Consider the following 109,269-nt stretch of genomic DNA (forward strand, 5'->3'; position numbering starts at 1 on the left):
TGGGGACCCCTGCCCCCCGCAGAAGGGTCACTGGCGGGACCGCCGGGGCTGCCGGTCAGGCGCCCCGCACGGTCCCCTGACCAGCGCTACTTCGCGCCGGCCTCGCCGTCGGTCTTGCCGTCCTTCGGCTCTTCGCCCTCGGACTCCTCGGCCTTGGGCTCGTCCTTCTTGCCAAGGTCGAGCTTGGGGGCCTCGTCCTGGGTCAGGGAGGACGCGTCGTCCGGGACGACCGGCGTGTCGATCGTCAGATCATCGGTGATGCCGTGGACGATGCGGTTGTACTCCTCGTCCTCCAGCACGGCGCCGATGGAGTTCTTCGCGTACAGCGCGTGAACGCCGGGAGCCACCTCGAGGGTGACGGTGTCTTCGCCGATCTCCTTCACCGTGGCGTACATGCCGCCGATGGTGCGGACGCCGGTGCCGGGAGTCAGCTGGTCGCGCATCTGCACGGCCTGCTGCTGCTTCTTCTTCTGGCTGCGGGTCAGCAGGAACATCGCCCCGATGATCAGCACGAACGGAAGGAGGGAGAAGATATTCAAGGGACGCAGGTCCTTCGCATCGACCGCACGAGCGCACGGCCTTTGTACGGGGGGTGGGTACGCCGACCGTAAGGGTCGGCATCGGCGGAGTCTAGGCGAGTCCGCACCGATGGAACAACGCCCAGCATGTCATCGCAGTTCCTGACCGGGCGAACGTCCGCGCCGTCAGGTCCCGAACAGGCCCTGTTGTCCGCTTGATCCGTTCCCGCCCTGCTGTGGCGGCACAAGTCCCAGGTGAGCCCATGCGGCCGGGGTCGCGACCCGCCCCCGCGGGGTCCTGGCCAGAAGCCCTTCCCTTACGAGGAACGGCTCGGCCACCTCTTCCACGGTCTCCCGCTCCTCGCCGACGGCGACGGCGAGCGTCGACAGTCCGACGGGCCCCCCGCCGAAGAGTTTCAGGAGCGCCTCCAGGACGGCCCGGTCCAGCCGGTCGAGGCCGCGCTCGTCGACCTCGTAGACCCGCAGGGCCGTGCGGGCGACCTCACGGTTGATCACCCCGTCGGCCCTGACCTGGGCGTAGTCGCGGACGCGGCGCAGCAGCCGGTTGGCGATACGGGGGGTTCCGCGCGAGCGCCCGGCGATCTCGGCGGCGCCGGCGGTGTCGATCTCCAGGTCGAGGAGGCGGGCGGAGCGGTGGATGACGCGCTCCAGTTCCTCGGGGGCGTAGAACTCCATGTGGCCGGTGAAGCCGAAGCGGTCGCGCAGCGGCGGCGGGAGCAGGCCGGCCCGGGTCGTGGCCCCCACGAGGGTGAAGGGGGGCAGCTCCAGCGGGATGGCGGTGGCCCCCGGACCCTTGCCCACGATCACGTCGACGCGGAAGTCCTCCATCGCCATGTAGAGCATCTCTTCGGCGGGCCGGGACATCCGGTGGATCTCGTCGAGGAAGAGGACCTCGCCCTCCTGGAGGGAGGAGAGGATGGCGGCGAGGTCGCCGGCGTGCTGGATGGCGGGGCCGGAGGTGATCCGGATGGGCGCGCCCATCTCGGCAGCGATGATCATGGACAGGGTGGTCTTCCCCAGGCCCGGGGCGCCCGACAGCAGCACGTGATCGGCGGTGGCGCCGCGCTGGCGGGCCGCCTTGAGGACCAGGTCCAGCTGCTGGCGTACCTTCTCCTGGCCGACGAACTCGTCGAGGTCCTTGGGCCGCAGGGCCGCCTCGACGGCCGTGTCCTCGCCGTCCGCCGCGGCCGCCACGATCCGGTCGTCGCTCTCGTCATCCCAGTTCACGGTGTCAGTCTGCCTTCTCGGTGGTGCGGTGGTGTGCGCGCGGGCCGTCTACTGGGGCGCCGCCCCCGGCTCCGCTCCTCAAAGGCCGCAGCGGCTGGATTCTCGCCGGTGTCGGCCCGCCGAACGCACAGTGCGCTACGCGCACGTGCGGGCCGGTCTCAGCCGAATCCAGCCTCGCCGGCGTCTGAGGAGCGGGGGTCCGGGGGCCGGCCCCCGGCAACGGCGCCGCACTGGCGTCACCGGGCTCGGTTCAAGGACTGGAGGGCGGCGCGCAGCAGCTGTGGAACCGGGGCGGAACCGCCGGCGGCAATGGCTGCTTCCGCCTGGGGGGTCACGGCGGAAACGGCTTCCTCGGCATCGCGGGAGGCGTAGCCCAGGCCGATCAGCGCCGCGGACAGCTGCTCCGACCACGGCGCGGGACCGGACGCCGCCGCGCGCTGCGCGCCGACCATCCCGCTCGACCCCAGCGGCGCGCCGAGCTTGTCCTTGAGGTCCAGCAGGAGTTTCTGCGCGCCCTTCTTCCCGATGCCGGAGACGGCCATCAGCGCCTTCTCGTCCCCGACGGAGACGGCCACCCGCAGTGCGTCCGGCCTGTGCACCCCGAGCATCGCCTGCGCGAGCTTCGGCCCGACTCCGCTCGCGGTCTGCAGGATTTCGAAGACCTGGCGCTCGTCGTCGTCGGCGAAGCCGTACAGCGTCAGCGAGTCCTCCCGTACGACCAGGGAGGTCGCCAGCCGGGCCGGCTCACCGGTCCGCAGGCCGGCGATGGTGTTCGGCGTGCAGTGCACGGCCATGCCCACTCCCCCGACCTCGATGACGACCAGGGTGGGGGCGAGAGCGGCGACCTGGCCGCTGACGAAGGCGATCATGTGGTGCGGCCTTTCAAGGCGCCGGCATGCCGGTTGACGGCCTGCTGGAGGCGGTTCTGCGCGGGGGCGCGCCAGATGTGGCAGATGGCGAGGGCGAGGGCGTCCGCGGCGTCGGCGGGCTTGGGCGGGGCGGACAGCCGCAGCAGCCGGGTGACCATGGCTCCGACCTGCGCCTTGTCGGCGCGGCCGCTGCCGGTGACGGCGGCCTTGACCTCGCTCGGGGTGTGCAGGGCAACCGGAAGCCCGCGGCGTGCGGCGCACAGCATGGCGACGGCACTGGCCTGAGCGGTACCCATCACCGTGCTGACGTTGTGCTGGCTGAACACCCGTTCCACCGCGACCACTTCAGGCCGGTACTCGTCGAGCCATTCCTCGATGCCCTGCTCGATCGCGACGAGCCGGAGGCCCAACTGGGCGTCCGCGGGCGTCCGTACGACCCCCACGCCGAGCATCGCCAGGGGACGGCCCGCCAGCCCCTCGACCACACCGACACCGCACCGGGTCAGTCCCGGGTCAACGCCGAGTACCCGCACCCCGCCCCCTCTTCGATCTCCTGTACGTACAGCTAGGCAGGCTATCGGGTGCCACTGACAAAGCAGCGGGCCGACGGGGTGTGTCCCCGTCGGCCCGCTGCCCGACGCTGTGAGCGATCGGCGCCTGGATCAGGCGTCGACCTTCTCCATGACCTCGTCCGAGACGTCGAAGTTGGCGAAGACGTTCTGCACGTCGTCGCTGTCCTCCAGCGCGTCGATCAGCTTGAAGATCTTGCGCGCGCCCTCTTCGTCCAGCTCGACCTGCATGGTCGGCAGGAAGTTGGAGTCGGCCGAGTCGTAGTCGATGCCGGCCTGCTGGAGCGCGGTACGGACCGCGACCATGTCGGTGGCCTCGCTGATGATCTCGAACTGGTCGCCGAGGTCGTTGACCTCTTCGGCGCCCGCTTCCAGCACCGTCTCCAGGACGTCGTCCTCGGAGAGCTCGCCCTTGGGCAGCAGAACGACGCCCTTGCGGTTGAACAGGTAGGAGACCGAGCCCGGGTCGGCCATCGAACCGCCGTTGCGGGTCATGGCGACCCGCACGTCGGACGCGGCACGGTTGCGGTTGTCGGTGAGGCACTCGATGAGCACCGCGACACCGTTCGGTCCGTAGCCCTCGTACATGATCGTCTCGTAGTCGGCGCCGCCGGCCTCGAGACCGCCGCCGCGCTTGACCGCGGAGTCGATGTTCTTGTTCGGGACCGAGCTCTTCTTGGCCTTCTGGATGGCGTCGAAGAGCGTCGGGTTGCCATCGATGTCGGCGCCGCCCATACGGGCCGCGACCTCGATGTTCTTGATCAGCTTCGCGAAGAGCTTGCCGCGCTTGGCGTCAACCACGGCCTTCTTGTGCTTCGTCGTAGCCCATTTAGAGTGGCCGGACATCTGCCTGTCTCCTTCGCGTCACCAACAGTGTTCGCCTCAGATCCTACCGGGACGCCGTTACAGCCCCGCGCGCACCATGTCGACGAAGTACGCGTGGACCCGGTCGTCGCCCGTGAGCTCCGGGTGGAAAGAGGTCGCGAGGACGTTGCCCTGACGTACGGCGACGGTGTGGCCGTCGTACGTGGCGAGCACCTCGACGGCGCCGCCGACGGACTCGACCCAGGGGGCGCGGATGAAGACGCCCTCGACGGGGCCGCCCCCGATGCCCGAGAAATCGACCTGGGCCTCGAAGGACTCGTTCTGCCGGCCGAAGGCGTTGCGGCGCACGATCATGTCGATGCCGCCCAGGGTCTCCTGGTCCTCACGGCCGTCGAGCAGCTTGTCGGCGAGCATGATCATGCCGGCGCAGGTGCCGTAGACCGGCATCCCGGCCCGTACGCGCTCGCGCAGCGGCTCCAGCATGCCGAACAGCACGGCGAGCTTCGACATGGTCGTGGACTCGCCGCCGGGGATCACCAGGGCATCGACCTCGGCGAGCTCCTCGGGACGCCGGACCGGCCTGGCCACGGCGTCAGCCGAGGCCAGGGCGATCAGGTGCTCCCGTACGTCGCCCTGGAGTGCCAGGACACCAATCACGGGGGTGGTCATATGAGGACTACCAGCCGCGGTTGGCGTAGCGCTCGGACTCGGGGAGGGTGTCGCAGTTGATGCCGACCATGGCCTCGCCCAGGTTGCGGGAGGCGTCCGCGATGATCTTCGGGTCGTCGTAGAAGGTGGTGGCCTTCACGATGGCGGCGGCGCGCTTGGCCGGGTCGCCCGACTTGAAGATGCCGGAGCCGACGAAGACGCCCTCGGCACCGAGCTGGCGCATCAGGGCGGCGTCGGCCGGGGTGGCGACGCCACCGGCGGAGAACAGCACGACCGGGAGCTTGCCGAGCTCGGCGACTTCCTTGACCAGCTCGTACGGGGCGCGCAGCTCCTTGGCGGCGGCGAACAGCTCGTTGTTGTCGTAGCCGCGCAGACGGGCGATCTCGTTCTTGATCTGGCGCAGGTGACGGACGGCCTCGACGACGTTGCCGGTACCGGCCTCGCCCTTCGAACGGATCATGGCCGCGCCCTCGGCGATGCGGCGCAGGGCCTCGCCCAGGTTGGTGGCACCACAGACGAAGGGGGTGGTGTACGCCCACTTGTCGGAGTGGTTGACCTCGTCGGCCGGGGTCAGGACCTCGGACTCGTCGATGTAGTCGACGCCGAGGGACTGGAGCACCTGGGCCTCGACGAAGTGGCCGATGCGGGACTTGGCCATGACGGGGATGGAAACGGCCTCGATGATCTCTTCGATCATGTTCGGGTCGGACATCCGGGCGACGCCGCCATCCTTGCGGATGTCGGCGGGGACCCGCTCCAGGGCCATGACGGCCACGGCGCCGGCGTCCTCGGCGATCTTCGCCTGCTCGGCGTTGACCACGTCCATGATCACGCCGCCCTTGAGCTGCTCGGCCATGCCGCGCTTGACGCGGGAGGTGCCGATCGCCGACTCAGCGGACTGGGGGGTGGAGGGAAGCGTGCTCACGGAATGACCTCACTCGAAAGGAAGATTCAGGCGGTACTGGAGACCTGGTGGTACTCGACCGAGGAAACCCTGTCGACCAGTCCACTGCAAGGGCCAATGTGCAGCCGGTGGCTCCTCGCGATTTGGCCATTGGGTACAAGTTACGGCCGTTCCGCCAGATCCACCGGAGGCTCGTCGTCCATCTCGAAGGCCAACGGGAAGGGCGCGTGGCCTGCCAGCCGGAACCAGCGGACCTTGCGGTGCCGGCGCAGGGCCCGGGCCGCGCGTACGGCGTCGTTGAGGAACCGCCGTGCCATGGGGACCCTGCGGACCGCGGCCGCGAGCTCCTCGGTGGCCTCCGCCCCGCCCGGGGCGGCCTTCAGCGCGTCGACCTGCCCTGAGTCGGCGAACACCGCCCGCAGCGCCTGGCTGAGCTCGCTCTCGGCGACCTCCCGGTGCTCCTCCTCCGCCTGGCGGGCGGCGTGCGCGGCCTCGTACAGGACGAGGGCGGAGGCCGGGTCGAGCACCCCGGAGGTCGCGACCTCCAGCACCACGGAGGCCCGGCGCACGAGCTGCGCGTCGAGGGCGGCGCGGGCGGCGTCCATCCGGGAGTGCAGCCGGTCGAGGCGGCCTGCGGTCCAGCTGAGGTAGACCCCGACGAGGCCGAGCGCGAGGGCAATCCAGACAAGGGTTTCGATCACGCTGGGCGACCCTACCGCTCCGGGACACCCCAACCCCCATCCGCCCTGGTACAGGCGGCTCCCGTGTGCCTAGTGCTGTGACCGGAAAGGTTCACCGTGTCGCGGCGCCCGGCACGGCACCTCTCCCCCAGCTACCGCGGGGAGGTGCCCCCTGCGTTGTCGGACCACGCCGGTACGTCCAGTACGGGTCGTGGTCCTCCGCCTCGCGATGCACCGCACCGGACACCGCGACCCGGCAAACCTTTCCGGCCACAGCACTAGGCTGCCCGATCACGCCGTTCGGGGGGAACCATGGACCACACGCGTTACCGCAGACCTTCCGCCGGGCTCCTGCTGGGCGTGGCCGGCGCCCTCGTGGCCACGGGCACCGCGGCCTTCCTGCAGGACCACCCCGGCGGCCTGGTGCTGCTGGGCCGGATCCGTGAGCACCTGGTCCTGCTGGGCTGGCTCGCTCTGGCCGCGCTCACCGGAGCCGTCCTGCTGGGGCTGGAGAAATCCGCCGCGCGGATCGCGCTGTGCGTCCCGCTGCTCGTCCTCGGCATCCCGTTCGTGCTGATGGCGGGCGTCCTCTCGGGGCCGGCCGGTCCGTCCGAGGAGACGAGGAGCGAGTCGGCCCCCGGCCGCACCGACCGGCGGCTCGTCGTGGAGGAGGGCTCGGCCATGATCGACCCGCTGTGGTCCGTCTACGTCCACGAGGGAGGCTGGCCCCTGGAGCGCCGCTGGCCTGTCGGCCATTTCAACGGCGACGATCCGGACAATGAGCTCCGCGAGGTCGTGTGGACGGCCCCGGACCGGATCCGCATGACCACCGCGGGGGGTCAGGTCTTCGAAGTGACCCTTGCTCCCGGCGGCCGGCCCGACCGGGTCGTCTCCGCCGGCTGAGCCGGCGGATGCGATCCGGGGCGAACGACCCGGGTTGCACGACCCGGTCAGCAGGTCGCGGGCTACGCGTCGCGGGAGAGGCCCAGGCGGGTGCGGAGCGGTACCCGCTCGTCCTCCGCCACCGCCGTCGCGCCGTCGGTCACCGTTTCGTAGACCGCCAGGATGTCCGCCGCCACCGTCGACCAGTCGAAGCGGCGTACGTGGGCTGCGCCGCGGATGCTCAGTTCCTCGCGGCGGGCGGGGTCGCGCAGGAGGGCGATCGCCGCCGCGGCCAGGGAGCCGGAGTCCTCGTTCGAGAAGAGTTCGCCCGCCGCTCCCTGGTCCAGGACCTGGGCAAAGGCGTCCAGGTCGGCGGCGAGGACCGCCGCGCCGGCCGAGAGGGCCTCGACCAGGATGATGCCGAAGCTCTCGCCGCCCGTGTTCGGGGCCACGTACACGTCGACGCTGCGCAGCAGCCGTGCCTTGTCCTCGTCGGAGACCATGCCGAGGAACTCGACCCGGGAGCGGAGTTCGGGCGACAGGGAGGCGACCGCCTCCTCCTCGTCGCCGCGGCCCGCCACGAGGAGGCGTACGTCCGGGCAGGCCTCCACGATCTTCGGGAAGGCCGCCATGAGGACGGGCAGGCCCTTGCGCGGTTCGTCGATCCGGCCGATGAAGCCGAGGGTCTGGCCCGACCAGGCGGGATTGGGGTCGGCCTTGGCGAAGAAGTCCACGTCCACGCCGTTGGGGATGACCACCGCATCGCCGCCCAGGTGCTCGACCAGGGTCCGCCGCGCGTACTCGCTCACCGCGATCCGGGCGCTGATCTTCTCCAGCGCCGGCTGCAGGATCGGGTAGGCGGCGAGCATCGCCCGGGAGCGCGGGTTGGAGGTGTGGAAGGTGGCCACGATCGGCCCCTGCGCCGCCCAGCAGGTCAGCAGGCCCAGCGAGGGGGCGGTCGGCTCGTGGATGTGCACGACGTCGAAGACCCCGTCGTGCAGCCAGCGCCGCACGCGGGCAGCCGACAGGAAGCCGAAGTTGAGCCGGGCTACCGACCCGTTGTACGGCACCGGCACCGCCCGGCCCGCCGAGACCACATACGGGGGCAGCGGGGTCTCGTCGTCCGCCGGGGCCAGGACCGACACCTCGTGTCCGAGGCCGATCAGGTGCTCCGCCAGGTCCCTGATGTGGAACTGGACCCCGCCGGGAACGTCCCAGGAGTACGGGCAGACGATGCCGATCTTCACGCGGGGTGCTCCTCGGGCCGGCCGGCGGTGTCCAGATCGTCCAGCCACAGCCTCTGGAGCATGTGCCAGTCCTGCGGGTGTTCGGCGATGCCCTGCGCGAAGGCGTCGGCGACCGCCTGGGTCATGACGGCCGTCTTCTCCTGCCGGGTGCCCGTGCCGGGCACCTTCACCGGAGCATGGATCCGGCCGTACATCTGCGGCGCCTCCCCGTAGTACAGGGTGGCCGGGAGCAGGACCGCGCCGGTCTGCAGGGCGAGCAGGGCGGGTCCGGCCGGCATCCGTGTGGCGGAGTCGAAGAAGTCCACTTCCACCCCGGAGGCCGACAGGTCGCGGTCCGCGACCAGGCAGACGAGCCCGCCGGAGCGCAGCCGCCGTGCGAGCGTGCCGAAGGCGGCTCCGCCGTTGTGCGGGAGCACCTCCATGCCCAGGCTCTCGCGGTAGGCGACGAAGCGGTCGTAGAGGGTCTCCGGCTTGAGCCGCTCGGCGACGGTGGTGAAGGGAACGCCGATGTGGGTGACGGCCCAGGCGCCGGCGAGGTCCCAGTTGGCCAGGTGCGGCAGGGTGACCACGACTCCGCGTCCGGAGGCCAGGGCCTCGCGCAGGATGTGGTCGTCCTTCATCTGCACGTCGGTGCTGAAGCGTTCCTTGGCCATGGTCGGCAGGCGGAAGGACTCCATCCAGTACCGCATGTAGGAGCGCATGCCCGCGTGCGACAGCTCGTGCAGCCGTTCCGGCGTCGCGTCCGGCACCACCCGGGCCAGGTTCGACTCCAGGCGCAGCACGCTCTTTCCGCGCCGCTTCCAGACGAAGTCCGCGATCCGCCGGCCGAGGGCCTGCGCGGCCGGCTCGGGCAGCTTCTTGACCCCGGCCCAGCCGAGCCCGTAGAGCCTGTCGACCAGCTTGTCCTGTGCCTTGCCCATCAGGCCGTACCGCCTTCGGAGGGAGCGGCGGCCGCAGCGGCCGCGTCGGCTTCCGCCGACTCGCGCCGTACGGTCACCACGCGCTGGATCAGGGTCACGAGCGAGCCCGCCGCGACCACCCACAGCGCGATCGGCAGCAGCAGGCCGATCCACGAGGGGGCCCCGAAGGTCTCCAGCCCGGACAGACCGGCCGCGACCAGCGTGATCACCAGGCGTTCGGCGCGCTCGATGAGCCCGTTGACGGCCACCGGCAGCCCGATCGACTCGCCGCGGGCCTTGGTGTAGGAGACCACCTGCCCGCTGGCCAGACAGAAGATGGCGACCGCGCACAGCGCGTTGTCGTCGCCGGAGCCCGCGTACCAGAGCGCGAGTCCGCCGAAGATTGCCGCGTCCGCCACCCGGTCGAGCGTGGAGTCGAGGAACGCGCCCCACCGGCTGGAGACGCCGGCCTGGCGGGCCATGTTCCCGTCCACCAGGTCGGAGAAGACGAAGAGCGTGATGGTGATCGTGCCCCAGAAGAACTCGCCCATGGGGAAGAAGACCAGGGCTCCGGCCACCACTCCGGCCGTGCCGATGAGCGTGACCGCGTCGGGACTCACTCCCATTCGGAGCAGAAATGCGGCGAATGGCGTGAGAACACGCGTGAAGAATGCACGCGCGTACTTGTTCAGCATGGCCTTCCCGGAGGGTCGCTGGGCCGCACGGCCACCACGGCCACCGGCTGGCCCATCGTAGCCAGGGCCCCGGGCCGTCGGCGCCGCGCACCCACCGGTTCACTCGGCGCAAGCCGATCTCAGGCCGTTCGCCACGTTCGGGGAGCCGTCCCGGGCGCTCCTGCGGACGCTCCCCCGGACGCCTTCTCCGGGTCCCTCCCCCGATGCCTCGCGGGGCGGCTCCCGGGCGGCTCCCGGGCGGCTCCGGTACGACGTATGGACGCGGTGTGACGGCAGTGCAAAGCTCGAAGGAGCCCATTTCCCCTCCAATCGGGAGGCACGAGCATCGTGGGAGCCGCATCACACCAATCCGGAGCCGCCGGCAGAGCACCGGCGGCCGACCGTCCGGCGTCCGTACGCAACGTCGTGCTGGTCGGCCACAGCGGAGCCGGCAAGACCACACTGGTGGAAGCCCTGGCCCTGGCCGCCGGCGCCGTGAACCGGGCCGGGCGCGTCGAGGACGGCGCCACCGTCTCCGACTACGACGAGATCGAGCACCGCCGCCAGCGATCCATCCAGCTCTCCCTGGTCCCCGTCGAGTGGGCCGGAATCAAGATCAACATTTTGGACACCCCCGGTTACGCCGACTTCGTCGGAGAGCTCCGGGCGGGCCTGCGCGCCGCCGACGCGGCCCTCTTCGTGGTCTCGGCCGCCGAGGACGGCGACGGGCTCTCCGGAGCCACCCGGATGGTCTGGGACGAATGCGCCGCCGTCGGCGTGCCGCGCGCCATCGTCGTGACCCACCTGGAAGCCGCCCGGGCCGACTACACCCAGATGACCGCCGTGTGCGGCGACGCCTTCGGAGCGGACGACCCGGACGCCGTACGCCCGCTCTACCTGCCCCTGCACGGCCCCGCCGCCCCCGACGGCCACGCCCCGGTCACCGGCCTGCTCGGGCTGCTCTCCCGGCGCGTCTACGACTACGCCTCCGGCGACCGCGTGGAGCGCGACCCGGACCCCGGCGAGCTCGCCCTCATCACCGACGCCCGTGCCCGGCTGATCGAGGGGATCATCGCCGAGAGCGAGGACGAGACGCTCATGGACCGCTACCTCGGCGGTGAGGACGTCGACCTCAAGACCCTGGTCGACGACCTGGAGCGCGCCGTCGCCCGCGGCACCTTCCACCCCGTCCTGATGGCCGCCCCCGCCGCCGACGGAGCCCGCAAGGGCCTGGGCACCGTAGAGCTGCTCGAACTGATCACCGGCGGCTTCCCCACCCCTCAGGAGCGGGCGCCCGTCACCGTCACCACCCCCGACGGCGCGGCCCGACCCGACGTCACCTGCGATCCCGACGGGCCGCTCGTCGCCGAGGTGGTGAAGACCTCTTCCGATCCCTACGTCGGCCGCGTGTCGCTCGTCCGCGTCTTCTCCGGCACCCTGCGCCCCGACGAGACGGTCCACGTGAGCGGCCACGGGCTCACGGACCGCGGTCACGAGGACGGCGCTCTCCACGAGGCGAACGAACGCGTGGGCGCCCTGACCTCGCCCTTCGGCAAACAGCAGCGCACCCTCGCCCACTGCATCGCCGGCGACCTGGCCTGCGTGGCCAAACTCACCCGCGCCGAGACCGGCGACACCCTCTCCGCCAAGGACCGCCCTCTCCTCATGGCGGCCTGGTCCATGCCCGACCCGCTGCTCCCCCTCGCCATCGAGGCCCACAGCAAGGCCGACGAGGACAAGCTCTCCCAGGGGCTGGCCCGGCTGGTCGCCGAAGACCCCACCATGCGGCTCGAACAGAACCCGCACACCCACCAGCTCGTCCTGTGGTGCCTCGGCGAGGCCCATCAGGACCTCGCCCTCGAACGGCTGCGCACCCGGTACGGGGTCCAGGTCGACCCGGTCCCGCACAAGGTCAGCCTTCGCGAGACCTTCGGCGCCAAATCCGCCGGCCGCGGACGGCACGTCAAACAGTCCGGCGGGCACGGCCAGTTCGCCATCTGCGAGATCCAGGTCGAGCCGCTGCCGCCGGGCAGCGGCATCGAGTTCGTCGACAAGGTCGTCGGCGGGGCCGTTCCGCGCCAGTTCGTCCCGTCCGTGGAGAAGGGGGTGCGCGCGCAGGCCGCCCGGGGGCTCGCGGCCGGCTACCCGCTGGTCGACGTACGCGTCACCCTGCTCGACGGCAAGGCCCACTCGGTGGACTCCTCCGACGCCGCCTTCCAGACCGCCGGCGCCCTCGCCCTGCGCGAAGCCGCCGCCGGGGCCGCCGTACAGCTCCTCGAACCGGTCGCCGAGCTCTCCGTACTCGTCCCCGACGAGTACGTCGGCCCCATCATGAGCGACCTCGCCGGCCGCCGGGGCCGTGTGGTCGGCACCGACGCGGCCGGCCCCGGACGCACCCGCGTCCTCGCGGAGATCCCCGAGATCGAGATCGGCCGGTACGCCGTCGAGCTGCGCTCCGTATCGCACGGCACCGGGCTGTTCAGCCGGACGTACGCGCGCCACGAGCCGATGCCACCACAGATAGCGGACAAGCTACGCGAACAGACAGAGAAGGGAACTTAATTGACATAGCGTCATTCCGGCCGCTCATCCAACCCGCTTGCGGTGGGCGGCATTTACCTGTCCCATGACCATGGGGAGGAATCGGCCGATAGGCTCGTCCGCGCGTGGGGCGGGCGGTCCGAACGGGTAGACCGAGCGGACAGGGCACACACACCGCGCCGGGAACACCGCCCGGAGCGGGCGGCATCGCGGGCAGGCCCGCACACGAGTACGACGCACAGCGATGGGGGCAGCCGTGGCGGACGACGGATTCGACTTCAGGCCCGGGGCGCAGATCCCGCTCCAGGGCGGCAGCGGCCAGACCGCCGCGACCAACGCCCTCGCCTCCGCCGCCTACCGGGACGGCGCGGCGGACACCGCACTGGCCTCCATACTCGACGCCAACAACGAGTACCACGAGTCGGTCGTCAAACCCGGCAAGATCTCCCTCCTCGAACCCAATCTCGGCGAGGCCTTCTGCCGCGCGGTCGAGGCCCGCACCATCCCGGCCGCCCGCAAGCCCCTCATCCAGTCCTTCGGCGCCGACCCGCAGACCGTCGTCGAGCACTGTCTGGCCGCCTCCCGCATCCGCAAGGAGCGCGACCGCAAGCTCCGCATGATCATGCTGGTCTGCGGAGTGCTGTTCCTTCCCGGCCTGTTGCTGTGGCTCGGCCTGTTCTGGGTCCGCAAGGCCCTGGCCTCCTCCGAGGCCAAGCGCGCCTCCTGGCTGGGCACGGCGCTCCTCGTCGGCGTGGGCCTGGTGGCCGCCGTACTCATGTTCCGGCTGCCGGTGACCGGCCTCCTCGGCATCTACCTCCGCGCCATGATCATCGCCCCCGCCCTGGGCTGGTTCTTCGCCCGCCGGCTCTGCGAGGCCACCGCCCTGGACCTGCGCTCCCGCTGGGACGGCCTCCTCGCGGGCGGCGGCGGGGTGGCCGCCAAGATCCCCGAAGCCGTCCCCGGCAACCCCGACGAGAAGGCCCGCGAGGACCTGCGCCAATCCCTGGCCAAGCTCACCGCCGAGGACCGCAGCAACTCGGTCTTCTACGCCGGCCCCAAGGGCATACTCGGCATGGGCACCCGCTGGGGCAGCTGGCAGATGGCCGAGGAGCTCGCGCCCAAGACCGAGGGCCACGAGATCCACCCCTTCCGCAGCTGGGACGTCATACGCGCGATCGACACCCAGCTGCGCAAACTGGAGCGAGGCCCCCTGCACACCGGCGGCCTCCCGCCCGCTTCGATCATGCACTGGATCGTCACCCCGGTCGGCGAGGGCGCCAAGGAAGTGACCCGCCCCACCGGAGCGGACGTGGACACCTTCCTGATCAAGCCGCACGAGATCACCCGGATCTGCAACGAGCAGCAGTTCAGCGCCGGCAACCGGCACTACCTCGGCATCCAGTACCCGCTCTGGGACGGCCAGCTCGTGATCACCATGCTGGTCACGGTCACCGTGCTCTACAAGACGCTGCGCGTGGAGGTCACCGGGCACGCGCTCGGCCCGGTGCACGGCCTGTTCACCACCAAGTCGAAGGCCCCGGTGGTCGAGGTCCCCAAGTCCGTACGGTTCTGGGAGACCGTGGAGCGGCCGCTGCCGCTGGTCGACGCCACGGAGGTCGTGCGCCTCGCCGTGCGCGCGCCGTTCACCTGGTACCCGCCGGTCCTGGACTTCCTGGGCGGCAAGCTCGTCCTCCCCGAGCCCTTCGGCGTCCGCCACGTCTGGGCCGGCCAGCCGTGGCGCCACCGCTTCATGGCGGACGACGCGATGCGCGCCGCGACCCCGGTCCTGCGGGCGGTGCACACCGCCGCGATGCGGGTCCTGGAGGAGAACGGCGTCGACACCGAACGCTTCACCAACCGCTCGATGATCGTCAGTGGCGCGGTCCAGGACGCCGCACCGCGCAAGGCCGACGTCTACGATGCCTGAACCCCCGCGGGCGGCCCGGCCACGACCCTAGGCCGGCCAGGCGTCGGCGAGCATCTGGCGGGTGTCCGCGAGGAGTTGGGGCAGCACCTTGGTGTGGCCCACGACCGGCATGAAGTTCGTGTCCCCGCCCCAGCGGGGCACGATGTGCTGGTGCAGGTGCGCGGCGATCCCGGCGCCGGCGGCCTGGCCCTGGTTCATGCCGATGTTGAACCCGTGCGCACCGGAGGCCTTGCGCAGCGCGACCATCGCCCGCTTCGTGAGATCGGCGAGTTCGAGGGTCTCGGCGGCGTCCAGGTCCGTGTAATCGGCCACGTGCCGGTACGGCACGACCATCAGGTGGCCGCCGTTGTACGGGTAGAGGTTCAGCACGGCGTAGACGTGCTTGCCCCGGGCCACGACCAGCCCGTCCTGGTCCGACATGTCCGGAATACCACAGAAGGGACAGCCGTCCCCGGCCTCCGGCCCGGTCGGCTTGTTCTCCCCCTGGATGTAGGCCATCCGGTGGGGCGTCCACAGACGCTGGAACGCGTCCTGCGTGCCCACACCGATCTGCTGCTCCGGCTCAATCGTCATGGGATGCAGCATATGACCTTGGCCCGGAGCGGCGTGTCGCCGGGGCGAAGAGCTACGGCGCACCCACGATGCTGAGCCCATGCACGATGCACCCGAGACCCGCGACAAGGCCTGGGAACGCCGGACCGAACTGCCGCTGTTCTTCGCCTCCCTGATCTTCCTCACCGGTTTCACCCTCGCCGTCCTGGCCTACGAGGTCCACCCCCTCGTACGCGCCATCGGCGTCGGCGTCGTGCTGCTGACCTGGCTGTGCTTCGTCGTGGACTACGCGGCCCGGCTGATCCTGAGCGGCCTGCGGCCCCTGCACTTCGTGCGCCTGCACATGCTGGACACCCTGGTCGTGCTGCTGCCGATGCTGCGGCCGCTGCGCCTGGTCAAGGTCCACGACGCGGTCCAGGCCCGCTACAACCGCCCGCGCCGGAACCTGTACGCGCGCGTGATGTCGTACGCGGGCCTGTCGGCCGGGCTGCTCGGCTTCGCGGGCGCCCTCGGGGTCCACCACTTCGAGCGCCGGGCCCCGGGGGCCTCGATCCTGACCCTCGGGGACGCGGTGTGGTGGGTCTGCGAGACGCTGACGACGGTGGGCTACGGGGACATGGCCCCGGTGACCCCGGGGGGACGGATCATCGCGGCGTTCATGATGGCCGGCGGGCTGGCGCTGCTGGGCGCGGTGACGGGTTCGTTCTCGTCCTGGATGCTCCAGGCCTTCCGGCGGGAGGACGAAGAGGAGCCCCCGAGGAACTGAGTTCCCCGGGGGCTCGATCCCTGCGGCAGCAGGGGACGCGTCACACCTGGACGCGGCGCTCCACGACGTCGACGAGCTTCGCCAGCGCCTGGTCGCGCGGGACGCCGTTCTCCTGCGAACCGTCGCGGTAGCGGAAGGAGACGGTGCCCGCGGCCATGTCCTCGTCACCGACGATGATCATGAAGGGGACCTTCAGCTTCTGCTGGTTCCTGATCTTCTTCTGCATGCGGTCGGACGAGGCGTCCACATCGACGCGCAGGCCCTTCTTCTTCGCCTCGGCGGCGAACGCCTGCAGGTACTCGATGTGCGAGTCGCCGATCGGGATGCCGACCGCCTGGACCGGGGCGAGCCACGGCGGCATGACGCCCGCGTAGTGCTCCAGCAGGACGGCGAAGAACCGCTCGATGGAACCGAAGAGCGCGCGGTGGATCATGACCGGGCGCTGCTTGGTGCCGTCGGGGCCGGTGTACTCCAGGTTGAAGCGCTCCGGCAGGTTGAAGTCGAGCTGCACGGTCGACATCTGCCAGGTGCGGCCGATCGCGTCGCGGCACTGGACCGAGATCTTCGGGCCGTAGAACGCGGCGCCGCCCGGGTCCGGAACCAGGGGCAGGCCCTGCTTCTCGGCGACCTGCTGGAGCGTCGCGGTGGCCTCTTCCCAGATCTCGTCGCTGCCGACGAACTTCTCCGGGTCCTTGGTCGACAGCTCCAGGTAGAAGTCGGTCAGACCGTAGTCGCGGAGCAGGTTCAGCACGAAGGTCAGCGTGCGGTCGAGCTCCTCCGCCATCTGCTCCTTGGTGCAGTAGATGTGCGCGTCGTCCTGGGTGAAACCGCGCGAGCGGGTCAGGCCGTGCACGACGCCGGACTTCTCGTAGCGGTACACGGTGCCGAACTCGAAGAGGCGCAGCGGCAGTTCGCGGTACGAGCGGCCGCGCGCGTCGAAGATCAGGTTGTGCATCGGGCAGTTCATGGGCTTGAGGTAGTAGTCGGTACCACCGTCGAGCTGCATGGGGGGGTACATACCCTCCGCGTACCAGTCCAGGTGGCCGCTCTTCTCGAAGAGGGTGCCCTTGGTGGCGTGCGGGGTGTAGACGAACTCGTAGCCCTCTTCCTCGTGCCGCTTGCGCGAGTAGTCCTCCATGGTGCGGCGGATGACGCCGCCGCGCGGGTGGAAGACGGCCAGGCCGGAGCCGATCTCGTCCTGTACGGAGAACAGGTCGAGCTCGGTGCCGAGCTTGCGGTGGTCGCGCTTCTCGGCCTCCACGAGGAAGTCGAGGTGGGCCTTCAGCTCCTCCTTCGACGGCCACGCGGTGCCGTAGATGCGCTGGAGCATCGGGTTCTTCTCGCTGCCGCGCCAGTAGGCGGCGGCGTTGCGCATCAGCTTGAACGCCGGGATGTTACGGGTGGTGGGCAGGTGGGGGCCTCGGCAGAGGTCCTTCCAGCACAGGTCGCCGGTCTTGGCGTCGAAGTTGTCGTAGATGGTCAGCTCGCCGCCGCCCACCTCGACGTTCGCGCCGTCGTCGGTCGACGCCGAACCCTTGATGCCGATGAGTTCCAGCTTGTACGGCTCGTCCGCGAGCTCCTCGCGGGCCGCCTCGTCGGTGACGACGCGGCGGGCGAAGCGCTGGCCGCGCTTCTGGATCTCCTGCATCTTCTTCTCGATGGCCTTGAGGTCCTCGGGAGTGAAGGGCCTCGCCACGTCGAAGTCGTAGTAGAAGCCGTCCCGGACCGGCGGGCCGATGCCCAGCTTGGCCTCGGGGAACAGCTCCTGCACGGCCTGCGCCATGACGTGCGCGGTCGAGTGGCGCAGGATGTCCAGCCCGTCCGGGGAGGAGATCTCCACGGGCTCGACGGTCTCGCCGTCCTGCACCTCGCGGCTGAGGTCCTTGAGCTCGCCCGCGATGCGGACGGCGACGATGGTGCGCTCGCCGGCGAAGAGCTCCGCCGCCGTAGTGCCCGTGGCCACCACGCGCTCGTCCCGCTCGGAATCGCGTTGGATGATCACACGGACGTCTGACACCGGTCTCTCCTGACTCAGGGGGTGCGCGAGCGAACACTGCGCGCCTGAATCGTACCGAGCGGAGTGGCTCCGCCCCTAAACGGTTACTCGTCGCCCCGCCCGGGGCGCCCGGTCCTCAACCGCCGGGCGGGCTTGATCTTTCAGCCCGTCCGGCGTTTGAGGACCGGGTCCGGGCGGAGCCCGGGGAACGGTGGAAGGGCGGGTAGGGGACGGGGTCCCGCGCAGCGGCAGCGGTCCGCCCCCGGCAACGGGTCAGTCGTCCGACGGGAGGACGTCCCCCGGGTCGAGGGCCTCGTCCCCGTCCAGGGACTTCATCAGACGGTCCCGCTCGACCTCGTCCAAGGGCACCGGCGTGACGTCGGCGGCGTCCGTCAGCCGCCGGAAACCGCCCCGCCGCTGCAGCCGCCCGCTGACCCGGATCGGCAGTCCGACCAGGTGCGCGTGGCCCGCCACCCGGTAGGACTCCTCGTCGAGCACGACCCGGACGTACGGGATCTCCGCCCCGGCGAGGACCCGCAGCCGGACCGTGCCCCCACCGCCCGGGGCCGATCTGCGCAGCCGGACCACCGCGCCCGCCACCCGGACGGCTACCGCCGGTTCGTCCCTCGTGTACCGCGCCGCCGCCTCGCGGAGCACCGGGAGGTCGCCGGGCGAGAACTCCACCGGCTCCGGCCGGGCCGCGCACCCCGCCGGGACGCCCGCCGCCGGGGCCCACGCGAGGGCCACCCGGGCCCCCTCCGAGCCTCGGACCAGCGAGATGAGCGCTTCGGCGAGCTCCCTGCTGACCCCGGCCTCGACAGCCGCGTCGAAGGCCTCCATGCCCCCGGTGGCGCGCCGGTAGTCCACGGCCTCACGGGCGGCGTGCAGCGCGTGGTGCAGCCGGGTCACGGTGCCCCGGCCGCCGTCGACGGGGACGTACGCCGTCAGCCGCCGCCCGCCCGGAGCCGGCCCGACCAGGATCCCGTCCAGCGCCCGCTCCGCCCGGCCCCGGTGCCGGGCTCCGTAGTAGCCGGCCCGCGCCCGGTCGGCCAGGGCCCCGGCGAGGAGCAGCTGGCGCGCGGCCGAGCGGAGCTGTTCCTGGAGCGTCCAGTCGGCCTCGCCCTGCAGTCCGTGGGCCCCTCGCGGGATCTCGCGCTCCCAGCGGATCTCGTCGCTCGGCACGCTCAGCCCGTACAGGACCTCGCGCGCCGACGGCAGCGCGCTGCGGGAGAGCGCGGCGAGCGCCTCTTCGAGCAGGTCGGCGCAGTCGGGGAAGGCCCGGTTCTCGGGGACGAGGAGGCTGGCGCCGCCGCTGCCCGTGGCGTACGGGGCGGGCGGCGTCCAGCGCCCGTACCGTCCGGCCGCCCCGCCGCGGCGCAGCCAGCCGTGCCGGTGGAGCAGCGCACCGAGCACGAGCGGGTCGACCTGCGCGGGATCGGGGGCGTCCGCGGCGAACTCCGGTGCGGACAGCGGCTCCAGGTGCGGTGACTGCCAGTTCATCAAGGTGTCCCTCCCGACCCGACCCGGGTCATGATCTCGCAGAGCGCCCGGTCGTCGAAGATCCGCGTGGTGGGGATCCGTACGGTGGTCCGGCGCCGGCCGGTCACGGGGTGCCCGGCGAGATTGGTCCAGTAGCAGCAGTGCCGCAGGTCGAGCCGGTCGTGTCCGGCGCCCAGCCATTGGTCGCGTTCCCGCGGGACGAGCATCACGACGAGGATCTTGTGCACGGCGACCGGGGAGCGGGCCAGCTTCACCAGGTGCTCGTTGTCGAGGGTGAAGCCGAAGGTGGGCCCGGCCGGTCTGGGCGGTATCTGGTAGGTCGCCTTGAGCTGGACCTTGATGGTCACCTCGTCGTCGACGACGTGCTCGGGGGCGCCGTGGCTGACGTGCCAGTCGATGCCGTTGTCGGGAAAGGGCTGGGACAGCGAGCAGCCGGCCGCGGCGACGACGGCGTGCAGGTATCCCACCTGGAGGGTCTCCATGCAGGCGGTGGTGGCGAGCGTGCCGCGCAGCGGTCCGTTCCGCGGGTCGGTCCGCGGATCGATCTGCCCTGCGAGCACCCCGCCCGGTTCGGGCTGCGCGAGCGCCATGGCCGGCTCCCCATGCCTTCCGGGCTCGGCCGTGTCAGGCCGCTTCACGTACGTGTCAGGGTGTCGGGGTTGACGACCGGTCATGTGTGCGGTCCCCCAGTTGAGTTGTCTCCGCAGTCGGCGTGCCGCAAACGGCGTACGGGGCAAAGAGCCCGGGTATCACCGATTCGGGCAAGGGTGGCGGGGCCTGGGGCGCGATGCCCGGGTGGGGCCATCTGCCGACGGGTGACGAGGAGTTCGCCATGACACGCTGGTATGAGGGCCCGCTGGCCGCATTCGACACTGAGACGACCGGGGTGGACGTCGAGCGGGACCGGATCGTCTCCGCCGCGCTCATCGTCCAGGAGTGCGCGGGCGGCCGGATCCGCTCGACGCGCTGGCTGGTCAATCCCGGCATCCCGGTACCTCCGGGGGCCACGGAAGTGCACGGTCTGACCGATGAACACCTCCAGCACAACGGGCGCTGGCCCGCGCCGGTGGTGGAGGAGATAGCCCGCGCGCTCGGTGAGCAGCAGGTGGCGGGCCGTCCGGTGGTGGTGATGAACGCGCCGTTCGATCTGACGCTGCTGGACCGGGAGTTGCGCAGGCACCGGGCTTCTTCGCTGGCCCGGTACCTGGACAACAGGCCGCTGACGGTGCTGGATCCGCGGGTGCTGGACAAGCATCTGGACCGCTACCGCAAGGGACGCCGGACGCTGACGGATCTGTGCGCGCACTACGGAATAGAACTGGAGGGGGCCCATGACGCCGGTGCGGACGCACTGGCGTCCCTGGAACTCGTACGGGCCGTGGGGCGCAGGTTCGCCGGCCGGCTGGAGCGGTTGACTCCGGGAGAGCTGCACACGCTGCAACAGGTGTGGCACGCGGCTCAGGCGCGCGGGCTGCAGGCGTGGTTCGCGCGGCAGGGCACACCGGAATCGGTGAATCCGCACTGGCCGCTGCGGCCGGAGATGCCTGCGGCGGCGTGAGGGGGCGGGGGTCCTCGCGAGGTCCTCACCGGGGGCTTCGCGGTTCCTCGCGAGCCTCCGTACATGCGGAAGGCCGGTCCGTCATCAGACGGACCGGCCTGTCCCGGTGGGCGATACTGGGATCGAACCAGTGACCCCTTCGGTGTGAACGAAGTGCTCTCCCGCTGAGCTAATCGCCCGGGAACGGACTGAACAATACAGAAGGCCCGGGGCTGGTTCAAACCGCTTCCGGCCGGGCCGCCAGATGCGAGTCGAGCCCGCGCCGGCCGGCCCGCATCATCAGGGTGTGGTTGAGCCGGAACACCGGCCGCCCGGGGAGCGCGAGCAACCGCATGAGGGGCCGGTGCACCTCGACCTCCTGCTCGTACAGGGCGCGTGTCCCACCAGGCCGCGCCCGTACGGTCCAGCGCGCCCAGCCCTCCAGGTCCCCGCGCAGGGCGACCTCGAGGATTCCGCGCGCGGGGTCGCGCAGACGCTCGGCCGCGCTCACGCGCAGGGTGTACGGGAGGGCGGAGCGGATGAGGGCGGTGCCGCTGTTCCCGTCGGCGCCGGGGGCGACGGCGCGGATCTGGGGCCACCACAGGGGGTAGGACTCGGGACGTTCCAGGGCTGCGTAGACGCGGGCGGGCGGGGCGTCGAGGTCCCACACGTTGCGGAAGCGGTAACGGGTCCAGCGGTCAACGGGGTTGGCGGGGGGCGCGGGGTGGCCGGCGCGGGTCCTGTCGGCGCCGTCCGCGCCGCCGCTGCGGCTGCTCGGGTCCATGACTCCAGTCTTGCGCGCGGCGGGGGCGCGCACCCGGTACTCAGCCGGAACTCATCCCGGGATGAGTACGCGCACCCATGTCCTGACGGGGTGACGGGCACCACAATCCGAACCATGAACAACCCCTTGCCGCCGGCCGAGGAGCTGGCGCTCATCGACCGTGAACTGATCCAACTAGACTCCCGGCGCCACTTCCTGCTGAGCCGCCGGGCGTGGCTGCTGGGCGCTCAGACCCCCCTCGCGTGGGGTGCGCCGGCCCGCCCGCCCGTGCCCGCGCGGGCGACGGAGGCCTCGGGTCCCAGTGCGCAGAACGTGCTGCTGGTCCTCGGCGCGGTGCTGCTGGCCGTCGCGGCGCTGGCGTTCACGCTGGTCAGCTGGGGCTCCCTGGGCATCGCCGGGCGCAGCGCGGTGCTCGCCGCGGTGACGGCGGCGGCGCTGGGCGCCCCGGTGGGTCTGCTGCGCCGGGGATTGCGCTCGACGGCCGAGGCGGTGGCCTCCGTCGGTCTGCTGCTGACGGTGCTGGACGCGTACGCGCTGTACGCCGTCGGCATGCCGGAGGTGGACGGCACGGCGTACACGGCGGGCGCGGCCGCGGTACTGGCCGCGGCGTGGGCCTCGTACGGGCGGGCGCTGCCGGCGCTCCGGGCCCCCGTGCCCGCGGCGCTGCTGACGGCCCAGCTCCCGCTGCCGCTGGCGGCGCTGGCCGCCGGGGCGACGGGTCTGGAGCTGGGCTGGGCTCTGCTGGCGATGGCGGCCCTGGACGCCGGGCTCGCGCTGCTCCGGCCTGGGCGCTGGTCCTCCTTCGCGGGGGCGGCGGGTGCGGTGCTGGGCGCGGCGGCGCTGCTGACGGGTCTGGCGGAGTCGGTGGCGGCGGGTTCGGCGGGCGCGGCGCTGGGTCCGTCGGCGCTGCTGGCTGCGGTCGCCGTGATGGCGGTCGCGGTGGCGTGGCGTACCGCCGGGACGGCGGTGGCGTTCGCCGCGGCCGGCGGCCTCGCGACGGTGGCCGCACTGGGCGGCCCGGCGGCGACGGAGCTGAGCCCGCCCTGGGCGGCGGTGGGATACCTGGTGGTGGCCTTGGCCCTGCTGGGGGCGGTACGGGTCACCGTGCTGCCGGGTGGGGTTCGGCGCGGTCTGGCCCTGGCCGGTGCGGGGGTGGCCGCGCTGCAGGCGGTGGCCGCCTCGGCATGGGTGGCGACGGTGCTGCTGGGCCGGCTGCGGGTGCTGGCGGAGGTGTGGTCGGTGACGACGCCCGCTCCGGTGGCCGGGAACGGCCCGGGGGCGGCGGCACTGGTGGTGCTGCTGCTGACGGCCGTGGCTTCGTGGTGGCTGGTCCGGGCGGTGCCGGGCCGTGCGGAGCCGGGGGTGGCGGCGGTGGTCCTCGGCTGGGCGGCGCTGTTCACGGCCCCGGTGGTGCTCGACCCGGCCCCGGGCCTGGTCTTCGCGGCCCAGCTCGCGGTGACGCTGGCGGCGGGGGCACTGGCTCTGCGGTCCACGGCGGCGGTCGGCGGCGCGGTTCCCGCGGGTGTCGGGATCGCGGCGGCGGCCTGCGCGCTGGCGGGGGCCGGGAGCGTGTCCGTGGCGGCCCTGGACGGCCGGCTGGCCACCTTCGGGGTGTTCTCCCTGCTGGGGGCCGCCTGCGCGGCGGGCGCGGCGTACCGGCCCGCCCCGCTGTGGACCCGCTCGGGGGCGGCGGCGCTCGCCGTCGGGTACGCGGCGCTGCTCGCGGTGGCGCTGGGCGCCCTGCTGGAGCGGCCGGTGGCCTGGTGGGCTCCGACGGTGCTGGTGGTCCCGGCGGTGGTGGCGGCGCTCGGGCCGCGGCTCGGTGTCGTACGGGTGCCGGCGGAGGCCGCGGCGGCCGCGGCGGGTCTTCTCGCCGTGGCCCTGGCCACCGGGGACGCGCCGGTGCTCGCGCTGGTCCTGGCATTGGCCGGGGTGGTGTGCGCGGGGGCTGCGGTGCGGCCGGAGCGCCGGTCGGCGGCGGGCTGGCCGGCCGGGGCGCTGTTCCTCGCGGCGACCTGGGTGCGGCTCGCGGCTTCGGAGGTCACGGTGCCGGAGGCGTACACCCTGCCGGTGACGGCGGCGGCGCTGGCCGTGGGCTTCGCACGGCGGCGCCGGGACCCGCAGGCCGGGTCCTGGACGGCGTACGGTCCCGGCCTGGCGGCGACCCTGCTGCCCAGCACCCTCGCGGTGTGGGGCGACCCGCACTGGCTGCGGCCGCTGCTGCTGGGGGCGGCCGCGCTCGCGGTGACCCTGGCCGGCGCCCGCGGCCGGCTCCGGGCGCCGCTGCTGCTGGGCGGCGCGACGCTGGTGGCGGTGGCGCTGCACGAGCTGACCCCGTACGTGGTCCAGGTGGTGGACGCGCTGCCCCGCTGGCTGCCGCCGGCCCTGGCGGGGGTGCTGCTGCTGGCGGTGGGTGCCACCTACGAGAAGCGGCTGCGCGACGCCCGTCGGCTGCGGGAGGCGATCGGCCGGCTGAGGTAGCCCGACAGGGGCCGGGGAGGGGGCCGGACGGGTGAAACGCCAGAGGCCCGGAGACTGTGAAAGTCTCCGGGCCTCTGGTCCGGGTGGGCGATACTGGGTTCGAACCAGTGACCCCTTCGGTGTGAACGAAGTGCTCTCCCACTGAGCTAATCGCCCGGACGCACCGCAAACATTACCGCATGTCAGCGGTGCTCTCCGCCATGGGCGGGCAGGTCACTCCACGTCGCGGTGCCAGGGCAGCACGAGCCCGTACTTCCACAGGTAGAAGCCGATCAGGACGCCCGCGATCACGAGCCCGATGCCGGTCAGGATGATGTTGCGGCGGCGGACCTTCGGGTCCAGGGCCTTCTGGGCGGCTTCACTGACCTTGCGCTTGGTCCAGCGCAGGGCGAGGTGGGCCCAGGCGAACTCGGTGGCCCAGATCGCGAGGCCGGCGAAGATCGCCACCCAGCCCGGGCCGGGCAGGACCAGCATGGCGATGCCCGCGCCGATGACGGCGAGGCCGACGACGAAGACGCCGACCTGCCAGCTCAGGTGCAGGCCCCTGCGGGCCTTGACGAAGGCCGGCGCCTTGGAGACGTGCGGCGCCTCGGCGGTGGTGGATTCCTTGGCGGATTCGTCCGTGGTCCCGGCGTCGGTCCCGGCGCCGGATCCGCCGGTGGCCCCTGCCGCGGATTCTGCTGCGGACTCGGCTGCGGGCTCGTTGGCCTCGCGGTCACTCCCCGTGTTCATGGGGTCGAATCTACCGGAGACCCGAGCACACGCGAACGGCGGTTTGGATCCGCCGTTCGAGGGACCCAGAGGTCCGCAAAACGGTCAGAGGGGTTTACAACGGCACCGTAGGTGGCATGTCGATTTCGCCGACGTGCGAATCCCCGAGCGCACACTGAGCGAAAGGCCCTGGCGCTTATGAACACCACGGTCAGCTGCGAGCTGCACCTGCGCCTCGTTGTGTCGAGCGAGTCCTCACTGCCTGTTCCCGCGGGCCTGCGGTATGACACGGCCGACCCCTACGCCGTGCACGCCACCTTCCACACCGGCGCCGAGGAGACGGTCGAATGGGTATTCGCCCGCGACCTCCTCGCCGAGGGCCTTCACCGGCCCACCGGTACCGGCGACGTCCGTGTCTGGCCGTCCCGCAGTCACGGTCAGGGGGTCGTCTGTATCGCCCTGAGCTCACCGGAGGGAGAAGCCCTGCTCGAAGCACCCGCCCGAGCACTGGAGTCGTTCCTCAAGCGGACGGACGCCGCGGTTCCACCAGGAACCGAACACCGGCACTTCGACCTCGACAAGGAGCTCTCCCACATCCTGGCCGAATCCTGAGCCAGGCACACAGAGGGAACCCTCCCCCGGCTGAGCCCGGGGGCCGCACGACACCGTCCGACTCGGGGCGACGGTGCACGGCGGACAACCACATACGGAAGTGCCGGCGCTGTTCACGCGGAAGCCACCCGCGTGGACGGCGCCGGTGCGCTTTGGGGTGACCCGCTAGAGTCGGCCACCAGCGGCGGCAGCAGCCCGTCACCGCAGGCCCGGCCCTTCAGGGAGACCCCGTGCAGATCCCCCACGACACCCGTCGCGCGCTCGACGTCGTCGTCGCGCTGGTGAACACCTCGGTCGAGACGGAGCAGCCCGACGGATTGTCGGACGTGACCGCGCTGCGCGGGTTCGTCCACGACTACGCGATCAGCGACGTCGGCGAGCTCAGCGCCCGCGACCTCGCGGGCGTGCGGACGGTGCGCGGCAAATTCGCCCAGGTCTTCGCGACGCCGAGTTCGCGTGTGGCCTCCGTGCTGATCAACGAGCTGGTCGCGACGGCCGGCACCACCCCGCAGCTGACCAACCACGACGGCTACGACTGGCACGTGCACTACTTCGCCCCGGGCGCCTCGGTGGGCGACCACCTGGCGGCCGACGGCGGAATGGCGCTGGCCTTCATCGTGGTCTCGGGCGAACAGGAGCGGCTGCGCCGCTGCGAGGCCCCGGACTGCCGGCGGGCCTTCGTCGACCTGTCCCGCAACCGCTCACGGCGCTACTGCGACAGCCGGACCTGCGGGAACCGGCTGCACGTGGCCGCCTACCGGGCCCGGCGCAAATCGGAGCTGGAGGCGGAGCCGGGCTCAGAGCAGTCAGGGCGGTCAGAGCAGGAAGAGATCGTGCAGGGCGGCGAGCAGCAACAAGCCGCCGATAACGCCTAGGAAGATCATCAGGGGCGGCTGGGAGAGCGCGAAGAGGCAGCCTCTGGGCTCCTCGGCGACGGGAACGGGGGCCGGCGCGGGAACAGCCGGCTCACCCGGCGTTGTGTCGAGCATGTCGGGGCGATGATGGCGCAGCGGACCGCCGCGCACCGCTCAACACGCCAGACGGAGCGCGTGAGTTCATCGGATCCCGTCAGTTCAGGTGGTTCCCGGCCCGGATCCCCGCGGATCCCGGGCGACCGGGGCCACGCCTGCCGCGGTCATATGCCGTGCTTCTTGAGGATCGCCTCGATGTCGGAGAAGTCCTCGGCGGGAGCGGCGGCCTGGGTCGACCGCGGACGGGCTCCGTCACCCAGCGAGGGGGCCGAGGCGGCCGGGGCCACTGCCTCCTGGGCGGGCCGGCCCTTGGCGGCCTTCGACCGCTTCCGAGCCCCCTCCCCCTCCCCCGCACCGAGATCCCCCGCACCGAGTCCGCGCCGCTCTATCGCGCGGGTGGTCATGAAGAGCAGCCAGGCCAGTCCCAGCACGGCGAACCCGGCCCAGACGGTCGGATTGAAGACGATCCCGGCCGCCCACTGCACGACGCCCGTCATCACCAGGCCGACGGGCACCAGCGAGTACGCCGCGATCCGCGTGGCCGCGAGGAATCGCTTGCGGTAGGCGGTCAGCGCGGCGATGCCCAGGCCCGCCGCGGATACCGCGGAGCAAATGGTCTCGGCGAGCATGCGGGGCCTCCAGGAGCGGTTCGATCAGTCGGACCCGGCCGGCGGGCCGGGCGTTGTGTCCCCATCCATCCTGCACCGGCGACCCTCGCTCCGGCCACGGCCGGAGCCCGCCGCGGGCGGATCTCCGGGACATCTCCGGGTCCCGTCTCCTCCCGAGGTCCCGGTCCGGGCTCGGCCCCGCGGGCTGGGAGACTGTCCGTATGACCGATTCCGTGATCCTCGACGTCTGGTGCGAACTCCAGTGCCCGGACTGCCACAGCGCCCTGGACGACGTGCGCGCCCTGCGGGCCCGCTACGGCGACCGGCTGGACATCCGGCTGCGCCACTTCCCGCTGGAGAAGCACAAGCACGCCTTCGCCGCCGCGCAGGCCGCGGAGGAGGCCATCGAGCAGGGGCAGGGCTGGCCCTACGTGGAGGCCGTACTGGCCCGTGCCGCGGACCTCGCCAAGGGCGGCGAGCCCGTACTGGTCGACGTGGCGCGTGAGCTCGGCCTGGACGCCGAGGAGTTCGACACCGCTCTGATCGACGGCCGGCACATGCTGATCGTGGACGCCGACCAGGCCGAGGGCAAGGCGATCGGCGTGACCGGCACCCCGACGTACGTGATCGACGGGGAGCGGCTCGACGGCGGCAAGAGCCAGCAGGGCCTGCGCGAGCGCATCGTGGAGATCGCCGACCGGCTGCTCGCCGCGGGCCCGGCCTGATCCGAAGGACGGCGCCCGCGCGTCGCAACCCGGTGGGCTTCCCCGGTCACGGCGCTAGATCAGGTCCTTGGCGTAGTTGAAGTTCGTCGTCCGGTAGCCGAGGGACTCGTAGAGCCGCAGGGCCGGGACGTTGTCGGTGAAGACGTGCAGGGCTAGCACCCGGTGGCCGGTGGCGAGGGCGGTGCGTTCCGCGAGGAGCATCAGGTCCCGGCCGTAGCCGCGGCCGCGGTGTTCCTCGTCGACCGCGACATCGAAGACGTACGAGTCCTGGCCGTTCGGCGCCACCCACACGGTGCCTACGGGGACGCCGGCCGCCTCCAGCACGCTGAAGCTGACGTCCGGGGTGGCCAGGCCCAGGGGCAGCATGGACGCGTGGTCGTTCGCCGACTTCGTGTGCGCGGCCCCGGCCGGCATGCCGCGGTTGATCCAGCTCTGCGCGTAGCCCTCCAGCGCCGCCGAGTGCCAGGTCTCGAACTCGGCCTCCCCCATCGGGCGGCCGGCCACCCCTTCGGACAGGGCGGGCGGCTCGGCCGGAAGCTCCTTGGCCATGTTGCGGCTGTACTCGGCGTACCCGAGGGAGCCTGCCAGCCGCAGTCCGCCCGCCGAGTCGGCCGGGACCGAGATCCGGACCCGCCGGCAGCCCCAGCCGCGCAGTACTTCCTCGGCGGCGAGCGCGCCCACCGTGGCCCGGCCGCGCCGGCGGTCGGGCTCTTCGACGGTGAGATCGCGGATCTCGGCGACCGTCGGCCCGAAGGGGGTGTCGGCGGCGAGCAGCAGAGCGCCGACGCGCCTGCTGTTGACGCGGATCTCGTACGGGCGCGAGCGCGCCCCGCCGGTGCTCTGCTGAAGCGGCCCGCTCGGCCGCAGGGTGGTGGTCATCAGTCGAGTTCTACCCGCCCCGCGACCCGAATGACAGTGGGTATGTCCGGCCCCGGTCAGGACGTGGGGTCGGTGTCCTCGGCGGAGCGGGCGTCGAAGATCCGCATGGCTTCGGCGGTGACGGGGCCGGGGGCGGAGCCCAGCTCGCGCCCGTCGATCCGTACGACGGCCTGGACGTCGCGCAGGGAGGAGGTCAGGAAGACCTCTTCCGCCTGTTCCAGCGCTTCGAGGGGCAGGTCGGTCTCCTTGGCCCCGCACCAGTCGGCGACCAGGGCCCGGGTGATGCCGCCGAGGCAGCCGCAGGAGACGGGCGGGGTGTGCAGCTGCCCGTCGAGGACGACGAACACGTTGGAGCCGGTTCCCTCGCAGAGCCGCCCGACGGTGTTGGCGAGGAGGGCCTCGGAGGCGCCCGCCCGGTGGGCGGCAGCGAGCGCGACCACGTTCTCGGCGTACGAGGTGGTCTTCAGGCCCGCTACGGCGGAGCGCTCGTTGCGCACCCACGGGACGGTGACCACGGCGGTGGTGTCGGGGCGGCGGGTGGTCCCGGCGAGGGCGACGATCAGGGTCGGGCCGGCGTCGCCCCGGTCGGAGCCGAGCGGAGAGACACCTCCGGTGTAGGTGACCCGCAGCCGGCCGAGCGGCAGCGGGTTGGCCTCCAGTACGGCGGCGCAGGCGCGGCGCACCTCGTCCAGGTCGGGGTCCGGCAGGCCTAGGCCGCGGGCGGAGCGGGTCAGCCGCTCCAGGTGCCGGGTGAGCGCGAAGGTCGTGCCGTGCTCCGCCTTGAGCGTCTCGAAGACCCCGTCGCCGACGGTGAGGCCGTGGTCGAACACGGACACCTTCGCTTCGTCGGCGTCCCGCAGTGCTCCGTCGAGCCAGATCCTCACCGTACGGTCCTCCCGTTTTCGTCCGTCCGCGCTTCGAGCGCGTTCGCTTCGATGGCTCCCGACGCTACCCGCAGCAGCCGGGCGGCCTTCAGTTCGGTCTCCGCCCACTCGCGGTCGGGGTCGGAGCCCCAGGTGATCCCGGCGCCGGTGCCGAAGAGCAGCCGGGGGCCGCCGGGGGCCTTGCGGTCGATCCAGAAGGTCCGGATGCCCACGGCGAGCTCGGCGGTGCCGCGGTCGGCGTCTACCCAGCCGATGCCTCCGCAGTAGGGGCCGCGCGGGGCGGTCTCGAGGGCCTCGATGATCCGCAGGGCCGAGGACTTGGGGGCTCCGGTGACGGAGCCGGGCGGGAAGGTGGCGGCGAACAGCTCGGGCCAGCCGGCGCCGTCGGCGAGTTCCCCGGCGACGGTGGAGACGAGGTGGACGAGGCCCGGATGCTCTTCGAGCACACACAGTTCGGGGACGGTGACGGAGCCGGTGGCGCAGACCCGGCCCAGGTCGTTGCGTACGAGGTCCACGATCATCACGTTCTCGGCGTGGTCCTTGGGCAGCAGATCCGCGGCGGTGCGGCCGGTGCCCTTGATCGGGCCGGACTCGACGAGGCGGCCGGTGCGGCGCAGGTAGAGCTCGGGGGACGCGGTGGCGATCTCGACGCCGTGGGCCGGCAGCCGAATCGTTCCTGCGTACGGGGCCGGGTTGCCGCGCGCGAGCAGCGCGGTCAGGGCGTCCACGTCGGCGCCCGCCGGGTCGGGAAGCGGCGCGGACATCACGCGGCAGAGGTTGGCCTGGTAGACCTCGCCCGCCTCGATGTGCGCGCGGATGCGGCGTACGCCCGCGATGTAGGCGTCGCGGCCGAGGGAGGAGGTCCATTCGTCGGCGTCGGGGCCGCGCCAGGCGCCTGGGACGGGTGCGGGCACCGGGTCGGGGCGTATGTCCCCGAAGCGCGCGCAGACGAGACGGCCTTCGAAATCGGCCGTCACCGCCCAGAAGCCGGTGGAGTCCAGGGCGGCGGGATCAGTGGTGACATCTCGGAGATCGGTCGCGAGAAGGCCGCCGAAGCGGGCGAGGGGAGGCAGGTCGTGCACGGCTGCGAGTCTATGACCGGCGATGCCCCGGCGCCGGTGCGGCGTACGCCGCGTGACCGGCGGTGATCGGGCGGCAGCACGCTGCGGAAACGCGTTTTTGAGCTGGCCCGGGAATCCGCTAGAGTTCAACACGTCGCCAGGGAGCGAAGGGGGAACACCCCGGAGCGAACACGGTTGACCTGCGGACGTAGCTCAGTTGGTAGAGCACCACCTTGCCAAGGTGGATGTCGCGAGTTCGAGTCTCGTCGTCCGCTCTAGGTGGGGGATCATCTTCCCGAGGACCCCCTGCCGGCTCCATGGTGGAGTGGCCGAGAGGCGAGGCAACGGCCTGCAAAGCCGTCTACACGGGTTCAAATCCCGTCTCCACCTCCAAGGACGATTAGCTCAGCGGGAGAGCGCTTCCCTGACACGGAAGAGGTCACTGGTTCAATCCCAGTATCGTCCACTGGTCCGCAAGGATCCCGCGCGATTAGCTCAGCGGGAGAGCGCTTCCCTGACACGGAAGAGGTCACTGGTTCAATCCCAGTATCGCGCACGTAGTACGCTTCAAACCTGCCATCTTCGGTGCTCGCACCGTGTACGTGGTCCCGCGCGATTAGCTCAGCGGGAGAGCGCTTCCCTGACACGGAAGAGGTCACTGGTTCAATCCCAGTATCGCGCACCAGCATCCGAAAGCCCCGGCCGTTCCCACGGCCGGGGCTTTCGCGTGTGCGGTCCGCTGTGGGCCCTGAGACGGGTGGGGGCCCGGTGGTTTCCGGGCCCCCACCCCCGCTGCCTCAGGAGGAGAAGAGCATCCGGCCGAAGCCGCCCTTGCGGTTGCCGTGGTGGCCGTGGCCGTAGCCGCCCTGCTGCGGGGCTCCCCAGGCGGGCGCGGGGGCGGCGTGCTGCTGCGGGTACGGAGCGGGCGCCGGCGGGGCGGCGGCCGGCGGGACCTGGCCGTACTGGGAGGTGTACTGGGACTCCAGGCGGGTCAGCGACTCCAGCTCGCCGTAGTCGAGGAAGATTCCGCGGCAGCCGCTGCACTGCTCTATCTGGACACCGTTGCGGTTGTAGGTGTGCATCATCGCGTGACACTTCGGACACTGCATGACCGGATCAACTCCTCGCCGTTCGCGTCGACACCGGATGCGTACCCGGTGGCATGAGGCTCACCCTACGACGGAGTCCGCGGCTCCAAGTCGGGCGGGAGGGAGGCAATTCGGGCACAGGCGTCCACCATCAACCGTTCCACGTCGTCGAGTCGGCGCCGCTCGCGGGCGGCCTTGGCGAGGGCGAGGGCGGCCGTCTGCACGGTGAGCGCGCGGGCGGCGAGATCGAGTTCCGGCCAGGGGTCGCTGCCGGGCGCACCGGCCGCCGGTCCGCCGGCGGCGCGATAGGCGTCGAGGAAGCGCAGCCAGGTCTCCGTGTCCAGCAGCCCGGCCGCGTACCAGGCCGCGGGCCGGGCGAGGTCCCAGGCGGGCGCGCCGAGTCCCAGGTCGTCTACGTCGATCAGCCGCCAGCGGCCGGCAGGTCCCCGGACCAGCTGTCCGAGGTGCAGGTCTCCGTGACAGAGCGCCCCGCCGGGTGGCGGCGGGGCCTCCCCGCGCACCCACCCGGGCAGCGTCCCGGCGGCGGCCCGTACGAGCCGCGCCATCTCCCCCGCGTCGGGGTCGGCGTCCGCGCCGGCCGGGGCGGCGGGGACGGCGGCAGGGGCCCGGACGGGTGCCGTGAGCGGGACCGCGACAGTGGCCGGATCGGAGGCCGCGGTCGGTGCGGGGGCCGCCAGCGGACGGGCCGCGTCGAGGCGTCGCAGGGCGCGGGCCACTTTCGCCGGTCCGCGCATAGGGGGGACCGGGCCCGGGAGGTGGTGCAGCGGGGTCCGGTGCAGGGCGGCCAGCAGCTCCGCCACCGGCTCCCAGGGGGCTTCCTCCGGGTGGTCCGGGGCGACCGGAGCGCCGTAGGGCCACAGGGTGACGGGCCGGCGTCCGACCCGGCCCAGCCCGGGGCCGAGCGGCGCCAGCAGCACTCCGGCCAGCGCCGGGTCCCCGGCGATCCGGACGCGTACCGCCAGGGCTTCGGGGTCGCTGTCCTCCCCGTGCGCCTTGACCACGACCTCCCCGCAGCGGACGACGGTGCCGTCGTCCCGGTCCGCGAGCAGTACGTACTCGCTCGCGCCCGCGTACGCGGCGAGCGCGGCCGCGCTCACTCGCTCCAGCGGAACCACGCCTCGGCGCCTTCGATGTGGAGCAGGAAATCCGCCACCGGCAGACCGTCCGGCGAAAGGAGGGTCAGCTCCCCGGCGATCGGGGCGTACACCTCGTCGAAGCGCTCGCCGAAGGAATCGTCGTCGGTCTCCGCCGCCATGACCTTCTGGACGGCCTCGAACCAGGACGCGACCCGGCCGAAGCCAGGCTCCGGCGCGAAGCGGCCGTGCAGCCACGGGAAATCGGCGGACTCCACGGTGACCGCGCCCAGTGGGACGCCTTGCCGCACGAGCCTCCAGACGCTGCCCTCAGGGCCCGACCGCGCCATCGCCACTCCCCCGCGCCGGCGAGCGCCCCGGGCGGGTGCTCCTCGGGACGAGGGTACGCAGCACCGCGGACACCCCGGGGGCGGGGCCGGGCAGTGCCCGGGCCTGGGCCTGGGCCTGGGGGCCATGAGCGATGACGGCATGAGGGCATGACGGCATGAGGGCATGAAAAAGGGTGCTGCGCGTCCGGCTCCCCAGCCTTACGCGCAGCACCCTTCACCTGCCGTCCGTCGACCGCTCCCCCGTCCCCACGGGGTTCGGCCGGTGACAGTCCCGGCCCAGGCCGCTCTCCTGGGCCCGGGGCGCCGCTCAGCGCCCCAGCATCACGCTTACGGACGACGCCTGCGCCACCACCTGGTCGAAGCCTCCGAAGAGGAAGAGCAGGAGGGCGGCCAGGGGGAGCACCATCGCCGCGGCCACCAGTGGGTGGCGACGGCCGGACTCATGGCTGTTGAACGCGAATGCCTTGCGTCCCTGCCGGGCGATGTCCGCCATGGTCCTCTCCCTGTCGTTTGGCAGCGGCGGGCTTGTGACCTCGGGGGGCGAGTGCTCCACCCACCGCTTGTCCTCAACACTAGGCGCGGGGAAGGCTCCTGGCCTCATGCCTTCGTACCCATTGCCAGGCCTCCAGGAGGATGAGGAGTCCACCCCGCGTGTACTCCCCTGGGTGGAGACCCGCCCCCCGCTCTGAGGGTCTTCCCGGAGGGGATCACCGGAGCGTAGTGACTTCGCTCACTTCCGTTACTCACCGCACACGTCTGGCCGCCGACCAGGCGGTCCCAAGATCAACCGGACGGCTCCGCGCGCCGCGGCGGGCACCCCTCCCCCCGATATACCACCGGCCACCCCAATTCCCTTGGCCCGAGACGGGCTTGAGCGAACCGCCCCGTTCCGTACATGCGTCCTAGCGGTGGTCCGGGGAATCCCCAAGTGGACTGCCCCGTACTGACAATCGAATCTCCGGGCGAGGGCGCGGCCTCTGAGCGCGCATGCCGGATGGTCCGTAAGCTGTGCCACGTCAACAGGAGGACCGGTCAGCGGGGTGGACATGGCGATGATGCGGCTCCGACGCGAGGACCCGCGTGTCGTCGGCTCGTTCAGACTGCACCGGCGCCTCGGCGCCGGAGGCATGGGCGTCGTCTACCTGGGCTCCGACCGGCGCGGCCAGCGCGTCGCGCTCAAGGTGATCCGGCCGGACCTGGCCGAGGACCAGGAGTTCCGCTCGCGCTTCGCGCGCGAGGTCTCCGCCGCCCGGCGGATCCGCGGCGGGTGCACCGCGCGCCTGGTCGCCGCGGACCTGGAGGCGGAGCGCCCCTGGTTCGCCACGCAGTACGTCCCCGGCCCCTCCCTGCACGACAAGGTCGCCGAAGAGGGCCCCCTGACGGCATCGGCGATCGCCGCCATCGGCGCCGCGCTCTCCGAGGGGCTGGTCGCCGTGCACGAGGCCGGCGTGGTCCACCGCGACCTCAAGCCCTCGAACATCCTGCTGTCGCCCAAGGGCCCGCGCATCATCGACTTCGGGATCGCCTGGGCCACCGGCGCCAGCACCCTCACCCACGTGGGCACGGCCGTCGGCTCCCCCGGGTTCCTGGCGCCCGAGCAGGTCCGCGGAGCCGCCGTCACCCCTGCCACCGACGTCTTCTCGCTGGGCGCCACCCTCGCCTACGCGGCCACCGCCGACTCGCCCTTCGGGCACGGCAGTTCCGAGGTCATGCTGTACCGGGTGGTGCACGAGGAGCCGCACCTCCAGGGTGTTCCGGACGCGCTCGCGCCCCTCGTACGGGCCTGCCTGGCGAAGGATCCCGAAGACCGGCCGACCACGCTCCAGCTGTCGATGCGGCTCAAGGAGATCGCGGCCCGCGAGGCGCACGGACTGGGCGACAGCCGCCCGCCCGCGCAGCGGGCGCGGACCGAGCGGCCGACGGGGCGGCTGACCGAGGAGTACCCCGAGGAGTACGCCGAGCAGCGCACGGAGCGCCGTAGCGACGGCACTCCCGTCCCGGGACGTCCGGGTACGGGAACCGGAGCGGGCCAGGGCAAGGCGCCGGCCAAGGGGCAGGGACCGCACAGCGGGCCGCACTCGCGGCCCTCCTCGGCGCGCGGCACCGGCTCACGGCCGTCCGGCTCCACCGCGGGGCGTACCGGCGGCCGCCCGGCGCCCCGTACGACGGGCACGGGCCGGCGGCCGTCACGGCCGGACCCGAAGCTGATGCGCCAGCGCCTGATCGTCTTCGTCGTGGTGACGTTGATCGTGGCTCTGGGCATCGCGCTCGCCCAGAAGCTCTAGCGCGGAGGGGTCGGCGCTGGAGGCTCCGGCGCGAAGCCTCTGGCCCGGAAAGCTCCGGCCAGAGGCTCGGGCGGCGCCATCGGCCGCCTGCGGGGCCCTGAGGGGGCCCCGCCCGGGCCTACGGGTGGCCGTTGGCCACCGCGTAGAAGGCGACGGCCGCGGCCGCGCCCACGTTCAGCGAGTCCACCCCGTGCGCCATGGGGATGCGTACCCATTCGTCGGCCGCGACCAGTGCCTGGGTCGACAGCCCGTCCCCCTCCGCGCCCAGCATCAGCGCGACCCGCTCCAGCGTCTGCGGGGCGGCCACGTCGATCGGCGAGGCCTTCTGATGCGGGGTGAGGGCGAGCAGCTTGAAGCCGGCCTCGCGGACCGAGTCCAGGCCCTTGGGCCAGCCCTCCAGCCGCGCGTACGGGACGGAGAACACCGCGCCCATGGAGACCTTGACGGAACGCCGGTACAGCGGGTCCGCGCAGTCGGGCGAGAGCAGTACCGCGTCCATGCCGAGGGCGGCCGCGCTGCGGAAGATGGCGCCGATGTTGGTGTGGTCGTTCACCGCTTCCATGATGACCACGCGCCGGGTGGTGGCGAGCAGTTCCTCGGCCGTGGGCAGTGGCTTGCGCTGCATGGAGGCGAGGGCGCCGCGGTGCACGTGGTAGCCGGTGACGCGCTCGGCGAGCTCCGGGCTGACGGCGTAGACCGGGGCCGGGAGCTCGTCGATGACGTCGCGCATGACGTCGACCCACTTGGCGGAGAGCAGCATCGAGCGCATCTCGTACCCGGCGTCCTTGGCGCGTCTGATCACCTTCTCGCCCTCGGCGATGAAGAGACCTTCCGCGGGCTCGCGCCTGCGCCGGAGTTCGACGTCGGTCAGGCCCGTGTAGTCGCGCAAGCGCGGGTCGTCGGGGTCCTCGACGGTGATGAGATCAGCCACAGGGTGATACTGCCTTGTCCTGGGTGCGGTGCCAACGGCTCTGCCGGGTTGCGGGATTGCGGGGGTACGGGGGTGTCACCCGGCCGTGGGCCGGTGGACGTTCACCACGTCGCCGATCACGATGACGGCGGGCGGCCTGACCTCCTGGGCCCGGACGGTCTCGCCGACCGTCGCCAAGGTGGCGTCCACGCGCCGCTGGGAGGCGGTGGTGCCCTCCTGGATGACGGCGACGGCGGTGTCGGCGGGGCGGCCGTGGCGGACCAGCGCCTCGGCGATCAGGCCGATCTTGTCGACGCCCATGAGGACGACCAGGGTGCCGGTGAGCTTGGCGAGGGAGGCCCAGTCCACGAGGGAGCGCGGGTCGTCGGGGCCGACGTGGCCGCTGACGACGGTGAACTCGTGCGCGACCCCGCGGTGCGTGACCGGGATGCCGGCCGCGCCGGGCACGGAGATGGAGCTGGAGATGCCGGGCACGACGGTGCAGGGGATGCCTGCCTCGGCGAGGGCCTGGAGCTCCTCCATGCCGCGGCCGAAGACGTACGGGTCCCCGCCCTTGAGCCGGACCACGGCCTTGCCGGCCTTGGCGTGCTCGATGAGGGCGTTGTTGATGGCCTCCTGGGCCATGAAGCGGCCGTACGGGATCTTCGCCGCGTCGATGACCTGGACGTGCGGCGGGAGCTCGTCGAGGAGGTCGCGGGGGCCGAGCCGGTCCGCGATGACCACGTCGGCCTCGGCGAGGAGGCGCCGGCCGCGGACCGTGATCAGGTCCGGGTCGCCGGGTCCACCGCCGACGAGGGACACGCCGGGGGTGTGGGTGCGGGCAGCGGTCAGGGAGCCGTCCCGCAGCCCCTCGACGACCGCGTCTCGGACGCCGGCGGAGCGGCGGGGGTCATTGCCGCTCAGCACGGCGACGGTGACGCCCTCCACGCGGCCGGTGGCCGGGGTCCAGGCGGTGGCGGCTTCGGCGTCGTCGGCGCGGACGCACCAGATCCGCTCGCGTTCGGCTTCGGCGGAGGCGGCGTCGTTGGCGGCGCGGTCCCGGGTGGCGACGAGGGCGTACCAGGCACCGGCCAGGTCGCCGTCCTCGTAGCGGCGGCGCTCCCAGCGGATCTCGCCGGTCTCCGCCATGGCGTCCACGGAGGGGGTCGCGGAGGGCGAGATCAGGAGGATGTCGGCGCCGGCCGCGATGAGCGCGGGCAGGCGGCGCTGGGCGACCTGGCCGCCGCCGACGACGACGACGCGGCGGCCCGCTAGGCGGAGTCCGACGGGGTAGGCGGGGGTGTCGGCCATGGCGGGGGCTGCTCCTGAGGGCGGCTGGGTGGGCCGCTACGGCATTGGAGCGGCGAGGAGAGTGCGTGCAGTGCGGTACTGCTGGTCCAAGATACGGCCCCACCTGGGCGGAAGCATGCCCTGGGGTCCGCAAGGGCCTGCGGGAGCCCCGCCCGGGGCAGCCGGTTCAGCCGTGCTCGTCGTCGGGTGGGCCGGTCGGTGCGGGATCGTCCGAGGTGCGCGGGGGCTGCGGTTCGGCCGGTGAGCCGACGGCGACGCGGGAGACCGGGGAGATCTCGTTCGCGCATCCGTACCGGTCCCCCGGTTCCTGGGGAGGGACCCGGTTCCCACGGCTGTCGAGCGGGGTGGTCTCGGCAGCGGACCTCCACCGGGGGCGCGGCCGCTGCCCGTGACGGCGCGAAGGCCCCGGGCGTCCGGTGCGTGACCGACCGCGGTCGGTCGGTCCGGTGCCTGCCATGGGACCAGGCTCGGCGCGCCCGTGGCATCGCGCACCACGGGCTGCGCCACCGGGCGGTCCTACTTCTCGGTGACGCCCGCCGAGTCGAAGGTGGCCACCTCGTGCATCGCGCGGGCCGCGCTCTGGACCAGCGGGAGGGCCAGCAGGGCGCCGGTGCCCTCGCCGAGGCGGAGGTCCAGGTCGACCAGCGGGCGCAGGCCCAGCTTGTTCAGGGCGGCCACGTGGCCCGGCTCCGCGCTGCGGTGCCCGGCGATGCAGGCGGAGAGCGACTCCGGCGCGATGGCACGGGCCACCAGTGCGGCCGCGCCGGCGCTGACGCCGTCCAGGATCACCGGGGTGCGCAGGGAGGCTCCGCCGAGGAGGAGGCCCACGATCGCCGCGTGCTCCAGGCCGCCGATGGCCGCCAGGACGCCGATCGGGTCCGCCGGGTCCGGCTGGTGGAGTTCCAGGGCGCGGCGTACGACCTCGACCTTGCGGGAGTGGGTCTCGTCGTTGATGCCCGTGCCCCGGCCGGTGACCTCCGCCGGGTCCACGCCGGTGAAGACCGAGATGAGGGCCGCCGACACCGTGGTGTTCGCGATGCCCATCTCGCCCGTGAGGAGGGCCTTGTTGCCCGCCGCGACCAGGTCGCGGGCCGTCTCGATGCCGACCTCGATGGCGGCGACCGCTTCCTCGCGGGTCATCGCGGGGCCGGTGGAGAGGTCGGCCGTGCCCGGGCGGATCTTGCGGGGCAGGAGGCCGGGGGTGGCCGGGAGGTCGCCGGCGACGCCCACGTCGATCACGCAGACCTCGGCGCCGACCTGGTTGGCGAACGCGTTGCAGACCGCGCCGCCGCCCAGGAAGTTGGCCACCATCTGCATGGTGACCTCCTGGGGCCACGGGGTGACCCCCTGTGCGTGCACACCGTGGTCGCCCGCGAAGATCGCCACCGCGGCGGGCTCCGGGATCGGCGGCGGGCAGACCCGCGAGAGGCCGGACAGCTGGGCCGAGATGATTTCGAGCATGCCCAGGGCCCCGGCGGGCTTGGTCATGCGCTTCTGCCGCTCCCACGCCTCGCCGAGCGCCTTGGCGTCGAGCGGGCGGATGCTGGCGACCGTCTCGGAGAGCAGGTCGTGCGGCTCCTCACCGGGCAGCGCGCGGCGCCCGTACGTCTCCTCGTGCACGACCCAGGCCAGGGGCCGGCGCTGCGACCAGCCGGCCTGGGCGAGCTCGGGCTCGTCGGGGAACTCGTCCACGTACCCGACGCACAGGTACGCGACGACCTCCAGGTGCTCCGGGAGGCCGAGCGCGCGGACCATCTCGCGCTCGTCGAAGAAGCTGACCCAGCCGACCCCGAGGCCTTCGGCGCGCGCGGCGAGCCAGAGGTTCTCCACGGCGAGGGCCGAGGAGTACGGGGCCATCTGCGGCTGGGTGTGCCGGCCCAGGGTGTGGCGGCCGCCGCGGGTCGGGTCGGCGGTGACCACGATGTTCACCGGGGTGTCGAGGATGGCCTCGATCTTGAGTTCCTTGAACTGCTTGGCGCGGCCCTTGGGCAGCGACTTCGCGTAGGCGTCGCGCTGCTGCTCGGCGAGCTCGTGCATCGTCCGGCGGGTCTCGGCGGACTTGATGACCACGAAGTCCCAGGGCTGGGAGTGGCCGACGCTGGGCGCGGTGTGGGCCGCCTCCAGGACGCGCAGCAGCACCTCGTGCGGGATGGGGTCGCGGCGGAAGCCCTTGCGGATGTCGCGGCGCTCGCGCATGACGCGCAGGACGGCCTCGCGCTCGGCGTCGGCGTAGCCGGGGGCCGGCTCGGTGACCGGGGCCTCGAGCTCGGGCTGCGGCTCCGCTTCGGGCTCGGGCTGCGGCTCCGCTTCGGCTTCGGGGGCCTGACCGGCTTCCACCAGAGCCACCGCGTCGGCAGCCGGCGCGGCGGCGACGGGCTCGGGCGCGGGCAGCACGACGACGGCGGCGGGCTCGGGCAGGGCCTCCGGCTCTTCGGCCTGAACCACCGTTTCTGCGGGCTGCGGTTCGAGCTCCGGCGCGGGCTCCAGGACCGGCGCCGGCGCCGCCTCGGCCTCCGCAGCGGGAACCGCGACGGCCTCGGGTGCCGGTACGAGGACCGGCTCGGGCTCCGCGAAGGCGGGCTCGACGGCGGGCTCCGGCGCGGGCTCCACGAGGACCGGCTCGGCCACGGGGACGGCGACGGCTTCCTGCTCCGCCACGGGCACGGACTGCGGGTCCGGCCGCGGCTGCGGCTCAGGCGCGACGACCGGCTCGGGCTGCGCGAAGGCCACGGGCGCTGCGACGGGCTCCGCCACGGGCGCTGCGACGGGTTCCGCCAGGGCTTCCGGCGCCGGCTCCATGCTCCAGGGCGTCCCGGTCTGCACCGGGGTCTCGGCCGGCTGCTGCGCCAGGCCCGCCGCGTGCTCGGCCTCGGCCTGCGTGAAGTCCAGGTACTCGGGACCCGTGGTCGCGGGCCCGGACTGGCTCACCGGGACGGGCATCGACGGGGTGCTCAGGTCCGGGGCGACGGGCTCGGCGAGGGCGAGGGAGGGGACGGGGACAGCCGAGGGGACGGCGAGGGGCACGGCCGGGGCCGGAGCCTGCACGGGAGCCGCGGCGGGAGCCGGCATCGCGGCCGGGCCCCGGTCCGCGAGGGAGCGTACGACTCCGCCGGTGGCTTCGGGCACGGGCGGGCCCATGTGCAGCGGACGCCGCACCGGCGCCGCGACGACGGGGGCCACCGGGGACTGCGGCTGGGACTGCGGGGACACGAGGCCGCCGAGGTCCAGTGCGCCGGAATCCCGGCCGCCGGCCTCGTGCACACCGGCGCCGTAGGAGGCGTCGGCGAAGGGCGGCTGCTCCGTGACGAACGGCTGCCCGTCGAAGGACTGCTGCGGGTGGCCGAGGCCCACGGGTGCGTAGCCGAGCGGCGCCTCGGGGACCGGGAGCTGGACCGGGTCGGGCTGCTGGTACTCCGGGGCGCCCGCGAAGTCGGCGTACGGGGCTTCCGCGTACGGCGTTTGCGCGTACGGGGCCTCCGGGTAAGGGCCTTCGGCGTAGGCGGAGGGCTCGGGGAAGGCGGGCATCGGCGGGACGACCTGGGGGTCGCTCCACGCGCCCTGGCTGCTCGGCATCAGCAGCAGTTCCTCGTCCTCCGGCTCGGCCGGGTTGTCCACGAGGTCCTGGAAGGCGTAGCTCCCGGTCGCCGGGGAAGACATGGGAACCGGGGCGGGGACACCCGGCTGATCCACCATGCCCGTGCTGTCCGGGAGACCCTCGCCCGGAACCTGGCCGGTGTCAGTCATGCGTACCCCTCGCCCATCGGTGATGCCTCTTCGACTGCCCGGTCGCCCACGAGGCCTCGACGTACGCCCGCACGACAACCAGTAAGTATTGTCCTGCCCGTTCGCCGCCGTGTCGGCCATAACCGCCACGGTGCTCTGTGGACTGCGCCACGTCGCGCGTCCAGCCGAAGCCGCGTACCCGAATCCGCCGGGCGGTGCGACGATCGGCCAGCCTACCCCGGCCTCGCGGCTAGGGGCGGTCCGGGCGGTTGACGGGGCGCTCGGCGGCCAGCAGGAACGCCACGGACCGCTGTTGTTCGGTCCAGGTCCGGGTGTCCAGGGCGACGGACTGGAGCAGCGCGCACTCGACGGTGTAGCCGCCCTCGGCCAGAACCCGGCCGATGGCCTCCGCCTCGTCGCGCGTGGAGGCGTGGCTGACGATCCGTTCGGGGCGGCGGTCGGCCACGGCTGCGACGACGACGGCTCCGCCGCCTCCGACGCGCACGACGTCGGGTTCGGGCAGGGTCTCCAGTACGTGCGGGGCGCGGCCGTTGACCACTTGGAGCTGCACGCCCCGGGCGCGGGCCGCGGCGGTTGTGCGTTCGCAAGCGAGTCGGTCGGCGTCGACGGCGATGACGGCGGCGCCGAGGGCGGCGGCGTCCACGGCGAGGGCTCCGGAGCCGGAGCCGATGTCCCAGACGAGGTCCCCGGTGCGCGGGCCGAGCCGGGCGAGCTGGGCCGCGCGCAGCTGCGTGGACTCCCCTTCTCCTACGTCGATCTGCGGGCGGGCCCAGCCCCGTCCGGCGGTCGGGCCGGAGCTCCGGCCCAGCAGCCAGGCCGGTTCGGCAGCGGCCGCGGCCGGTCCGCTGCCGCCGATGACGATGACCACGTTGGGGTCGCGCCAGCTGTGGTCGGCTGCCTTGTCCGAGGTGAGGACCGTGACCTGTTCCTTGTCGGTGCCGAGTTCCTCGCAGATGACGAAGGTGCGGTGGACGCCTTCGAGCAGCAGGGCGAGTTCGGCGGGCCCGGCGCCGGGCGAGGTGATGACGGCGACCTTGGGGTGGGCGCGGCAGACGTTGACGGCGCGGCGCAGTGTGCGGCGGTGGGCGACGACGACCTGGGCGTCGTCCCAGGGCATCCCGGCGAGGGCGAAGGCGGCGGCGACGGCGGACACGGCCGGTACGACCTCCACCTCCAGGCCGTGTTCCGGGGCGCGCAGGGCCCGTACGACACCGAAGAAGCCGGGGTCCCCGTCGGCGAGGACGACGGCGGTGCCGCGGTGGCCGGCGATCCGGCGGGCGGCGATGGAGAGGCTGCCGAGGCGGACCTGTTCGGCGGTGGGCGGAATTTCGGGGAGTGCGAGGTGGTGCCCGGCGCCGGCCACCAGGGTGGCGGCGGAGAGCGCTGACCGGGCGGCCGCGGTCAGGGGCGAGCCGTCCCAGCCGATCACCGTGACCCGGTCGGCCATCGTCGTCAGTCTCCTGCTGTGGGAGGGGGCCCGCCCCGGCGGTGGCCGGAGGAGGGCGAAGCTTCGTCGAGGGGGTCGGGCACGGTGAGACTACCCGGTCATCGGGTCAGTTCCGGTCCGAGGAGACGGCGTATCCGTTCGCGTCGGAGGGGTGGATCCGGTAGCCGTCGGGCCCTTCGGCGCGGGGGTCCGCGTAGCCGACGGAGTATCCGTCTCCGTAGCCGTCGGAGTAGTCGTCGGCGTCCTCGTCGAGGTCCTCGGGGACCAGGCCCCAGACGATGAGGTCGCTGCGGGTGTCGGCCCAGGAGCCGTCGGGGTTCTGGGTACGCACTATGCAGGCGTTGCGCAGGACCCCTTCACTGATGCAACCGGTCTTCTGGGCCACTTGCTGGGAGGCGGTGTTGTCCGCGGCGGTGCGCAGTTCGAGGCGTTCGAAGCGCTGGTCGGTGAAGAGCCAGCGGGCCACGGCCCGGACGGACTCGCTGGCGTAGCCCTCGCCGCGGGCCCAGGGGGCGGTGACGTAGCCGACCTCGGTGGCGCGGGTGCGCCAGTCGGTGTCCTGCAGGTGGACGATGCCGACCAGGCGCTGGGTGAGGAACTCGGTGACGGCGAAGACGATGCCGCGGCCCCCGGTGCGCTCCGCGTGGGCGGTCTTCGTGGCCCAGGTGACCGCGTCGGCGTGGGTGTAGGGGTGCGGTACCGAGGTCCAGGCGGTGACCTGTTCGTCGTTCATCATCTCGGCGAGCGCGGTGACGTCCTCTTCCTCGAAGGGGCGCAGCACCAGCCGGTCCGTGCTGATGGTGACGTCCGGGAAGGTGGTAGTCATGCGCAGCTCCAAGCCTGAGACCGTGGTGCGACCGTGATGCGGGGCGTCCGTGGCGCGGGACCGTATCTGCGGACCGCGGCCGCGGGGCTTAGGCCACAGCATGCAGCATCGGCCTGGGGATGTGCAGGGCCGGGCTGCCCGGGAGCGGGCAGCGGCCGGCCCCGTACACCGGTTGGGGCGTACGGGGCCGGCCGGGCCGGACCGGGGGGACCGGCCCGGTGTCACCGGCGGGATCAGGCGGCCGGCTTGCCGAAGGCCGGGATGACCGAGCCCTGGTACTTCTCGTTGATGAACTTCTTGACCTCGTCGGAGTTCAGGAGCTTGGCGAGCTTCTGGACCCGCGGGTCGTCCTGGTTGCCGCTCTTGACCGCGAGGATGTTGGCGTACGGGTTGCCCTCGGCCTTCTCCAGGACGAGCGCGTCCTTGGCGGGGACGAGCTTGGCCTCGATGGCGTAGTTGCCGTTGATGACGGCGGCGTCCACGTCGTTCAGGGCGCGCGGGACCGTGGCGGCCTCCAGCTCCTTGAACTCCAGGCCCTTCTTGTCGGTGATGTCGGACAGCTTGGCGGCGGTGCCGACACCCTCCTTGAGGGTGATGAGGTTGTTCGCGGCGAGCAGCTGGAGCGCGCGGCCCTCGTTGGTGGGGTCGTTGGGGACGGCGATGGTCTGGCCGGCCTTGATGTCCGTGAGGGCCTTGTCCTTCTTGGAGTACAGGCCCAGGGGCTCAAGGTGCACGTTCACGACGGGCACGACGTCGGTGCCGTTCTTCTTGTTGAAGTCGTCGAGGTACGGCACGTGCTGGAAGTAGTTGGCGTCGACCTGGCCCTGCTGGGTGGCGGTGTTCGGCAGGACGTAGTCCGTGAACTCCTTCACCTCCAGCTTGAGGCCGGCCTTGGCGGCGAGGTTGTCCTGCACGAACTTCAGGATGTCGGCGTGCGGGGACGGGGACGCCGCGACGATCAGGGGCTTGCTCTCATCGGTCTTGCCGCCGTCGGCCTTCGTGGAGGACGGGTCCGAGGAACTGCCGCAGGCGCTCAGGGAGAGGGTGAGCGCGGCCGCGGCGGTGGCGGCGAGGGCGGTGAGCTTGATGTTCTTGCGCACGAAGAGTGCCTTTCTTGCGTCTTGCTCTATGGATGACGGCCCAAGCACGACAAGTGCGGGCTTTCTTGGGAAAAGTTGGCGAATGTCCGGCTCAGGCCGGGTTCAGGCTGTCCGACCGCGCCGCGCGAGGAGGCGTACCACGCCGTCGCCGATGAGCTGGATCGCCGTGACGAGCACGATCAGCACCACGACCGTGGCGATCATGAAGCCGGTCTCGAAGCGCTGGAAGCCGTACGTGATGGCCTTGGAGCCGAGGCCTTCGCCACCGACCGCGCCGGCCATGGCGGAGTAGCCGATCAGGGTGATCACGGTGGTGGTGACGGCCGCGATCAGCGAGGGCAGCGCCTGTGGGAGGAAAACCTTGCCGACCAGGGTCGGGATGCCTCCGCCCATGGACTCGACGGCTTCGATCAGGCCGTGGTCCACCTCGCGGACGGCGGTCTCGACGAGCCGGGCGAAGAAGGGGATGGCGCCGATGGCGAGCGGCACGATCATGGCGGTGGGGCCGATGAAGGTGCCGACGATCGCCGTGGTGACCGGGATCAGGAAGATCAGCAGGATGATGAACGGGAGCGAGCGGCCCATGTTCACGATCACGCCGAGGATCTTGTTGACCGCGCGGTTCTGGAGCAGGCCGCCCTTGTCGGTGAGGACGAGCAGGATGCCGATGGGCAGTCCGCCCAGGACGGTCACCAGGGCGGACCACAACACCATGTAGAGGGTGTCGAAGGTGCCCTGCGTGAGCAGCGGCTGCATTTCGGACCAGGTCACTTCGCACCATCCTTGACCAGCTCGGCCAGTTCGCCGTTGATGTCCCTGTCCGCTTCCACGCCTGTTTCCGCATCCGCGTCCGCGTCCGTGAACTGCCCGTCCGCTTCTACGACGTCCACCTGGAGGCCCTGCTCGCGCAGGAAGCCGACGGGTACGACGTTGTCGTCGTAGCGGCCGGGCAGCTCAATGCGCATGCGGCCGATCTGCCGGCCGGCGACGGTGTCCATCGCAGCGCCGAGGATCGAGATGTCGATGTTGTAGGTCCGGGCCAGCTGGGAGATGACCGGCTGGGTCGCGGTTTCGCCGTGGAAGGTGACGTCGATGACCGTGTGCTCCGCGGTGGTCGCGGAACCGGTCAGCGGGAACAGTTCGTGGGCGAGCTCGGATCCGGGGGTGGCCAGCAGCTCGGAGACGGTGCCGGCTTCGACGATCCGGCCCTGCCGCATGAGGGCGGCCGAGTCGCAGACGGACTTGACCACGTCCATCTCGTGCGTGATGAGCAGGACGGTCAGGCCCAGCTGGCGGTTGAGGTCGCGCAGCAGCTGGAGGATCTGGCGGGTGGTCTCCGGGTCCAGGGCGCTGGTGGCCTCGTCGGAGAGCAGCACCTTGGGGTCGCCGGCCAGGGCGCGGGCGATGCCGACGCGCTGCTTCTGGCCGCCGGAGAGCTGGCCGGGGTAGGACTTGGCCTTGTCGGCGAGGCCGACGAGGTCGAGCAGTTCGGCCGCCTTGCGGGAGCGCTCGCGGCCGGAGACGCCGAGGATCTCCAGGGGCAGTTCGATGTTGCCCTGGACGGTGCGCGAGGACAGCAGGTTGAAGTGCTGGAAGACCATGCCGATGCGGCTGCGGGCCTCGCGGAGCTCCTTGCCTGCGCGGCGGCCCCGGCCGGCGAGGGCGGTGAGGTCGACCCCGTCGACGGACACGGTGCCGGTGGTGGGGCGCTCCAGCAGGTTCACGCAGCGGATCAGGGAGGACTTTCCGGCGCCGCTCTGGCCGATGACTCCGTAGACCTCGCCCTGGCGGACGTGGAGGTCGACGCCGTCCAGGGCGGTGACCTCGCGGCCACGGGACTGGTAGACCTTCGTGAGGCCCGATGTGGTGATCACAGGATTTCCGTCGCTGTCGAGTGCGCGGCGCAGCGGGTGCCGGGCACGGGGCAAACATCTGGGGACGCGATACGGGGCGAACCGTCGGAAAACGACGGGGTCGGCGCATGCGCGGGGCAGGAGCGGTCCGGGTTCACACGGGGGTGCCACAAACGGCTCGGCCGGTCTCGCTTCGGGGCGTGAGACCTGGGGCAGGGGCCCTCAGAAGGCGCACATTCGACACATACAACGAGCACCGGGCGTCATCGTCGCCTCGGTCGCAAGGGTGCGGCTGCTCGTCGTGGTCATGGCCCCAGTAAACCAGACGAACCCGATGACCGATCAAAGACGTCCGAATAGCGGACGGATTTCGACCATATACCGGACAGCACCGGTCAGGGGCGGTCGTCCGTCCCGATGGTCACCCCATCGGCTCCGACCAGCACGGACACGGCCGACAGGTCCCGTACGACCACGTCCGCGTCGAGCTCGGCGGCCGTGTGCGTTGTGGTCAAGGCCACGGTGGTCATCCCGGCGGCGCGGCCCGAGGCCAGGCCCGCCGGGGCGTCCTCGAAGACCGCGCAACGGGCCGGGTCCACGCCGAGCCGGGCGGCCGCCAGCAGGAAGGACTCCGGGCGGCCGTGGAGTTCGACCGCGGCGAAGGCCTCCTCGGTGATCCCGTACTCCCGGGCCCCGGGGGTCCCCCCGGACGGAGCCTGGGGGAAGGTCCAGCAGCGGTGCACCGACTCCATCGAGGAGATGAGCGTGCCGTCGTTGTCGAACAGCAGCGCGTCGAATTGCGGGCCGAGCTTCCCATGCAGCAGCTTCATGCCTTCAAGGAAAGCCCCGGGGCAGGGGTGCGCGCATCGGGTCTTTCGGCCCGTAATACCCTCGCTGCATGCTCGACGCCCTGACGGTCGCCATCGGCGTGGCCGCACTCGCCCTCGCCGCCTGGTGCGGTTTCGCCGCCTGGCGGGACCAGCCGACCAAGGACTGGCACTTCATCGGCATGGCCGTGGTGACCGTACTGGTCCTGGCCCAGCTGGTGGTCGGACTGGTCCAGCTCGCCCGCGGCGAGAAGCCCGGGCAGGGCACCGTGCTCTTCCTGGCCTATCTGGTGGGCGCCTTCGCGGCCATCCCGGCCGCGGGGCTGCTCTCGCTGAGCGAGCGGACCAAATGGGGCTCGGTGACGGTGGCCGCGGGAGCGGTCGTCCTCGCCGTGCTCGAAGTACGGCTCTACGACATCTGGGGAAGCACCGGTGCCTGATACCGACACGGACGCCACGGACACCGCCACCCCTCCGGCGGGGCGGGGGCGCCTGGTCACCGGACCGGGGGTGCTGCTCGTCTGGTTCTACGGAGTGATCACCGTCGGCGCGGTCTCGCGCTCGATCTACCAGATCTCCACCGAGTTCGACCGGGCGCCGCTCGCCTACTCACTGTCGGCCGTGGCAGCCCTGGTCTACGCCTTCATCACGTACTCGCTGGTGCGCGGAGGCGAGACGGCCCGCAAGGCGGCGCGGATCTGCTGCGCCGCCGAGCTGGCCGGTGTACTCGTCGTGGGCACCTGGACCCTGGCGCGGCCCGAGGCCTTCCCCGACGCGACCGTGTGGTCGGACTTCGGGATGGGGTACCTGTTCATCCCGGTGATCCTGCCGATCACCGGGATGCTCTGGCTCCGCGCCAAGCGCTGAGTGGTGGCGGTGAGCGCTAGGCGCTGACCGCGAAGTCGGTGGCCTCCTTGGCCTCCTTCTCCAGGATCACCAGGCGGACGCCGTCGGACGCGGTGCGCCCGCCGACCTGGGTGTAGCCGGCCTTGCGGTAGAGCCGCAGGTTCGACTCGCTCTTGTGGCCGGTGAACAGCCGGAACCGGATGGTCCCGACGCGGCCCGCGAGGGCCGCCTCGACCGCGTTCAGCAGCCGGGCACCGAGCCCGTGGCCCTGGAGCCGGGGGTGCACGCAGAGTTTGGCGATCTTGCCGGTGCCCTCTTCGTCCACGGTGCCGCGCACGGCTCCGACGATCTCGTCGCCGAGGCGGGCCACCAGGACGGTGTCCGAGGCCAGCTCCGCCTTGAGGGAGTCGAGGGACTGGGTGAGCGGCTGGATGCGGTAGTTGCCGTACAGCTCGGCCTCGCTCTGGAACGCCAGATACTGCAGTTTGATGATCTGCTCGGCATCCTCGGCAGCTGCCGCCGAAATCGTCACGCTCATGCCCATGTGCGCATGCCTCCCGCTCACCTGGTGGCCTTCTGGTCTACCGCTCCATTCCCCGCAGGTCGGGAGCCGCAACCTTTACGGCCAGCATTCTGCGCAGACATCCCAGGCATCGGGAACGGACGGGCCCCAAACTTCCTTGTGAGATACCCAACTCTCCTGCGATTTCACGGTAGGTGAGGTCCCTGGGCGACAGAAGTGCCCTCATGAGCTCCGGACACCTTCCTGGCAACCGGGCGACCGCCGATCGAAGTGCGCGGTTGTCCTCGCGGTGCAGGAGAGCGTCTTCCGGTTCCTCGCCCGTGCTGGTACGGGCCCCCACGCCGGCCCCGCCGGTCCCGGAGTGCTGGCGGTGGCCGTACGGGACTTCGTGCCGGGCCCGGCGCCGCGCCCGGCGGGCCTCCCCGCGCACCGCCCGGCGCAGCCAGTCGGCGGGTTCCGACGGGATGCGCCGGTGCTCCAGCAGCCTGACCCAGACGGCTTGTTCCAGGTCGGCGGCGTCCACCCCGGTGCCCGCGGTCTCCGCGGCCGCCTCGGCGCTGAGCAGCGGGCGGAGCTTGTCGAACACATCGGTGAGATCAGCCTTCAGCAGGTCCATGCCGGGCGGGACGCGAAGGCCGTGCCCGGCGGTTTCCCCTCCGGGCACGGCCCACTCGTACGAGAAGCTCCGCCTGACCGTTGACGCGATCAGGCGCTAGGGGTTCAGCCTGGAGAATCCGGTTCCGTTCGTGGTCCACCGTCACGATCCCCGCCGGTGGCACGGGTGTCCCGACGCGGCCTAGCGGTCGGCGGCGCGGCCCGGGCGGAAGGCCTGCGCCGCGAGCAGTCCGGTGTCGGGCTGGTCCGTGAAGATGCCGTCGATGCCCTGCTCGAAGTACGTCTTGAAAGCGCCGAAGGCGTCCCCGTACGCCGTCGGGTCGGCGCCCTTGCGGTACTCGGCCGGCAGGAAGCTGTTCTCGTTCCGTGCCGTGTAGGGGTGCAGGATCAGCCCCCGGGCGTGGGCGTCGGCGACCAGGGTGGTCGGGGCGCCGAGCCTGCCGGCGGCGTCGCGCGGCAGGATCAGGTCCATCGTCGGCCCGATGCCCTGCGCGAAGCCCGCGATCCACCTCAGCCCCTCGGGCTTGACCAGATCGGCGACCGTCCGGGGGTCCTTGGCCAGCTCGAAGTCCCACGGGCGGGTGCCCGCCGCGGAGAGGAGCACCACGCGCGGGGCGGAGACCAGCCGGGAGAGCCGCTGGATGCTGGAGGGTTCGAAGGACTGCAGGAAGACCGGGGCGTCGCGGCCGTCGCGCCCGTAGCGGCGCAGCAGCTTGGCGAGGGGCTCCTCCAGGCCGAGGCCCAGGCCCCGGAAGTAGCTGGGGTGCTTGGTCTCGACGTACAGCCATACGCGCTTGCCGCGCCGCCGGCCCTCCCGGTCGGCCCAGCGGAGCACCTCTTCGAAGGTGGGGACCTCCCAGCGGCCGTCGTAGAGCGTGTTGCGCTGGCGGATGGCGGGGATGCGTTCCTTCGCGCGCAGGGTCTTCAGCTCGGCGAGGGTGAAGTCCTCGGTGAACCAGCCCGTGACCGCGATCCCGTCGATCGTCTTGGTGGTCTTGCGGGAGGCGAACCCGGGGTGGTCGGCGACGTCCGTCGTGCCGCCGATCTCGTTCTCGTGGCGGCACACCAGGTGGCCGTCCTTGGTGGGGACGAGATCCTGTTCGACGATGTCGGCGCCGAGGTCGAGCGCGAGCTGGTAGGACCCGAGCGTGTGCTCGGGCCGGTAGCCGCTGGCTCCCCGGTGTCCGATGACGGTCGGCGTCGGCAGGTCCCGGTACCTGCCGCCCGGGCCGCCCCCCGAACCGCCGCCCGGTCCCGCTCCGGGACCGCTCTGCGCCGCCGCGGCCGTCCCGGCGCCCGCGCAGAGCGCTCCGAAGGCTCCGCCCGCCGCCACGACCGCCGCGCCGAGTACCGTGCGCCGCGCTGCGCCACCCTGCGTCATGACTGCCACTCCCCATCGGACAAGGGCCGGGCATCCCGGGATCTCCGGGGCCCTACGGCCCGTTTTCGCGTGCCGATGGTAGGCAAACGGTGGTGGCGGGCGGGGGTGCGCGGGCGGAACATGGCGGAAACACGCGTCAACACTGCGTATCCACCTCGTGAACCCGATGTGCGATCAGGGCGGACCCGCGAGTATCGTCCTCACCTGCACTACCGCCGCGTGGTGGGTGCGAGAACCCCGCTTTTCGATGCCGGAGGGCCCACGTTGTTCCGTACGCGCCTGATCAAAGCCACTGTCGGACCCGTCATGCGCCTGATGTTCCGCACTCGTGTCGAGGGCATCGAGAACATTCCGGGCACCGGGCCGGTGATCCTCGCGGGCAACCACCTCACCTTCATCGACTCGATGATCCTGCCGCTGGTGTGCGACCGCACGGTCCACTTCATCGGCAAGGACGAGTACGTGACCGGCAAGGGCGTCAAGGGCCGGGCCATGGCCTGGTTCTTCACCGGCGCCGGCATGATCCCGGTCGACCGCGACGGTGCCAACGGCGGTGTCGCCGCCCTGATGACCGGCCGCCGGATCCTTGAAGAGGGCAAGATCTTCGGCATCTACCCCGAAGGCACCCGCTCCCCCGACGGCCGCCTCTACCGCGGCCGCACCGGCATCGCCCGCCTGACCCTGATGACCGGCGCCCCCGTCGTCCCCTTCGCGATGATCGGCACCGACAAGCTCCAGCCCGGCGGCGCCGGCATGCCGCGCCCCGGCCGGGTCACCGTCCGGTTCGGCGAGCCGATGGAGTTCTCCCGCTACGAGGGCATGGACCGCGACCGCTACGTGCTGCGCGCCGTCACCGACTCGGTGATGGCCGAGGTCATGCGGCTCTCGGGCCAGGAGTACGTGGACATGTACGCGACCAAGGCCAAGGCTGCCTGACCCGCGCGGCCCGGGCCCGAGCCCGGGCCCGGGTCACTGCCGCTGGAGTGACCGGCTGACGCCCGCCGCGGTGGTCGTCGCGAGGATCCAGCCGATCACGATCAGCAGGTACGACAGCCACTGGTACCAGCCGCTCGGCGCGAACGCCTCCTCCTGGCCGAAACCGATGATCGGCAGCATCAGGTCGATCGTGTAGAAGACCGGATTGAATTCCGGCGACTCCCCCGCCTTGAGCTCCTTCGGCGGGTGGAGGCCGTAGGCGACCGTCCCCGTCACCAGCAGCGCCAGCAGCCAGCCCGCCGCGCGCAGCGGCCGGAAGCCGTAGCCGACGGTGGCGTCCTGGATCAGCCCCCAGAGCCGGGCGTGCCGGGGCAGGGTGTGGCGGTGCCGCCGCAACTTCGCGAGCTGCACGGTCCGGGCGCCCGCCTCGTCCCCGGCCGTACGGTAGGCCGCGGCGAGCTGCTCGTAGGCGTACGGGAGGTAGCCCGACTCCTCGCGCTCCAGGGCGGGCAGCCGCTGCTCGGCGGGCAGGTGCGGGGCGAGGGTGCGGTAGCTCAGCCCGTCGACGCGGATCTGCCGGGGCCAGGTGCCGGGGGGTATGTGCAGCAGGTCGAACTGGGACCGGCGCAGGTTCACCGTGCCCTGGATCGTCGGGCACGAGCGCAGCCACACCTCGCCGGCCACGCAGCTGGAGGCGCGCAGCGCGAATCCGCCGGGGTTGATGAGGCGGGCGTAGGCGAGGTTGAGCTGGCCGGGTATCCGGGAGCCGCTGAGGTTGACCCGGCCGCGCGCCTCCAGCCGCATCGCGCGCAGGTCGGTGCCGACCGTCAGGGTCTCGGCGTGCAGGGCGGTCCCGCCGGGGGCGAGGAGCCGGGCGTCGTCGAGGTTGACCTGGCCGCCGACGGTGGCGCCGTTGATCCTCATCTGACCGTGGACGGTGAGGCAGGGGGCGATGACGTCGGTGCCGATGTAGGCGTGGTTGAACTGGAGCGGGGGTTCCTCGCCCTCCTGCGGGCCGCCGGGCGTGCCGATGACGGCCTTCGTGAGGAAGAGCCCGCCGGCTATGCGGGCTCCCGCCAGCCGCACCGGGCCGGTGATGCGGCAGCAGGACAGCCGCAGCTCGACGTCCACGGTCACGGTGGATCCGGTCAGTCCGGGCAGCGTCGATTCGGACAGTGACAGCACCCGCAACCTGGCCCCGTAGACGACGGGTTTGCGCTCGAACCAGCAGCCGCGCAGCCGGATCGCGTGGTTGACGACGGCGTACTTGAGGTCCAGCTTGCCGGTGATCCGGATGCCCTTGACGTTGAGGACCGCGACCTGGCCGGTGGCGGAACTCCCGTTCAGCAGCAGGGCGGCGAGCACCTCGGCCCGTACGGTCCGCTCCGGGCCCCAGCCGAAGCCCTCGGAGGAGTCCTCGTCCGGGCTCTCCTGGAAGTCGAGGCGCTCACCGCGCGGGAAGGCGTCCCACACGCGTCGTTCGGCCGGGGTCAGATCGGTGATCTCCATCGCGGGGATGGTGTCCCGCGCTTCCGCGGACTGTCAACTCCGCGCGGTACAGCATCCCCTGGCGTGACGTCAGTGCTCGATGCCGTCCTGGAGCTCCTGGCCCTTGAGCAGGAACCAGGCGGCCACTGCCGTGGCCAGCAAGACGGCGGCGCCCACGCCGGAGGCGAGCCGCAGGCCGTCCACGAAGGCCTCCTGGGCGGCGCCGAGCATCTGCTGGGCGGTCTGCGGATCCAGTGACCTGGCCGCTTCGACGGCGCCGCCGAGGGATTCGTGGGCGGCGTCGGCGACGGGTCCGGTGACGGAGGCGGGGGCGGTGAAGCTTTGGTAGACGCCGGTGACGACCGAGCCGAGCAGGGCGATGCCGAGGGCGGCGCCCAGTTCGTAGGCGGTCTCGGAGACGGCCGAGGCGGAACCGGCCTGCTCCTTGGGCACGCTGGAGAGGATCACGTCGGCGGTGACGGTGAAGGAGAAGCCGGCGCCGAGGCCCACGATGAGCAGGGCCGCGCCGAGCAGCGGGTAGCCGGTCTCCTTGTGGATCACGGTGAGCGCGGCCAACGCGATGCCGATGGCGGCGAGGCCTCCGGTCACCAGGGCCCGTACCCCGTACTTGCGGGCGTACTTGCCCGCGACCAGGCCGGTGACCACCGCTCCGACGGCGGCGGGCAGTTCGGCGAGGCCCGCTTCGAGCGGGTCGCGGCCCTGGACGAGCTGGAGGAACTGGGAGAGGAAGAAGACCAGTCCGGACAGCCCGAAGACGGTGAGCAGGTCGGCGAGGACCGCGCCGGAGAACCCGCGGTGCTTGAACAGCCGCATGTCGAGGAGCGGGGCCGGCAGCGTGAACTGGCGCCGTACGAAGGTGTACAGAGCGCCCGCTCCGATGACGGCGGCCGCCCAGACCTCCCAGCCCATGCCGTGGGTGGCGACCTGCTTGACGGCGTAGACCACGCCGATGATGCCGACGAGGGAGAGGCCGACGCTGAACAGGTCCCAGGGGCCGGCGACCGGGTTCTTGGACTCGGGCAGCAGCTTGATGCCGACGATGACCAGGACGATCATCACGGGGAGGTTGATGAGGAAGACCGAGCCCCACCAGAAGTGCTGGAGCAGGGCTCCGCCGACCACCGGGCCGACGGCCGCGCCGGCCGAGGCCGTGGCGCCCCAGATGCCGATGGCGAGGCTGCGCTCCTTGGGGTCGTGGAAGATGTTGCGGATCAGCGCGAGGGTGGACGGCATCAGGGTCGCGCCGGCCACGCCGAGCAGCGCCCGGGCGATGATCATCATCTCGGGGCTGGTGGCGTAGGCGTTGAGGACCGAGACGGCGCCGAAGGCGGTCGCGCCGACGAGGAGGAGCTTCTTGCGGCCGATGCGGTCGCCGAGGGAGCCCATGGAGACGAGCAGGCCGGCGATGACGAAGGAGTAGATGTCGCCGATCCACAGGAGCTGGGTGCCGGTGGGCTTCAGGTCCTCGCTGAGGGCGGGCGTGGCGAGACCGAGTACGGTGGCGTCGACCGCGACCAGCAGGACGGCCAGGACGAGCACGGAGAGCGCGAGCCAGCGCCCGGGGCTCCGGCCCTGCGCCCCCTTCGTCCGGGTCAGCTGTTCTGTACGGCTCATTTCTCCACACTCCGTCTTGCGCCACCGAGCAGCAACTCGGTGATCATGTACGAGAAGTCCTTGGCCGCGACCCGGCCGTCCATGACGGCCCAGGCGCAGGTGCCGATGAGGCCGTAGAGGGCCTCGGTGAGCCAGGCGGGGCTCAGGTCGATCCGGATGTCGCCCTCGTGCTGGCCGCGCCGGAAGAGCGCGCCGACGCGGGCGTCGAGCCGGGCCCAGCCCTCATTGACCTGCTCACCCTCGAAGAGCTGGTTCTCGGTGACGAGGAAGGCCAGCAGCTCGGCGTTGGGCTCCGCTTCGGCGACGAGGCGTTTGATCGCCTCGATCGCCGTGCCCTCGTCGAGGCGGGCGTTGTCGAAGGCCGCCTCGAACTCCCGGATCCCGAACGCTTCGAGCGCCCGTACGAGGGCGTCGCGCCCGGCGAAGTGCCGGTGGAGGGTCGCGCGGCCGATGCCGGCGGCCCGGGCGACCTCGTCCATCGTGGCGGTCGATTTGCGGGAGAGCAGGGCGGCGGCGGCGCGGAGCACCTGATCACGATCCATGGCCATGAGACAACCATAACCCGAATGAGACGTCGTTGTCTCATCGAAAAATGAGCTGCCCCTCCGGGCACGGATAAGGAAGCATGCCGAAATGAGCCCCAAGCCCCTGCTGATGATCGACGTGGACGGCCCGCTTACCTGTGCGCTTTGATCCTGTCTCTCTGTCTCACTGGCCAGCCCGACCACGCCCGCTACGCCCTGTCCGTGCCCGTGTCTCACTCCTGGCTGCGTAGGTGAGAAGCGGTTTTGGCTCAGGTTCCGTGGAGGGGCCACCTTGAGTTACGCATGGGTCAGTCTGTGGGCTGCCGTGTTCGCCAGGTCGTAGCTGGGCCGTACCGTCGGCCCGGCTCGACTCGGCAGAGGCAGCCCAGCCGACCACGACCGGGTCACGGGCTAGAAGAAGCCAGCCCGCATATGCGGCGTGAGGTTATCGAGGATCTCGCGCAGCCAAGGGCTGCGGACGGTCGGCAGCCGAACCAGGGTGTTCCGGAACGCCTCCGGATCGGCCCGGAACAGGTGACGCGGGCGCGGCGCGGGCGGATCAAAGTCGTCACGGAGGACGCCGTCGGGTAGGCCGCCCGACGCTGGGACGGGCAGGTCCGGCTCGGGGAAGGCCAGCCATAGCCATACCTCGAACGGCAGCGGCACCGGGTACGCCGCCGGGTCGGCCGGAGCCCAGACCTCCCCCGTCTGCGGATGGGACGGCACGAGGACGATATCGGCGTCCCCGCCGGGAGCCGACCGTCCCGGTCCGGCCAAGACGGCGCGCCGCGCCTGCGGACCCGCGGGCAGCATGGCATCGAGCGCGCGTTGGAACACCTCCCCGACCAAGCCGTCCGGGACGATCACGGGCCGGCCCTCCGAGGCCGCCAGCAGGTGGGCGAGCGCCCGGCCGGCCGCCGCCTCCCACTGCGGGCTCCACGTCCACAAGTGGTTCGACCAGTGGCCCGCCCCCATCCTCGACCCCCACGTGACGATCGGCTCGAACGGGGGCGTGCCCTTCCCTTCCGCCATCAGTTCCGCCCAGGAAAGCGGTGCGGCGTCAGCGCCGTCGACGGGAAGGCGGCGCACGGCGTTCGGGGCGAGCCATATCGCCTGCCAGAGCGAGCAGTCGTCGATCCGGCTCGCCACGGGCAGGGCACACTCCACGCAGGCCACGTTGGGGCCGTCGGCCCCATCAAGGCCGCAACAGTAGCCGCCTCCGCGATTCTCCGGGATCAGCACGGTGCCGCGGGCATCGCCGGGCGCGACGACGATCGCGCCAGGTGCACCGTCGGACAGGGCGTAGACCGGAGCGTAGACACCGCGGGCGGCCGCCTCGTCCGGATGGATCTCCTCCCACGGCCGCCACGGCGGCCCCCAGGGCTCTGAGTCCACGGCGAAAGTACCCGACTCCATGAGCACCGGGAGCTGAATTCCGTTCCCGTACTTCTGATGGGCGTGGACCGGCAGGACGACCTGGGACAGCGGAGCAGTCAGCTCAGCGCCACACCCCGCACACACGAAAACGAACAACTGCCCTCCGCCTGGGAAACAGAGGCATCATCGCAGCTCGGCAACAGCAGGCAAATCAGTTTCGGGCAGGGCCTGGAGGACGGTCGTCCGTCACACGGCGTGTCCATAGAAGTTGGACCAGAACCACTACCCACTGAACCACACGCTGGCAGGCCGCCAGCGAGTGAGCGTCCTCCGAGATCGCCGGTGATCGCCATGGCCGTGAACGGGAGTGCGTCCCGACCGAGGCCGGGGTAGTCCCACGTCCATCCAGGCAAGATGATCCGTCGGGGTGGCCACAGCCTCGGCAACACCTGGACCTACGAAGCGCAGACCTGCCGGAGACTCAAGCCGCTGGCAGCCTCCACGACCGCGCCCGCCAACGCCGGTGACAGCGGAACTGTCACTTCGAGACACCACTACGGTCGAACTGCATCAACAACCATCACATGGCTGCCAGTTTCGTAGATATCAGGCACATCTGAATGTGTCCCACATAGCGTGCAACGGTGATTCTCTTCTACTTCTCCAAAGCTGGTGGGGAGGATTGGGACCTCGCCTCGCCACCGCTCAACCGCGACGACATGCCGGTTCTCGTGGACGATGATCTCCGCTTCGAAGACGAGAACGGTCCCCGCCCGGCGACGTTCGTCAACCGCTGGCTGCGAGAGCTACCGATCAGCGGAGAGCCCCTGCCGCGAGCTCATGGAAGACCTACGCCCTACAACTGAAGCCTTGGGTCGAGTTCCTGTCCGCCCATGGCATCGCTCTGTTCTCCGACCGCCAGCGGCTGCGAGATGGCCTGTCCCTGTACTCCGAGCACCGCCTGTCCGGCCCGCTGGAGGTTCGGCTTGGCGCGTCCAGCTGGAACCTGGCGGTCAAGACCATCGCAGTGTTCTACCAGTGGGCCGTGAGCGAAGGACACTGTCAGCAGGTGCCGTTCTCCTACGCCATGGGTTCCTACCTGCGCCCTGACGGCGTACGAATGGAGACCGCCCGTAACCTCGCAACCGTACGGGGCGCCAGACGGCACGCCACCCGGAAGTACCTGGAGCGGCCGTACTCCGATCTGCTGCTCAACGCTCTCGCGGGCAACGGCCCGGACGGCGAACCCGATCACACGTTTCGGGGCCGCGAGACCGGCAGGAACGCTGCCGGCGGCTCGCTTGCCATCTCCACCGGCTTGCGGCTTCGAGAATGGCGGCTCCTCACGCCCTGGGAGATCCCGCCTCTCCCCCGCCAGCACACCGCCGTCCCCGTTCCGTTGTCGCTCGCGCCTCCGACCACCAAAGGCAGCAAGGGCCGACAGACCTGGGTGGAGTACGACGCCCTGGCCCGCGTCCACGACTACGCGACGCTGGAGCGGGCCGCCCACGTGGACGGCTCCCGATGGCACCCCGCCCACGCGCTCCACGTAGAAGACCCGACATACGAGGGCGCCTACCTCAACGGCACCTACCGTCGCTGGCACCTGCTCACCCCAACCGAACGACTCCGCCTCGTCGGCCCCGGCGGCGGGAGCGGCCTCCTCGCCGTCCAGTCCGACGGCTCACCGTTCCTGGACTGGGCGACCACCCTCCGTCGAACCTCCGTCCGCATCCGCGACCGGTGGGAACCCGCGTTTCCGCACGTCCACCCCCATATGACACGCCACACGATGGCCATGGCACCCTGGAAAGGCTGGTGCGCGGTTACTACCAGCAGGCCGCCCGCCTCGTCCTCGACACCGACGATGACAACGCCATGGCTCTCTACCTCACCAAGGCAGATCCCCTGCTGGTCCTGCGGGACCTCCTTGGCCATGCCAGCGTCGCCACCACCCAGGTGTCAAGCCCCGGGTTTCGTGGAGAGTGAGTTAGCTGGTTTTCTGGAGTGATGCAGGGGGTTCGGCCGCGTAGTGGGCGGCTTCGTGTTCGGCAGGGGTGATGTGGCCGAGTTCGCCGTGCAGGCGTCGCTGGTTGAACCAGTCGATGTACTCGGCAACGGCGATCTCGACGTCGTTGATGGACGTCCAAGGGCCCTTGTTGCGGATCAGCTCGGCCTTGAACAGGCTGTTGAACGCCTCGGCGAGGGCATTGTCGTACGAATCGCCCTTGGAACCGACCGAAGTCACGGCGGCCTCCTGTTCGAGGCGCTCGGTGTAGCGCAGAGCTCGATACTGGACTCCGCGGTCCGAGTGATGTGTGAGGCCGCTGAGGTCGGCGCCGGTGTGCCGGCGGCGGCAGATCGCCGTCTCCAGTGCGTCGAGGGCGAGGACGGTGTAGAGGCTGGTGGCGACCTGCCAGCCGACGACCGTGCGGGAGAAGACGTCGATGACGAAGGCGGCGTAGACCCAGCCGGAGAAGGTTCTGATGTAGGTGATGTCCGCGACCCACAGTTGGTTGGGGGCGGTGGCGGTGAACTGCCGCTCGACCAGGTCGGCGGGCCGGTCGGTCTCGGGTGCGGGGCGGGTGGTGCGCGGGCTCTTGGCCCGGATCACCCCGCGCAGTCCGGCCTGTCGCATGAGGCGTTCGACCGTGCAGCGGGCCACCGTGAAGCCCTCGCGCACCAGGGCGGCATGGATTTTGCGGGCTCCGTAGACGGCGTAGTTGGCGGTGTGGATGCGGCGTATCTCGTCGGTGAGTTCCTCGTCGCGTCGGCTGCGGGCCGACGGCGCGCGGGTGTGGGCGGCGTAGTACGTGCTCGGCGCGATCGGCGCGTCCGTCTCGGCGAGGACGTCGCAGATCGGCTGGACGCCGAACAGTTTCTTGTGCTGGTCGATGTAGGCGACCTTCATCGCAGTGGACGGTCCAGCTCCGCGGCGAAGAAAGCCGAGGCGGACTTCAGGATCGCGTTCGCCCGCCGCAGTTCCTTCACCTCACGTTCCAGTTCCGCGATCCGGGCAGCCTCGGCGCTGGTGGTCCCCGGCACGATGCCTTCGTCGGTCTCAGCCCGCTTGACCCATCCCCGCAGGGCCTCAGGATGCACGTCGAGCTGGTCGGCGATGCGCTTGATCGCGCCGGCTCGGCCGACCGGGTCCTTGCGGGCCTCGACCGCCAGACGCGTCGCGCGCTCGCGTAGTTCGTCGGGGTATTTACGGGGAGCAGCCATGATCGGCATCCTTCCGGGTCTTCGATGTCTCCATCAAACCCGGGGCGATTCATTTCGATCCAGCTGGGAACCTCCCCGGCCGTCCTACCCGAACCGCTCGCCGCGCTGGTTCTCGACCTGATCGCAACACGCCGCCCCTACACAGTGGTCGGACACGCCGACCAGACGCCCTGGCTGTTTCCAGGTCAACGCCCAGGCCAGCACGTCAGCGCCGACCGGCTCGGCCTACGGCTGATCGCCGTCGGAATCCAACCCGGCCAGGCCCGGTCCACGGCCCTGTTCGCCCTCGCCGAAGAAGTCCCGGCCGCAATCCTGGCCCGCATGCTCGGCATCCATATCACCGTCGCAGTCCAGTGGCAGAAGGCATCCGCCGGAGACTGGGCCGCCTACGCCGCAGACATCAGCCGCCGGACCCCACCGCTACCCGATTGAGTGTCCGTATCGGCAACTCGCAAGACACTGGCAGTGTCTGGCCGACACCCACCAGACTCACCCCATGGACGCAGGACTCGCAGGGCTCCTCGGTGGAGTCATCGGCGCCGCTGTCGGCGCACTCGGCGCTACGGCATCCGCATGGATCACCGGACGGAAGGCAGAACAACAGGCCAAGATCCAGTCTGAGTCACAGATGGGGCAAGCACGCCTCCAGATAGATGCTGAACGGACTCGTGCGCTCCGCGAATCACGCAAGAGCGCGTACGTGGCCTTTGCTGAAGGCTGGAACCTGGTACACGGAACGCTCACCGAAGCGGGTATCAAACTCGGAGGCATCACAGCGAGCGACCCTCCGGAAGAACGAGAAGAGCGCCGCCAAGCCGCCCGTCGCCTTTGGAATGAAGCACGTGCTCTGCACCGCCCGCTCGACCGACTGCTGAGTGTTGTCTACGTCGAAGGCCCCAGCCCGATGAGGGACGCAGCGATGGCGGCAACTGGCGCCTTGGCCCCACATTTCAGCGCAGTCATGGTCTGGCTGCACGCGGTAGATGGCGGAACGGAAACGACGCAACACGCATCAGAACGGGATAGAGCTGGCAGCAACGCTTACGGGAAACTTCTGGAGTTCCTCTATGCCGCCTCGGACGCCGTTACACCGGGCACTCGGGACCTCGTGGATCCATGAGCTTGGGGCATTCAGAGAGTTCCAATACCCGAGTGCACCATTAGCCCGACCGGGCGGCCACCAGGCCGTGTTCCTCGCCGAGGCCCGGGCCGAAGAGGATGTCGAACACACCCGGCTCACGGTAGCCGCCTACCACGACTACCAGCAGGGCATCCTGCCCTCCGGCCGAGGCGCACGCGACCTGGTCGCCGCTTTCCAGAGCGTGGATGTGTCCCTCGCCGGACACGACGCCGGCCCCGCCACCGTCGCTGACGACCGTCGCGTGGAGAAACTCCTCAAGACCAAGGCGAAGACCCTTCACATCGGTGTGGCGAACTACTGCTGGTTCACCGACCCCGCCAAGGCCCTGTGCCTCAACATGGCCGGCACTCCGAAGACCAGCGAGCCTCTGCTCGGAATGTGCGACTCCGCGCGCTGCCCCCAAGCCACCCATCACCCTCAGCACCGGCAAGCGTGGGCCGACCACGCCGAGAACACCCGAGCTGTGTTCCTCGGCGACCCCCGGCTGTCCGTGCCGGAGCGTCAACGTGCCCAGCAGGCCTACGAGCGATCCATGCGGATCGTGGAATCCATCGACGCCGCCGTCGCCAGTAGGGAGACTCCCAGTGCCCAATGACCGCCACGCCAACGCGGAGAGTCGTTTGAAGGCCGCCATGGATCAGCTCTTGGCCGGGGACATCCCCGAGGGCCTGCGATGCGACATCAAGTCGCTCAGCATCCTCGCCGCTGTCCCCCGGGCGACGCTGTACCGCACCTACCCCCACATCAAGGAAGAGTTCGAGAACCGGATGGGCAGGGCCCGAGGAGCCACCGGCGAGCCGGACCCCCGCCTCGCCCAGATCGACCGCCTCAAAGCCGAGGTATCCAGCTTGAAGGGGCGGCTCTCCCGAATGAAGGAGGAGGCGTCCGAGTTCAAAGCGCTGGCGCTGTCCCGGCTCGCCGAACAGCACGACGAAATCCAGCGCCTCCGCGCAGCCCTCCAAGACCGTGGGAACATCCGCCCACTCCCAGTGCGGTCCCGCATTACGACGGACCAGTAAGAACTCTGTGCTGGCGCCGCCTGTCACAGGCGGCCTGCGGAGCCTTCACCTTCCCTCAGAAGCCATTCCCTGACCGAAGGCGAACTGTCCAAGAGTCGGCTGACCCACATGCCTTCGTCTCGCGAAGTCACCCTCGGCAGCGGGGTGAAGTCGTCGGGAAGAATGTCCAGCAGGCTCATCACATGAGCTCCCGCGCACAGCGTGATCAACAGCTCGCACCGTAGCTGCCTCGGAATGTCTGGGCGATGGGGAGTGCTGTTCCAGAGGGCTGGCCATAGGTAGTGGGCACCATCGGGCGCCGCGTTCGCCATCACCCACCCTGGGTCCAACCGCTGGTTGAGGCTGAGCTCACCCGCCCGCTCCTCCAGCCTGAGCAGTGAGGCCGTATCGATGACCTTCACCTCACGAGGCACCGGTGGATTTGAGTTCATAGCCCCATGCTGCCCGACAACTCCCTATGCCGAAAAGCCGACCCCAGCGAGGAGCGAGGCGCCATCCGTTACATGATTCCGGCACGCTTCGCGTGTAGTTCGGAGCGAACGAGTTCGAGTTGACGGCCGATCCAGTTGCGGCCGCGGCCGGCGTTGTCGCCCCAGAAGGTGGAATCGGCATCGTCGTAAATGAGCGTGGCGTCGTCTGTTGCGAGAAGGATCTCTGCCAGGTCTGGGTGCTGGGCGTACTTGGCGCGCAAGAGTGTGATCATGATGGCGCTGCGGGCGTGTTCCCAACCCTCGCGCTGAGTGGCGTCGGCCGCCAGCTTGCGGGCGGCGTATGCGGTATCCGCCACTGCAATGGCGGATTGCGCCGTGGAATCAGCGACTGACAAAGCCCAATAAGCATGTGCGACGGACGAGTAGGTGATGCCGTTGATGTCGATGGGCGCGGGGTAGTCGCTGCGCAGAGCCACCTTGCCGGGGTCCTCGACACGCTGCCGCGGGTACGAGTGGTACAGGTGGATCGCCGGTGCGTGCGGCGTCGTCGGTCCGTCCGCAGGAATCCGGGAGGGCCGTTCGGCGATCAGCCTGGCGCGCTCCTCGAAGTAGGAGACAGCCTCGTCGTACACCTCCTGGGAGACGGGCTCGTCGGACCAGCGCTCCGTCACGTCCCCCGGCCCGGCCACCAGCACTTGGAGCGGCCAGTCCTTACGGTCCATGTCGCCGAGCGCATAGTGGCGCTGGGTCTCGGGGATGGCCAGGTAGGCGGCGAGGGTGGCGGCTCGGTTCTCCTCGGTTCGGTCGGCGAGAAACACGTCGACGGCGGCCAGGCACCGGGCGGTCGAATCGGGGCGACCGTTCAACTCGTCGACGGTGTCCCGCACCTCGGCGAGCAGCAGCTCTGGGGTGAGCCACGTACGCGGCTCACCGAAGCGCCACGAGGCCAGGCCGTGGGCCGACGCCTCAGCGCCCTCCGGGAGGTCGGTGGCCACCCAGCCGCAGCGTAGCTTCTGCTCGAACTCATCGATGGTGACCAGGCCCCAACAGTCGATGAGCCCGTCGGCGTAGATGACCAGGTCCGTCAGGAAGAACGTCCCACCGTTGCAAATGAAGGCGTGACGCCAGGTTCCGGGTATACGGACGCCGTCCGCCTTGCGGTATGTGATCCGGTTGCCGATCATCCGGCCATTTTGCCGGGTCCGACCACGCGCCTCCATCCCCTGTGTTGGACACTCATCCGTCGCGAGACGGGAGGTCCCCCCAGAGTCCGCGAAGCTCGGCGGGACATGTCTCATGCCCGCATAAGCCCGCTGAACCCCTACGCGGCCAAGCCCCAGCGGCGCCCCGAGGGGTACCGCACCCACCGAATGCGCCCGACGGGCTGGACGGGGGCGGAGAGCCCGAAGCCCCTGCGGGTCTGGCTGAATCCGGACCACGGGGCCGAGCTGCTCGCGCTCGCCGACTACTACGAGCTCGTCTGGGCCACGACATGGAAGGACGAGGCCAACGACTGGATAGGCCCCCACCTGGGCCTGCCGCGGCTTCCGTTCATCGACTGGCCGTCGATGCACGGCCGGGCGCCGCGCGGCACCTTCTGGAAGACGCAGTACGTCCTGGAGTACGCGGGAAGCAGGCCCTTCGCGTGGATCGACGACGACATCACGACCATGGACCACGCGTACGTCGACCAGCTGCACGCGGCACGGGCGCTGCTGATGCGGATCGACGAGCGCATCGGCCTCCTCCCCGCGGACTTCGAGACGCTGGCGCGGTGGGCCGCGCAGGGCTAGACCCGGGCGCCCTTTTGAACATGATTGTCATTATGCTAACGTCCGGGTCACCACCGCACCTCACCTCCCGCTTGGGGACCCCCGTTGCACCTGCCCGAAAGTTCCCTCATATTCCGCCGCGGACCCCTGCCCGCGATCGCCTTGGGCTCCTCCCTCGTGCTCACCGGCTGTTTCGTGGACGGCGGCTCGAGCGCCGGCAGCTCCGGCGGCTCCGGCGACGGCCGGATCCGCGTCGCGATGATGATGCCGCCGCGCTCCGCGCTGTCGCCCCTCTCGGACGATGCCTTCAAGCTGTCGCGCTGGTCCACCGCCGAAACGCTGGTCAAGCTCGATGCGGACGGCAATGCCCGGCCCGCGCTCGCCACCGCGTGGAAGCAGTCCGCGAAAACGTGGACCTTCACGGTCCGCGAGGGCGTGACCTTCCACGACGGGACCGGCCTCACCGCCGAGTCGGTCGTGAAGTCACTGACCGCCGCCGCGAGCGCCATGCCGAAGCCCCGCATCCTCGACGGCGTGGACCTCTCCGTGAAGGCCCTCGGCGCGCACACCGTCGCCGTCACCACCGCCGTCGAGGACCCCCTGGTCCCGCAGCGCCTCAGCTCGCCGCAGCTGTCGATCCTGGCCGCCAAGGCCTACCAGGGCCAGACGGTGAACCCGGTCGGCACCGGGACCGGTCCGTTCGAGCTCGTCAAGGCGGGCGGCACGGCCACGGCGACGCTCAACCGCTACGACGGCCACTGGGGCGGCAAGGCCAAGGCGGCCGGCATCGACGTGAAGTACGTGCCCGACGGCACCGCCCGGGCGGCCGCGATGCGCAGCGGCGAGGCCGACATCGTTGAGGCGGTACCCGTCTCGCAGGCCAAGCTGCTCGACCAGAAGCTGATCACCCAGGTGCCGATGCCTCGTACGAACACCCTTTACCTCAACACCGCGAGCGGCCCCTTCAAGGACGCGGGGCTTCGCGCGGCGGCGCGCGGGGCCATCGACGCCGGCAAGATCATAGGGAGCGTCTACGAGGGACGGGCCGACGTCGCCCATGGCCTCCTCGGGCCGGCCCTGCCGTGGGCCTCGAAGCTGCGCGGGCCCCTTCAGCGCGTACCGGCCGGCAATCCGGGCGGTGCCGAGATCACGATCGGCACGTTCACCGACCGGGCCGAACTGCCCGAGGTCGCGCAGATCCTCCAGCAGCAGCTCCAGGCCGCCGGATTCAAGGTCAAGCTCGACGTGCGCGAGTACTCCCACATCGAAGCGGACGCCCTGGCCGGGAAGTTCGACGCGTTCGTCCTGTCCCGGGCCACCGTCCTGGACTCCGGTGACGCGGCGGCGTACCTCTACAGCGACTTCGCGAGCGAGGGCTCCTTCAACATCGCCCAACTCGCCGATCCCGCCGTCGACGCGAAGCTGACCGCCGCCTCACTGGGGGCGGTGGGCAACGCGCGGCGCACGGCGATCATCGCCGCCGAGGCGGCCGTACTGGCCACGGACGCGGCGGTGCCGATGCTGCACGAGCGGGTCATCCAGGGGGATGCCGCGAACGTCAGCGGCGCCGCGCACGACCCGCGCGAGCGCGAACTCGTCACGCTCGACACGTACGTCAAGTGAGAGCGGGACTGGCGCGGGCGGTCGCACTGGCCGCCGTGCTGAGCGCCGTCGGGCTGATGCCGTGGCTGTCCGGCACGGACCCGGCGCTCAGCCTGCTCCGCGCGAGGTCCGCCGAGCAGGAACCGACGACAGAGGCCCTGGGAGCCATCCGCGCGGACCTCGGGCTCGACGCGGGACCGCTCGGTCTGCTCGGGCAGTGGGCGGCCGGGCTGGTCCGGGGGGACCTGGGGACGTCCTGGGTGTCCGGCACGGACGTCCTGCCTTCGGTGACCGCCGGACTGCGGGTGTCGCTGGCGCTGATGGCCGCCGCGCTGCTGATCGCACTGCTGGTGGGGTCGGCACTGGCCGCTCCCACCCTGATCCGCCAGCGCGGCACTTCGGGAGCGGCGGCCGCGATGGTCGCCGCCCTCCCCGAATTCCTGCTCTCCACACTCCTGTTGATCGGGGTCGGCGTGTGGCTGGGCTGGCTGCCCACCTCGGGCTGGACCGGCCCGGCCCACCTCGTGCTGCCCGCGCTCGCCCTCGGGATTCCCGCGGGCGGCCTCCTCGGCCGGCTGGTCGCCGACGCGCTGCCCGCCGTCATGGAGGAGCGCTGGGTCGAGCTCTGGCGCGGCGCGGGTGTCGGTCGGGGCCGGATCGCGGCTGCCGCGCTGCGGCGCGTTCTGCCGCCGCTGGTTCCCCAGTTCGGGATGGTCTCGGTCGGTCTGACCGGGGGCGCGGTCGCCGTCGAGACGGTCTTCGCGATCCCCGGACTCGGCCGGACCGCGCTCGGCGCGGCCAAATCGCAGGACCTGCCGCTGCTCCAGGGCTCGGTCCTCGCCCTGCTCGCGCTGGGCCTCGTGGTGGGCGCCCTGTCGGCCGTGCTGCGCCGACGCCTGCTCGGTCCCGCGCTGCGCGACGCGGCCCTCACGCTGCCCGCCGCGCATCCCGTGCGCGTCCCCCCGGCCGTCCCGGTCGCCCTGGCCGCGGTCCTCGTCGGGGTCATCGGCTGGGGCCTGCTGCGGGATCCGTACGCCATCGACACCGCCGCCCGGCTCACCGCGCCCTCCCCGGGGCACCCGCTCGGCACCGACGCGCTGGGCCGCGACGTGCTGGCCCGGCTGGGGCACGGGGCCGCCTCCACGGTCGGCACGGCCGCCGCCGTGTGCCTGCTCAGCTACGTGGTCGGCCTCGCCCTGGGATTCCTGCCGAACGTCGCCGCCGGGCTGTCCGACATCGCCAATGCCCTGCCCCCGGTGATCGCCGGCATTCTGGTGGCCGCCGCGACGGGGCCGGGCGCCGGTGGCGCGGCCCTCGCCGTGGCGCTGATCTTCTGGCCTCCACTGGCCGCGCACGCTGCCGCGCTCGCCCAGGAGGTCCGGGCCTCCGGCTTCCTGCCGGCCCAGCGGGCGATCGGCGCCGGCCCGCTCTGGATCCTGACCCGGCACGTGCTGCCGTCGGTGGCGGGGCCGGTGGCCCGCCACGCGGTCCTGCGTCTGCCCAGCATCGCACTCGCCCTGGCCTCGCTCGGCTTCCTCGGGCTCGGCGCCCAGCCCCCGTCGCCCGAGTGGGGTCTGCTGCTCGACGAATCCGCCGACTACGTCGAGCGGGCACCGTCCGCCGCACTGGCCCCCGCCGTCGCCCTCGCCCTGCTCGCCGCCCTCGCCGTGTCCCTGTCGGCGCGCGGGGACGGCCGCACCACCGGACCCGTACACGAACGAAAGAAGGTGTCTCCCATTGCGGTCTGATCCGCTCCTCTCCGTGCGTGATCTGCGCGTCGGCTTCGGCGGCGTCGAAGCCGTCCGCGGCCTCTCCTTCGACGTACAGGCCGGGGAAGTGCTGGCCCTGGTCGGCGAGTCGGGGGCGGGGAAGTCACTGACCGCCCGGGCCCTGCTCGGCATGGCCCCGCGCGGCGGGGCCGTATCCGGCGACGTACTGCTGCACGGGCAGCCGGTAACCCCGGCGCACCGGGGCCGGCACATCGCGTACGTCCCCCAGGACGCCCTGTCCGCCCTCTCCCCCGTGCACCCGGTCGGCGACCAGATCGCCCTGGCCGTACGCTCCGTACAGGGGCTGTCGAAGAGCGAGGCGCGCGCGCGGGCCGAGGCCGCCCTGGAACAGGTGGGCGTCCCGGCCACCAGGTCCACCGCCCATCCGCACGAGCTCTCCGGCGGCATGCGCCAGCGCGCCGTGATCGCCATGGCCACGGTCAACGCGCCGGAGCTGGTCGTCGCCGACGAGCCGACCACCGCCCTCGACCCCGAGACCCAGGACCAGGTCCTGGGCGTCCTCGCGGAGCGGTGCGCGGCGACCGGCGCAGCCCTCGTCCTCGTCACCCACGACCTCGGTGTGGTGCGGGCGCACGCCGACCGGATGGCCGTCATGTACGCGGGACTGCTGGCCGAGCAAGGGCCGGTGGAGCAGGTCCTGGAGCGCCCCCTGGCCCCGTACACCGCGGCCCTGCTCGCCTGTCTCCCCTCCGGTGAGCAGCGGCGCAAGACCCGGTTGCCCGTCATCCCCGGCCGGCCTCCCGCGCCCGGCGCCCTGCCGGCGGGCTGTGCCTTCGCCCCGCGCTGCGCGCACGCGACCACTCGCTGCCGTACCGAACGGCCCGAGCCGCGGGGCCCGGACGGCCCGGGCCGCGCGCCTGGGTTCCATGGCCCGGGCGGGCGCGAGGTCGCATGCCATCTCGACCTGCTGGAGACCGTATGAGCCCGCTGATCGATGTCCGTGACCTCGTCGTGCGGTACGGATCGGCCACCGTCGTCGACGGGGTGTCCTTCGACGTGCGCGCCGGGGAGACGGTGGGCCTGACCGGCCCTTCGGGATGCGGCAAATCGTCGACCGCCACCGCCGTCCTGCAGCTGCGCCGCCCGCACAGTGGCCAAGTCCACTTCGGCGGGCACGACTTGACAACGCTGAGCGAAAGGGAGCTGCGCCCCGTCCGGCCCCGGCTGCAGCCCGTGTTCCAGGACCCGTACGGCTCGCTCAGCCCGCGCCGGCGCATCCGCGACCAGATCGCCGAGCCGCTGCGCGTCCAGGGCCGCTGGTCCGCCGCCACCGGACCGGACCGGGTCGCCGAACTCCTCGACCTGGTCGGCCTCGACACCTCCCACGGCGAGCGACGTCCCCACGAGCTCTCCGGCGGCCAGTGCCAGCGCGCCGGAATCGCCCGCGCCCTGGCGAGCACCCCGCAACTCCTCGTCCTCGACGAGCCCGTGTCCGCCCTCGACCCTTCCCTGCGCGCCGGAATCCTGAACCTTCTCCTCGACCTCCAGGAACGACTCGACCTCGGCTACCTCTTCATCTGCCATGACATGGCCGTGGTACGGCATTTCTGCGACCGCGTCCTGTCCATGCGTCGGGGACGGCTCGTCACGTGAGCGGGACCAGCCCGCTCGCCCGGCTGCTGATCGCCAGCCAGTTCGCCTTCAACGTCGGCTTCTTCGCCGTACTCCCCTACCTCGCGGAGCACTTGAGCGGCGCGCTGGGCCTGGGAGGCGCTCTCGTCGGGCTGATCCTGGGGCTGCGCACCTTCAGCCAGCAGGGGCTTTTCGTGATCGGCGGCGCGCTCACCGACCGGTACGGGCCACGCCCCGTCGTCCTCGCCGGGTGCGGACTGCGAGCGGCGGGCTTCGCCTGGCTCGGTTTCGCCGAATCCACGGGGACGGTGATCGGGTCCGTGGTCCTGGTCGGATTCGCGGCAGCCCTGTTCTCGCCGGCCGTCGAGACGGAGCTCGCACGGGAGGCCGTACGGATCGAGGAGGCCGGCGCCGCACACGGCGGGAAGGGAGAGGGCCCCAGCCGTACGCGTGTCCTCGCACGGTTCTCGGCCGGGGGCCAGGCGGGCACGCTGATCGGCCCGGTCGTCGGGGCCTTGCTGCTGTACGCGACGCCGGGCGGGAACGCCGACGGGCACTTCCGCGCCGCGTGCCTGGCCGGCGCGGCGGTCTTCGTCGCCGTCCTGGCCGGACACTGGCGCCTCATGCCGCGCACGTCGCCGTCCGCGACGTCCGCGGTGCCCCCCGAGCGTTTGACCCTGCGCCGCGTGATGCGCAACCGCCGCTTCCTGGGACTCGCGGTGGCCTACTCCGCCTACCTCCTCGCGTACAACCAGCTCTACCTGGCCGTCCCCGCCGAACTCGACCGGGCGACCGGTTCACAGGCTGCCCTCGGCTGGCTCTTCGCCCTCTCCTCCGCGATGGTCGTGGCGGGCCAGGTCCCGCTGGACCGGTGGACGTCCGGCCGCCTGAGCTGGCCCGCGTCGATCCGCGCCGGCCTGGGGCTGATCGCGGCGGCATTCGCCATGACCGGCATCCTGCTGCCGGTGGGCGGCCCCTGGCCGGCCCTCGCCTTCGTGGTGCTGCTCACGCTCGGTCAGATGCTGGTCGTCCCCGCGGCGCGCGCCTGCGTGCCCGAGCTGGTCGACGCGCGGCGCCTCGGCCTCTTCACCGGTGCGCTCTCCTCGATCGCCGGTCTGACCGTCCTCGTGGGCGGCGCCCCCGTGGGTGCGCTCCTGGAGCTGGAGGGACCTGGCCCGTGGTGGGCCCTGAGCGTCATTCCGGCTCTGGGCCTGCTGGCGGTACCGCGCGTCGGTGAGGAACTCGCCCCAGGCACCCGTTCCTCACCGGCCGACGGACAAGGCCCTACTGGTGCTTGTGCGCCGCCCACGCGTGCTGGATGACCAGGTCGGCCTTGAGCTCCGTCAGCTGGATCGCGACCGCCGACGGGGCGGTGCCGCCGCGGCCGTCGCGGGAGGCCAGCGCGCCCTTGACGTTGAGGACCGTACGGACCTCCGGCGTCAGGTGCTCGGAGATCTTCGCGAACTGCTCGTCGGTGAGCTCGTCGAGCTCGATGCCGAGCCCCTCGCACTCCTTGACGCACCCGCCGGCCACCTCGTGCGCCACCCGGAACGGCACGCCCTGCTTGACCAGCCACTCCGCGATGTCGGTGGCGAGCGAGAAGCCCGCGGGGGCCAGCTCCTCCATCCGCTCCCGGTTGACCGTGAGGGTGGCCATCATCCCGGTGAAGGCGGGCAGCAGGACTTCCAGGGTGTCGCAGGAGTCGAAGACCGGCTCCTTGTCCTCCTGGAGGTCCCGGTTGTAGGCCAGGGGAAGGGCCTTCAGGGTGGCCAGCAGACCGGTCAGGTTGCCGATGAGGCGGCCCGACTTGCCGCGCGCCAGCTCCGCGATGTCCGGGTTCTTCTTCTGCGGCATGATCGACGACCCGGTGGAGAAGGCGTCGTGCAGGGTCACGAAGGAGAACTCCTTCGTGTTCCAGATGATGATCTCCTCCGCGATCCGGGACAGGTTGATCCCGATCATCGCGGTGACGAAGGCGAACTCGGCGACGAAGTCGCGCGAGGCCGTGCCGTCGATGGAGTTGCCGACGGAGCCGCGCTCGAAGCCCAGTTCGGCGGCGACCGCCTCCGGGTCCAGGCCGAGCGAGGAGCCCGCCAGGGCGCCCGAGCCGTACGGGGACACCGCGGTCCGGGTGTCCCACTGGCGCAGCCGCTCCGCGTCCCGGGACAGGGCCTGCACGTGGGCCAGTACGTGGTGGGCGAAGAGCACCGGCTGCGCGTGCTGCAGGTGGGTCCGGCCCGGCATGGCCACCTCGGCGTGCGCCTCGGCGAGGCCGACCAGCGCGTCCTGCAGGTCCGCGATCAGGCCGCCGACGATCCGGGCGTGGTCGCGCAGGTACATCCGGAAGAGGGTGGCGATCTGGTCGTTGCGCGACCGGCCGGCGCGCAGCTTGCCGCCGAGGTCGGCGCCGAGCCGCTCCAGCAGGCCCCGCTCCAGGGCGGTGTGGACGTCCTCGTCGGCGACGGTGCCGGTGAAGGAGCCGTTCGCCACGTCGGCTTCGAGCTGGTCCAGGCCCGCGATCATGCGCTCCAGCTCGTCCGCCGTGAGCAGACCCGCCTTGGCGAGCACCCGGGCGTGGGCGCGGGAGCCCGCGATGTCGTAGGGCGCGAGGACCCAGTCGAAGTGGACCGACGCGGACAGCTTCGCGAGGGCCTCGGCGGGACCGTCGGCGAACCGGGCGCCCCAGAGCCGGACGTCACCACCGTTGTTGCTGCTCACAGCTACTGCTCCTCAAGAACGTGCATGGCTTCGGATGTGCAACCGCCTCCCCGCCGCGGAGGTAACGGGGAGGTGGTTCGTACTGCGGGTACGGAGTTCGCGGATCAGGCGCTGCGGAGATCGCGAAGAGCGCGAAGGCCGCGGAGATTGCGGAGATTGCGGAGGTTGCGGATCAGGTGAGGTCGCGGCGGGCCGCGATCTTCGAGGAGAGACCGAAGATCTCGATGAACCCCTGGGCCTTCGACTGGTCGAAGGTGTCGCCGGAGTCGTAGGTCGCCAGGTTGAAGTCGTACAGCGACTCGTCGGACTTCCGGCCGGTGACCACGGCGCGGCCGCCGTGCAGCGTCATCCGGATGTCACCGGTGACGTGCTGGTTGGCCTCGTTGATGAAGCCGTCCAGGGCGCGCTTGAGCGGGGAGAACCACAGGCCGTCGTAGACCATCTCGCCCCAGCGCTGCTCGACCTGCCGCTTGTAGCGGGCGAGTTCGCGCTCGACGGTGACGTTCTCCAGCTCCTGGTGGGCGGTGATCAGCGCGATCGCGCCCGGCGCCTCGTACACCTCGCGGGACTTGATGCCCACGAGGCGGTCCTCGACGATGTCGATCCGGCCGATGCCCTGGGACCCGGCGCGCTCGTTGAGCTGCTGGATGGCCTGGAGCACGCTGACGGGCTTGCCGTCGATGGCGACCGGGACGCCCTCCTTGAAGGAGATGACGACCTCGTCGGCCTCGCACGGGAGGGCCGGGTCCGCGGTGTACTCGTAGATGTCCTCGATCGGCGCGTTCCAGATGTCCTCCAGGAAGCCCGTCTCGACGGCGCGCCCGAAGACGTTCTGGTCGATGGAGTACGGGGACTTCTTGGTGGTCGCGATCGGCAGGTCCGCCTTCTCGGCGAAGGCGATGGCCTTGTCCCGGGTCATCGCGTAGTCGCGGACCGGGGCGATGCAGCGGAGGTCGGGGCCGAGGGCGGCGATGCCGGCCTCGAAGCGGACCTGGTCGTTTCCCTTGCCGGTGCAGCCGTGGGCGACGGTCGTCGCGCCGTGCTTGCGGGCGGCGGCCACGAGGTGCTTGACGATGGCCGGGCGCGAGAGGGCGGACACCAGCGGATAGCGGTCCATGTAGAGGGCGTTCGCCTTGATCGCCGGCAGGCAGTACTCGTCGGCGAACTCGTCCCTGGCGTCGGCGACCTCGGCCTCGACCGCACCGCAGGCGAGCGCCCGCTTGCGGATGACGTCCAGGTCCTCGCCGCCCTGACCGACGTCCACCGCGACGGCGATGACCTCGGCGCCCGTCTCCTCGGCGATCCAGCCGATGGCGACGGAGGTGTCCAGGCCGCCTGAATAGGCGAGTACGACGCGCTCGGCCACGGGATTCTCCTTACAGGGTGCATCCGCCGTTACCTCAACAGCGATAGGCATAACTATGCACTGGTCCGTATGTTTCGTCAATCGAGCCCCGTGCTCAACCTCAGCCCCCAGGCCCTGACCAGCGCGAATATCCGGAGGCCCGATCGCGTCCGGCCACCTACCATCGGCTGACGACTTGGGGAGGGCGCATGGGAGCCGGTGTACGGCAGGACACGGAAACGGGGCGGGAAACCGCCGCGGCGCTGCTGGCCGGGGAGTGCGGACCGATCGGCGGCAGGCTCGTCCGGAGCGGGCCCGACGCCTGGACGGCCTTCGACGAGGCGGTGCGCCACCTGGCCCAGCTCTCGCCCGGGGGGGCCCGCGGCAACCCGCTCGAGTTGCGGCTCTGCCACCCCGACGGACGGGTCCGCGAAGCCGCCCTCGCCGCTTGGCGCAACCCGCCCCCGCAGCTCGTCCTGATCCGGTGCGCCGACTGGGTCCCGCAGGTGCGCGAGCGTGCCCGCCGGGTGCTCGGCCGCCTCGTGGCCAAGGACCCCGCCGGGTGGCTGACCCTGCTCACCCCGCTCGTCCTGCGGCTGGGCCGGCGCGAGCACGGCGCCTGGGCGCTGGAGCAGCTGGAGGCCGCCTTGAGCGGCCGGTACTCCCTCCTCGCCGCTTGGTGGCGCCCCGGGCGGCCCTCGACGACGTGGAGCCTGAACTCGCTGACCGCGGTCCAGCGCGAAGCCGTCCTGGACCGCCTGTGCCTGCGGGCCGATCCGCCGACCCGGCGGTTCGCCACCCGGCTGACCGTCGCCGCCGGGGAGATGGGCGTACGGGAGCTCGCGCTGCGGGCCGCGCGCGAACCGGATCCGGCCACGGCCCGGCTGTGGACCGACGCGGCGCTGCGGGTCATGGCTGCCGACGGGCCGGACGACACGGCGGTCGACGCCCTGCTGACCGGGCACCTCCCGATGGTCCGGGCCTCCGGGGTCACCGCCTTGCACGGGGCCGGGCGGGCCGATGAGGCCGCGCGGTACCTCACGGACCGCTCCGGACTCGTACGGGCCTGCGCGCGCCGGCTCGTCCCGCAGGGCGGCGGGGACCCGCGCGCGCTGTGCCACCGACTGGTCGAGGACCCGGCCCGGGTGACCCCGTACGCCGTGACCGGCTTCGCGGAGTGCGCCCACCGCGAGGACGCCCCGCTGCTGCGCGCGCTGCTGGACCACCCCGCCGGGGCGGTCCGGGCTGCCGCGGTGGCCGGGCTGCGGCTGCTGGACTCCTCGGACACCGACCTGCTGCGGCCCCTGTTGGACGACCCCTCGCCCGGGGTGGCCCGGGAGGCCTCCCTCAGCCTGCGTCCCTCGGCGGAGCGGCTGCCCGCCGACTGGCTGGCGGCCCGAACGGCGCCGGGGTGGCCGACCCACACCCGGCGGGCCGCTTACCGGCTGCTGCACGCCCGGGGCGGGGTGTACGGCCTGCGGGCTGCCGTGGAGCTGCTGGAGGACGAGGACCCGCACCTGCGCCGGATCGCCGCGCAGCACCTCCAGAGCATGTACTCCCCGAGCCGGCCTCCGGCCCTGCCGCTACGGGACCCCGAGGTCGGCGCCCTGCTGGACCGCTGCACAGGGCTGTTCAGCGACTGGGTGCTGGCATGGATGCGCTCACAACTCGGACTCCCCAGCCGGGGATCCACGACGAACGGATAATGATCGCCATGGGAAAGCTCTACGAACGCATAGACGGCCGCATGCGCGCCTTCATCGAAGAACAGCCGATCTTCTTCACCGCCACCGCCCCGCTGACGGGTGACGGACACGTCAACCTCTCCCCCAAGGGCCGCGCCGGGACGCTCGTCGTCATCGACGAGACGACCCTCGCCTACCTGGACTTCGGTGGCAGCGGCGCCGAGACCATCGCCCACGTCCGTGAGAACGGCCGCATCACGCTGATGTGGTGCGCTTTCAACGGTGCGCCGAACATCGTGCGCATCCACGGTGACGGCGAGGCGGTGTTCCGCGACGACCCGCGCTGGGACGGGCTGATCGAGCTGTTCGGGGACGCCGACGGGCCCTCGGCGCGCGCCGTCATCCTGGTCAGGGCCCGGCGGATCGCCACCGTGTGCGGTTTCGCCGTCCCGCTCATGGAGTACCAGGGCGAGCGCACGCTCCACGCGGAGTACTTCGGCCGCAAGACGGACGAGGAGTTCAACGAGTACTGCGAGAAGAAGGAGTTCATCGGGGTGAGCGTCGACGGCCTGCCTGCGCTGCCGCTGCCCCTTCCGCCCCGTACCGTCTGACATGTGCTGCGTACCGCGCTCCTCGCCGCCTCACTGATCGTCACCAGCCTGCTGCCCCAGGGCCGTCACGGTGGCCCGCCGCCGCTGCCCGCACGGCTCGCCGACACCGGCGGCGGCAGCCAGCTGATCACCGCCGTCGCCCCGGCCGCCGGCTCCACGACCGGCCTGCTGACCTGGTGGGACCGCCGGGCGGGGCACTGGTACGCGGCGGGCAGCGCGCCGGCCCGCTTCGGCGCGAACGGCCTGACCGAGGGCGCGACCCGGACCCAGGGCACGGACACCACCCCGGCCGGTCTGTACGCACTGCCCTACGCCTTCGGCATCGCCCACGCCCCGGCCGGAACGGCGTACCGCTACCGGCGGGTGACGCCCGCCTCCTGGTGGTGCCAGGACAATGCCTCGGGGAGCTACAACCGCTGGGTGGAGCCGCTGCCCGCCGACTGCGCGCCGGGCGAGGCGGAGCACCTGACCGCGTACGCGAAGCAGTACGCGCACGCGCTGGTCATCGCCTTCAACTACGACCGGCCGGTACGGGGCCGGGGCGCGGGCATCTTCCTGCACGTGAACGGCAAGGGCGCGACGGCCGGCTGCGTCTCGGTCCCCGAGGGTGCGATGCGCGAGGTGCTGCGCTGGGCGAACCCGCGCAGGAACCCGCACATCGCGATCGGCACGGAGTCCGGCGGACTCGCCGTCACCCGGTATTGACCTCGCGGTCAACTCTCCTTCTGGGCCAGCCTCAGCAGGTGGTCGGCGAGGGCCTGGCCGCCCGCCGGATCACGGCTGATGAGCATCAGGGTGTCGTCGCCCGCGATCGTGCCGAGGATGGCCTGGAGTTCGGCCTGGTCGATCGCGGAAGCGAGGAACTGGGCCGCACCCGGCGGGGTGCGCAGGACCACGAGGTTCGCGGAGGCCTCCGCCGAGATCAGCAGTTCGCCGGAGAGGCGCCGCATGCGCTCCTCCTTCGCCGACTCGCCGAGCGGGGCCTGCGGGGTGCGGAAGCCGCCCTCGCTGGGGACCGCGTAGATCAGCTCGCCGCCGGTGTTGCGGATCTTCACCGCGCCGAGCTCGTCGAGGTCCCGGCTGAGCGTCGCCTGGGTGACGCTCAGCCCGTCGTCGGCGAGCAGCTTGGCCAGCTGGCTCTGGGAACGGACCGGCTGCCGGTTGAGGATGTCCACGATCCGGCGGTGGCGGGCGGTGCGGGTCTGCGGAACGGACTGGCCGTTCGATTCGTGTTCCTGCGCCTGACTCATCGTCGTCCCATTCCCCGATTGGTCATACGGCCGAGTCCGCGTCGGACTTCGCTGCGTCGAGCACGCCGGGCAGGGCCCGCAGGAACGCGTCCACCTCGGCCTCGGTGAGTACGTACGGGGGCATGAGCCGTACGACGTCGGGGGCGGGCGCGTTGACCAGGAAGCCGGCGTCCTGAGCCGCGCGCTGCACCTGCGGTGCGAGCGGCTCGGTCAGCACGATACCCAGCAGAAGACCCGCCCCGCGGACATGGGAGACGAGCGGGTGTTCGGATCCTTCGATTCCGGAGCGCAGTCGCTCGCCACGCTCCTTGACCTGGTCGAGGAGCCCGTCGGCGGCGATCGTGTCGATGACGGCGAGGCCCGCCGCGCACGCGACCGGGTTGCCGCCGAAGGTGGTGCCGTGCTGGCCGGGCTGGAGCAGGTCGGCCACCGGTCCGAAGGCGACGACGGCGCCGATCGGCAGACCGCCGCCGAGACCCTTCGCGAGTGTGACGAGGTCGGGTTCGACTCCCTCGTGGGCCTGGTGCTCGAACCACTGGCCGCAGCGCCCGACACCGGTCTGCACCTCGTCGAGGACGAGCAGGGTTCCGGTGGCCCGGGTGATCTCGCGGGCGGCCGTCAGGTATCCGGCGGGGGGAACGACCACGCCGTTCTCGCCCTGGATCGGCTCGATGATCACGAGCGCGGTCTCTTCGGTGACGGCGGCCCGCAGGGCCTCCACATCGCCGTACGGAACGTGCGTGACGTCTCCGGGCAGGGGCAGGAACGGGTCCTGCTTCTTGGGCTGGCCGGTGAGCGCCAGGGCGCCCATGGTGCGGCCGTGGAAGCCGCCGTCCGCGGCGACCATACGGGTCCGCCCGGTCAGCCGGCCGACCTTGAAGGCGGCCTCGACGGCCTCGGCGCCTGAGTTGCAGAAGAAAACCTTGCCGGGGCGGCCGAAGAGCTGGAGCAGCCGCTCGCCGAGCGCGAGGACCGGCTCGGAGGCGTAGAGGTTGGAGACGTGGCCGAGCGTGGAGATCTGTCCGGTCACGGCCGTGACGATGGCGGGGTGGGCGTGTCCGAGGGCGTTGACCGCGATGCCGCCGACGAAGTCGGTGTACTGCTTGCCGTCCGCGTCCCAGACCTGGGCGCCCGCGCCGCGGACGAGGGCCAGCGCGGGGGTGCCGTAGTTGTTGGTCAGCGCGCCCTGCCAACGGGCGGCGTACTGCTCGTTGCCGGTCTGCTCGTTGCCGGTCTGCTGGTCGCCGGTCTGCTGGTCGCCGGTCATGCGGATGCCCCTCCCTGCGCGTCGGGCACGACCATCGTGCCGATTCCTTCGTCCGTGAAGATCTCCAGCAGGATCGAGTGCTGGACCCGCCCGTCGATCACGCGGGCGGTGGTCACCCCGTTGCGGACGGCGTGCAGGCAGCCCTCCATCTTCGGGACCATGCCGCTGGACAGCTCCGGCAGCAGCTTCTCCAGCTGGCTGACGGTGAGCCGGCTGATGACCTCGTCGCTGCTCGGCCAGTCCGCGTAGAGCCCCTCCACGTCGGTGAGGACCATCAGCGTCTCGGCGCCGAGCGCGGCGGCGAGCGCCGCGGCGGCCGTGTCGGCGTTCACGTTGTACACGTGGTGGTCGTCGGCGCTGCGCGCGATGGAGGAGATGACCGGGATGCGGCCGTCCGCCAGCAGCGCTTCGATCGCGCCGGTGTCGATCGCGGTGATCTCGCCGACCCGCCCGATGTCCACGCTCTCGCCGTCGATCTCGGGGGTGTGCTTGGTGGCGGTGATGGTGTGCGCGTCCTCGCCGGTCATGCCGACGGCGAGGGGCCCGTGCTGGTTGAGCAGCCCGACCAGCTCGCGCTGGACGTGACCGGCCAGGACCATGCGTACGACGTCCATGGCCTCGGGGGTCGTGACGCGCAGGCCCGCCTTGAACTCGCTGACCAGGCCCTGCTTGTCCAGCTGGGCGTTGATCTGCGGGCCGCCGCCGTGCACGACGACCGGCTTCAGGCCGGCCTGGCGCAGGAAGACCACGTCCTGCGCGAAGGCGGCCTTCAGGTCCTCGTCGATCATGGCGTTGCCGCCGAACTTGATGACGACGACCTTGCCGTTGTGCCGGGTCAGCCACGGCAGGGCCTCGATGAGGATCTCGGCCTTGGGCAGCGCGGTGTGCTTGCGTGCGGTGCTCATGACGAGTACGCGCTGTTCTCGTGGACGTACTCGGCCGTCAGGTCGTTGGCCCAGATCACCGCGGACTCGGAGCCGGTGGACAGGTCGGCGGTGATGCGGACCTCCCGGTCCTTCATGCTCACCAGGTCCCGGTCCGCGCCGACCGAGCCGTTCTTGCAGACCCAGACGTCGTTGATGGCGACGTTCAGCCGGTCCGGGTCGAAGGCGGCCTTCGTGGTGCCGATCGCGGACAGCACACGGCCCCAGTTCGGGTCCTCGCCGTGGATGGCGCACTTGAGCAGGTTGTTCCGGGCGATGGACCGGCCGACCTCGACCGCGTCCTCCTCGGTGGCCGCGCCGATGACCTCGATGCGGATGTCCTTGCTGGCGCCCTCGGCGTCGCCGATCAGCTGGCGGGCCAGGTCGTCGCAGACCGTGCGTACGGCTTCCGCGAACGCCTCGTACACCGGCACCTGACCGGACGCGCCCGAGGCGAGCAGCAGCACCGTGTCGTTGGTGGACATGCAGCCGTCGGAGTCGACCCGGTCGAAGGTGGTGCGGGTCGCGGCGCGCAGCGCCCGGTCGAGGGCGGCGCTGTCCACGTCGGCGTCGGTGGTGAGCACGACGAGCATGGTGGCCAGGCCCGGGGCGAGCATGCCCGCGCCCTTGGCCATGCCGCCGACGGTCCATCCCTCCTGGGAGACGGTGGCCGTCTTGTGCACGGTGTCGGTGGTCTTGATGGCGATGGCGGCGGCCTCACCGCCGTCGGCGGAGAGCGCGGCGACCGCGGTGTCGATGCCGGGCAGCAGCTTGTCCATGGGGAGCAGGAGGCCGATCAGGCCGGTGGACGCGACGGCGACCTCGCCGGCGTTGACCTCGCCGCCCAGGGCTTCGGCGACCTTCTCCGCGGTGGCGTGGGTGTCCTGGAATCCCTTGGGGCCGGTGCACGCGTTGGCGCCGCCGGAGTTGAGTACCACCGCGCTGACGGTGGCGCCCCGCAGGACCTGCTCCGACCAGTGCACGGGCGCGGCCTTGACCCGGTTGGAGGTGAAGACGCCCGCTGCGGCCAGGCGCGGCCCGTTGTTGACCACGAGGGCCAGGTCCGGGTTGCCGTTCGCCTTGATTCCGGCGGCGATGCCCGCCGCCGTGAACCCCTGTGCTGCCGTGACACTCACGGTGCGACTCCGATCGTGGAAAGACCCAGTGCCTCGGGAAGCCCGAGGGCGATGTTCATGCTCTGCACCGCGCCGCCGGCGGTGCCCTTGGTCAGGTTGTCGATGGCGGTGATCGCGATGATCCGCTGCGCGGCCTCGTCGTACGCGACCTGGATCTGAACGGCGTTGGACCCGTAGACGGACGCCGTCGCCGGCCACTGGCCCTCGGGCAACAGGTGCACGAAGGGCTCGTCCGCGTACGCCTTCTCGTACGCGGCGCGGACCGCGTCGGCCGTGGTCCCCGGCAGCGCCTTGGCGGTGCAGGTGGCCAGGATGCCGCGGGGCATCGGCGCCAGCGTGGGCGTGAAGGAGACGGAGACCCGCTGCCCGGCCAGGGGGCTGAGGTTTTGCACCATCTCGGGCGTGTGGCGGTGGCCGCCGCCGACCCCGTACGGGCTCATGGAGCCCATGACCTCGGAGCCCAGCAGGTTCGGCTTGAGGGCCTTGCCCGCGCCGGAGGTGCCGGAGGCGGCGACGATGACGGCCTCGGGCTCGGCGAGCTGCGCGGCGTAGGCCGGGAAGAGCGCGAGCGAGACGGCGGTCGGATAGCAGCCCGGGACGGCGATGCGCTTGGAGCCCGCCAGGGCCGCGCGGGCGCCCGGCAGCTCGGGGAGGCCGTAGGGCCAGGTCCCGGCGTGCGGGGCGCCGTAGAACTTGTCCCAGTCGGCGGAGTCCCGGAGCCGGTGGTCGGCGCCCATGTCGACGACGAGGACCTCTTCGCCGAGCTGCGCGGCCACGGCGGCGGACTGCCCGTGGGGCAGGGCCAGGAACACCACATCGTGCCCGGCGAGCACCTCGGGGGTGGTCGCCTCCAGAACACGTCCGGCGAGCGGCACCAGGTGCGGCTGGAGCGATCCGAGCCGTTGCCCCGCGTTGGAGTTCGCGGTCAGCGCGCCGATCTCCACCTCGGGGTGGGCCAGCAGCAGGCGCAGCACTTCCCCGCCCGCGTATCCACTCGCACCGGCCACCGCTACACGTACCACCATCGGACCCTCCTCCTCGATGGCATGACTATACGTACGACCGCACGTTTATGCAAAGCTCGGACCCTGGCGGCACTCCGGGCGTGGAGAGCTGACGCTCCAGTTTGCCCACAGGGCCGCGGCGTCCGCTTCCGCACCCGTCTCCCGGATCCCACCGATCCGGCCCCGCCGGCGGCCGCACCTACGCGCATCAGCTCGTAGGGCTCGATGGCGGGCCGGATCTCGCCCGCGGCGACGGCGGCGTCGAGGAGCTGTCCGGCTACAGGCATCAGCCGGTCGATGAAGGAGGTGTGCAGGGAGGCGTAGCCACTGCTGCCCGGCTGCACGGTGTCGGCGAGGCCGTGCTTGGTGACCAGGAAATCGACGAACAGGTCGATCCATTGGCGCAGCGCCGCCAGTCACGAAGACTTCCGCGGCGGCGGCGGCGAGCAGCTTCTTCTCGTTGCGCGCCACGTCGGCCCGCTTGGCCGCGGCCGGCGGTTTCCCGGACTGCTCCGTACCGGGCACGGGGCCCCTCCTTTTCCCGCGGCCGCCGGTTCCTTCGCTGTCGGTCGCACGGCTCGGCGCACGGCTCGGCGCTCGGGATGCGGCGAGTGGGGTACGGAGCGGGCCGGGGCAGGCCGCCCCATTTAGGCGTACTCGGCGCGGGGCCCTGCCAGCAACTCGCTCACTACGGCCAGCCAGGCGCTCGGTGCGTACGGAGCCGGCGGGTCGACCTCCATGCCCAGCTCGGCCACACCGACCGCGTAGTCGACCTCTTCCAAGCCCAGGGCGAGCAGCTCGCGCAGCTCACCGACGAGGCGTGCCACGAGGGTCGGGTCGGCGGATCCGGCGTAGTCGAGGACCGCGGCCTCGTGGTCCTCGAACTCGTCGGGCATGTCCTGGGAGAACCACCCGCCCAGGAACTGGCCGAGCTCGGGGAAGCGTGCGTGCCACTCCCAGTGCGTCCCGGGCAGCGCCGCGGGGGGCGGGACCTGGCCCTCCTCGACGCTGCCCTTGATGTGATCGGCGAGCAGCAGCAGCCACTGCTGGATCCCGGCCTCGGGGAGGCCGATGTCCGGGACGGGGTAGAACTCGCCGAGACGCTGGCGCAGTCGGCCCGGCGGGTTCTGGGCGTAGGTGCGCAGTTGCTGCTCGGCGACCGACAGGGCCCAGGGCCGGGTGTGCCAGGTGTGGCGCAGGTAGGCGGTGAGCGCCCGGCCCGGACTGTCGGGGGTGTCGTCGGCGGCGAGGCCGGCATACGCGCTGATCACCTGGTCGAGGTCACCGTAGCGGCGGTCGAACTCCAGGGGCTTCATGGACATGGGTGTGTACCTCTACACGTAGATCGGGAAGGTGCCGTGCACGACGAAGCCCAGCGGGCTCGCCGGTTCACGGCGAAGGACCACCCGCGCGGCCCGCACGTCCACGGCCCCGCGTCCGGCGAGCGCCATGGCCTGGATCAGGACGCGGCCGACGGGGTCCTCGCGGGAGGGCCAGGCGGCTTCGATGGCCAGGCGGGGGCGGGTGCCCTGGGCGAGCCAGCGGTGAATGGCCTGCTCGTTGCGGGTGACGACCTGCTGGGTGGCCCACTGGGCGGTTTCCCGGTCGGGGTATGTGGCGGATCTGGTGAGCACTTGGCGTTCCCCGGTTCGGCGGGTCGGATCAGAGGGACAGGAAGTTCCACAGCACGGCGACTTCGTCGTCGTTCACGGCGATGAGCCCGGCGTCCCAGTCGTACTGACTGAAGGGGGCGGCGGTCCGGAAGGGCTGCGCGTAGAAGTCGGGGTGCTCCGCCCTCCAGCCGAGGTTGGTGTAGAAGCGGGTGCCGTCAGGGAAGCGCGACAGGATCAGATCGGCCTGACGTTCCATCTCCGGTCTGTGCTCCTCCCACCCCAATGCCTTGGAGAGATCATTGCGACTCGTGCCGGACCCGAGCATGACGACCAGCGACCTCACCGAGGATCTGGGGATTTCACCCACCCGCCCCCGGCAGCGTTCCGCATCGGCAGGGGTGGAGGGCGTCTCCAGCCACGGGAACAACGGGTCCTCAAAACGCTCCTCCGCTCCCTCATAAGGATCGATGGACTCCCACCCCCGAGGATCCCGTGTCTCCAAGCGCATGATCGCCCCCACGTCGAACCACCACTCGTCGTGGGCACGGGGAGCGACGTCGACGAACGTGCAGAGCCATTCGTACAACTTGAGCGCGTCCGACCATTCCGCCGAGTCGATCCGGCCTTCCTCCATGGTTCGTTCCTTCATTCGGGTGCCGAGGTGTAGACGACAAAGGGCGGGTTCAGGTTCGGGTCGTACTTGAGACGAGTGGTCACTCCGTGGGTGTCCTGGACGGGATTTATCGTGTTGGTGTCGCGGTTCACCGCGACTGTCCGACCGGTCAGGGCGGAGCCGGTGAGCGGGCCCTGGATCGGGACCGAAGCGACATCGATTTGCAGATCCTCCGCGGGCGGCGGGTTCTTGAGCCAGCCCTGGATCTCCGGGGTGTTTTGTCGGATGTTGTACTGAGTGAATTTCTGCGCCGAATCCAGATCCGGAAAGGACGAGGAGGTGAAGATGTTGAACTTACCGTTCGGGCGCTGCTCGTCCTTGATCCGCTGTAGGAGCTGTTCGTCCGTCTTGCCCACGTGCTTGTCGATGGTGTGGGCGCCGCCCAGCCCCTCGCTCGTCGCCAGGTCCATCGAGTACATGTAGGGGAAGGGGCTCTCCCCGCCGATCTGCCAGCTGTGTTCCTTCTTGAACTCGTTGAGCGAGCGGGCTCCGAAGCCCTGGGCGCGGGCTATCTCAGCCTGGTAGGTCGGGGCGCTTTTGATCGCGATGTCGAGTTCCGGCACGAGGGCTTTGAGCTTGCTCGCCGCGTCGGTGAACTCCTGGTGGTACGTCTCGACGACGGCGTTGCACCCCTGCTTGTCCATGTGGCTCCGGAACGACAGCACGATCCGGCCGACGATCCCCCCGACCGCCAGCTTGGTCAGGTTCATCAGACTCAGGTCGGTGAGATCGGAAGCCGTGGCCTTCGCCGCGTTGATGCCTGCCTGGCTCGTGAACTTGGTGGTCTTCTCACCGACGTCGCAGACGTGATCCAGCAGCCCCGCGACCTCGTCCGCCGTCTTCTTCAGGACGTCGATGATGGGGCGCCGCCCGGACGGCGGGAGGTCCTTCGTGGTCCGCCACTGGCGGCCCGTCTGGCTCCGGTTTCCTTCCGTGTCCAGCTGCCGGCCCCATGCCGTGGTGCCCCACACGGTCTGGCCGAAGGCTCGCATGGCTGCCTGCCACTCGCCCTTGTCCTTCGGGTCGTGATCCCTCCGATGGCGGTGTTGAACTCGTCCGAGGCCTTCACGGCCTCGGAGCCGAGCTTCCGCCAGGCCTTGGCCATGTCCCGGACCTCGTCCTCCTTGATGCCCGGGGTGATCTCGTGGACCTTGCCGAGGCGGAGGCCGTGTTCGATGGCGGGCCGGATGACGTCCGCGAGGAAGTCGGGGAACTCGCCGATGACGCCGGAGATCCACCAGGAATCGGCGTCCTCACCGGTGCCCGTCCATTTGATGGGGTGGACGGGTCCGTAGCGCGGAGGCTTGTTGATGACCACGGGCTCCGGCTTTCGGGCCGGCTGAGCTCCCTTGCGGCCGGAGGCCTCCCATTCGGCCAGTACGTAGTGGTTCGCGGTGTGGTTCAGGCCGACGGCGGCGCCGCCGGCACTGACCACGCTGCGGCCCCACGCCTCGAGGAACTTCGCGGTCACCTCCATGTAGGCGTCCGCGAACGCGTCCGCGCCGTGGCCGGTCCCGGCGGACTGGTCGTACTTGTTCAGCACGTCGACGAGGACGGCCGCCCGCTCGGCATGAGCGAACTGGGCCCCTTTCACCAGGTCGGCCGCGTAGTGGACGTGCACCGGCTGTACGTCGAAGCCCCCGTTTGCCGCGGGGGAGGGGGGTGTGCCCATCAGGCTGCCCCCCAACCGCGCAGGACGGCCCGGTGCGCGGACGCGTAGGCGAGGTGGCCGTTCACCACGATGTCGTGCAGCCAGGCCTGGGTGGCCTGCAGGTCCTGGGCGGACCGGTCCCATTTGTCGAGCTGGTCGATGAAGGTCTGCCGGGCCTCGCCGTCCCAGTCGAGAACGGCCTTCTCGGCGCGCCGGTAGAGCAGGTCGAGCTGTTCGTTGAGTGTTTTGAGGATCTCCTCGAGGTCCCCGGCCGCACGCTGCAGCGTCGCGAAGTCGACCGATATGTGGCCGTCGCTCGACGACATGAATCCCCCGGTGCCTTTGGTCCTGTTCTACAGATCGGCCAGGCGGCTGTGCGGGCCCGGCGACGGCGCGGGCACCGTGCCGGGCGTGGACAGCGCGTCCGTCTCCGCCTGGATGTCCGCCCGGGACTGGACGCGCCTGAAGTCGTCCAGGATTTCGAGCTCCTGCGCCGAGAACCCGTCCTTGCTCAGCCGGACGGCCTTGGCCAGAAGCTTCATGGTCTGCCGGATGTGGACGGCGTCCTCGGCGGCGGCCCGATGCCTGGCCCGGTACGCCTCCGAGGCCGGTCCGTGCCAGCGGGCCTCGATGCCGTCCACGATCTCGTCCATGCGCAGGAGCTGCTTCTTCAGCACTTCCTGCATCGCGTCGAGGTCCCCGGCGAGCGTCTTGAGCTTGTCGCCCTGGACGGCGAGATCTGCCGCGGCACCGGCCGTACCGCTCGAACCCGCAGCATCAGCAGCCCCGTTCATGGTGTCCCTCCCCCGTCGCACGGCCGCACGGCCATGCGTTCGACCGTAGTAAACGCGAAAGACACGGGGACTCCCCCACCGGATCACGGATCCCCAGGAGGTCCGGCACGGTGGCAACTCGCCGCCGCCGGGCACGCCCCGGAGGAACCCAAGGCCCTCGGACTCCGCCACTGAGGCGTGTGCGAAGCGGAAACCCCCTCGCGTCAGCGGGGCGTTCGGAGTCGCTCGCAAAGCCGTTGCCGCCCGGGCGCCGGCCTGGTGGGATGCAGGGGCGCCGATGGCGAAGAGGGACGCTTGGCGGTGCGCGAGCGGGCGGGTGTTCGGGGGTGCGGTGCGGTACTGACTGCGCCGGTGTCGGAAGTGACGCTCCGATCCGCCTGTGCTGCACGCCCCTCCCTTGTCCGCCCGATGATCACGGGTTAGGGTCCCCGGGCACATATCGGGGGATCACAGCAGGTGGGGGACATGACCGGAGACGTCGGCACGATCTCGAAGGGCGCCGCCTGGGGGCAGGGGGTCACCGCCGTGGCCTTGATCGGGGTGCTCGGGGGTGGGCTCTGGGCGGTCGGGGAGGCGGTGGGTTCCACGGGTGAGGCGGGGACGAAGCCCGTCACCTGCTCGGGCGAGCAGGCCGAGAAGACGCCGACTAGGGCCGCGGACGAAGCCGGGCGGGTGACCGGGGCTCAGCTGTGCGCGGCATTGCACCGTCCCGATCTCGCCGCGCTGCTGGGTACTCCGGGGGAGCTCGCGAAGAACGCCAACGGCGGCGGCAGCACCTTCAAGCCCGTCGGCAGCGACAAGGAGATCCACACCCCGTCGGCCGAGGTCGAGTTCGAGACGTACACCGTGCACCTGACGGCCTCCTACGACCGGCTGCCGGTGGCCACCTCGGCCGCCCTCCTGGGGGACGGTACGCCGCTCCGGACGGTCCTGGGCCGTCCGGCCGCCTTCTACTCGGACCGCACGCTCAGCGTCAGCTTCCGCCTCGACGGCAGCAAGGCCCAGAGCCGCCCCGGGGTCCCGGCCCGGGTCCTCATGGTGGCCCGGGACGCGTCGGACGGCGGGGACTCCTTCGAGCTCACCCTGTGGCGCACCGACGGCGCGGTGCCCGACGACGCGGTGCTGCTGCGCGTGGCCGGGCAGGTCCTGCCGACGGTCCCCGGGTGGGCCGCCGGCGGGTGAGCGGGCGCGGCGGCCGGACCGGTACGGGGGTCAGCGGTTGCGGGGCTGGTTGAAGCGCAGCATGTTGCCCGCCGGATCGCGGAAGGCGCAGTCGCGGACCCCGTACGGCTGGTCGACGGGCTCCTGCAGGACTTCGGCGCCGGTGGCCCGGATCCGTTCGAAGGTGGCGTCCACGTCGTCCGTCGAGAAGATCACCCCGCGGAGCACGCCTTTGGCCAGCATTTCCGCCATCGCCTGCCGGTCTGCCGGCGAGGCACCGGGATCGGCGAGCGGCGGTTCGAGGACGATCTCCACGTCGGGCTGCTCGGGCGAGCCGACGGTCACCCAGCGCATCCCCTCGAACGCGACGTCGTTGCGGACTTCCATGCCGAGGGCGTCGCGGTAGAAGGCGAGCGCCTTGTCGTGGTCGTCCACGGCGATGAAGCACTGCGAGAGCTTGATGGTCATGCCCCGACGCTACGGCGCGGCCGCGGATCCCGCTCCCCCATGGGCGGCGGAGTTGCGCAGGGGCCGGGTGTAGACCTTGGCGACGCACGCCGGGATGGCGGCGCCGGCCTCGTGGCGCCGGGCCCGGTAGGCGCTGGGGCTCTCGCCGACCAGCTCCGTGAAGCGCGAGCTGAACGACCCCAGCGAGGTGCATCCGACCGCGAAGCAGACCTCGGTCACGCTCAGGTCGCCCCGGCGCAGCAGCGCCTTCGCCCGCTCGACGCGGCGGGTCATCAGGTAGCTGTACGGGGTCTCCCCGAAGGCGGCACGGAAGCTGCGGGAGAAGTGCCCGGGCGACATGAGGGCGATGCCCGCCAGTGCCGGTACGTCCAGGGGCTCTGCGTAGTCGCGGTCCATCACGTCCCGGGCACGGCGCAGCCGGACCAGGTCCTCGATCATCACGCGAACCAGCATCTCACGGCCGGTGCGGGCCGAAGGAGGATCGCCGGGATCGCTGGGGTCGCCGGGGCCCAAGGGGGCCGCGATCGCTCGCCGACGAACGTTCGCCGGCGGTCACGGCCCGGCCCGGCCGCAGGATCAGGAACGAGCCGGCTTATTCTCGGCCTTCTCAGCCTTCGCCGACTTTTCGGCCTTCTCCGCCTGCATCTGCTTGATGCGGACGGTCTCCTTGCGCACGTCGGCCTGGGTGGCGCGCTCCTTCTCGAGCCACTCCGGCATCTCCTGCTTCAGGGCCTCGATCTGCTCCGTGGTGAGCGGCTCGGTGACACCGCCGCGCGCCAGGCCGGCGATGGAGATGCCGAGCTTCCCCGCGACCACCGGACGGGGGTGCGGGCCGTTGTTCCGGAGGTCCTGCAGCCACTGGGGCGGCTCGGCCTGGAGGGCGGTCAGCTCGGTGCGCGAGACGACACCCTCCTGGAACTCTGCGGGGGTGGCCTCGAGGTACACACCCAGCTTCTTCGCCGCGGTGGCGGGCTTCATGGTCTGGGTGGTCTGGTGCGACGTCATGAGGTCAAGGGTATCGAGCATGTGCGCCACCTCCGACCACCGGCCGGTAATCTGGCCGGGTGACAGACTCCCGGACACCCCCGTCGTTCCAGCTCGCATACGTCCCCGGGGTCACTCCCACGAAGTGGGTCCGGATCTGGAAAGAGCGGCTGACCGACGTCCCGCTGACCCTCGTCCCGGTCGACCCGGCCGAAGCCCCCGCCCTGTTGCGGGGCGGCGGCGCCGATGCCGGGTTCGTGCGGCTGCCGATCGACCGTACGGACCTCAGCGCCATCCCGCTCTACACGGAGACCACGGTCGTCGTGATCCCGAAGGACCACCTCATGGCCGCGGCCGAGGAGCTGTCGCTCGCGGACCTGGAGGACGACATCGTCCTCCACCCGCTGGACGACACCCTCGGCTGGGAGCAGCTGCCCGGCAAGGCCGCGCTCCAGCGCCCGGAGACGACGGCCGACGCGATCGAGCTGGTCGCGGCGGGCATCGGGGTCCTGGTCGTGCCCCAGTCCCTCGCGCGGCTGCACCACCGCAAGGACCTCACGTACCGGACGCTGCTGGACGCCCCCGAGTCCCGCGTCGCGCTGGCGTGGCCCGAGGCCGAGGTCACTCCCGACCTGGTCGAGGAGTTCATCGGGATCGTGCGCGGGCGGACCGTCAACAGCTCGCGCGGGCGCGGCCGTACCCAGCCCGAGCCGGAGCCGAAGAAGGCGAAGCCGCAGCGCAAGCCGGCCCCCCGGTCGGGGGGCAAGCCGGCCGCCAAGAACCCGCGGTCCGGGGCCCCCAAGGGCGGCAAGGCCACGGCCAAGTCCACCGGCAAGCGCGGCAAGCCCCGCGGCCGCTAGGCCGTCCCGCGGCCTTTCCGCGCCCGGCCCGTGAGAGCGGGCTCAGAAGGGCGACAAGGTCATGACGGCGCTCCAGGAGACCAACCCGGGCACCACCGCGACGAGCCCGGCGAGGGCCGCGGCGAGCGTGGCCGGGGCCCCGTGGGCGCGCGGGTCGGCGAAGGTCGCGCACAGCAGCATCAGGGCCGACGGCAGGAAGATCCACGCCCCGTCGGACAGGCCGCTGACCGACCACGGCAGCAGCAGGGCCGCGAGGATCACGCAGGACGCCGTGAACCGCGCCCGGTCCGCGCGCAGTACGGGCGGCGCCGCGAGCAGCAGGACCGGGACGGCCGTCCGAGCCGCCGGCAGCCCCTCGACGAGCATCACCACCACCGGCGCCACCGGGAGGAGAAGCGCGGCGAGCGCGATCCGCCGCTGCCACGGGTGGGCGGCCCGCGCCCGGCGGGTCCTGATGCCGTCGCCCGCCGCGCTCCTTCCCGCTGCCACGGTGTCCGCCATGCCCGCTCCCGCCATCGGTACGTGTCCCGGCCGGTTGAGCGCCTTCACGCCGGCCGGCAATCGCACACTCTGGCGACAGCTCGAGGATATTGCGTCCGCGTCACCCCCGTCCCTATATTCACTTCGTATTCATATCGTCACACTGAGCGATCTGGGGGCACGGGTGTTACGCATCATCGGCAAGGGACTGGCCTCAATCGCCGCACTGGCCGCCGGGGCGGTCCTCGCCCTGGGCGCCGGGGCCGCGCCCGCGAGCGCCGTCGAGGGCTCGTGCGCCGGCAGCGTCACCGGGCGACTGCCGAGGGTGCAGGACCAGCGGTTCTACGTACAGTGCGGGGCCGGGGTCGCCACCGTCATAGCCTGCCCCACCGGGCAGGTCTACTCCCCCGAGCCGCAGCTCTGCGCGGCGCCCGAGCTGGTGCGCCCCGCCGTGGCCACCGTCGCCACGGCCGGTCCGGCGAAACTGAACGGGCTGCTCTTCGGGGTCAAGAACCTCAGCACCACCGTACGGATCGCGGACGCCCCGGCCGGGCTGGACGGCGTACCGGTCACCTTCACCACCGTCGGCGGCCGGACCCTCTGCACCGCCGTCACCGACCAGTTCGGGGCCGCCCGCTGCGACACCCCGGCCCGGCTGACGATCCCGCTGGACGAACTCCTGCGCGGCTACCGGGCGAACTACGCGGGCATCGGCGGGATCTACCTCCCCTCCTCCGCCACCGCCCCCATCGCGCTCTTCTAGAGGGCGCCTCCCGGCGCGGACGCGGGCCCCAGTGCGTGCCGGACCCAGACGTTCGGCTCCACATAGACCGCGTAGCCCCGCTCCGGTTCGCAGTGGACCGGGGACAGGGCGCCCGGAACCCGGACCGGGCCCGCCGTGTCGAAGGGGAGGCCGGTCCACCCGCGCCACTGCGCGAGCGAGCCGCCGATCGTCATCGACAGCGGGGCCACCGAGTCGATGACACCGCCCGCCCGCACGTGGACCCGTAGCCACGGGTCGTACGGGAGCCCGTCCTCGCGGGTGCGGTACGCGTACTCGTGCATCGGGGTGTCCGGCTCGGCCGGCTTTCCGCTGGGCCGGACCGGCGCCACCACCTCGGTGAACCCGCGCGCCGAGGCGGTCTCCCGCATCGCCGCGAGCATCCGGCCCGACAGCCCCTCGCCCTGCCGGTCCGGCCGGACGCTGATCTCGATCGCGCTGACCGTGTCGGGCTCCACCCCGCGCCGCAGGTCGGAGAAGGCCCACATGAGGACCTGCTCCCAGCCCTGCGCGGGCAACCGTCCGTCCCGGCCCGCCACATGCAGGGCGAAGGGCACGCTGAACGCCTTGGCGACCACCTCTCCGGTGGCCTCGTCGGTGGCGGCGAAAACATGGTCCGCGAGCTCCGCCATCATGCGCGGATACAGCATCCAGGCGATCGAGTCCTGGGTGGCGAACTCGGGCCACGAATCCTTCATGTCCCACAGCGCGTCGGCCAGTTCGGGCCGCTCGGCGAGCGTGGTGATCCGGATGCCGGTGGCGCGGGCAGACTCGGTGGTGTCGTCCATGCCCGCAGGCTAGGCGCGCCCCGACCGCCCCTCAACCCATTTGGGCGGGTGCCGGGAGCGAGAGGTTCCAGCGGCGCGGACCCCCGGCGAGGGTGAGGGTGGACAGGGGGCGGACGTCCACGTTCCAGTAGGTCAGCGGCGGCGCGTTCAGGGCGTACACGAGCGCCGCCCGGACCACCGACGGCTCCGCCACGGCCACGATCGCTCCTCCGTCGTCCGCCGGCCGGGTGTCGAGCCAGCCGCCGATCCGGGCGATGAAGGCGAGCAGGGACTCCCCGCCGTGCGGCGCGGCGCGCGGATCGGTGAGCCAGAGGTCCACGGCCGCGGGGTCCCGGGCCGCCACCTCGGCGAGGGTGAGCCCGCGCCAGTACCCCATGTCGCATTCCCGCAGGGCGGGTTGTGCCATCGGGGCGTACCCGAGAGCGGTCCCCGTGGCCCGGCTGCGCGAGGTCGGCGAACAGTAGCGGAGCTCGGCCGAGCCCAGCGGTACGAGCCCGCGCGCAGCGGATTCCACCGCGCGCCAGCCGTCCACGTCGAGGGGGCGGTCGTCGTCGAAGCGCTCGGCGAGCAGCGAGGTCCCACGGGCTGCTGCGACTAGCGAAACCCGAACATGCATGCGGCGATGGTGATCCGCGTACCGCACGGGGTCAAGCGTCTGAACGAAGCCCGGCTCAGGGCGCCCACCCCGGACGGGCCCGTTTCAGCCACCGCCGCCCACGCCGCCCCCCAGCGCCGACCGAAGCCGCCTCGCCGCCTCGGTCAGCTCGCCCGCGCCGGACACCCCGGCGAAGCTCAGCCGGACGAACGGGCCGGGCGGTTCCGCGCAGAAGTACGGCCGTCCGGGCGCGACCGCGACCCCGGCCCGCAGGGCGGCCGCCACGAAGGCCGCGTCGTCGCCGCCCCCGCCGGGCCGCGCCCACAACTGGTAGCCACCCCGCGGCAGGTGCGGCACCTCCAGCCCGGGCAGCTCCCGCCGCAGCGCTTCCACGAGGACGTCCCGTCGGTGGCGCAGTTCGGCGGCTACGGCCCTGAGGTGGCGGGGCCAGGCGGGTGCGCCGACCAGTTCCAGGGCGGCTTCCTGGAGCGGGCGGGGCACGAAGAAGGTGTCCACGACCTGGATGGCGCGCAGCCGGTCGAAGACCGGCCCCCGGGCCGCCAGTGCGCCCACCCGCAGACTCGGCGAGGTGACCTTGGTCAGCGACCGCACGTGGACGACCACACCGTCCGGGTCCTGGGCGGAGAGCGTCGCGGGCAGCGGGCCCGAGTCCTCGTGGGCCAGGGAGCGCGCGTAGTCGTCCTCCAGGACGAACGCCCCGGCGGCGCGCGCGATCCGCAGCACCTCGCCCCGCCGCTCGCCGGACAGCACGGCCCCGGTCGGGTTCTGGAACAGCGGCTGGCACACGAAGACCCGCGCCCCGGTCGCTTCGAAGGCGGCGGCCAGCAGATCCGGGCGGACCCCGTCCGCGTCCACCGGGACGGGCACCGGCCGGCAGCCGGCGGCCCGCGCGATGGCCAGGAGCCCCGGGTAGGTCGGGGATTCGACGAGGATCGGCGCCCCCGGCGGGGCGAGCGCCCGCAGTGCGGTGGCCAGCGCGCTCTGGCCGCCGGCGGTCACCAGTACGTCCCCGGCGGTGATCGCTCCGCCGATCTCGCGGGCGAACCAGTCCCGCAGCTCGGCCAGGCCCTCCACCGGGGGCCGGCCCCACACTCCGGGCCGTCGGCCGGCCCGGGCGAGGGCCGCCGCCATGGCCCGCTCGGGCTGGAGCGTCGAGTGGAGGTAGCCGCTGTGCAGTTCGATGACCCCGGCCGGCGGGGCGGCCAGGGTGACCAGCACCCCGGAGGCGTCCACGGAGCGCGGGACCACCTCGCCGGAGTCCTCGGCGCTCAGGGCGACGGCCTGCCAGGAGGTGTCGCCGGGCGCGGGGGCCTGCGTACGGGGCTGGGCGCGGTAGACCCCGGCTCCGGGCCGGGTCACCACGAGGCCTTCGGCGGCGAGCTGGGCGAGGGCCCGGGAGACGGTGACGGGGCTGACCCGGTACTGCTCGACCAGGGACCGGCTCGACGGGAGTTTTCCACCTACCGAGTAGCGGTCGAGCTCGACTCGAAGGGATTCCGCCAGTTCCGCCACGCTGCTACGCTCGTACATGACAGCACAGAATAGCGCTACTCTCCCCACCGCGATAGCGGTTCGAGGCACCGCCGCCCGCCGGCCCGCCCTCGGGGGCACCAGCCTCGCGGCGGTCGGCGTCGTCACCTTCTCGCTGACCTTCCCCGGTACCGCCTGGGGCCTGGAGAGCTTCGGCCCCTGGTCCCTCTTCGGCCTGCGCTGTCTGCTCGCGGGCCTGACGGCCGGCGCCTTCCTGCTGGCCCTGCGCGTCCCGGTGCCCGACCGCGCCCACTGGGCGGGTCTGGCCGTGGTCGCCGGCGGCGTGGTCGTCGGCTTCCCCCTGCTGACCACCCTCGCCCTGCAGACCTCCACCACCTCGCACGCCGCGGTGGTGGTCGGCCTGCTGCCGCTCACCACCGCCGTCGTGTCCTCGCTGCGCACCGGAGCCCGGCCCTCGCGGCGGTTCTGGACCGCGGCCGTGGCCGGCGCGGTCGTCGTCCTCGGGTTCACCGTGGCCCAGAGCGGCGGCGCCCTCTCGTCCGGCGACGCCTTCCTCTTCGCCGCGCTGCTGGTGTGCGCGGCCGGCTACACCGAGGGCGGCCGCCTGGCGCGGCTGCTGCCCGGCTGGCAGGTGATCGCCTGGGCGCTGGTGGTGTGCCTGCCGATCGGCCTGGCCGGCTCCGCGCTCGGGCTCGCCTACGAACCGGCCCATCCGACCGGCCGCGGGGTGGCCGGGCTCGTCTGGGTGGCGGTCGGCTCCTCCTTCCTCGGCCTCTACGTCTGGTACCGGGGCATGGCCGAGATCGGCGCGGCCCGCGCGAGTCAGCTCCAGCTCGCGCAGCCGCTGCTGACCCTGTTGTGGTCGGTGCTGCTGCTCGGCGAGCGGCTGTCCCCGGCCGCGCCCGTCGCCGCCTGCGCGGTGCTCGTCTGCATCGCCGTGACCCAGCGGCCGGACCGGTCGACCCGACGGGTCAAACCGCAGTGAAACGACCTAAACTGCTAGCACCGGATCGGACCGCCACCTAGGGAGGTCAGCTATGCGCGCGACCGAGGGCGACCAGCTGGTTCAGCACGGCAGGATCGTGGGCCAGCACGACAAGGTCGGAGAGATCACCCAGGTCCTGGGAGAGGACGGCACCCCTCCCTACCGCGTCCGCTTCCAGGACGGCCACGAGGCAGTCATGTCCCCCGGCCCCGACTGTGTCGTGAAGCACCCGGCCGACAACGACCGCTGAGGAGCGGCGGCCGTAGCGCCGGGCAGGACCCTCGTCACGGACCGGGTCAGCGCGGCGGCACCGCCGCCGTGGTCGGGTAGTGGTCGGCGACGACCTGGGCCATCGCCCCGTTGGGGTCCGCGTCCACCTGCTTCGCGGAGAAGTAGACGTGGCCGCGGACCTCCGGGTATCCGGCGGCGAACCGCAGGTGCCGGGACAACTCGCGCGGGTCGCGCCAGGCGGCGGTGGAGCTCTGCGCGTCGCAGCGGTACAGCGCCTCCCCCACGTAGAGCTGGACTCGGGTGCCGGCGACGGTGCGGGCCCACCAGGGGACGATGGCGGCGTAGTCGGCGGCCGGGTGGCCGATCTGCCAGTACGCCTGCGGCACGATGTAGTCGATCCAGCCCTCGCGCACCCACTTGCGGGTGTCCGCGTACAGGTCGTCGTACGTGGCGACGCCCGCCTGGGTCGGCGAACCGAGCGGATCGCGGTCGGAGTTGCGCCAGACGGCGAAGGGGCTGACGCCGAAGCGCGTCGCGGGGCGCAGCGCCCGCAGCCGCTGGGACATCTCGCGGACCAGGGTGTCGGTGTTGTGGCGGCGCCAGTCGGCGCGGGTCGCGAAACCGCGGCCGTACTGCTCGTAGGCGGCGTCGTCGTCGAAGTCCCGGCCCTCGACGGGGTACGGGTAGAAGTAGTCGTCCCAGTGGACCCCGTCGAGGGGGTAGCGGGCGACGGCGTCGAGCATGGCGTCCTGCACGAAGCGGCGGACTTCCGGCAGTCCGGGGTTGTAGTAGAGCTTGCCGCCGTAGGGCACGGTCCAGCCCCGGTTGCGGCGGGCCGGATGCTCGGCGACGAGCCGGCTCAGGTCGGTGTGGTTGGCCACCCGGTACGGGTTGAACCAGGCGTGCAGTTCCAGCCCCCGGGCGTGGGCTTCGGCGACGGCCGTGCCGAGCGGGTCCCAGCCGGGGTCGACGCCCTGCTCGCCGGTCAGCCACTGCGACCAGGGCTCGTGCGCCGAGGGCCACATCGCGTCGGCGGTCGGCCGGACCTGGAGGATCACCGCGTTGAGGCGGCGCCGGGCGGCCGTGTCGAGGAGGGCGAGCAGCTCGGCCCGCTGCTCCCGCGCGGACAGTCCGCTCTGCGACGGCCAGTCCACGTTCTGCACGGAGGCGACCCACATCCCGCGGAACTCCGCCTTTGCCGCCGCGGCGCCCTCCCCCGCCCTTCCCGCCATCGCCTCCGGTGGTCCGGCCGCTCTCGCCGAGGTCGCCGTAGCCAACGCGGCCAGCACCCCCGCCGCGCCGGCCAGCACTTTCCGCCTCCCGATGGACGCCATGTGACGACTCCGTTCCGCTCCGTGACATTGTCGCGTGTCCGCCCAGCATGCCCGCCCCGGCCCGACACGCCGGGCAAGGACGGGGGTAACGTCGGGGGGCGTGGCGGGCGCCGGAACGCAGTTACCACTGCACGAGTACGGGGGACCCGCGATGGAGAGCAGCGAAAGGCACGATGTGACGGACCTCCCAGACGACATCGCACGCGTCGGCGTAGTGGGCTGTGGCCAGATGGGCGCGGGCATCGCGGAGGTGTTCGCCCGCAGCGGCCTCGAGGTGATGGTCGCCGAGACCACCGGCGAGGCGCTCGAACTCGGGCGGACGCGACTGCACACCTCTCTGACCAGGGCCGCCGAACGCGGCAAGATCAGCGAGGAGGAGCGGGACGCGACCCTGGCCCGCCTGTCGTTCACCACCGACCTCGGCGAGTTCGCCGACCGAGACCTCGTCATCGAGGCGGTCGTCGAGAACGAGCAGGTCAAGACGGAGATCTTCCAGGTCCTCGACCAGGTCGTCACCCGCCCGGACGCGATCCTCGCCTCCAACACCTCCTCGATTCCGCTGGTCAAGCTGGCCGTCGCGACCTCGCGTCCCGACCAGGTCATCGGCATCCACTTCTTCAACCCGGCCCCGGTGCAGCAGCTCGTCGAGCTGATCCCGGCGCTGACCACCAGCGACGAGACGATCAAGCGGGCCGAGGCCCTGGTCGGGGGCGCGCTGGGCAAGCACGCGATCCGCGCCCAGGACCGTTCCGGCTTCGTCGTCAACGCCCTCCTCATCCCGTACCTGCTGTCCGCGATCCGGATGTTCGAGTCGGGCATCGCGAGCCGCGAGGACATCGACAACGGCATGGAGCTGGGCTGCGCCCACCCGATGGGCCCGCTGAAGCTCGCGGACCTCATCGGTCTGGACACGGTGGCCTCGGTGGCCGACTCGATGTACGCGGAGTTCAAGGAGCCCCTGTACGCGGCTCCCCCGCTGCTCCAGCGGATGGTCGACGCCGGCCGCCTCGGCCGCAAGACCGGCTCGGGCTTCTACCCGTACGGCTGACGGCCCGCGGGCTCAGCCGAGCCGCAGGTGGTGCAGTAGCAGCAGCCCGGCCGCCATGTTGGCGGCCGGGACCTCGCCGCGAGCGATCATGTCGGGGACCAGCTCGAGCGGTACCCACTCGCGGCGCGAGGATTCGAAGTCGTCCTCGGGGTGGCCCGTGTAGGTGGCCCCGTCCGCCCAGTAGAGGTGGTGGCGGGCGTCGGTCAGCCCGTTGGACGGCTCGACGGTCATCAGGTGGTGCAGGGGGCCGGGCCGCCAGCCCGACTCCTCCTCCATTTCCCGGGCGGCCGCCCGTTCCACGGACTCCCCGTCCTCGACGACCCCGGCGGGCAGTTCCCAGCCCCAGCTGTCGGTGATGAAGCGGTGGCGCCACAGCAGCAGCACCTCGTTGGCCGCGTTGACGGCCGTGGCGACGGCGACCGGGCGCAGCCGGATGACGAAGTGGTCCAGGTGCCGGCCGTCGGGGAGCTCCACATCGGCGAGATTCACGTCGAACCAGCGGTTCTTGTACACGGTTTGCTCACTCAGGTTCATCCACTGCACGGTTCTGCCACCTTCCGATCGAATAGGTGGCAACATGGCAGCAGTTCACCCCCGCCCAGGGGAATGCGCAAAGGGCGGCGCAGAGAACGCCACGGGGAATGTCACAGCGGAACGCGCAGCGCCCCGTCGATGAGCTCGGCCGTCTCCTCGGCCCCCGAACAACCGCTGGTCAGCAACTGCTCCCGGACGGTGCGCAGCCGGTCGCGCAGGCGCAGCGACTCCATCCCCTTGGCCCGCTCGGCCATTTCGGCCGCCGAGGCCACCGCCTGATCGGCCTCGCCCTGGCGCAGCTGGATCTCGCACAGCATCGCGAGCCGGTGCACCCGCCCCCGGTCGTGCGCGGGGGTTCCCACGGCGGCCGAAGCCTGCTCGCGGGCCGCCCGCAGATCACCCAGGCCGAGCAGCGCCTCCGCCACCTGTACGTTGACCAGCCCGGGCTGCACGTACCCCGTCTCGTCCGGCTCCGTGCCGGGGCGGATCCGCTCCGCCGCCGCCTCGGCGTTGCGGATGCAGTCCAACGCGGCCGAGGTGTCGCCGAGTTGGGCGTACGCCTTGGCCTGCATGGCATACAGGTCCGCGGCCAGGGCCGGGGTGGTGTGCCGGCCCGCCGCACGCAGGGCGGCCTCGGCGAAGGCCACGGCCTGGCGGAACTCCCTCAGATGCAGGCACTGGTTGACGATCAGGGCGATCACGTAGGCGCCCAGCCCGCGGTCGCCGCTCGCCTTGGCGAGGCGCAGGGCCTGGTGGAAGTAGCGCTGGGCCAGCCCGTGCGCGTCCGAGTCGTACGCACAGATCCCCGCCACCGCCACCAGGGAGCCGCCGGCCCGGTGCAGGCTGCGGCCGAGGTCGTCGGAGTAGCTCCCGCGCAGCATGGGCGCGGTCTCGGTGCCGAGGAAGCGGACGATCCGGTCACGGGTGGCCACGCCGCCGGCCCGGCGGTACATCAGCTCGTAGTGCGCGCGGGCGGCCCGCAGGATCTCCACGTGCTCCGGGCCGACGCGGGTCGGCCCCTCACGCGACACGTCGGCGTCCTCCGGCGGGTTCTCCCACTCCCACACCGGGATCACCGCAGGCGTACCGGTGACCGCGCCCTCGTCGGGGTACTGGCGGCCGTTGCCGTCGGAGCGCCACAGGGCGGCGGCGCGGTCGACGAAGCCGCTGAGCGGGGAGCCGTTCGGGTCGGCGGGCTGCCCGGGCACACCGAACCCGGCGTCGTCGAGGGAGAGCGGCCGCCGCAGCCGGCCCGCGATCACCTCGCAGATCAGGTCCGGCACCTGGCCGCGCGGGCGCTGTCCCTTCAACCACCTGGTCACGGCGGTGTGTTCGTACCGCAGGGCGAGTCCGCGCGTGCGGCCCGCCTGGTTCACGTACGCGGCAAGTCCGGCACGGGACATGCCCGCCTCGGCGAGGAGGGCGTCGAGCAGGGCATTGGGCTGCATGGCCCCTCCAAGGGCTCGTCGGATCCAGGCTAGTGGGTGCGCGGTTCACACGGGGTGTGAACGCAGTACGCGCATAAATGCGATACGCACCCTGCCGCGGAGGTCCCTGCGAGCGCTTCACTTAGGGGCCTCGCCAAGAGGTGGCTCGGGTCGTCGGCTCCCCCTCATACAGTGCGACGACCCGTCAACCGCGCCGCCCGTCCTGTTGTCTGCCCGACACTCCACGGCAGGCGGGCGGCGCGTTCCGGCTCCGCCGGGTCCTGGTTGGTCGCCGGGGCCCGGCCGGACCGGACCGAGCGCGCGCCGGGCCCACCCACCGGGCCCGGCCCGCGTGGTCCCCCAGTCGGCGCGGACGTCCGCGCCCCAGCCGCACGGACGTCCGCGCCCCATCGCAGCCCGCCCGCCCCTTCCCGAAACTCGCGGCAACGCCCCGAGGACCCCTCCCGAAGCCGCGCTCGCGGCTGGGACACGGGGGCGGTCCGCAGGCGCGGGATGTGACGGCGCGCCCCGGTGCGCGCACAGCCCGGCCCTACCGCACCGCAAGCGCCGGGTGCGGGGCGCAACGGCCCCCGGTGCCGGGGTCCGGGGCTGCTCCCCGGGGAACGGGCGAAGGGCGGGTAGGGGACCGGTGTCGTAGGGCAGGCCCGACCGGGAGCACCCGTACCGGCCGGGCCCGGGTACGGGTGAGGGGGTGCAGCCGCCCTGTGGCGGCTGCACCCCCTCCCGTTGAAACAGCGGCCGGCGCCTACGCGCCGCGCAGCACCGCGCCCGTACGCTCGCCGGCCAGGGCGACCGCCGCGTCGCGCGCTGCCGTCGACTCCTCGGCGGTCAGCGTCCGGTCGGTCGCGCGGAAGCGCAGCGCGTACGCGAGGGACTTCTTGCCCTCGCCCACCTGCTCGCCCTCGAAGACGTCGAACAGCCGCAGGGACTCCAGCAGTTCACCGGCCCCCTTGTACAGCGCGTCCTCGACGGCCGAGGCCGGCACCGACGCGTCCACGATCAGCGCGACGTCCTGGGTCGCCACCGGGAAGGAGGAGATCCGGGGCGCCTGGAGGGCCTCGCCACCGGCCGCCGCGAGGCGGTCCAGGTCGAGCTCCATGGCGCTGGTGCGGGCCGGCAGGCCCATCGCCTTGACCACGCGCGGGTGCAGCTCACCGGCGTGGCCGATGACCGTCTCCACACCGTCCAGGGTGACGAGCAGCTCGGCGCAGCGGCCCGGGTGCCAGGGGCCGTACTGGCCCTGGCGCACCACGAGCTCCGTACCGGCCTCGACGGCCAGCGAGCGCGCCGCCTCGACCGCGTCGGCCCAGTCGGCCGGGCGGCCCTTGCCCCACCAGCCGGCCTGCTCGCGGGCTCCGGCCAGCACGACCGCGGCGTAGCGCGGCTGTGCGGGCAGGGCCGCGTTCAGGGTGGCGATCTCCTCGTCCGTGGGACGCCGGTCGACACCGAGGCGTACGGCGACGCCCGGCTGCGCGGCGGCCCGGAAGACCGAGCCGGTCTCGAAGAGGGCGAGGTCGTGGCTGCCCCGGCTGTCGTTGCGGCGCAGTGCGCCGAGCAGACCCGGCAGCAGCGTGGTGCGCAGCGCCGGCTCCTCGTCGGAGATCGGGTTGACCAGCTTGACGACCTGGCGGGAGGCGTCGTGCGCGGACAGCTGGAGCTGGTCGAAGACGGCCTCGGCCAGGAAGGGGTAACTGAGGGCCTCGACGTAGCCCGCGCCGGCCAGCGCGCGGCCGACCCGGCGGTGCAGCTGCTGCCGGGCGGTGAGACCGCGGCCGGACGGCACCTGCGGGAGGGTGGAGGGCAGGTTGCCGTAGCCCTCCAGCCGGATGACTTCCTCGGCGAGGTCGTTGGGCTCGGCGAGGTCGGGCCGCCACGAGGGTGTGGTGACGACGAGCTCGTCCTGCCCGTAGACGTCGCAGCCGACCTCCTGCAGGCGGCGTACGACGGTCTCCCGGCCGTACTCCATGCCCGCGACCTTGTCGGGGTGGTCCGCGCTCATCGCGATGGTGCGCGGGGCGCCCGGGGCGGTGAGTGCGGTGACGCCGGCCTCGGCGGTGCCGCCCGCGAGCAGCACGAGCAGGTCGACGGTGCGCTGCGCGGCAGCGGCGGCGGCCTGCGGGTCGACGCCGCGCTCGAAGCGCTTGGACGCCTCGGAGGACAGCTTGAGGCGGCGGGCGGTACGCGAGATCGACACGGAGTCGAAGTGCGCGGCCTCGACGACCACGTCGGTGGTGCCGGTGACGGTGCTCGTCGACCCGGAAGGATCAAAAGGCGTGGTGACGGCGTCGGCGATCTCGGTGTTGGCGCCGCCCATGACACCGGCGAGCCCGATCGGGCCGCTGTTGTCGGTGATCACCAGGTCCTCGGAGTCGAGCGTGCGCTTGACCCCGTCCAGGGTGGTGAACTTCTCGCCCTGCTCGGCCCGGCGGACGCCGATGGCGCCGTCGATCCGCGAGCGGTCGTAGGCGTGCAGCGGCTGGCCGAGCTCCAGCATCACGTAGTTGGTGATGTCGACGGCGAGCGAGATCGGGCGCATGCCCGCCTTCTGCAGGCGGCGCGAGAGCCAGATCGGGGAACGCGCCTCGGGGTCGAGGCCGGTCACCGTGCGCGCGGTGAAGTGGTCGCAGCCCTGCGGGTCGTCGATCTTGACGGCGTAGCCGTACGAGTTCGGCGCGGGCACGTCGAGCAGCGCCGGGTCGCGCAGCGGCAGGCCGTACGCGGTGGCGGCCTCGCGGGCCACACCGCGCATGGACATGCAGTAGCCGCGGTCCGGGGTGATGTCGATGTCGAGGACCTCGTCGACCAGCTCCAGGAGCTTGATCGCGTCGGTGCCGACCTCGTGCTCGTGCGGCAGCACGATGATGCCGTGCGTGCCGTCGTCGCCCATGCCCAGCTCGTCGCCGGAGCAGATCATGCCGTGCGAGGTGCGGCCGTACGTCTCGCGCGCGGCGATCGCGAAGTCGCCGGGCAGGACCGCGCCGGGCAGGACCACGACGACCTTGTCGCCGACGGAGAAGTTCCGGGCGCCGCAGACGATCTCCTGCGGCAGGCCGGTGCCGTTGGCCTGGCCGACGTCCACCGTGCAGAAGCGGATCGGCTTGCGGAAGCCTTCGAGTTCCTCGATGGTCAGCACCTGGCCGACGACGAGCGGGCCCTTGAGCCCGCCGCCGAGCTGCTCGACGGTCTCGACCTCGAGGCCGGCGTCGACGAGCTTGGTCGCGACGTCGCGACCGGTTTCACCCGCGGGGAGGTCGACGTACTCCCGCAGCCAAGAAAGGGGGACCCGCATCAGATCTCCATCCCGAACGGCCGGGTGAAACGGATGTCACCCTCGACCATGTCTCGCATGTCTTCTACGTTGTGGCGGAACATCAGCATCCGCTCGATGCCGAAGCCGAAGGCGAACCCGCTGTACTTCTCCGGGTCCACACCGCAGGCGGTGAGCACCTTCGGGTTGACCATGCCGCAGCCGCCGAGCTCGATCCAGCCCTCGCTGGAGCAGGTACGGCACGGGCGGTCGGGGTTGCCCACCGATGCGCCGCGGCACACGTAGCACTGCATGTCCATCTCGGCGGACGGCTCGGTGAAGGGGAAGAAGTGCGGGCGCAGGCGCGTGGTGGTGCCCTCGCCGAACAGCTCCTGGACCATGTGGTCCATGGTGCCCTTGAGGTCCGCCATGGTCAGGCCCTCGTCCACGGCGAGCAGCTCGACCTGGTGGAAGACCGGGGTGTGCGTCGCATCGAGCTCGTCGGTGCGGTACACCCGCCCCGGGCACACGATGTAGACGGGGGGCTTGCGCTCCAGCAGCGAGCGCGCCTGCACCGGTGAGGTGTGGGTGCGCAGCACGACTCCGGACTCGTCGCCCTCGGTGCCTTCCGGCCCGCGGACGAAGAAGGTGTCCTGCATCTGGCGCGCCGGGTGGTCGGGCGTGAAGTTGAGGGCGTCGAAGTTGAACCACTCCGCCTCGACCTCGGGCCCCTCGGCGACCTCGTACCCCATGGCCACGAAGATGTCCGCGATGCGGTCCATCAGCGTGGTCAGGGGGTGCCGGGCGCCGGCGGGCACGCGGTCGTGGGGCAGCGTGACGTCCACCGCCTCCTCGACCAGCACCCGCTCGTCGCGCTCGGCTTCGAGCGCGACCGTGCGGGACCCGAAGGCCTTGTTCACGGCGCCCCGGGCCTGGCCCACGCGCTTGCCCGCCTCGGCCTTGGCCTGTGGGGGCAGCGCGCCGATCTCGCGGTTGGCGAGCGCCAGGGGCGAGCGGTCGCCCATGTGCGCGGTCTTCGCCTCGCGAAGTTCGTCGAGGTCGCCGGCGGCGGCGAAGGCGGCGAGCGCCTCGTCCCGCATGCGCTCGATCTCATCCGGTTTCAGTGCCTCGACCTCGACAGGGTCGTACGACTTGTTCGGTGCCGACATCTCTTCCCGTACTTCCGATGGCTGGCTGGTGGGTCCCCCGCGCGGACGCGCAGGACGCGCTCGGCACTAGGACACAAAGGTGCCAAAGGTCGAGTCTAAAGGTCGCTGGGGGTGAAGGGGCCCGTGGGCCGACTGGCGAGACGCTCCGCAGGGCTACTGCGTGAGGTATGCCGGGGCGGCGACGGGCAGGATGAATCGGAACTCGGCGCCGCCGCCGGGGCCGCGGCCGACCTTGATGGTGCCGCCGTGGGCTTCCACGATGCCCTTGACGATGTAGAGGCCCAGGCCGGTGCCGCCGCGCTTGCTGCCCCGCCAGAAGCGGGTGAAGACGCGGCCCACCGACTCCTCGGGGATCCCGGGGCCCTCATCGGTCACGGTGACGGCGGTTCCCTTCTCGGTCTTCCCCGCGGCGTTCGCGAAGCTGGTCGGCGCTACGTCGATGGTGACCGTTCCCTCGCCGTGCCGCACCGCATTTTCGAGCAGGTTGCCGAGGATCTGGTCGATCTTGTCGGGATCCGCCCAGCAATCGGGCAGCGGCCGGCTCACGCTGACGAGGAACCGCTCCGGGGCCTGCCCGTTCGCGGTGAGCGCCTGGACGTGGCGGCCGACGGCGGTGGAGATGTCGACCGGCTGGCGGCGCACCTCCAGGCGGCCCGAGTCGATGCGGGAGATGTCCAGGAGCTCGGCGATGAGCCGGGTGACACGGTTCGCGTCGGCGTCGACGGTCTCCAGCATCAGCCGCTTCTGGTCGTCGGTGAACCGCTCCCACTTGGCGAGCAGGGTCGCAGTGAACCCCTTCACGGAGGTGAGCGGGGAGCGCAGCTCGTGCGCGACGGTGGCGATGAGCTCGGCATGGCTGCGCTCGGTGCGCTGGCGGGCCTCGGTGCCCCGCAGGGTGACCACGAGCCGGCGCACCGGCCCGGTGGGGTGGGTGCGCACGTACCGGGCGGAGACGAGCACCTCCCGGCCGCCGGGGAGCAGCAGGTTGCGCTCGGGCTGTCCGCGCCGGATGGCGAGGCCTCCGTAGGGGTCGGTCAGCCCCCACCAGCGGCGGCCTTCGAGGTCCTCCAGCGGGAGTGCGCGCTCGATCCCCACGCCGAGGGCCTCACCCGCCACCAGGGCGGTGATCCGGGCCGCGGCGGAGTTGAAGCAGATGACCCGGCCGGTGGCGTCGGCGATCACCAGCCCGTCGGGCAGGTCGTCGGGGTCGATCCCGAGCCCGGCGAACTCGCCGTGCCCGTCCGCGGCTTCCGGTCCCGCTCCGGCGGGGCCTACGGGGCCGGCCTGCGGGGGCGGGGCGCAGGCGCCCGCGGGCTGCTGCACCGGGACCCGGGCGACTGGCCCGGCCAGCTGGGACACGGTCGCCAGGCCCGGTGCGCCGGCCGCCTCGGCGGCGCCCGGCGAGCTGTTCGTACCGACGGTCATGTCCCCGTACCCCACATCTCCAGGTACCACGGCGGGCCCCCCGGGCCGCCACATTACTAGCTGGGGGTCACGGAGCGGCACCCTCCGGGCGCCCGCTGTGCACGCGCGGAGGCGTACAGGCACACGGCGGCGGCCGTGGCGAGGTTCAGGCTCTCGGCCTTTCCGTGGATCGGGACCCGTACGACCGCGTCGGCGAGCGCCCTGGTCTCCTCGGGCAGGCCCCAGGCCTCGTTGCCGAAGATCCAGGCCGAGGGGGTGCCCATGGTGCCCGCGTCCAGCTCGGCGTCGAGGTCGTCCTCACCGGCCCCGTCGGCGGCCAGAATCCGTACGCCGGCCGCGCGCAGCCCCTCGACGGCCTGCTCCACGGGTACGCCGACGGCTACCGGGAGGTGGAAGAGGGAGCCCACGGAGGCCCGTACCGACTTGGGGTTGTACAGGTCCACGGAGGCGTCGGTCAGCACGACGGCGTCGGCTCCGGCGGCGTCAGCGCAGCGCAGCACCGTACCGGCGTTGCCGGGGTCGCGGACGTGCGCGAGGACGGCGACGAGCTTGGGCCGGGCCTTCAGGATCTCTTCGAAGGGCGAGTCGAGGAAGTGGCAGACACCGACCAGGCCCTGCGGGGTGACGGTCTGCGAGACCTCCGCGAGCACCTCGTCGGAGGCGTAGTGGACGCGGGCTCCGGCGGCGTGGGCGGCGTCGACGATGTCGGCGTAGCGCTCGGCGGCCTCCACGGTCGCGAACAGCTCGATCAGCGTGGACTCGCCCCCCGCGCCGCGGTGCTCGGCGGCCTCGCGCACGGCCTGCGGGCCCTCGGCGATGAAGCGGCGCTCCTTGGTGCGGAAATTGCGTCGCGCCAGCCGCCTGGCGGCGGCCACCCGGGTGGACCGGGGGGAGATCAGCTCGGCAGGGGTACCCATGGCGGTCGGCTCGCTTCCGTACGTACATCAGGTGGAACTCAGTCGAACTCGGTGTTCAACGCACCGGACCCGCAGGCGCGTGGCCTGCGGGTCCGGGTAAATTACTGCAGCCTTGAAGGGCTTGCTGCTACTTAGGCAGCGACCTTCGGGGCGTTGACGTCGGCCGGAAGGGCCTTCTGCGCAACCTCGACCAGCGCGGCGAACGCGTTGGCGTCGTTGACGGCCAGCTCGGCGAGGATCTTGCGGTCCACCTCGATGTTGGCGGCGTTCAGACCCTGGATGAGGCGGTTGTACGTCATGCCGTTCTGGCGGGCGGCAGCGTTGATGCGCTGGATCCACAGCCGACGGAAGTCACCCTTGCGCTTCTTGCGGTCGTTGAAGTTGTAGACCAGCGAGTGGGTGACCTGCTCCTTGGCCTTGCGGTACAGGCGCGAACGCTGACCGCGGTAGCCCTTGGCCGCCTCGAGGATTGCCCGGCGCTTCTTGTGGGCGTTTACTGCCCGCTTGACGCGTGCCACTTTTTACTCCTTGTAGCGGGGCCGCGGTGTTCTTCACACGGCCCGAATTCGATGGGGTCCCGGTCTTGACGTGCTTCCGCTCCCGGAAGGGGAGCGGAGAACGTCACTTGCCGAGAAGCTTCTTGATCTTCTTGGCGTCGCCGGGGGCCATCTCCGCGGTGCCGGTGAGGCGGCGGGTGACACGGGACGACTTGTGCTCGAGCAGGTGGCGCTTGCCGGCGCGCTCGCGGAGCACCTTGCCGGTGCCGGTGATCTTGAAGCGCTTCTTGGTCCCGCTGTGCGTCTTGTTCTTCGGCATAGCGCCGTTATCTCCTCGTCGGTGGCGCCCCCACCGGCCCTGTTGGGGGCCGGCTCACCGGAGCGTCATATTGTGTTCGGTGATCCGAGGCGGGCTGCCTCGGGATCAAGCCTGGGCCGGAGCCTCGGGGGATGCGGCTGCCTCGTCGGGGGCGTCGACCTCGTCGGCCGCCTCGTCAGAAACGTCGTCGGTGTCCACGTCCTCGGCTTCGAGAGCCGCGTTCTCTGCTTCGAGCGCGGCGTCGGCGTCGAGAGCCTCGTCACCACTCTCGTCGCCGACCGAGTAGCCCTGACGCTCGGCCTTGCGGGCGGCCTGAGCCTCGCGGGCCTCGGCCATCGCCTCGGTCTTCTTCTTGTGCGGACCGAGAACCATGATCATGTTTCGGCCGTCCTGCTTCGGGTTCGACTCGATGAACCCGAGTTCCTCGACGTCCGAAGCGAGACGCTGCAGCAGTCGGAAGCCGAGTTCCGGCCTGGACTGCTCGCGACCACGGAACATGATCGTGATCTTGACCTTGTCGCCCTGCTTGAGGAACCGGACGACGTGACCCTTCTTGGTGTCATAGTCGTGCGGGTCGATCTTCGGCCGGAGCTTCATTTCCTTGATGACCGTGTGCGCCTGGTTCTTACGCGCCTCACGGGCCTTCATGGCCGACTCGTACTTGAACTTGCCGTAGTCCATGAGCTTGCAGACCGGCGGGCGTGCGGACGCCGCGACCTCGACCAGGTCGAGGTCGTACTCCTGCGCGAGCTCAAGCGCCTTCGCAAGCGGCACGATGCCGACCTGCTCGCCGCTCGGGCCGACGAGTCGTACCTCGGGAACGCGAATCCGGTCGTTGATGCGGGGCTCGGTGCTGATGGATCCTCCTCGGTAGCACCACACGGCTGCCTGGAGGACAGCCGCTGACGATATTTCCGTCAGACCGACCGCGGCGGAGAATGAAAAAAGCCCCGCCGGGCACAGACAGGGGCTCCAATACAACCGGAGCACCCTCGCGTGCGAACCGCGGGGCGCAACATCGGGCAGCTTTCCATCGTCCGTACGGAACGATGGATACCGCCTGACCGGTGACCCGCCTCCCGTGAGGGTGGTCGGGTGGGAGAATCGGAGCCTCCACTTGTGGCCGGGCACATAAGTGTCCGGCCGGTCGAAGTACATACTAGCACCCGCGTCGCAAGCCTGACGCACGGCATATCGTGGGGCACATGACTGACGCGACCACCTCCGGTGCCACTGCTGCCCCCTCCGCCGCTCCCGACTACGACGACATGACCCGCGACATCGCGGACGTGCCCGCCGTCGAGGTCATCACCACGGTGGCCGTCCACCTGCTCAGCGCGGCAGCGGTCAACCTGGGCCTGGACAAGCCGAATTCCGAGTACAAGGACCTCGACGAGGCCCGCAAGCTGATCACCGCCCTCGCCGGCCTGGTCACCGCGAGCGCCACCGAGATCAGCTCCTTCCACGCCGCCCCGCTGCGCGACGGCCTCAAGTCCCTCCAGCTCGCCTTCCGCGAGGCCTCGCTGGTGCAGGACGAGCCGGGGCAGGGCCCGGGCGAGAAGTTCACGGGCCCCGTCTACGCGTAACCCCGGTGTACGCGTAACCCCGCAGGCAGAACGTGAAGGGCCCCTCCCGATGCCGGGAGGGGCCCTTCACCGTTCCGGGGACCAGCGGGGGTCAGCGCGTGAAGAGCGGCTCGCCGGGCGGGACCGGCGCCCCCTCCGGGAGCAGTGCCAGGTCCAGTCCGCCTACGAGGCGTGCGCGCAGGGTCTCGTTCGCCGCCAGCGCCTCGGCCACCCGGCGGGCCGCCGGAACGGCCTGCGGACCGGCCGCCAGCACGATGGCCAGGGTGCCGTCGGCGTCCGCTCCGCCCGGGCCCAGGTGGGCGCCGAGTACGGCCGGCTCCGCCGCCACCACGGCCCGTACCGCCTCGCGCACGGCGGGGTCGGCGAGCGGGCCCGCGTCCGTGCGGCCCTCGGCCAGAGCGAGCAGCGCGGGGCCGGAGAGCTGGTAGGTGACCGGCCCCGACAGGTCCAGGACGATCGTGTCGGCCTTCTCGTGGGCGGCGGCCGCCAGCGCCTGGTGGAGGGGTACGGCCACCGGGCGGGCAGCCGGGTCCCACAGGGCCAGCGAGGCGATGGAGGTGAAGGCGGGCAGCGCCCGCCGGTCCCCCGCCCGCAGGGTGGGGACGGCCATGTCGCTGGTCTTCTCCCGCTTGAGCCCGGTCTCGGGGTCGGTCTCGACCTCGCCGAGGACCGCCACGACGGGAACCAGCAGGCGGGCGTCCTTGAGGGCGGCCAGCACCTGCGGCTCCGCGGCTCTGTCCTCGGACCAGGCGGCCAGGGCCGCGCTCAGCCGGGGGTCGGCGGAACCGTCGTCGCCCGAGAAGCCGGGGTCGGGGATGTTCTTGTTCGACACATCTTTGTTCACCACAGTTACCGGACCCTATCCCCCCCGCGCGGCCCGGGGGCGCCGGGCCAGTACGCCGGCGGCCACCAGCAGCGCCAGGCCCCCGGCCACGCCCACCGGGGCGGCGAGGCGGTCCCGGAACCCTGAGCCGGGTACGGGATCGGGACCGGGGCCGA

111 protein-coding genes, 7 tRNA genes, 1 pseudogene and 1 other annotated feature (1 of these 120 only partly in view) are annotated in these 109,269 nt (G+C 71.8%); of the genes and pseudogenes, 40 read left to right on the plus strand and 79 right to left on the minus strand.

All coding sequences use genetic code 11. From position 1 onward, the window contains the following. Window positions 1–86: 86 nt before the first annotated feature. The 8 genes from yajC to OTB20_RS02145 all read right to left on the minus strand — a co-directional run bounded on the left by yajC (window position 87) and on the right by OTB20_RS02145 (window position 6,303). Entirely contained in the window at window positions 87–539 is a 453-nt protein-coding gene (gene yajC / locus OTB20_RS02110) for a preprotein translocase subunit YajC (protein ID WP_267756804.1), read from the minus strand. A 165-nt stretch (window positions 540–704) separates the two neighbouring features. Next, window positions 705–1,766, minus strand: a complete 1,062-nt coding sequence (gene ruvB / locus OTB20_RS02115; RefSeq protein ID WP_267756805.1) for a Holliday junction branch migration DNA helicase RuvB — start codon at window positions 1,764–1,766, stop codon at window positions 705–707. A gap of 236 nt (window positions 1,767–2,002) precedes the next feature. Further along, window positions 2,003–2,635, minus strand: coding sequence for a Holliday junction branch migration protein RuvA (gene ruvA, locus OTB20_RS02120; RefSeq protein WP_267814777.1), 633 nt, complete (start codon window positions 2,633–2,635; stop codon window positions 2,003–2,005). Further along, window positions 2,632–3,168, minus strand: a complete 537-nt coding sequence (ruvC, locus tag OTB20_RS02125) for a crossover junction endodeoxyribonuclease RuvC (RefSeq protein ID WP_267814778.1) — start codon at window positions 3,166–3,168, stop codon at window positions 2,632–2,634. Before ruvC ends, ruvA begins: the two co-directional genes overlap by 4 nt. A gap of 129 nt (window positions 3,169–3,297) precedes the next feature. After that, window positions 3,298–4,050, minus strand: a complete 753-nt coding sequence (locus OTB20_RS02130) for a YebC/PmpR family DNA-binding transcriptional regulator (protein WP_267756808.1) — start codon at window positions 4,048–4,050, stop codon at window positions 3,298–3,300. A gap of 57 nt (window positions 4,051–4,107) precedes the next feature. Next, complete coding sequence (pdxT, locus tag OTB20_RS02135) at window positions 4,108–4,698, minus strand: pyridoxal 5'-phosphate synthase glutaminase subunit PdxT (protein ID WP_267814779.1); 591 nt, start codon at window positions 4,696–4,698, stop codon at window positions 4,108–4,110. Window positions 4,699–4,705: 7 nt separating this feature from the next. Next, on the minus strand, window positions 4,706–5,623 hold the full coding sequence (pdxS, locus tag OTB20_RS02140; protein ID WP_112446777.1) for a pyridoxal 5'-phosphate synthase lyase subunit PdxS: 918 nt from the start codon (window positions 5,621–5,623) through the stop codon (window positions 4,706–4,708). A gap of 140 nt (window positions 5,624–5,763) precedes the next feature. Next, window positions 5,764–6,303 carry a hypothetical protein gene (locus OTB20_RS02145; RefSeq protein WP_267814780.1) on the minus strand — a complete coding sequence of 180 codons (540 nt, stop codon included), beginning with the start codon at window positions 6,301–6,303 and terminating at the stop codon, window positions 5,764–5,766. Window positions 6,304–6,594: 291 nt separating this feature from the next. On the opposite strand from OTB20_RS02145, the gene OTB20_RS02150 reads away from it, so the two are divergent. Next, window positions 6,595–7,185 (plus strand): hypothetical protein, encoded by a 591-nt coding sequence (locus OTB20_RS02150; protein ID WP_267814781.1) that lies wholly within the window; start codon window positions 6,595–6,597, stop codon window positions 7,183–7,185. A 62-nt stretch (window positions 7,186–7,247) separates the two neighbouring features. Here OTB20_RS02150 and OTB20_RS02155 read toward each other — a convergent pair whose 3' ends face one another. Genes OTB20_RS02155 through pgsA form a run of 3 tightly spaced genes read right to left on the minus strand, consistent with a single transcriptional unit; the run spans window position 7,248 to window position 10,005 of the window. Beyond that, entirely contained in the window at window positions 7,248–8,411 is a 1,164-nt protein-coding gene (locus OTB20_RS02155) for a glycosyltransferase family 4 protein (RefSeq protein WP_267814783.1), read from the minus strand. After that, on the minus strand, window positions 8,408–9,331 hold the full coding sequence (locus tag OTB20_RS02160; RefSeq protein WP_267814784.1) for a phosphatidylinositol mannoside acyltransferase: 924 nt from the start codon (window positions 9,329–9,331) through the stop codon (window positions 8,408–8,410). Before OTB20_RS02160 ends, OTB20_RS02155 begins: the two co-directional genes overlap by 4 nt. Next, entirely contained in the window at window positions 9,331–10,005 is a 675-nt protein-coding gene (gene pgsA / locus OTB20_RS02165) for a phosphatidylinositol phosphate synthase (protein ID WP_267814785.1), read from the minus strand. Before pgsA ends, OTB20_RS02160 begins: the two co-directional genes overlap by 1 nt. 327 nt (window positions 10,006–10,332) lie before the next feature. Between pgsA and OTB20_RS02170 the strand changes: the two genes are divergently transcribed. Beyond that, on the plus strand, window positions 10,333–12,546 hold the full coding sequence (locus OTB20_RS02170; RefSeq protein WP_267814786.1) for an elongation factor G-like protein EF-G2: 2,214 nt from the start codon (window positions 10,333–10,335) through the stop codon (window positions 12,544–12,546). A 235-nt stretch (window positions 12,547–12,781) separates the two neighbouring features. Then, complete coding sequence (locus OTB20_RS02175) at window positions 12,782–14,452, plus strand: hypothetical protein (protein ID WP_267814789.1); 1,671 nt, start codon at window positions 12,782–12,784, stop codon at window positions 14,450–14,452. 27 nt (window positions 14,453–14,479) lie between these two features. Here the strand turns inward: OTB20_RS02175 and OTB20_RS02180 are convergent, their stop codons facing one another. Continuing rightward, complete coding sequence (locus tag OTB20_RS02180) at window positions 14,480–15,037, minus strand: HIT family protein (protein WP_267756817.1); 558 nt, start codon at window positions 15,035–15,037, stop codon at window positions 14,480–14,482. 67 nt (window positions 15,038–15,104) lie between these two features. Between OTB20_RS02180 and OTB20_RS02185 the strand changes: the two genes are divergently transcribed. After that, the gene (locus tag OTB20_RS02185; RefSeq protein ID WP_267814790.1) at window positions 15,105–15,770 is read left to right on the plus strand and encodes a potassium channel family protein; all 666 of its coding nucleotides are present in this window, start codon (window positions 15,105–15,107) and stop codon (window positions 15,768–15,770) included. A gap of 40 nt (window positions 15,771–15,810) precedes the next feature. Here OTB20_RS02185 and thrS read toward each other — a convergent pair whose 3' ends face one another. The 3 genes from thrS to OTB20_RS02200 all read right to left on the minus strand — a co-directional run bounded on the left by thrS (window position 15,811) and on the right by OTB20_RS02200 (window position 19,856). Continuing rightward, a complete protein-coding gene (gene thrS, locus OTB20_RS02190; protein ID WP_267814792.1) occupies window positions 15,811–17,787 on the minus strand; it encodes a threonine--tRNA ligase in 1,977 nt (658 codons plus the stop codon). A 252-nt stretch (window positions 17,788–18,039) separates the two neighbouring features. Continuing rightward, complete coding sequence (locus tag OTB20_RS02195) at window positions 18,040–19,266, minus strand: hypothetical protein (protein ID WP_267814794.1); 1,227 nt, start codon at window positions 19,264–19,266, stop codon at window positions 18,040–18,042. Continuing rightward, entirely contained in the window at window positions 19,266–19,856 is a 591-nt protein-coding gene (locus OTB20_RS02200; protein ID WP_267814795.1) for a DUF4365 domain-containing protein, read from the minus strand. The genes OTB20_RS02195 and OTB20_RS02200 overlap by 1 nt, the downstream gene beginning before the upstream one ends. Window positions 19,857–20,098: 242 nt before the next feature. Between OTB20_RS02200 and OTB20_RS02205 the strand changes: the two genes are divergently transcribed. After that, window positions 20,099–20,824, plus strand: a complete 726-nt coding sequence (locus OTB20_RS02205) for a 3'-5' exonuclease (RefSeq protein ID WP_267756822.1) — start codon at window positions 20,099–20,101, stop codon at window positions 20,822–20,824. Between the two features lie 107 nt (window positions 20,825–20,931). Here the strand turns inward: OTB20_RS02205 and OTB20_RS02210 are convergent. Further along, window positions 20,932–21,003, minus strand: a tRNA-Val gene (locus OTB20_RS02210). Window positions 21,004–21,041: 38 nt separating this feature from the next. After that, a complete protein-coding gene (locus tag OTB20_RS02215; RefSeq protein ID WP_267814796.1) occupies window positions 21,042–21,587 on the minus strand; it encodes an SRPBCC family protein in 546 nt (181 codons plus the stop codon). A gap of 114 nt (window positions 21,588–21,701) precedes the next feature. Here OTB20_RS02215 and OTB20_RS02220 point away from each other — a divergent pair, with 114 nt between their 5' ends. Next, window positions 21,702–24,068: an SCO7613 C-terminal domain-containing membrane protein gene (locus OTB20_RS02220; RefSeq protein ID WP_267814797.1), complete on the plus strand. Its 2,367-nt coding sequence runs from the start codon at window positions 21,702–21,704 to the stop codon at window positions 24,066–24,068. An 84-nt stretch (window positions 24,069–24,152) separates the two neighbouring features. Here the strand turns inward: OTB20_RS02220 and OTB20_RS02225 are convergent. Then, a tRNA-Val gene (locus OTB20_RS02225) sits at window positions 24,153–24,224 on the minus strand. A gap of 57 nt (window positions 24,225–24,281) precedes the next feature. Next, complete coding sequence (locus OTB20_RS02230) at window positions 24,282–24,800, minus strand: TIGR02611 family protein (RefSeq protein WP_267814798.1); 519 nt, start codon at window positions 24,798–24,800, stop codon at window positions 24,282–24,284. Window positions 24,801–24,977: 177 nt separating this feature from the next. Here OTB20_RS02230 and OTB20_RS02235 point away from each other — a divergent pair, with 177 nt between their 5' ends. Next, the gene (locus OTB20_RS02235) at window positions 24,978–25,391 is read left to right on the plus strand and encodes an SsgA family sporulation/cell division regulator (RefSeq protein ID WP_030011909.1); all 414 of its coding nucleotides are present in this window, start codon (window positions 24,978–24,980) and stop codon (window positions 25,389–25,391) included. Window positions 25,392–25,621: 230 nt separating this feature from the next. After that, on the plus strand, window positions 25,622–26,266 hold the full coding sequence (locus tag OTB20_RS02240; protein WP_267814799.1) for a CGNR zinc finger domain-containing protein: 645 nt from the start codon (window positions 25,622–25,624) through the stop codon (window positions 26,264–26,266). A gap of 260 nt (window positions 26,267–26,526) precedes the next feature. Here OTB20_RS02240 and OTB20_RS02245 read toward each other — a convergent pair whose 3' ends face one another. Continuing rightward, window positions 26,527–26,991: a hypothetical protein gene (locus OTB20_RS02245; protein ID WP_267814800.1), complete on the minus strand. Its 465-nt coding sequence runs from the start codon at window positions 26,989–26,991 to the stop codon at window positions 26,527–26,529. Between the two features lie 200 nt (window positions 26,992–27,191). Here OTB20_RS02245 and OTB20_RS02250 point away from each other — a divergent pair, with 200 nt between their 5' ends. Further along, window positions 27,192–27,695, plus strand: a complete 504-nt coding sequence (locus OTB20_RS02250) for a DsbA family protein (RefSeq protein WP_267814801.1) — start codon at window positions 27,192–27,194, stop codon at window positions 27,693–27,695. Window positions 27,696–27,749: 54 nt separating this feature from the next. On the opposite strand, the gene OTB20_RS02255 is transcribed toward OTB20_RS02250, so the two are convergent. The 3 genes from OTB20_RS02255 to OTB20_RS02265 are packed head-to-tail and all read right to left on the minus strand — an operon-like array spanning window position 27,750 to window position 30,540. Further along, a complete protein-coding gene (locus tag OTB20_RS02255; protein ID WP_267814802.1) occupies window positions 27,750–28,574 on the minus strand; it encodes a GNAT family N-acetyltransferase in 825 nt (274 codons plus the stop codon). 56 nt (window positions 28,575–28,630) lie between these two features. Next, window positions 28,631–29,458 carry an aminotransferase class IV gene (locus OTB20_RS02260; RefSeq protein WP_267814803.1) on the minus strand — a complete coding sequence of 276 codons (828 nt, stop codon included), beginning with the start codon at window positions 29,456–29,458 and terminating at the stop codon, window positions 28,631–28,633. After that, window positions 29,455–30,540, minus strand: a complete 1,086-nt coding sequence (locus tag OTB20_RS02265) for a chorismate-binding protein (protein ID WP_267814804.1) — start codon at window positions 30,538–30,540, stop codon at window positions 29,455–29,457. The genes OTB20_RS02260 and OTB20_RS02265 overlap by 4 nt, the downstream gene beginning before the upstream one ends. 181 nt (window positions 30,541–30,721) lie before the next feature. On the opposite strand from OTB20_RS02265, the gene OTB20_RS02270 reads away from it, so the two are divergent. The 5 genes from OTB20_RS02270 to OTB20_RS02290 all read left to right on the plus strand — a co-directional run bounded on the left by OTB20_RS02270 (window position 30,722) and on the right by OTB20_RS02290 (window position 31,204). Further along, window positions 30,722–30,794, plus strand: a tRNA-Gly gene (locus OTB20_RS02270). Window positions 30,795–30,838: 44 nt separating this feature from the next. After that, window positions 30,839–30,912: transfer RNA gene (locus OTB20_RS02275), tRNA-Cys, on the plus strand. Between the two features lies 1 nt (window position 30,913). Continuing rightward, a tRNA-Val gene (locus OTB20_RS02280) sits at window positions 30,914–30,985 on the plus strand. An 18-nt stretch (window positions 30,986–31,003) separates the two neighbouring features. Continuing rightward, a tRNA-Val gene (locus OTB20_RS02285) sits at window positions 31,004–31,075 on the plus strand. 54 nt (window positions 31,076–31,129) lie between these two features. Then, window positions 31,130–31,204, plus strand: a tRNA-Val gene (locus OTB20_RS02290). A gap of 112 nt (window positions 31,205–31,316) precedes the next feature. On the opposite strand, the gene OTB20_RS02295 is transcribed toward OTB20_RS02290, so the two are convergent. The 4 genes from OTB20_RS02295 to OTB20_RS02310 all read right to left on the minus strand — a co-directional run bounded on the left by OTB20_RS02295 (window position 31,317) and on the right by OTB20_RS02310 (window position 33,544). Further along, window positions 31,317–31,628, minus strand: coding sequence for a zf-TFIIB domain-containing protein (locus tag OTB20_RS02295; RefSeq protein WP_267814805.1), 312 nt, complete (start codon window positions 31,626–31,628; stop codon window positions 31,317–31,319). Window positions 31,629–31,693: 65 nt separating this feature from the next. Then, on the minus strand, window positions 31,694–32,725 hold the full coding sequence (locus OTB20_RS02300) for an aminoglycoside phosphotransferase family protein (RefSeq protein ID WP_267814808.1): 1,032 nt from the start codon (window positions 32,723–32,725) through the stop codon (window positions 31,694–31,696). Further along, entirely contained in the window at window positions 32,722–33,012 is a 291-nt protein-coding gene (locus OTB20_RS02305) for a hypothetical protein (protein ID WP_267814810.1), read from the minus strand. The genes OTB20_RS02300 and OTB20_RS02305 overlap by 4 nt, the downstream gene beginning before the upstream one ends. Window positions 33,013–33,358: 346 nt before the next feature. Beyond that, entirely contained in the window at window positions 33,359–33,544 is a 186-nt protein-coding gene (locus OTB20_RS02310) for a hypothetical protein (RefSeq protein WP_266876567.1), read from the minus strand. Between the two features lie 547 nt (window positions 33,545–34,091). On the opposite strand from OTB20_RS02310, the gene OTB20_RS02315 reads away from it, so the two are divergent. Beyond that, window positions 34,092–35,336 (plus strand): serine/threonine-protein kinase, encoded by a 1,245-nt coding sequence (locus OTB20_RS02315; RefSeq protein WP_267814818.1) that lies wholly within the window; start codon window positions 34,092–34,094, stop codon window positions 35,334–35,336. A gap of 118 nt (window positions 35,337–35,454) precedes the next feature. Here the strand turns inward: OTB20_RS02315 and OTB20_RS02320 are convergent, their stop codons facing one another. The 9 genes from OTB20_RS02320 to OTB20_RS02360 form a co-directional block, all read right to left on the minus strand. Beyond that, complete coding sequence (locus OTB20_RS02320; protein WP_267756835.1) at window positions 35,455–36,267, minus strand: TrmH family RNA methyltransferase; 813 nt, start codon at window positions 36,265–36,267, stop codon at window positions 35,455–35,457. 75 nt (window positions 36,268–36,342) lie between these two features. Then, entirely contained in the window at window positions 36,343–37,557 is a 1,215-nt protein-coding gene (gene cobA, locus OTB20_RS02325; protein ID WP_267814819.1) for a uroporphyrinogen-III C-methyltransferase, read from the minus strand. Between the two features lie 516 nt (window positions 37,558–38,073). Then, entirely contained in the window at window positions 38,074–41,301 is a 3,228-nt protein-coding gene (gene cobT / locus OTB20_RS02330) for a nicotinate-nucleotide--dimethylbenzimidazole phosphoribosyltransferase (RefSeq protein WP_267814820.1), read from the minus strand. Window positions 41,302–41,530: 229 nt separating this feature from the next. Next, window positions 41,531–42,748 (minus strand): precorrin-6y C5,15-methyltransferase (decarboxylating) subunit CbiE, encoded by a 1,218-nt coding sequence (gene cbiE, locus OTB20_RS02335; RefSeq protein ID WP_267814822.1) that lies wholly within the window; start codon window positions 42,746–42,748, stop codon window positions 41,531–41,533. A gap of 106 nt (window positions 42,749–42,854) precedes the next feature. Continuing rightward, on the minus strand, window positions 42,855–43,574 hold the full coding sequence (locus tag OTB20_RS02340; protein WP_267814823.1) for a GNAT family N-acetyltransferase: 720 nt from the start codon (window positions 43,572–43,574) through the stop codon (window positions 42,855–42,857). 233 nt (window positions 43,575–43,807) lie between these two features. Next, complete coding sequence (locus OTB20_RS02345) at window positions 43,808–44,674, minus strand: MetQ/NlpA family ABC transporter substrate-binding protein (protein ID WP_267814826.1); 867 nt, start codon at window positions 44,672–44,674, stop codon at window positions 43,808–43,810. Between the two features lie 102 nt (window positions 44,675–44,776). After that, window positions 44,777–45,445, minus strand: coding sequence for a methionine ABC transporter permease (locus OTB20_RS02350; protein ID WP_267756841.1), 669 nt, complete (start codon window positions 45,443–45,445; stop codon window positions 44,777–44,779). Further along, a complete protein-coding gene (locus OTB20_RS02355; RefSeq protein WP_267814827.1) occupies window positions 45,442–46,548 on the minus strand; it encodes a methionine ABC transporter ATP-binding protein in 1,107 nt (368 codons plus the stop codon). Before OTB20_RS02355 ends, OTB20_RS02350 begins: the two co-directional genes overlap by 4 nt. A 374-nt stretch (window positions 46,549–46,922) precedes the next feature. After that, the gene (locus tag OTB20_RS02360; protein WP_267814828.1) at window positions 46,923–47,357 is read right to left on the minus strand and encodes an HAD-IA family hydrolase; all 435 of its coding nucleotides are present in this window, start codon (window positions 47,355–47,357) and stop codon (window positions 46,923–46,925) included. A 68-nt stretch (window positions 47,358–47,425) separates the two neighbouring features. On the opposite strand from OTB20_RS02360, the gene OTB20_RS02365 reads away from it, so the two are divergent. Both OTB20_RS02365 and OTB20_RS02370 read left to right on the plus strand, forming a co-directional pair. Then, window positions 47,426–47,794: a hypothetical protein gene (locus OTB20_RS02365; RefSeq protein ID WP_267814829.1), complete on the plus strand. Its 369-nt coding sequence runs from the start codon at window positions 47,426–47,428 to the stop codon at window positions 47,792–47,794. After that, a complete protein-coding gene (locus OTB20_RS02370) occupies window positions 47,787–48,221 on the plus strand; it encodes a hypothetical protein (protein ID WP_267756845.1) in 435 nt (144 codons plus the stop codon). Before OTB20_RS02365 ends, OTB20_RS02370 begins: the two co-directional genes overlap by 8 nt. Before the next feature lie 16 nt (window positions 48,222–48,237). Here OTB20_RS02370 and OTB20_RS02375 read toward each other — a convergent pair whose 3' ends face one another. The 3 genes from OTB20_RS02375 to OTB20_RS02385 all read right to left on the minus strand — a co-directional run bounded on the left by OTB20_RS02375 (window position 48,238) and on the right by OTB20_RS02385 (window position 50,719). After that, a complete protein-coding gene (locus OTB20_RS02375; RefSeq protein ID WP_267815080.1) occupies window positions 48,238–48,744 on the minus strand; it encodes a GNAT family N-acetyltransferase in 507 nt (168 codons plus the stop codon). Window positions 48,745–48,781: 37 nt separating this feature from the next. Beyond that, the gene (locus tag OTB20_RS02380) at window positions 48,782–49,339 is read right to left on the minus strand and encodes a sigma-70 family RNA polymerase sigma factor (RefSeq protein WP_267815082.1); all 558 of its coding nucleotides are present in this window, start codon (window positions 49,337–49,339) and stop codon (window positions 48,782–48,784) included. A gap of 180 nt (window positions 49,340–49,519) precedes the next feature. Beyond that, window positions 49,520–50,719, minus strand: coding sequence for a glycerophosphodiester phosphodiesterase (locus tag OTB20_RS02385; RefSeq protein ID WP_267814831.1), 1,200 nt, complete (start codon window positions 50,717–50,719; stop codon window positions 49,520–49,522). A 315-nt stretch (window positions 50,720–51,034) separates the two neighbouring features. On the opposite strand from OTB20_RS02385, the gene OTB20_RS02390 reads away from it, so the two are divergent. Then, window positions 51,035–51,655, plus strand: a complete 621-nt coding sequence (locus tag OTB20_RS02390) for a lysophospholipid acyltransferase family protein (protein ID WP_267814832.1) — start codon at window positions 51,035–51,037, stop codon at window positions 51,653–51,655. A 33-nt stretch (window positions 51,656–51,688) separates the two neighbouring features. Here OTB20_RS02390 and OTB20_RS02395 read toward each other — a convergent pair whose 3' ends face one another. From OTB20_RS02395 to OTB20_RS02410, 4 genes are all read right to left on the minus strand, one after another. Next, window positions 51,689–53,164, minus strand: a complete 1,476-nt coding sequence (locus tag OTB20_RS02395) for a membrane-associated oxidoreductase (RefSeq protein WP_267814835.1) — start codon at window positions 53,162–53,164, stop codon at window positions 51,689–51,691. Window positions 53,165–53,233: 69 nt separating this feature from the next. Then, window positions 53,234–54,778 carry an MFS transporter gene (locus tag OTB20_RS02400; protein ID WP_267814836.1) on the minus strand — a complete coding sequence of 515 codons (1,545 nt, stop codon included), beginning with the start codon at window positions 54,776–54,778 and terminating at the stop codon, window positions 53,234–53,236. Further along, entirely contained in the window at window positions 54,775–55,326 is a 552-nt protein-coding gene (locus tag OTB20_RS02405; RefSeq protein ID WP_267814837.1) for a TetR/AcrR family transcriptional regulator, read from the minus strand. Before OTB20_RS02405 ends, OTB20_RS02400 begins: the two co-directional genes overlap by 4 nt. 387 nt (window positions 55,327–55,713) lie before the next feature. Next, window positions 55,714–56,835, minus strand: coding sequence for a hypothetical protein (locus OTB20_RS02410; protein ID WP_267814838.1), 1,122 nt, complete (start codon window positions 56,833–56,835; stop codon window positions 55,714–55,716). Window positions 56,836–57,323: 488 nt separating this feature from the next. Between OTB20_RS02410 and OTB20_RS02415 the strand changes: the two genes are divergently transcribed. Further along, complete coding sequence (locus tag OTB20_RS02415; RefSeq protein WP_267814839.1) at window positions 57,324–57,545, plus strand: hypothetical protein; 222 nt, start codon at window positions 57,324–57,326, stop codon at window positions 57,543–57,545. A 952-nt stretch (window positions 57,546–58,497) separates the two neighbouring features. Continuing rightward, window positions 58,498–58,668, plus strand: coding sequence for a hypothetical protein (locus tag OTB20_RS02420; RefSeq protein WP_267814840.1), 171 nt, complete (start codon window positions 58,498–58,500; stop codon window positions 58,666–58,668). 1 nt (window position 58,669) lies between these two features. On the opposite strand, the gene OTB20_RS02425 is transcribed toward OTB20_RS02420, so the two are convergent. Continuing rightward, window positions 58,670–59,904, minus strand: a protein-coding gene (locus OTB20_RS02425) for an IS3 family transposase (protein WP_267814841.1) whose coding sequence is annotated in 2 segments (ribosomal slippage) — window positions 58,670–59,625 and window positions 59,625–59,904 — 1,236 coding nt in all. Because the reading frame shifts where the segments join, the coding sequence is not laid out codon by codon here. Further along, window positions 59,498–59,626 (minus strand) — a sequence feature (AL1L pseudoknot). Its footprint overlaps the gene before it by 129 nt. Window positions 59,905–59,928: 24 nt before the next feature. On the opposite strand from OTB20_RS02425, the gene OTB20_RS02430 reads away from it, so the two are divergent. From OTB20_RS02430 to OTB20_RS02445, 4 genes are all read left to right on the plus strand, one after another. Next, entirely contained in the window at window positions 59,929–60,336 is a 408-nt protein-coding gene (locus OTB20_RS02430; protein ID WP_267814842.1) for a hypothetical protein, read from the plus strand. Window positions 60,337–60,400: 64 nt separating this feature from the next. Next, entirely contained in the window at window positions 60,401–61,024 is a 624-nt protein-coding gene (locus tag OTB20_RS02435; RefSeq protein WP_267814843.1) for a hypothetical protein, read from the plus strand. A gap of 67 nt (window positions 61,025–61,091) precedes the next feature. Then, a complete protein-coding gene (locus OTB20_RS02440) occupies window positions 61,092–61,640 on the plus strand; it encodes a hypothetical protein (RefSeq protein WP_267814844.1) in 549 nt (182 codons plus the stop codon). Then, window positions 61,630–62,064, plus strand: a complete 435-nt coding sequence (locus OTB20_RS02445) for a hypothetical protein (RefSeq protein ID WP_267814845.1) — start codon at window positions 61,630–61,632, stop codon at window positions 62,062–62,064. Before OTB20_RS02440 ends, OTB20_RS02445 begins: the two co-directional genes overlap by 11 nt. A gap of 499 nt (window positions 62,065–62,563) precedes the next feature. Here the strand turns inward: OTB20_RS02445 and OTB20_RS02450 are convergent, their stop codons facing one another. Then, entirely contained in the window at window positions 62,564–63,679 is a 1,116-nt protein-coding gene (locus tag OTB20_RS02450; protein WP_267814847.1) for an NADAR family protein, read from the minus strand. 105 nt (window positions 63,680–63,784) lie between these two features. On the opposite strand from OTB20_RS02450, the gene OTB20_RS02455 reads away from it, so the two are divergent. The 6 genes from OTB20_RS02455 to OTB20_RS02480 all read left to right on the plus strand — a co-directional run bounded on the left by OTB20_RS02455 (window position 63,785) and on the right by OTB20_RS02480 (window position 70,553). Beyond that, on the plus strand, window positions 63,785–64,288 hold the full coding sequence (locus tag OTB20_RS02455) for a hypothetical protein (RefSeq protein WP_267814848.1): 504 nt from the start codon (window positions 63,785–63,787) through the stop codon (window positions 64,286–64,288). Window positions 64,289–64,378: 90 nt separating this feature from the next. Further along, a complete protein-coding gene (locus OTB20_RS02460; RefSeq protein WP_267815083.1) occupies window positions 64,379–65,890 on the plus strand; it encodes an ABC transporter substrate-binding protein in 1,512 nt (503 codons plus the stop codon). A 56-nt stretch (window positions 65,891–65,946) separates the two neighbouring features. Beyond that, window positions 65,947–67,617: an ABC transporter permease subunit gene (locus OTB20_RS02465; RefSeq protein WP_267815084.1), complete on the plus strand. Its 1,671-nt coding sequence runs from the start codon at window positions 65,947–65,949 to the stop codon at window positions 67,615–67,617. A gap of 13 nt (window positions 67,618–67,630) precedes the next feature. Continuing rightward, on the plus strand, window positions 67,631–68,581 hold the full coding sequence (locus OTB20_RS02470) for an ABC transporter ATP-binding protein (RefSeq protein WP_267814849.1): 951 nt from the start codon (window positions 67,631–67,633) through the stop codon (window positions 68,579–68,581). Further along, a complete protein-coding gene (locus tag OTB20_RS02475; protein WP_267814850.1) occupies window positions 68,578–69,252 on the plus strand; it encodes an ATP-binding cassette domain-containing protein in 675 nt (224 codons plus the stop codon). Before OTB20_RS02470 ends, OTB20_RS02475 begins: the two co-directional genes overlap by 4 nt. Then, entirely contained in the window at window positions 69,207–70,553 is a 1,347-nt protein-coding gene (locus OTB20_RS02480) for an MDR family MFS transporter (RefSeq protein ID WP_420716315.1), read from the plus strand. The genes OTB20_RS02475 and OTB20_RS02480 overlap by 46 nt, the downstream gene beginning before the upstream one ends. On the opposite strand, the gene argH is transcribed toward OTB20_RS02480, so the two are convergent. Beyond that, on the minus strand, window positions 70,516–71,949 hold the full coding sequence (argH, locus tag OTB20_RS02485) for an argininosuccinate lyase (RefSeq protein ID WP_267814852.1): 1,434 nt from the start codon (window positions 71,947–71,949) through the stop codon (window positions 70,516–70,518). The genes OTB20_RS02480 and argH overlap by 38 nt on opposite strands. A gap of 172 nt (window positions 71,950–72,121) precedes the next feature. Continuing rightward, entirely contained in the window at window positions 72,122–73,315 is a 1,194-nt protein-coding gene (locus tag OTB20_RS02490; protein ID WP_267814853.1) for an argininosuccinate synthase, read from the minus strand. Window positions 73,316–73,503: 188 nt separating this feature from the next. On the opposite strand from OTB20_RS02490, the gene OTB20_RS02495 reads away from it, so the two are divergent. The 3 genes from OTB20_RS02495 to OTB20_RS02505 are packed head-to-tail and all read left to right on the plus strand — an operon-like array spanning window position 73,504 to window position 76,295. Continuing rightward, the gene (locus OTB20_RS02495; protein ID WP_267814854.1) at window positions 73,504–75,000 is read left to right on the plus strand and encodes a HEAT repeat domain-containing protein; all 1,497 of its coding nucleotides are present in this window, start codon (window positions 73,504–73,506) and stop codon (window positions 74,998–75,000) included. A gap of 8 nt (window positions 75,001–75,008) precedes the next feature. Further along, complete coding sequence (locus tag OTB20_RS02500; protein WP_267814855.1) at window positions 75,009–75,590, plus strand: pyridoxamine 5'-phosphate oxidase family protein; 582 nt, start codon at window positions 75,009–75,011, stop codon at window positions 75,588–75,590. A gap of 3 nt (window positions 75,591–75,593) precedes the next feature. Then, on the plus strand, window positions 75,594–76,295 hold the full coding sequence (locus OTB20_RS02505; protein ID WP_420716303.1) for a L,D-transpeptidase family protein: 702 nt from the start codon (window positions 75,594–75,596) through the stop codon (window positions 76,293–76,295). A gap of 8 nt (window positions 76,296–76,303) precedes the next feature. Here the strand turns inward: OTB20_RS02505 and OTB20_RS02510 are convergent, their stop codons facing one another. From OTB20_RS02510 to OTB20_RS02570, 13 genes and pseudogenes are all read right to left on the minus strand, one after another. Further along, window positions 76,304–76,840 carry an arginine repressor gene (locus tag OTB20_RS02510; RefSeq protein ID WP_267761227.1) on the minus strand — a complete coding sequence of 179 codons (537 nt, stop codon included), beginning with the start codon at window positions 76,838–76,840 and terminating at the stop codon, window positions 76,304–76,306. A gap of 22 nt (window positions 76,841–76,862) precedes the next feature. Beyond that, window positions 76,863–78,107, minus strand: a complete 1,245-nt coding sequence (locus tag OTB20_RS02515; RefSeq protein WP_267814856.1) for an acetylornithine transaminase — start codon at window positions 78,105–78,107, stop codon at window positions 76,863–76,865. Further along, a complete protein-coding gene (argB, locus tag OTB20_RS02520; protein WP_267814857.1) occupies window positions 78,104–79,012 on the minus strand; it encodes an acetylglutamate kinase in 909 nt (302 codons plus the stop codon). The genes OTB20_RS02515 and argB overlap by 4 nt, the downstream gene beginning before the upstream one ends. Next, on the minus strand, window positions 79,009–80,166 hold the full coding sequence (argJ, locus tag OTB20_RS02525) for a bifunctional glutamate N-acetyltransferase/amino-acid acetyltransferase ArgJ (protein WP_267814859.1): 1,158 nt from the start codon (window positions 80,164–80,166) through the stop codon (window positions 79,009–79,011). The genes argB and argJ overlap by 4 nt, the downstream gene beginning before the upstream one ends. Next, a complete protein-coding gene (argC, locus tag OTB20_RS02530) occupies window positions 80,163–81,191 on the minus strand; it encodes an N-acetyl-gamma-glutamyl-phosphate reductase (protein WP_267814860.1) in 1,029 nt (342 codons plus the stop codon). Before argC ends, argJ begins: the two co-directional genes overlap by 4 nt. Beyond that, on the minus strand, window positions 81,176–81,586 hold the full coding sequence (locus OTB20_RS42370) for a hypothetical protein (protein ID WP_324290327.1): 411 nt from the start codon (window positions 81,584–81,586) through the stop codon (window positions 81,176–81,178). Before OTB20_RS42370 ends, argC begins: the two co-directional genes overlap by 16 nt. Window positions 81,587–81,817: 231 nt before the next feature. Continuing rightward, window positions 81,818–82,492 carry a contact-dependent growth inhibition system immunity protein gene (locus tag OTB20_RS02540; protein ID WP_267814861.1) on the minus strand — a complete coding sequence of 225 codons (675 nt, stop codon included), beginning with the start codon at window positions 82,490–82,492 and terminating at the stop codon, window positions 81,818–81,820. Between the two features lie 12 nt (window positions 82,493–82,504). Continuing rightward, a pseudogene (locus tag OTB20_RS02545) lies at window positions 82,505–82,810 on the minus strand (RNase A-like domain-containing protein); the annotation flags it as partial. Between the two features lie 22 nt (window positions 82,811–82,832). After that, entirely contained in the window at window positions 82,833–83,417 is a 585-nt protein-coding gene (locus OTB20_RS02550) for a hypothetical protein (RefSeq protein WP_267814863.1), read from the minus strand. 11 nt (window positions 83,418–83,428) lie between these two features. Further along, entirely contained in the window at window positions 83,429–84,166 is a 738-nt protein-coding gene (locus OTB20_RS42375) for an RNase A-like domain-containing protein (RefSeq protein WP_324290328.1), read from the minus strand. A 134-nt stretch (window positions 84,167–84,300) separates the two neighbouring features. Next, window positions 84,301–85,128: a hypothetical protein gene (locus OTB20_RS02560; protein ID WP_267814865.1), complete on the minus strand. Its 828-nt coding sequence runs from the start codon at window positions 85,126–85,128 to the stop codon at window positions 84,301–84,303. Continuing rightward, on the minus strand, window positions 85,128–85,433 hold the full coding sequence (locus OTB20_RS02565) for a WXG100 family type VII secretion target (RefSeq protein WP_267814866.1): 306 nt from the start codon (window positions 85,431–85,433) through the stop codon (window positions 85,128–85,130). Before OTB20_RS02565 ends, OTB20_RS02560 begins: the two co-directional genes overlap by 1 nt. 27 nt (window positions 85,434–85,460) lie before the next feature. Then, window positions 85,461–85,901 (minus strand): WXG100 family type VII secretion target, encoded by a 441-nt coding sequence (locus OTB20_RS02570; RefSeq protein ID WP_267814868.1) that lies wholly within the window; start codon window positions 85,899–85,901, stop codon window positions 85,461–85,463. Between the two features lie 465 nt (window positions 85,902–86,366). Between OTB20_RS02570 and OTB20_RS02575 the strand changes: the two genes are divergently transcribed. Further along, the gene (locus OTB20_RS02575; RefSeq protein WP_267814869.1) at window positions 86,367–87,083 is read left to right on the plus strand and encodes a DUF6215 domain-containing protein; all 717 of its coding nucleotides are present in this window, start codon (window positions 86,367–86,369) and stop codon (window positions 87,081–87,083) included. A gap of 30 nt (window positions 87,084–87,113) precedes the next feature. Here the strand turns inward: OTB20_RS02575 and OTB20_RS02580 are convergent, their stop codons facing one another. The 3 genes from OTB20_RS02580 to OTB20_RS02590 form a co-directional block, all read right to left on the minus strand. Continuing rightward, complete coding sequence (locus OTB20_RS02580) at window positions 87,114–87,530, minus strand: VOC family protein (protein ID WP_267814871.1); 417 nt, start codon at window positions 87,528–87,530, stop codon at window positions 87,114–87,116. A 9-nt stretch (window positions 87,531–87,539) separates the two neighbouring features. Continuing rightward, entirely contained in the window at window positions 87,540–87,983 is a 444-nt protein-coding gene (locus OTB20_RS02585) for a helix-turn-helix domain-containing protein (protein ID WP_267814873.1), read from the minus strand. Window positions 87,984–88,106: 123 nt separating this feature from the next. Then, complete coding sequence (locus tag OTB20_RS02590; protein WP_267814875.1) at window positions 88,107–88,556, minus strand: DUF5997 family protein; 450 nt, start codon at window positions 88,554–88,556, stop codon at window positions 88,107–88,109. A gap of 38 nt (window positions 88,557–88,594) precedes the next feature. Here OTB20_RS02590 and OTB20_RS02595 point away from each other — a divergent pair, with 38 nt between their 5' ends. Further along, window positions 88,595–89,374, plus strand: a complete 780-nt coding sequence (locus OTB20_RS02595) for a LysR family substrate-binding domain-containing protein (RefSeq protein ID WP_267814877.1) — start codon at window positions 88,595–88,597, stop codon at window positions 89,372–89,374. A gap of 42 nt (window positions 89,375–89,416) precedes the next feature. Here the strand turns inward: OTB20_RS02595 and OTB20_RS02600 are convergent, their stop codons facing one another. Further along, window positions 89,417–89,875, minus strand: coding sequence for a hypothetical protein (locus OTB20_RS02600; RefSeq protein ID WP_267814879.1), 459 nt, complete (start codon window positions 89,873–89,875; stop codon window positions 89,417–89,419). A gap of 163 nt (window positions 89,876–90,038) precedes the next feature. Here OTB20_RS02600 and OTB20_RS02605 point away from each other — a divergent pair, with 163 nt between their 5' ends. Further along, window positions 90,039–90,617, plus strand: a complete 579-nt coding sequence (locus OTB20_RS02605; protein ID WP_267814881.1) for a chitin binding peritrophin-A domain-containing protein — start codon at window positions 90,039–90,041, stop codon at window positions 90,615–90,617. Here OTB20_RS02605 and OTB20_RS02610 read toward each other — a convergent pair. From OTB20_RS02610 to OTB20_RS02620, 3 genes are all read right to left on the minus strand, one after another. After that, window positions 90,614–91,423, minus strand: coding sequence for an N-acetyltransferase (locus OTB20_RS02610; protein ID WP_267814882.1), 810 nt, complete (start codon window positions 91,421–91,423; stop codon window positions 90,614–90,616). The two genes, OTB20_RS02605 and OTB20_RS02610, sit on opposite strands and share 4 nt — an antisense overlap. A gap of 31 nt (window positions 91,424–91,454) precedes the next feature. Continuing rightward, window positions 91,455–92,039, minus strand: a complete 585-nt coding sequence (locus OTB20_RS02615; protein ID WP_267761259.1) for a histidine phosphatase family protein — start codon at window positions 92,037–92,039, stop codon at window positions 91,455–91,457. A gap of 84 nt (window positions 92,040–92,123) precedes the next feature. Continuing rightward, on the minus strand, window positions 92,124–93,569 hold the full coding sequence (locus OTB20_RS02620) for a PLP-dependent aminotransferase family protein (protein ID WP_267814884.1): 1,446 nt from the start codon (window positions 93,567–93,569) through the stop codon (window positions 92,124–92,126). Here OTB20_RS02620 and OTB20_RS02625 point away from each other — a divergent pair. Then, complete coding sequence (locus tag OTB20_RS02625; RefSeq protein ID WP_267814886.1) at window positions 93,568–94,515, plus strand: DMT family transporter; 948 nt, start codon at window positions 93,568–93,570, stop codon at window positions 94,513–94,515. The two genes, OTB20_RS02620 and OTB20_RS02625, sit on opposite strands and share 2 nt — an antisense overlap. A 52-nt stretch (window positions 94,516–94,567) precedes the next feature. Then, window positions 94,568–94,765, plus strand: a complete 198-nt coding sequence (locus OTB20_RS02630; protein WP_267814887.1) for a DUF1918 domain-containing protein — start codon at window positions 94,568–94,570, stop codon at window positions 94,763–94,765. A gap of 46 nt (window positions 94,766–94,811) precedes the next feature. On the opposite strand, the gene OTB20_RS02635 is transcribed toward OTB20_RS02630, so the two are convergent. Further along, the gene (locus OTB20_RS02635; RefSeq protein ID WP_267814888.1) at window positions 94,812–96,080 is read right to left on the minus strand and encodes a glycoside hydrolase family 10 protein; all 1,269 of its coding nucleotides are present in this window, start codon (window positions 96,078–96,080) and stop codon (window positions 94,812–94,814) included. 151 nt (window positions 96,081–96,231) lie between these two features. Between OTB20_RS02635 and OTB20_RS02640 the strand changes: the two genes are divergently transcribed. After that, window positions 96,232–97,128, plus strand: a complete 897-nt coding sequence (locus OTB20_RS02640) for a 3-hydroxybutyryl-CoA dehydrogenase (RefSeq protein WP_267814889.1) — start codon at window positions 96,232–96,234, stop codon at window positions 97,126–97,128. Between the two features lie 12 nt (window positions 97,129–97,140). Here the strand turns inward: OTB20_RS02640 and OTB20_RS02645 are convergent, their stop codons facing one another. The 9 genes from OTB20_RS02645 to infC all read right to left on the minus strand — a co-directional run bounded on the left by OTB20_RS02645 (window position 97,141) and on the right by infC (window position 107,566). Then, complete coding sequence (locus OTB20_RS02645) at window positions 97,141–97,662, minus strand: NUDIX hydrolase (RefSeq protein WP_420716304.1); 522 nt, start codon at window positions 97,660–97,662, stop codon at window positions 97,141–97,143. Between the two features lie 110 nt (window positions 97,663–97,772). Further along, window positions 97,773–99,110: a transcriptional regulator gene (locus tag OTB20_RS02650; RefSeq protein ID WP_267814891.1), complete on the minus strand. Its 1,338-nt coding sequence runs from the start codon at window positions 99,108–99,110 to the stop codon at window positions 97,773–97,775. A gap of 745 nt (window positions 99,111–99,855) precedes the next feature. Continuing rightward, on the minus strand, window positions 99,856–102,399 hold the full coding sequence (gene pheT, locus OTB20_RS02655; protein ID WP_267814892.1) for a phenylalanine--tRNA ligase subunit beta: 2,544 nt from the start codon (window positions 102,397–102,399) through the stop codon (window positions 99,856–99,858). After that, window positions 102,399–103,526, minus strand: a complete 1,128-nt coding sequence (pheS, locus tag OTB20_RS02660; RefSeq protein ID WP_267756657.1) for a phenylalanine--tRNA ligase subunit alpha — start codon at window positions 103,524–103,526, stop codon at window positions 102,399–102,401. The genes pheT and pheS overlap by 1 nt, the downstream gene beginning before the upstream one ends. Window positions 103,527–103,679: 153 nt before the next feature. After that, complete coding sequence (locus tag OTB20_RS02665) at window positions 103,680–104,951, minus strand: sensor histidine kinase (RefSeq protein ID WP_267814893.1); 1,272 nt, start codon at window positions 104,949–104,951, stop codon at window positions 103,680–103,682. Window positions 104,952–105,007: 56 nt separating this feature from the next. Further along, window positions 105,008–105,868 carry a TrmH family RNA methyltransferase gene (locus OTB20_RS02670; RefSeq protein ID WP_267814896.1) on the minus strand — a complete coding sequence of 287 codons (861 nt, stop codon included), beginning with the start codon at window positions 105,866–105,868 and terminating at the stop codon, window positions 105,008–105,010. 131 nt (window positions 105,869–105,999) lie between these two features. Continuing rightward, a complete protein-coding gene (gene rplT / locus OTB20_RS02675) occupies window positions 106,000–106,386 on the minus strand; it encodes a 50S ribosomal protein L20 (protein WP_214948116.1) in 387 nt (128 codons plus the stop codon). 103 nt (window positions 106,387–106,489) lie between these two features. Continuing rightward, window positions 106,490–106,684, minus strand: coding sequence for a 50S ribosomal protein L35 (rpmI, locus tag OTB20_RS02680; protein WP_112446982.1), 195 nt, complete (start codon window positions 106,682–106,684; stop codon window positions 106,490–106,492). A gap of 105 nt (window positions 106,685–106,789) precedes the next feature. Next, on the minus strand, window positions 106,790–107,566 hold the full coding sequence (infC, locus tag OTB20_RS02685) for a translation initiation factor IF-3 (RefSeq protein ID WP_267814897.1): 777 nt from the start codon (window positions 107,564–107,566) through the stop codon (window positions 106,790–106,792). Window positions 107,567–107,889: 323 nt separating this feature from the next. Here infC and OTB20_RS02690 point away from each other — a divergent pair, with 323 nt between their 5' ends. Further along, complete coding sequence (locus OTB20_RS02690; protein WP_267814899.1) at window positions 107,890–108,270, plus strand: DUF1844 domain-containing protein; 381 nt, start codon at window positions 107,890–107,892, stop codon at window positions 108,268–108,270. A gap of 91 nt (window positions 108,271–108,361) precedes the next feature. On the opposite strand, the gene OTB20_RS02695 is transcribed toward OTB20_RS02690, so the two are convergent. Further along, a complete protein-coding gene (locus OTB20_RS02695; protein ID WP_267815088.1) occupies window positions 108,362–109,102 on the minus strand; it encodes an SseB family protein in 741 nt (246 codons plus the stop codon). Between the two features lie 27 nt (window positions 109,103–109,129). Then, a protein-coding gene (gene mycP / locus OTB20_RS02700; RefSeq protein WP_267814902.1) for a type VII secretion-associated serine protease mycosin crosses the window boundary here: on the minus strand, window positions 109,130–109,269 show its 3' end. Its footprint extends 1,033 nt past the window's final position; the window shows 140 of its 1,173 coding nt (coding positions 1,034–1,173); its start codon lies beyond the right edge, outside the window; its stop codon occupies window positions 109,130–109,132.

Origin of the sequence: Streptomyces sp. H27-H1, from assembly GCF_026627445.1 — a bacterium.
Classification (GTDB): domain Bacteria; phylum Actinomycetota; class Actinomycetes; order Streptomycetales; family Streptomycetaceae; genus Streptomyces.

Bases quoted from the DNA above. Each gene is read 5' to 3' on its own strand.
- OTB20_RS02540 (WP_267814861.1), bottom strand. From the start codon at position 82,492: ATGTCCATGAAGCCCCTGGAGTTCGACCGCCGCTACGGTGACCTCGAC.
- OTB20_RS02200 (WP_267814795.1), bottom strand. From the start codon at position 19,856: ATGGCGCTCGCGCAGCCCGAACCGGGCGGGGTGCTCGCAGGGCAGATC.
- OTB20_RS42375 (WP_324290328.1), bottom strand. From the start codon at position 84,166: ATGAACCTGACCAAGCTGGCGGTCGGGGGGATCGTCGGCCGGATCGTG.
- OTB20_RS02645 (WP_420716304.1), bottom strand. From the start codon at position 97,662: ATGAACCTGAGTGAGCAAACCGTGTACAAGAACCGCTGGTTCGACGTG.
- OTB20_RS02500 (WP_267814855.1), top strand. From the start codon at position 75,009: ATGGGAAAGCTCTACGAACGCATAGACGGCCGCATGCGCGCCTTCATC.
- pheS (WP_267756657.1), bottom strand. From the start codon at position 103,526: ATGTCGGCACCGAACAAGTCGTACGACCCTGTCGAGGTCGAGGCACTG.
- OTB20_RS02580 (WP_267814871.1), bottom strand. From the start codon at position 87,530: ATGACCATCAAGCTCTCGCAGTGCTTCATCGCCGTGGACGACCACGAC.
- OTB20_RS02250 (WP_267814801.1), top strand. From the start codon at position 27,192: ATGACCGATTCCGTGATCCTCGACGTCTGGTGCGAACTCCAGTGCCCG.
- OTB20_RS02245 (WP_267814800.1), bottom strand. From the start codon at position 26,991: ATGCTCGCCGAGACCATTTGCTCCGCGGTATCCGCGGCGGGCCTGGGC.
- ruvA (WP_267814777.1), bottom strand. From the start codon at position 2,635: ATGATCGCCTTCGTCAGCGGCCAGGTCGCCGCTCTCGCCCCCACCCTG.
- OTB20_RS02395 (WP_267814835.1), bottom strand. From the start codon at position 53,164: ATGGAGATCACCGATCTGACCCCGGCCGAACGACGCGTGTGGGACGCC.
- OTB20_RS02455 (WP_267814848.1), top strand. From the start codon at position 63,785: ATGTCTCATGCCCGCATAAGCCCGCTGAACCCCTACGCGGCCAAGCCC.
- OTB20_RS02130 (WP_267756808.1), bottom strand. From the start codon at position 4,050: ATGTCCGGCCACTCTAAATGGGCTACGACGAAGCACAAGAAGGCCGTG.
- OTB20_RS02310 (WP_266876567.1), bottom strand. From the start codon at position 33,544: ATGGCGGACATCGCCCGGCAGGGACGCAAGGCATTCGCGTTCAACAGC.
- OTB20_RS02230 (WP_267814798.1), bottom strand. From the start codon at position 24,800: ATGAACACGGGGAGTGACCGCGAGGCCAACGAGCCCGCAGCCGAGTCC.
- OTB20_RS02385 (WP_267814831.1), bottom strand. From the start codon at position 50,719: ATGACGCAGGGTGGCGCAGCGCGGCGCACGGTACTCGGCGCGGCGGTC.
- pgsA (WP_267814785.1), bottom strand. From the start codon at position 10,005: ATGCTGAACAAGTACGCGCGTGCATTCTTCACGCGTGTTCTCACGCCA.
- cbiE (WP_267814822.1), bottom strand. From the start codon at position 42,748: ATGGCCGACCGGGTCACGGTGATCGGCTGGGACGGCTCGCCCCTGACC.
- OTB20_RS02160 (WP_267814784.1), bottom strand. From the start codon at position 9,331: ATGGGCAAGGCACAGGACAAGCTGGTCGACAGGCTCTACGGGCTCGGC.
- OTB20_RS02295 (WP_267814805.1), bottom strand. From the start codon at position 31,628: ATGCAGTGTCCGAAGTGTCACGCGATGATGCACACCTACAACCGCAAC.
- OTB20_RS02635 (WP_267814888.1), bottom strand. From the start codon at position 96,080: ATGGCGTCCATCGGGAGGCGGAAAGTGCTGGCCGGCGCGGCGGGGGTG.
- OTB20_RS02215 (WP_267814796.1), bottom strand. From the start codon at position 21,587: ATGGACCCGAGCAGCCGCAGCGGCGGCGCGGACGGCGCCGACAGGACC.
- OTB20_RS02195 (WP_267814794.1), bottom strand. From the start codon at position 19,266: ATGAACTGGCAGTCACCGCACCTGGAGCCGCTGTCCGCACCGGAGTTC.
- OTB20_RS02565 (WP_267814866.1), bottom strand. From the start codon at position 85,433: ATGTCGTCGAGCGACGGCCACATATCGGTCGACTTCGCGACGCTGCAG.
- OTB20_RS02610 (WP_267814882.1), bottom strand. From the start codon at position 91,423: ATGGACGACACCACCGAGTCTGCCCGCGCCACCGGCATCCGGATCACC.
- pdxT (WP_267814779.1), bottom strand. From the start codon at position 4,698: ATGACCACCCCCGTGATTGGTGTCCTGGCACTCCAGGGCGACGTACGG.
- OTB20_RS02340 (WP_267814823.1), bottom strand. From the start codon at position 43,574: ATGACTACCACCTTCCCGGACGTCACCATCAGCACGGACCGGCTGGTG.
- OTB20_RS02390 (WP_267814832.1), top strand. From the start codon at position 51,035: ATGTTCCGCACTCGTGTCGAGGGCATCGAGAACATTCCGGGCACCGGG.
- OTB20_RS02670 (WP_267814896.1), bottom strand. From the start codon at position 105,868: ATGGGTACCCCTGCCGAGCTGATCTCCCCCCGGTCCACCCGGGTGGCC.
- OTB20_RS02590 (WP_267814875.1), bottom strand. From the start codon at position 88,556: ATGCTCGATACCCTTGACCTCATGACGTCGCACCAGACCACCCAGACC.
- OTB20_RS02255 (WP_267814802.1), bottom strand. From the start codon at position 28,574: ATGACCACCACCCTGCGGCCGAGCGGGCCGCTTCAGCAGAGCACCGGC.
- OTB20_RS02585 (WP_267814873.1), bottom strand. From the start codon at position 87,983: ATGCTGGTTCGCGTGATGATCGAGGACCTGGTCCGGCTGCGCCGTGCC.
- OTB20_RS02575 (WP_267814869.1), top strand. From the start codon at position 86,367: ATGACCGGAGACGTCGGCACGATCTCGAAGGGCGCCGCCTGGGGGCAG.
- OTB20_RS02600 (WP_267814879.1), bottom strand. From the start codon at position 89,875: ATGGCGGACACCGTGGCAGCGGGAAGGAGCGCGGCGGGCGACGGCATC.
- OTB20_RS02650 (WP_267814891.1), bottom strand. From the start codon at position 99,110: ATGCAGCCCAATGCCCTGCTCGACGCCCTCCTCGCCGAGGCGGGCATG.
- OTB20_RS02515 (WP_267814856.1), bottom strand. From the start codon at position 78,107: ATGACCGGCGACCAGCAGACCGGCGACCAGCAGACCGGCAACGAGCAG.
- OTB20_RS02550 (WP_267814863.1), bottom strand. From the start codon at position 83,417: ATGGAGGAAGGCCGGATCGACTCGGCGGAATGGTCGGACGCGCTCAAG.
- OTB20_RS02510 (WP_267761227.1), bottom strand. From the start codon at position 76,840: ATGAGTCAGGCGCAGGAACACGAATCGAACGGCCAGTCCGTTCCGCAG.
- OTB20_RS02475 (WP_267814850.1), top strand. From the start codon at position 68,578: ATGAGCCCGCTGATCGATGTCCGTGACCTCGTCGTGCGGTACGGATCG.
- OTB20_RS02560 (WP_267814865.1), bottom strand. From the start codon at position 85,128: ATGGGCACACCCCCCTCCCCCGCGGCAAACGGGGGCTTCGACGTACAG.
- OTB20_RS02400 (WP_267814836.1), bottom strand. From the start codon at position 54,778: ATGAGCCGTACAGAACAGCTGACCCGGACGAAGGGGGCGCAGGGCCGG.
- argB (WP_267814857.1), bottom strand. From the start codon at position 79,012: ATGAGCACCGCACGCAAGCACACCGCGCTGCCCAAGGCCGAGATCCTC.
- OTB20_RS02150 (WP_267814781.1), top strand. From the start codon at position 6,595: ATGGACCACACGCGTTACCGCAGACCTTCCGCCGGGCTCCTGCTGGGC.
- argC (WP_267814860.1), bottom strand. From the start codon at position 81,191: ATGGTGGTACGTGTAGCGGTGGCCGGTGCGAGTGGATACGCGGGCGGG.
- cobT (WP_267814820.1), bottom strand. From the start codon at position 41,301: ATGACTGACACCGGCCAGGTTCCGGGCGAGGGTCTCCCGGACAGCACG.
- OTB20_RS02235 (WP_030011909.1), top strand. From the start codon at position 24,978: ATGAACACCACGGTCAGCTGCGAGCTGCACCTGCGCCTCGTTGTGTCG.
- OTB20_RS02630 (WP_267814887.1), top strand. From the start codon at position 94,568: ATGCGCGCGACCGAGGGCGACCAGCTGGTTCAGCACGGCAGGATCGTG.
- OTB20_RS02430 (WP_267814842.1), top strand. From the start codon at position 59,929: ATGTCTCCATCAAACCCGGGGCGATTCATTTCGATCCAGCTGGGAACC.
- rpmI (WP_112446982.1), bottom strand. From the start codon at position 106,684: ATGCCGAAGAACAAGACGCACAGCGGGACCAAGAAGCGCTTCAAGATC.
- OTB20_RS02405 (WP_267814837.1), bottom strand. From the start codon at position 55,326: ATGGCCATGGATCGTGATCAGGTGCTCCGCGCCGCCGCCGCCCTGCTC.
- OTB20_RS02640 (WP_267814889.1), top strand. From the start codon at position 96,232: ATGGAGAGCAGCGAAAGGCACGATGTGACGGACCTCCCAGACGACATC.
- OTB20_RS02205 (WP_267756822.1), top strand. From the start codon at position 20,099: ATGACACGCTGGTATGAGGGCCCGCTGGCCGCATTCGACACTGAGACG.
- OTB20_RS02495 (WP_267814854.1), top strand. From the start codon at position 73,504: ATGGGAGCCGGTGTACGGCAGGACACGGAAACGGGGCGGGAAACCGCC.
- OTB20_RS02450 (WP_267814847.1), bottom strand. From the start codon at position 63,679: ATGATCGGCAACCGGATCACATACCGCAAGGCGGACGGCGTCCGTATA.
- OTB20_RS02620 (WP_267814884.1), bottom strand. From the start codon at position 93,569: ATGTACGAGCGTAGCAGCGTGGCGGAACTGGCGGAATCCCTTCGAGTC.
- OTB20_RS02360 (WP_267814828.1), bottom strand. From the start codon at position 47,357: ATGAAGCTGCTGCATGGGAAGCTCGGCCCGCAATTCGACGCGCTGCTG.
- OTB20_RS02220 (WP_267814797.1), top strand. From the start codon at position 21,702: ATGAACAACCCCTTGCCGCCGGCCGAGGAGCTGGCGCTCATCGACCGT.
- OTB20_RS02365 (WP_267814829.1), top strand. From the start codon at position 47,426: ATGCTCGACGCCCTGACGGTCGCCATCGGCGTGGCCGCACTCGCCCTC.
- OTB20_RS02380 (WP_267815082.1), bottom strand. From the start codon at position 49,339: ATGGACCTGCTGAAGGCTGATCTCACCGATGTGTTCGACAAGCTCCGC.
- OTB20_RS02180 (WP_267756817.1), bottom strand. From the start codon at position 15,037: ATGCTGCATCCCATGACGATTGAGCCGGAGCAGCAGATCGGTGTGGGC.
- OTB20_RS02690 (WP_267814899.1), top strand. From the start codon at position 107,890: ATGACTGACGCGACCACCTCCGGTGCCACTGCTGCCCCCTCCGCCGCT.
- OTB20_RS02435 (WP_267814843.1), top strand. From the start codon at position 60,401: ATGGACGCAGGACTCGCAGGGCTCCTCGGTGGAGTCATCGGCGCCGCT.
- OTB20_RS02615 (WP_267761259.1), bottom strand. From the start codon at position 92,039: ATGCATGTTCGGGTTTCGCTAGTCGCAGCAGCCCGTGGGACCTCGCTG.
- cobA (WP_267814819.1), bottom strand. From the start codon at position 37,557: ATGGCCGACACCCCCGCCTACCCCGTCGGACTCCGCCTAGCGGGCCGC.
- OTB20_RS02625 (WP_267814886.1), top strand. From the start codon at position 93,568: ATGACAGCACAGAATAGCGCTACTCTCCCCACCGCGATAGCGGTTCGA.
- pheT (WP_267814892.1), bottom strand. From the start codon at position 102,399: ATGCGGGTCCCCCTTTCTTGGCTGCGGGAGTACGTCGACCTCCCCGCG.
- OTB20_RS02465 (WP_267815084.1), top strand. From the start codon at position 65,947: ATGCCGTGGCTGTCCGGCACGGACCCGGCGCTCAGCCTGCTCCGCGCG.
- OTB20_RS02185 (WP_267814790.1), top strand. From the start codon at position 15,105: ATGCACGATGCACCCGAGACCCGCGACAAGGCCTGGGAACGCCGGACC.
- OTB20_RS02375 (WP_267815080.1), bottom strand. From the start codon at position 48,744: ATGGGCATGAGCGTGACGATTTCGGCGGCAGCTGCCGAGGATGCCGAG.
- OTB20_RS02665 (WP_267814893.1), bottom strand. From the start codon at position 104,951: ATGACCGTCGGTACGAACAGCTCGCCGGGCGCCGCCGAGGCGGCCGGC.
- OTB20_RS02570 (WP_267814868.1), bottom strand. From the start codon at position 85,901: ATGAACGGGGCTGCTGATGCTGCGGGTTCGAGCGGTACGGCCGGTGCC.